The following is a 115,343-nucleotide window of genomic DNA, read 5'->3' as shown; positions in this document are numbered from 1 at the left end:
GACCCGGGAAATCGAACGGCCGGAGGAATCGAGCATCTCGTGTTCGTATGCGAGGAGAGAGACCGGATCGATACGCTGCGCCGGCTCGTCCGGCTGTACGATCCGAAGTCGGCGCTGGCGTTCGTGAACGACCTTGACGTGATCGCCGAGGTGGCCGCGAAGCTGCAGCATGCCGGACTGTCCGCGGATGCGCTGTACGGCGATGCTCCCAAGCAGGAGCGTACGACGCTGTTGAACCGGTTCCGCACGGGCAAGCTGCGCACGCTCGTAGCGACCGACGTTGCGGCGCGCGGCTTGGACATCGAAGGCTTGACGCACGTATTCCATCTGCAGCCCGCGCTGGACGCCGAGCATTACGTGCACCGGTCGGGCCGGACGGGCCGGATGGGGCGGAGCGGCTTATCCGTCTCCATCGTGACGGAGCAGGAGCTGTTCATTATCCGTAAATTCGAGAAACAGCTGGGCATCGTTATAAGCCGGAAGGCGATGTACAAAGGGAACATCGTGGAGCCCGATGAAGTGCGAGGACATGCCGCGAGGAACGCGAACACGGCCGCTGCCAAACACCCGGCACAACGCGGACCCGCTCCGAAATCAAAACCGTCCGCGGAAAAAACAGCCGCCGTCAGCAGCGCTCAAGAGAGCGGACCGACCGCACAGCGCGCGTTCTCGATCCGATCCGCCGTCGGTGGATTTCGGACGCCGGGAGCGGCGAGCATCCGGAACGAAAGGGAAGCGGCCAAGCCCAAGGCGGAGCAAGCCCCGGCGAAGCCGGCGGCCGGCAAACCGAAGCCGAGCGAGAGAGAACGCGAACGCGACCGCAAAAATAAAGGCGCTCCGCGATGGCTGAAAGAGAAGAAGGACCGGGATTCGAAGCTTTAGCGCGGGTCGCAATCAATCGCTCGTTTCTTGACCTATAGAGTTTATAATTTCGGGGTCCCCGCAAGAATTGGAATAAGCTTCGAAGAAAGGCTTCACTTTGTGGGGCTCTCTTGGGAGAGGAGCAGCTTGATTCGTAGAGCGATATACACATTGGCCGGCTTGCTGCTGCTTGCCGCAATCGGAATAGGTGCGGCGATCTGGTACGTCAAGCCGACGGAAACGTTGAATCTGGATTACGGACAGGTGTCCGTGGCGCAGAAAGTATTGGACATGGTGAAGGCCCGCAAGCCGGAAGTGCAGATCAGCGAGCGCGAGCTTAACGATATCGTGAAGAAGCAGCTTGCCGAACGGGCGCAGCTAAGAGCGGACGTCGTCATCGAAGGCGCCCGATTCGAGCAGCAGTCCGACCGGTTGACCGCCCATGTCAATTTGAAAACCGTCGGCGGCATCCGAGCTGGCGCCGTGCTGGTTTTCAAGCTTGAATGGAACGCGCCTAAGCTGACGATAAGCCATACCGGGACCCGAATTCGCAGCTGGAACGTTCCGTCCTCTTGGCTTCAGCTCGACCCGATTGTCGTCCGGTTGGACGAAGCGCTTCCGCCCTTGATCGCGATCAAGGACATCCGCTTCAGGGAGGACGGCATTACCGTCTCGCTGAAGCTGAATTGACCGTTTCTCGATAACAAAAAAGCCCCGCCAACTTCGGATGAACATGCACCGGAGAGGGCGAGGGCTTTTTTGATGGGGGTTTGTTCGTCTTGCATCGCTTCTTGCATCAAGGTTTATTTTGTGATGCCTGCCGCTTTGATTTGCTCCGCATACGCGTCGAACAGCTTGCTGCCGTTATATTTCGTCATCAGCTCTTCGCGGTAGCTCGGCCAGTTTTTGCCCGACTTATCCTCGAACACCGCTTTCGCCTGCAGCTCGCGCTGCCGTTTGCGGAAGGCGGCCAGGTCGAAGCCGGCCGGAGGGGCCAGGCTCGTTCCGATGTACGGCGCCGTCGGAATGGCGGCCAACGTTTTGATAATGTTCCGGTCTCGGTCCGTCTGTCTCGGATCGACTACGGTCAGTCCGAACGTATTCGGCGTGTTCGGCGTGAAGAAGTCCCAAATGCTCAGCCAATCGCCTTTTTTCACAATATCCTCTTGGATGGCGTCGGGCTTCAGCGTTATCGTTTTGCCACTGCGTGCGTAATGCTTGCCGTCCTGCCCGTAGTGGGTCAGGATGAAGCCTTCCTCGCTTGCGAGCCAGTCCAATATTTCCGTAATCTTCTTCACTTTGTCCGGATGCTTCTCCACGATCGTTTTGTGGAACAGGAACGGAGAGCCCGGAGCGATGCCGGATTGGAGCGGCTGGTCCCCGAACGGCGTGAACGGAACCCAGTTGGCGTTCGGGAATATCGCCTTCGCTTTGCTTTGCAAGCTTTGCGGGTTCGAATCGAAGGCGAAATCTTTCGTCGACCCTAGCACGACTCCGACTTTTCCTTGAGCGGCCTTATCGACGTGCTGCGTCGCTTTGTTCAGGAACCAGTCGGGGTCAATAACGCCTTCGCCGATCACCTTGGCGATATCGTTCAACACGCCTTCGACACGCGGGTCGGTCTGCGTATCTTTGAATACTCCGTTCTCGATGAACGATGCGAATACTAATCCGTTTTTGCGGTATTCCGGCCAATCGAGCCCGATTCCGTCGCCTCCGGCCGACATGGAGAAGCCGTACGTATCTTTTTTGCCGTTGCCGTCCGGATCGTCGTTCGTGAATGCCCGCAGCACTTTCATATAGTCGTCGTACGTTTTCGGCACCTGCAAGCCGAGCTTGTCGAGCCAGTCTTTGCGGATATACCAGGCGCGGTAAATTTCTTTGCTGTACGGCACCGGGGCGCGCACGAACTGGTTGTGCACCTGGTATCGTTTCAACGTCGTTTCGTCCACCCAATATTTGAAATAATTGGGCATCGCCTGCGGAGTGACGTACTTGCTCATGTCGCCCAGCAGCCCGTCGAGCGCGTACTTGGAGCCTCCGTCGCCGTTCGAGTCTCTCCACATGTCGGGCGGATCGTTGGACGTCAGGTAGGCGTTGATTTTCTTGTTGTAGTCTTCGCCCGGCGCCATATACTCGACCTTCAGCTTTACGTTGAATTTCTCTTCAATCGTTTTCTTGACGAAATCGTCCTGCTCGGGAGGCAGCATCGCGTTGTTCTGGGCGTCGATGAAAATGCGCAGCGGCATTTTCTCGTTCGCGGCTTGTTTGCTTCCGTCTTCCTTGCCGGCGCAAGCCGCGAGCATGCCGCCGGCCAGCACAAGAGCCGTCCCGGCGATCCATGTTCGTTTCATCCGTCGTTCAACCCCCTTCGTTTGTTCATTCCGGCTGTGCGCCGGTTTGTCATGCGCAATTCCATCGTAACGGCGGGACCGGGTTTTGGATACGGATCGTTTATGCACGATGAAGCTTTTTTGGAATCTGGGCTTCAGCCGCGGAATAAAGCGTTTTTGCGGAATGAATCATTTTTGAGCCAATCGATTCCGGCTTGACGGTAGGACCCGTATGCGAAATAATAACGGTAAACAGAAGGTTTGTAAATGGGAAGCGGTTTCAGTTGACGGCAGCCCGACGCTTGGATAAGGGGGAGAGAGCGGATGAGAAAAAATTGGTTTTACCGGATGCTGCTATCTTACATGCCGGTCTTTCTCGCCGTTTGTCTCACACTGCTGCTGATTACTTTCGTCACCGTCCGCCAATTGACCGAACGATCGGCCGTAAAGTCGAACGAAGCGGTGACGAAAAACGCAATGCGGCTGATCGAGCAATCCTTGCGCAATATCGAGGATACGATGTACGCGTCGGTCCTATCCGATTCGAGAATCGCCGACTTCTATGCCGAAGCGAACGGTTCCTACACCACCTCCTATTCGGCCGCACGCGTTCTCGGAGAGCTGCAATACAGACATCCGCTGATCGATTCGGCTTATTTGTACCGTCCGGAAGACGGAACGGTCATTGGCCCGACCAGCATCGCCCATATAGACGGCTTCGCCGATCAAGCGTACATTGCGACCAAAAGGGAGTCCGCTCTCCGCTTCGCCTGGGGCGATTTCCGCACGATACCCGGGGGAGCCGCCGCATCCAATACGCAATCTGTCGTTTCGCTTGTGAAAATTGCCGATTTGCGGACTAAGGGCTTGCTTGTCGTTAATGTGAACGCGGATTCGCTCCGAGACTTATTGAGCGATTCGACGGATACGTCGACCGGTTATATGGAGCTGACGGATGCCGGCGGTACGGCAATCGTTTCCACGATCGGAGCGGATAGAGCGGCACGGATCGAACGGAAGAAGCTCGTTAGCGCGGCAATGCCATATACCGGTTGGCAAATCGAAGGAGGCATGCTGCAGCCGGGCTTGTTCGCCTGGGTGACCCCTGTCCTGTACGGCTCCGTCTCGCTCGGAGCCCTGTGCATCGCGCTCGGACTCGTCTGGATTCTGTATGTTACCCGTAGACATTACCGTCCGGTCGAAACGCTGCTGCGCCAGATCGGCTCGTTTTCGCTCAAAAAATCGGCGGCTTTCCCGGCGGGAGCGAACATGCGCGACGAATTTCAAACGATCGGTCTTGCGCTCGACAGCTTGTGGGATCAATCGAACCGGTTAAGCCGGGAAAACGAGGAGAACAAATCGTTCAAGCGGGCGCATCATTTCCGCCGCCTGGCCGAAGGGCGGGTCGATGCCGGTTCGAAAGAAACCCGCAAGGAAGCCGAAATGCTCGGGCTGAAGCTGGACGCGGGAGCGGCCTCGGCGGCCATCGTGGAGATCGACCGTTTCTTCGTCGACGTATGCCGCAGTTACTCCGACCGCGACCGGCAGCTGTTGAAGTATGCGCTTCAATCCGCAATGCGGGAAACGCTGGATGCGGCGAATATCGGGTTCCAGTCCGACTGGCTCGCCGAGCACCAGCTCGGGGTTATCGGTTCTTACGGAGACGATCCGGCCGCCGAGCGGGAGTTGGAAGCGGCGCTGGACCGTTTGCGCGGCTGGGTCGGCCGTCATTTGCCGTTTACGGTGACGATCGGAATCGGGATGTCGGTAGAGCGCAGCGACGATATTGCCCGCTCGTTCCAGACCGCGAAGGAAGCGCTCGCCTTCAAAATTTCTCTCGGCTTGGACCGGATGATCCGGTTCCGCGATTTGCCGGGCGGAGGGCATCCGGAAATCGCTCAAGGGCTGCAGCGAATCAAGGAGATCAGCCGCATGTTCCGGATGGGGGAGCCCTCATGGATGGAGGAATGGTGCTCGCTGCTTGCTTCCATGAAGAACGGCTGTTTCAGCGGCGAACAAATCCGGCATTTGCTATTCGTATTGCTGTACCACGTTCAGCGCGAAATGATCGAACTGCCGGCCGAGCTGCAGGCGGCTTGGGTTGCGGAAAGCGTCCGCCTGGAAGACTCGCTGAAGGAAGGCGAGACGCTCGGCGATATCGGGGAAGCGTTCACGCTCGTGTTCTCGGCGGTGGGGGAACGGCTGCGGCAATGGCGCGAATCGAAGCAGAACCGGAACGTGATGCAGGACATCAAGCGGTACATCGACGAACAGTACGCCGATCCGAACTTGTCGCAAGCGATGCTGGCCGACGAATTCCATCTGCATCCGACCTCGATCAGCAGACTGTTTAAAGAGGAGTATGGCGTCAAATTCGTCGACTACGTCAACGCGGTCCGGGTGGAACAGGCAACGGGGCTGATGGAGCGAACCGATATGCCCGTTCATGAAATCGCTTTGGCGGTGGGCTTCGTCCACAGTCAAACGTTCATCAAAATGTTCAAGAAAATAACAGGCTTCACGCCGGGAACATACCGCAAGGAAAGAACCGGAACCGGTTGACGACTCGGTTCTTTTTTTGTGCGGAGACATTTTTCTAAGAAATGAAACGAAGAAGCTTAGAAAATAACAGAAGTTGCCTACGTCTAATAGCTGGTTGGGGAAATATGAAAGGAGTTGAATGAGGAAGATGACAGCATCATTTTCACATAAGCCCGAAGGATACGAATGTCCATTTTGTCGTGTTTGGGGTATCGAGCGACCTAATCAGGGAACAAAACAAAGGGATATCATCTATCAGAATGAAATGGTAACGGCATTTATAGCGAGCAAATGGTGGCCAAACAATAAAGGACATGTTCTTGTTGTTCCTAATCAACATTTCGAGAACATCTTTGATCTCCCTGCGGATTACGCTGTTGAAATTCACCGCGCGGCTCAGCTTACAGCGTTTGCAATGAAAAGTACATATGGATGTGATGGGATTTCTACGCGGCAACATAATGAGCCTGCTGGCAATCAAGACGTGTGGCATTATCATCTCCATGTTTACCCTAGATATGTGAATGATCAACTTTATCTGACAAAGGGTTCTCAGTCCGATCCAGATGAACGCTCTTTCTATGCTGATAAGTTGCGTTCTTGGATAAAGGAAAACATTTAAGGTCTAGGAGGAGCGAATGATAACCCTAGTAGGAGAGAGGAACCTGAGATTACGTGGGCCTTACTAGAGGATTGGGAAAAAATAAGGTTCTCTCATTAAGCTAACGATTGTTACACCGCATCAGATACTTATTGTCTCGCCATGCTTGAAAGTTCACCGCACCTACTCCATTCATTCTACGTTCAACGAAACCACGGACGGGCCGATCGAACTCGCCTATCCAAGCTCTACCTAAGGAGGATATTATGCAGTTAGATGGACACCATTTTTTTGTCATCACAGGTGGCCCTGGCTCAGGGAAGAGTACGCTCCTCGATTATCTCGAACAAAAAGGCTTCATGCGGTCGGTCGAAGCGGGACGAAGCATCATCCAGGAGCAAACGATGATTGGCGGTACCGCTCTGCCTTGGAAAGACAGAATACTCTTCGCAGAGCTCATGCTATCTTGGGAAATGCGTTCATACCGACAAGAACTGAAGCAAGGGAATACCGCCCCCGTGCTGTTTGATCGAGGTGTGCCTGACGTCATCGGGTATCTTCGACTGGAGGGTTTGGATGTTCCGGCTCATATCCAGCGCGCTGGCGAATTATTTCGCTACAATAAACGCGTCTTTATCGCACCGCCTTGGCCGGACATTTATCGTCAGGATGCCGAACGAAAACAGGATCTGAAGACAGCCTGCCGAACCTTTGACACGATGGCGGCCGTTTACACCGAGCTTGGATACGAATTAGTCGAGCTTCCGCGTTGCAGCATCGAAGACCGCGCCGAATACATCCGGTCAAGCATACGCTGACGAAGAGTGACGGCGTGCTAGGCCGGCAATGACATATTCGATGAACTGTGACAAGATGTTAAACGTTTGGAAGGAATTAGTAATTCTTGATAGAATAAATTATGAAGATGATCAGGTAATAAATTTGTACACATAAGGAGATAAAACTATGTCAAAAAACAAATTACTAAGAATGGACAATGTTGGCATCGTTGTAGAATCCCTTGATGACGCAATCTCTTTCTTCGAGGAGATTGGCTTGAAGCTCGAAGGGCGAGCTACTGTCGAAGGTGAATGGGCTGGTCGCGTAACCGGGCTGGGTTCACAGTGTGTAGAGATTGCTATGATGGTTACCCCAGATGGCCACAGCCGACTTGAACTTTCGCGATTTCTCACCCCACCTACTATATCAGATCACCGAACTGCTCCTGTAAATGCCCTCGGTTATCTACGCGTCATGTTCGCCGTTGAAGACATTGACGAAATGGTATCCAGACTCACTAAGTATGGTGCTCAGCTCGTTGGCGAAGTGGTTCAGTACGGGGACTCGTATCGGCTCTGCTACATTCGTGGACATGAAGGACTTCTAATCGGTTTGGCGGAACAACTCGGTAATAAATAAGTGATGTTTAAAAGAAGACTTAACTGAAATATGCATCTGGGCGACCCTCGGTCCCGGAAACAAGGAACGAGGAAGTAATTGCCGGGACACATCCGCGCCGACTAACCGCATCGCGGCCGGCAGCAAGCTGCCTTAACTCGGTGGGACTTCGTGATGCATGAACTTTAACGGAAATCAATGCAAAGCCGAATTAAAGGGACTCCACTAACGGAGAACGATAAGTCAATAAAAAACAAAGAAGCAGCCGATCTCTGTGGTCGGCTGCTTCATTACGTTAACGGGCGGGATAGTTGAAAATGTAAATCCGTGTCAGAGCAAACGCTATTGACAGACCAACTACTACGTGTTACTCTATAGCAGTAGTAAGTAACACTTGATACCAGTCGTACAGAATAGCAAGGAGTGATTGTACTGGAAAACCTAACGGAAATGCTCAAAGGCGTGCTTGAGGGCTGTGTCCTTGAAATTATAAGCCGCGAAGAAACCTACGGCTACGAAATCACGCGGCGGCTGAACGCCCTCGGCTTCACAGATGTTGTGGAGGGAACGGTGTACACCATCCTGATCCGGCTTGAAAAAAACAAGTTGGTGGAGATCACCAAGAAGCCCTCCGAAATGGGACCGCCGCGAAAGTTTTTCGCGATCAACGACGCGGGGCGCGAGGAACTGCGGAAGTTCTGGGGAAAATGGGAGTTCGTATCATCAAAAATTAACGAGTTAAAGGAGAAAAAATAATGAATTTTTGGGAAAAAATCACCGGCAGCGACATGACTAAACAATTCAAAACTTTTGAATCGCGAGTCAAAAAGCTGCCTGCTGATTATCAAGCGGCATGGGAAAAAATTAATGCCAATCTTTGGTCGTACTCCGATTTCACAGGTCGCAACCTCATGCCAATTCTCGACGGTGTGCTTGGCCTGCTCGAAGAATCGGCGGAGGACGGTCAGAGTGTCCAAGAGGTACTGGGTGACGATATCAAAGGCTTTTGTTCGGCGCTGGCCGGCGAAGAAGGGGCAAAGTCTTTGCGCGACAAGTGGCGCGAGCAACTCAACCATAATATCGCTAAAAAATTAGGTAAATAGGAGGATAAAATGAAAATACGGGATATCATCGAAGGCAAAAAAGAGTGGCGAGCCCACGTAGCGCGTGTCAAAGCGCTCCCGCAAGATTATCAGATTGTTTATAAAGAGATTCAAAAATATCTCTTTAAGGTCGGCCCTGTTGAGCTAACCGACGGGACGGGTTTGCTCTCGGGGATTATCGATCTTTTTGAAGAGGGCGCGGCTTTGGGGAAAGGTGTGCTCGAAGTGACGGGCAGTGACGTAGCGGCTTTCTGCGACGAACTAATCAAAGATTCCAAAACTTACGCTGACATGTATCAAGAATCTGTTGACCAAGAAGTTTACAAGGCCATGAAGAAGGTTACGGATAAAACAAAGAAAGGGGGATATCGGGATGGAAAAAGCAATTGAAGTGAAAGGTCTGCGAAAGTCTTTCAAGGACACAGAAGTCCTAAAGGGCGTCGATTTTGAAGTGAAGCGAGGTGAGATTTTCGCCCTGCTTGGCTCCAACGGCGCGGGCAAGACGACGATTGTCAGAATCCTCACCACGCTGCTCAAACCAGACAGCGGAACCGTCACCGTTAGCGGATTCGATGTTGCGTCAAAGCCAGACCGTGTACGGCAGTCGATTAGCCTCACTGGGCAATTTGCGGCGGTAGATGAGGTTTTGACCGGGCGGGAAAATCTGATCATGATCGCCAAGCTGCGTCATCTGGATTATCCGCGTCAAGTTGCGGACGATTTGCTGAAACGCTTCGGCCTGACAGATGCCGCCGACCGCAGGGCGTCTACTTATTCGGGCGGTATGCGCCGCAGGCTCGACATCGCCTTGAGCCTTGTGGGAAAACCGCAAATCATTTTCCTCGACGAACCAACCACTGCGCTTGACCCCGAGGCGCGTATCGAGACATGGAAGATTGTCAAGGAGCTTGCCGACGGCGGCACGACGGTATTCCTGACCACGCAATATTTAGAAGAAGCTGAGCAGCTTGCAGACCGAATTGCCATTTTACACGAGGGCAGAATTATCGCCAACGGCACGCTTGCGGAGCTGAAAAAGCTGTTCCCGCAAGCGAAGGTGGAGTATGTTGAAAAACAGCCGACATTGGAGGAAATATTCCTCGCAATCATCGGCAAAAAGGAGGCCATGTAAATGGAGGCGGCAAAAAACCACTTTTTCAGCGATATGGGCGTTATGCTTGGACGTTCCATGCGCCATATTTTGCGAAGCATGGACACCATCTTCACGGTCTGCATCACTCCGATTGCGATGATGCTGCTGTTCGTCTATGTGTTTGGCGGCGCAATCCAAACCGGTACGGATAACTATGTGAACTACCTATTGCCCGGTATCCTGCTGATTGCGATTGCAAGCGGTATATCCTATACGGCTTACCGTCTGTTTTTGGATAAGCAGCGGGGCATCATTGAGCGGTTTCACTCCATGCCGATTGCGCGTTCGACTGTGCTGTGGGGGCACGTGCTGACCTCGGTGGTATCCAACGTTATTTCTGTTGTCGTCATCATTCTCGTAGCGCTCCTTATGGGCTTTCGCTCGTCGGCAGGGATACTGTCTTGGCTTGCCGTAGCCGGTATACTCGTGCTGTTTACACTGGCATTAACTTGGGTCGCAACAATTGCCGGACTGTCCGCAAAATCGGTGGAAGGTGCAAGCGCCTTTTCCTATTCGCTTATTTTTCTGCCGTTTATCAGTTCGGCGTTTGTGCCCACCGAATCGATGCCGTCGGTCGTTCGCGCCTTTGCCGAAAACCAGCCGGTGACCTCGATCGTGGAAGCCATTCGTGCGCTGCTGTCCGGTCAGCCGGTGGGCAATGAGATTTGGGTCGCTCTTGCGTGGTGCTTAGGGATACTGATCGTCGCGTATCTATTTGCGGTGCGTGCATACAAACGGAAAGCAGCATAATTTATGTCAAAGTCATGGGGAATAAAGATAACCAGGGAGCAGACTGCCACGGGTGCCTGTTCCCTTTTTTTTATTGAAGTAAGCGTCAAAAGTGGTGTAGCCATCGGCGAAATTATTCCCGATGATAGCGGGCAGGACTTAGGCTCTGTTACCATACGCCGACTAACGTCGTTCATCGGAAAGCGTTAATTCGTACAGGCTGCGCACATCGCACTGCAGCGTGTCGGCGATCGAGATCGCGAGCTTAAGAGACATCACTCTTTTATTGTCGATACAGTCAACCAGCCGCTCCCGTCTCACCCTCAATTCAAGCGCCAGCCCTTCCAGCGGCATTCCTGCTTCCTGAAGCCTTTCTGCCAGCAGGCAACGGCCAAGTTCGTACTTCATATGCATATGCCCCTCTCGGCAAAAAATCCAACAAATCCTATGATTGATCTCGGGAATCGTAAGTGTAAACTTTCTCTCGTTTTTATTGGAATTTGATTTTCAATTTCCATAGATTAAATCGATTCCGCAGGTTGCTGGTACCAATAAAGTGAATAATCGTTCATCGCGGATGCGTGGCCCAGCTGGCGCAGCATGGTCGAAATATTGCCTCGGTGATAGGTACCGTGGTTGACCGCTTGCAGTACAATTTCCGATAATCGAATGTTGCGCGTTTCGGCGTACGGATTCTCAAGCACAATGGTTTGCTCCAAATCGTTTTGGCTTCGGAACCATGCTCTGTATTGTTCCGCTAACTCACTAAAGGCATTCGCGAAATCATCGACAGAGTACCGAACTATTTCTTGTTGAAGCGGAAGGCACTCATCCAGCGCTTTGGGCATACTCGTACCACTCAGAACCTGAAGCCAACACTTGTCGATCGCATAAATATGCGCGAACGCTTCGCTGATAGTGGAAAACGAGGTGTTTACTTCTTGTTGCAGCACCGAGGACGGGAGCTCCTTGATTCGTCCCAAGAGGGTTTGAGTAGCCCACGCATGGTAGTTATACATGACTGCAGGATGATTCATCATTCGTTTCGTCTCCTTTTGACTTGTCATGGATTTGATTTTGTCTGTAGTTATAATAGAAAAAGATGTATGACAACAGTCTGTCATACATCTTCATAAAGTTTGAGCGCATTTTGAAGCTGTTCTTTTAAGATCCCTCGCAGTGCAGGGGGCTCGAGGACTTCGGCGCCACTTCCAAAACCGAGCAAAATCGTCCAAAGCCATCGTGCCTCTAAAGGTTGATAAACGGGAATTCGCATCGTCATGCTCCCATCGTCATGAAATTGCTTATCGACCTGGTGAAACTGATCCAACGCTTCCGCCATAGCCTCCGTTCCCACCCGGATCACTACTTCTTCCAACTGATCCTGCCATCCCTTGTTTGACAAAGCAGCCTCTTGTGGCACCTCGTGATGCGGCTGAAAAGTTTCCTGAGTCAGGTACAAATTCATCAACCGGGACAGTCGGAACTCCCGATAATCTCGCCGTGTTCGGCAAAACCCGTAAATGTACCAATTACGATATTTAAAATGAAGCCGCAGCGGTTCCATATAACGGGTCGTGCGTTCATTCTTTGCATTAATATAATCAAATCGGACGATATTTCGCCGGGTAATGGCCGTGCGTAAATGACGAAGCGCCTCGGGCTCCGTGCGGCGGGTTTCCAAGTCCACCGACAAACTCGTGGCCTGATGCTCCGGTCCAATCGTCTGCAGTCTTTCAATGGTTCCCTGTACACGCTCGTCTTCAAAAACGGTCGAGAGGCTTCTAAGCACAGTAATCAGGGAATTGACATCGTAAGAACCGAGCAGACTTTTATCCATTTTGTATCCGTCCATGATGCCATATCCGCCATTCGTTCCCTGATACGATACGACCGGGAAGCCCGCAGCACAGATCACATCGATATCCCGATAGATCGTTCTTTGGGAAACTTGAAACTCTTCAGCCAGCACGGAGGCAGGCAAAACCTCGTGATTCAGCAGCTTGTAGATGATGGAGATCAATCGCTCCAATTTTATGTGTATCCCCTCCCGTTAGTCCAAACGACGCAAGAGGCTTCGCCGTTTGAAACCGGGCGAAGCCTCTTGCGTTACCGTAAGTGCTCAAGGCACCGCTTCGATTGCGGAAAGCGAGCCGTTGAACTTGTAACCTCCCCCGCGCACCGTCAAGATGTAATTCGGGCGGGCGGGATCGTTTTCGATTTTTTTGCGGATGTTGCTTATATGAACCATGACGGTTCTGGGGTCACCTATCGACGGGGATTCCCATACTTGTGTGAATAGTTGGTCCAGACTATAGACGCGGTCCGGATTTTTGGCGAGCAGCAGAAGCAGCTGGTATTCTTTGGCCGACAGCGGCACCGGTTCGCCTCGAAGGGATACCGTGAAGCTTTTCGGTTCGATCGTTAATTCACCGTAGTGCAAATCATGCTCCCCGGCGACCGGCTCGAATAACATCCGGCTTCTCCGCAAATGGGCTTTTACACGGGCGACCAGCTCGCCCGGACTGAACGGCTTCGTAATGTAATCGTCGCCGCCGACGCCAAGACCGAGTATTTTGTCCAAGTCGTCGCTTTTGCAGCTCAAAAACAAGATCGGGGCTTTCGTCATTTTGCGGAGCTCCAAACATACTTCGAATCCGTCCAAATCGGGAAGCTGAATATCAAGAATGATCAGATCGGGCTTCTGCTTATCCACGATTTCGATCGCGCCGTAACCGTCGTAAGCCGTTAACGTCCGGTAGCCTTCCTTGGCAAGGTAAAGACAAATCAGCTCGCCGATGTCCAGCTCGTCATCCACGATCAGTATTTTTTCTCGTCGCATGGATTCCCTCCCGATACCGTGCGTCAAGTGGAAAAAAGAGTCACCTTTCATTATACCTTTTTTTTGAAAGATTACTATATAAAAAGCTTCCGGTCGTAGCGGGAGGGAAACTTTACAAAGTCCAGCGAAGGAACAGTCCTGCTTGGGTCAGTCCACCCCCGAATCCGTACAACAGCAGCGTATCCCCGGTCTTGATTTGTCCGGAGGAGGAGGCGTCGGATATGGCAAGCGGAATAGAAGCGGCGGATGTATTGCCGTAGCGGACCATGCTCGTTAACGTTTGAGTGATCGGAAAACCGCTCTTCTCGCAGATCGATTCGACCATGCGCAGGTTGGCGCTGTGCGGAATGAACCAGTCGACCGAATCCATCGAGCGTCCGGCTTTATCCAGCAGCGCCGTCATTCCTTGGGGAACCGTCTGCACGGCCCATTTGTATACTTCCCTGCCGTTCTGGACGAGCAGCCCCGAATCGTTCAGCGGCTTGCCGTTCATCTCGCTGCGTATACCGGTCCGATAAATGTGGTTGCCGCCGGTTCCGTCGGAAACTTGATGCGCGGCCAGAAAGGATGGCTCCGAGCTCCGTTCGACGAGCGCGGCACCGGCACCGTCTCCGAACAAAATGCAGGTGGTCCGATCCGTATAATCGGTAATTCGCGACATGTTGTCCGCCCCGATAACGAGCACTTTCCGATGAAGCCCCGACACAATCAGTCCGTTAGCGATATGCAAGGCATACACGAATCCCGCGCACGTGGCGTTCAGATCGATCGCTCCGGCATTCGCGATATCGAAATGCGCCTGAACTTGGCAAGCTACCGACGGGAAAGGATAGTCCGGTGTATGAGTTGCGACAAGAATAAGATCCGCATCTTGCACCGTTACCGGATAACGGGCGACCATATTTTCCACGGCCGCGATGCATAAATCGCTTGTAAATTGATTCGGTGCACAAATACGCCGCTCGCGAATACCGGTTCTTTGTACGATCCATTCGTCGTTCGTGTCGACCATTTGAGCCAAATCATCGTTGGTCAGCACGCGATCGGGGACATAGCTTCCGATCGCCGTAATGCCGGCAAACGCGGGGGAATTTTGGTCTTGATTCATTTTCAAAATCCTCCTTCCGGAACTTTGAAATCAAGTAATGATACTTACTATTAGTACTAGGTACTAATTTTGTTCTATTTCTTACTTTATCCAACCTTTTACCGGTTGTCAATCGGGAGTTATAGCGAATAGAGCTTTCTTCGCATTGGCATATTAGGTGTAAAGCGTCTCATGAAGGAGTGAAGCTGCGAATGGCGGTATTCCGTCGCTATAGACAATCTTTTCTTATCATCGTAACGTTGCTCGTCTGCTTGTTCGCCGCATCGGTTCACGCCGAAGCATTCGGGAAGGGCGCCAAAAGTCCGGATGTGTTCGCCGTGCAGGGGATGCTGAAGTCGCTCGGCTATTTCAATGGTACGATTACCGGTTATTACGGTCCGGAGACCGAAGCGAGCGTGAAACGTTTCCAGCAAAAATACGGCCTACCTGCAACTGGCGCTGTTGACGATAAGACGCTGGAATCGATTTTGTGGGCATATGCGAACGCGAAAATAACGAAGCGGCCCCCGGCCCCCGCTCCGACTCCCAAACCGCCCGTGCCTCAACCGAACCCGACACCCGCACCGGAACCGACTCCGGTTCCTGCGGAAGGACTTAGCGCGGAAGAGCGGCAGATGATCGATCTCGTGAATGCGGCGCGGCAACAAGCAGGTCTGCAGCCGCTTATTGCCGACGCGAAGCTGGCGCAGGTGGCCCGGCTGAAAAGCCAAGACATGGTCGACAACAACTATTTCTCCCACCAGTCGCCGACGTATGGCTCGCCGTTCGACATGATGAAGCAATTCGGCATCACGTATTCGAGCGCCGGGGAGAACATCGCCTGCAATCAGACGGTGCAAGCCGCTCACGAAGCACTAATGAATTCACCGGGGCATCGCGAAAATATTATGAAATCTACGTTTACGCATATCGGGATCGGAATCGTCGACGGAGGACAATGCGGCAAAATGTTTACGCAGCAGTTTATTTCCAAGTGACAATGGAGGGAGCCCCGCCCGGGCTCTCTTTTGGTTTTGCCATCGTTTCGCAAGGATGCCGCAAACGGCACGAGAGCATCCTAAAGTTGTTCCGCCATTTCAATAAACTATAGACGGGAGCTGAAATGATTGGCAAAAAACACAGTTCGGTTTGCGCTGCTCGCTTCGCTTATCGCTGTAGCGGCTTCGGGCTGCACCAATGCCCGGCATGAAGGCTCGGGAACGAACGACGGAATGAAGACGAGCAATTACCGTCCGTTCAACTACGGTACGGGCAACACGAAAGATATGAGACTTGGTCTCGACCGATACAGAGGCACCGATCCGGATCTGATCAAGGATAACGACAGCATGCGGCATGGGTTGAACCGCGACAACGGGATCACAGGGTTTGATCAGGATGGAGTCAACCGCTGGAGCGATTACAAGCATCGGGACGGAACGACCGGATATGGTGCGGGAATACCGGGCACCATGACCGGTACACCGGGAACGACCGGACCGACTGGGCCAACCGGGACGAATATGCATACCAACACCCGGATGGAAGCGGCCCAAGACATCGCCAACCATTTGACCGCCGTCGATCCGGCCGTTAAATCGTGCAACGTGCTACTGACGGACAACAATGCTTATGTTGCGGTTTCGACCAAGAGCGGTCAAGATTTGGACAATGCGGGCGATGTGAAGACAAAGATCGCCGAGCAAGTAAAAGCGCAGCGACCGAATATCCAGAACGTTTATGTTTCCGCCAATCCGGATTTTGTAGGCCGCGTAACAAACTATACGCATGACTTGAATGCAGGCAAACCGGTATCGGGGTTTATAGCCGAATTCAATACGATGGTACAGCGGTTGTTCCCGGCCAATGCGGCCAATCCGAAATAGCACTTCTTCCAAGATTATGACCACAAGAACCTCCGGTATGATACGGAGGTTCTTTTCTTTAGGCTGCCGCAGCGATTCGTTAAAGCGGAAGTATAATTGGCCGATATCGATCGAACCGACGCGATTCCGCATGGATGCCCATTTTTCAGGCGTATCGCACCAAAGCACCAGCCCGCTCATATCATAATTTGACTGTATCCCTACACCTTGTAACATATACAAAACCCAAGCAAGGAGGGGTGGCGATATTGAAGGGCAACGACCACAAAAACAAGTTTCTTTTGACCAACCGTGAGCGCGAAGTCTTTGAACTGCTCGTGCAAGACAAGACAACGAAAGACATCGCTGGGCAGCTGTTTATCAGTGAAAAGACCGTGCGAAACCATATTTCCAACGTTATGCAGAAGCTGAACGTGAAAGGTCGATCGCAGGCGGTTGTCGAGTTGATCAAGCTTGGGGAATTGAAAATTTGATTGAAAGCCAATTCTGGCGAGCCTGAAACTTCCTTCCATGTCCGCATTTGATGCGGGTGGGAGGAAGTTTTTTTTGCGTCTTTATAATGTCATCCACCAGAAGCTGTTCCTCGCAACCTCTCGATTTAAGCACATATTATGGTAAAATAAAGACATGAATGGCACAGGAGGGATATAACGATGAAATGGCAGCAAGTCAGAGAATTGTTTCCCGACCAATTTGTACTACTTTCCATACTCGATTTCACCGAGGAAGAAGATAAAAAAATCGTAACGGAAGTAGCGCCAATCCGGACGATACCCGTGCAGGATGCCAACAGGGAGTTTTTTAGCGCAGAACCGGGCAGCATTGTCTACCACACTTCCAATGAGAAGTGTGTCATCCATCTGCGCAAAGACCCGATGCTGAGAGTGAGACGCGGCTCATGAAGATAACTTATGAAGGACAACTGCTGACAACCGTAATCACCCTTTGTTTTCGTGGAAAGACGTTGCATATTCCCGATATTATCGTTGATACAGGTTCGTCTCATACCGTTTTCAGTCCTGATGTGCTGGAGGAGATCGGTGTAACGTATGAAAACGGAGACCCTGTCTATGAGGCTTATGGCATCGGTGGGACAGTTCCTTTTTACACGAAAGTAATGGACTATATCCAGCTTGACTCGCTTAGGGTTGAACGGGTAGAAGTGGATGTCGGAATCCTTCCCAAGTCGCATAAAGGTTTGCTTGGTCTGGATATTCTGAAACCACATGGATTTATAGTGGATATGAATAAGCTGGAACTTTACTCGCCCCACTCCACAAATTAGCTACTACAAAAGCGAACTTTCATATCTGTTTTCTTCAACTTCTTTATTTTATTGTGCTGTAAGCCGATACCGGCGAAGCTGAAACTTCCTTCCATGTCCGCATTCGATCCGAGTGGGAGGAAGTTTTTGTGTAAAAACCCCGAAACATTCCTTCCCTCCGCATCGTCCATAAGGTTAACGTACGGAAAGGGTGATCCTATCATGAGATCGTGGATCAAATTTGCTGCAGCCGTCCTGCTGATCTTGACGGCGTCGGGGTGCACGAAGGAGCGGGAGGCGGGTCAGAAAGCCGTCGAGGTTGTCGGCCAGGGGCAGCAGGAAGGCGGCGCCGGTTCGCCAAGCGAAGGCGGTTCCAAGGAGGGAGGCGCTGCGGTTTCCGGTCCTATTGTGGAGCCAGGTGCGGCCGCCATAACATTTGAAGGGGACCTTCGAATGAAGGCGCCTGCTACGACGCTCGTTCCGCCGACAAAGCAAGCTTTTTGGATTCGGTTCAAATATCCGATGGACCGGGAATCGGTCGTCGAGGCGATCCTCGCCTCCAATGCGGCGATGCGCGGACAAGATCATACCGGTGCGGCGGGGAAATTTGCGTTCGACTGGCAAAGCGATACGGAGCTGCGGATCGAACTGCGCCTAACCGCCGAAGATGATGTCGAGGGGGTTCATCGCATTTACGCGGTTCAAGTGAACGGGGCGAAAACGAGACAAGGGGCGGAAATCCAAGACCAAGCGGGTTTCCGGGCAGTCGTGAGCAAGCCGGATCAATTATGGCGTATCTCGTCCGACGGAAAGAAGGCGGAGCGGCTAACCTCCTTCGAAGTCCCTTACGGAATGCGTATGTTGGATGAGGAGGGCCGGTTTCTCCTTCTGACCCGGCCGACCCTTTATTGCGAGTGCGACGCCCCATCGACTCCGCTGTTTTCGATATATGACGTGAAGGCCAGGTCGATAACCGATTATCCGATCCCGCTCTACACGCAGTATGTAGGGGACGGCGCGTTTATTGCCGACAAGCGCGGTTTCATGTATGCCGAAACGGCGGTTCCCGGCATTCCGGACAGCAAGGATAAGATTCGGGTCCGGCTGAACGGATACGTGCAAGGCGCCCAGTTCACGAAGGACGGCAAAGCCGTCGTCGCGGCGGTTGGCAAAGATGCGCGGCAAGTGAGCGATCTCGATCTCGTTGTGGTCGATCTGGCAACAGGAAAGGAACGCAGATTTGCCAAGGCGCTCCTCGGCAAGCTGGAAGACAATATGGTCAATGATGGAACGCTGCCCGTGTCGTTTTACGACGACGGCCAACATATTTATACCCGGATGTACGACATGCAGAACAGGGAAGAGATTCGCTACCGGTACGACCCGTCTGCCGACCGGGTAGGGACATGGAACGCGCCGAAGGCCGCCTCGGGCTGGTCCGGCTTTGTTGCATCCGCCGACGGGGCATACCGGATGTATGCCAATGCAGGCTTATACAAGGGCGAGGAGAAAAAAGCCGACATCCCGCGCGGCATGGCGGGCTATCCGGTCTATTGGCTCGGAGCGAGCCATACGTTCGTTTACAAAGGGTATGAGGAGCCTGCCGGAAACAGCAAGCTTCATCTATATGCTTACGATGCGGACGCAGGACAACGGAAAGTGATCGTTCCGAACATGCCGCTGAACAGCGAGCTGATCGGGGCAGCGCCAGACGGAAAATGGATTTATGTGCAAAGCACCCGTGATATCAAGCCGGACTGACGGTGCCGGCGCTGAAAGCTTCCGAACCGGTTTCCGGTTTCGGGGGCTTTGTGCTTTATAGGCCGATGCCCGCCATGCTACACTGTAGAAGTCGTAACTTCTCAGTAACGACGATAGCTCGAAATTCAGGCTTACGATGCCAGCCTTGCTGCGCAAAGCTTAGTTTAAGCTTACGATGCCAGCCTTGCTACGCAAAGCTAAGCTTATGCTTACGATGCAAGCTTTGCTACGCAAAGCTAAGCTTATGCTTACGATGCAAGCTTTGCTACGCAAAGCTAAGCTTATGCTTACGATGCAAGCTTTGCTGCGCAAAGCTAAGCTTATGCTTACGATGCAAGCTTTGCTGCGCAAAGCTTTTAAGGAGGTGAAGTGGTGCGTCCGCCATTTCATATACGGCCTTTGGAGGCCCATTACAGCGATGGGGGCACGAGCATGAAGTTCCACTCTCATCCGTATTTCGAAATGTACTACTTCCACGGAGGCAAGGCCAACTACTTGATCGGGGACAAAATATTCGTCCTCTCGCCCGGCGATCTCATTCTGATGAACGGCATGACGCTGCATTGTCCGAACGTCGATCCGAGCGTTCCATATCGGCGGACGATCTTGCATTTCGAGCCGGCCTTTGTGAAGCCTTTCGCGGAAATGCCGTTCGCCGTCAATTTGCTGCAGCCGTTCTATGAACTGAAAAACCATCGCATTCATTTGCAAGGAACGAACCGTGCGGAAGTTGAAGCGATGCTCGAACGGATGTGCAAACTGTCGGTCGAAGAAGGCGGACTATCGCGGGACCGGTTGATCGTAGCCTTTCTCGATTTACTGCTGTTGGTGTACGAGCTGTGCCAGTCCGCCGATTCGGGCTCGGCCTTCCCGTCCGACAAAGAACGGCACGCGCAGAACATTATCGATTATGTCGAAGACCACTACCAGGAAGACCTGCATCTGGAGCAGCTGGAGGATTGTCTTCATCTGAATAAATATTATTTGTCCAAGCTCTTTAAGGAAGTGACCGGAGCTACGATATTCGACTACGTCTATCACCGGCGCATCAACCAGGCGAAAATTCATTTTCTGCTCGACAAAAATTTGACGGTGACGGACGTATGCTACAAGGTCGGCTTCAAGCATCCTTCCCATTTCACCCGGATGTTCAAAAGCCGGGTCGGCTGCACGCCGGAGCAATTCCGGAAACAAACCGTCACGTCGTGATGCGGCAGCAGGCCAACCACAATCAAATGAGCGGATGCGATTCGGCAACGAGGATAAAGTGTCCCGGGCTCCCTTTATGGTAGGATGAAAGAAATGATGCCATACTGAAGAGGAGTGTCCAAGTTGAAATTTGCCGTCTTTACAGTCATGATGCCTGAGTATACTCCGGAAGATACAATTACCGCGCTGAAGAAGCATGGATATGACGGAATCGAATGGCGCGTCACCGGAATCGACGTTGGCCGCCTTCAGGAGAAGCCTTCGTTCTGGGGAAATAATTTGAGCACGGTGGATGCCGGCTCGCCGGAAGAACGGCTGCTTGCGCTGAAGCGGCTCGCGGATGAGGCCGGCTTGGCCGTTCCGAACTTGGGCTGCTATTTGAAGGTCGGGGATTTGGCTGCGGTCGAACGGGACATGCGTACCGCCAAGCTGCTCGGAGCCCCGTCTATCCGCATCGGGGTGCCGGGTTATAATAGATCCAGAACTTACGGGGATCTGTTCATGGAAACTCGCGCCTATATGGAAGGCGTGCAGGAGCTCGGCGGTCGTTACGGCATCCAAGCGTTAATCGAGATGCATATGAATATGATCGCTCCAAGCGCCGGTTTGGCGCGAAGGCTGGTCGAGGGGTTCGATCCTGCGAGGATCGGCGTTATTTTCGACCCCGGCAATATGGTGTACGAAGGGTACGAGCAGTACCGGATGGGGCTCGAGGTGTTAGGCGAGTATTTGGCCCACGTCCATGTGAAAAATGCCGTATGGGAGCCGAATCCGAACCGGAAAAGCGCGACGGACCCGGCATGGCGGACGGTCTCCGCTCCGATGCAAGAAGGATTCGCGAATTGGCCGCAAGTGATCGCCGACTTGAAGAGCGTCGGATACGACGGATGGCTGAGCTTCGAGGATTTCAGCCAGTCGGCGCCGACCGACGACCTGCTGGCGGACAATATTGCCTACATCAAATCGTTGCTGTAAAGGAGCAAAATTCAGATGAATCGTGTGAGAATCGGGATAGTCGGAATCGGGAACATGGGGTCGTCCCATGCCAAATATATTTCCGCCGGCGAAGTGGCGGGGGCGGAGCTGGCCGCCGTGTGCGACATCAGCACGGACCGGCTGCGCTGGGCGAAGGAGCAGTTCGGGGAGACGCTTCAAACATTCGAGACGGTGGACGCGATGCTCGACTCGGGCGCGGTGGATGCGATTCTGATCTGCAATCTGCATTTCGACCATCCGGGCACGTCGATGAAGGCGTTTGCGCGAGGCATTCACGTGCTATGCGAGAAGCCGGCCGGCGTCTATACGAAGCAAGTGCGCGAAATGAACGAAGCAGCCGATGCGAGCGATGTCCGGTTCGCGATGATGTTCAATCAGCGGACAAATCCGCTCTATATCAAGCTGAAAGACTTGATCGATAGCGGCGAGCTTGGCGAAATCCGGCGTACGAACTGGATCATTACGACATGGTACCGGACGCAAAGCTACTACGATTCGGGCAATTGGCGGGCGACATGGGCCGGCGAGGGCGGAGGCGTCCTGCTAAACCAATGTCCGCACCAGCTCGATCTGTGGCAGTGGACCATCGGCATGCTCCCTACGCGGGTCCGCGCGTTTTGCTCTTTCGGCAAATACCGCGACATCGAGGTCGAGGACGAAGTAACCGCTTATGTGGAATACCCGAACGGTGCGACCGGCGTCTTCATTACGACGACCGGGGAAACGCCGGGAACGAACCGGTTCGAAATAACCGGTGACCGCGGCAAAATTGTCATCGAGGACAACAAGCTGACGTTCTGGCGGCTGCGCGTGCCGGAGCCGGAGTTTAATCGTACGGCCAAAACCGGTTTCGGACAGCCGGAATGCTGGAAGTTCGACGTCCCGGTCGGGGCGGCTCCTAACGGGCACAAGGCGGTTACGCAAAACTGGGTCGATTCGATCCGCAAAGGAACGCCGCTCGTAGCGCCGGGCCAAGAAGGCATCCGCGGACTGTCGCTGTCCAACGCGATGTACTTGTCCGCCTGGACGGACGACTGGGCCGAGCTTCCGCTCGACGAGGACCGCTTCCACGAGCTGCTGCAGCAGCGGATCGCCGCTTCGCGGTTTAAGAAATAACAATGGAATCGGTTGAGACAAGGAACATTCCCGCCTCTTGATGCGGGAGTGTTCTTTTTTGCTTTTCCCCGAAAGCGTACAATGGTACAATCGATATCAATCGTGCTACATAAAGGAAAGATCGGTTTATGGACAGGAGTGTGCAGTTTACCGATGGGATGGTATGAAGAAAGCTTCGGCAGCGATTATTTGATCGTCTACAAGCATCGCGACACGGCCGGAGCTTACGATGAAGTGAAAACGATGATCGGGTGGCTCGGACTGCCCGCAGGGGCCGAGGTACTCGATCTGTGCTGCGGAATGGGGCGTCACTCGATGGCGCTCGCCGATTTCGGCTACAGCGTGACCGGAGTGGACTTATCCGAGGTGCTGCTGGCGGAAGCGCGCAAACGCGATGAGGATGGACGCGTCGAATGGCTGCAAGGAGATATGCGGAGCATACCGGCGGACGGACCGTTCGACGCGGTAGTCAATTTGTTCACGTCGTTCGGTTATTTCGCGAGCGATGCCGAGAACGAGAAAGTAATTCGCGAAATCGCGCGGGTATTGAAGCCGGAAGGACGATTTATCGTCGACTTCCTGAACGCACCGTATGTTGAGGCTCATCTGGTGCCGCAAACGGTCCGGCGGGAAGGCGGCTGGCTCATCGAAGAGCGACGTACGGTGGAAGAAGGCTTCATAAGCAAAAGCATCGCCATCCGCGAACCGGGCAAGCCGGAGAGACAGTACACCGAGCAAGTCAAATGCTATGGCTTAGACCACTTCAAGGCGATGATGACTGGGGCGAAGCTGCGCATCGACGGCGTATTCGGCGGCTACGACGGAAGAAGCTACGAGCGGAAAAGCTCGCCGAGACTTATACTGACCGGAACGAAGGAAGGATGACTCCGTGATTAAACCGATTATTCATTTGAGCGATACGATCATTCAAGTCAAAGTCCCGCTTCCGTTCCCTCTTAGGTGGGTGAACAGCTACGTCGTCATCTCCCGCTCCGGCTGGACTTTGATTGATCCGGGCCTGCGCACGCCAGAGGCGGAGCAGCTGTGGAACGGCGCGCTGGAGGAGCTCGGCTTGCCCATTGGCGCATTGGAGAAAATCGTCTTGACGCACCATCACCCCGACCACTACGGGCTAAGCGGCTGGTTCCAGGAACGGTCCGGCGCGGAGGTGCACATTTCCGGTACGGGCATGGAGCAAGTCCGGGCGTTGTGGGGAGAGGGCGAGACGATGAGCGCCGAGCTGCTGGAGCTGTTCCGCCGCCATGGGATGGACGAGGAAACGCTCGCTCCGATGGCCGAGCATATGACAAGCTTTATTCCCCAGCTGTCTCCGCAGCCGCAGTTGACCGTCATCGATACGGAGCGGCCGTACAAGATAGGCGACCGGACGTACCAACCTTTCGTCACGCCGGGGCATGCCGCCGGCCACGTATGCTTTCTGGACGAGGAGCGGTCGGAGCTGTTTTGCGGCGATCACGTGCTGCCGCAAATAACGCCGAATGTCAGCTATATACCGGGGTTCGACGACAACCCGCTCCGTTCCTATTTGCACAGTCTGGATGAGGTGGGCAAGCTCAAGGTGGAGCTGGCATTCCCCGGTCACCGGGACCCGTTCCGTACGTTTGCGGAGCGGACCGGGCAAATCATCCGGCATCATGAGGAGCGGCTTGCCGCCATGGAAGCGAAGCTGGACGAGCCCCGCACTTCGTATGCGCTATGCCGCGACTTCTTCGGCGACCGGTTGTCGATCCACCAGCTGAGGTTCGCGCTGTCGGAGACGATCGCGCACCTGTTCTATTTGCGGGACGAAGGCCGTGTCCGGGAACTCGAGGGCGACGGGGTCGTTTTGTACGCGTTGAATTAAACAAGCTGGAGCAAATGGTGCGTCCGCCGTTACGGCGGGCGCTGATACTGTTGGAAAATTCTGCAAAGAGAGGGAGCGCTGAAGGCAAGAGGTGGGGGAATGCGCTCCACTTCCGTTAAAATCATGTTGTTTTTTTGGAGTTTAAGTGGGTACAACACGATTTTAAAGTCAGCCGCTTCGCTTTACGCACATCTCCCCCACCTCTTTTGGTATTACAAGTCTCTCTTTTTGACTTTTTCGACAAGCTGAGCGTTCGCCGTTACGGCGGACGCTTTGTTGAATTTCCGGGGGCGACAAGGCACCCTTGCATAAACGGACAGCGGCGGTGGAATGCTTGCGATATCCGCTTGACATCCTGCAGTAATTATTATACACTTACTTACATAAAGTAAGTTACTTTCAAACGAATGGAGGCGCACTTATGGTTCCATCCCTCTTTTTGGCGCACGGATCGCCGATGCTTGCTATCGAACAAACCGACTATACGCGCTTTCTGTCCGAGCTTGCCGGCAAGATGAAGCCGAAGGCGATCGTAGTGTTCACCGCGCATTGGGAGCAGCCGGTCACGACCGTATCCTCCTCCGATGATGTCTATGAGACGATATACGATTTCGGGGGCTTTCCCGATGAGTTGTACCGGGTAAAATATCCGGCGAGAGGCTCGAGCGTAGTTGCCGGCATCGTGAAGGATCGTCTGAGCAAGCATGGAATCGAGTTCGCCGAGGATAAGTCGAGAGGATTGGATCACGGCTCCTGGACGCTGCTGCACCGGATGTATCCGGAAGCGGATATTCCAGTCGTGCAAGTTTCGGTGAATCCTTATTTGCCGCCCGAAGAGCAGTTCAAGATCGGGGAAGCGCTGCGCGGGCTGGGCGACGACGATATATTGGTTATCGGCAGCGGAGTGACCGTGCACAATTTGCGAATTATTAAATGGGGGCAAAAGACGGCCGAGCCGTGGGCGGTCGAATTCGACGACTGGCTGATCGAGCAGATCGGGAAGGGCGATACGGCAGCGCTCTTCGAGTATGCGGGGAAAGCGCCGCATGCCCGCATGGCGGTACCCCGGGCGGAGCATTTCGTTCCGCTGTTCATCGCGATGGGAAGCGGCGACCCGGGGCGCAAGCCGGAAGTGATTCACCGCAGCTATGACATGGGAACGTTAAGCTACCTTTGCATGCAGTTTTAAGTTACGGGAAATGAAGAACCCCCGAAGTCCCGGAAGCGGGATACGGGGGTTGTTTTTTCGCGCTCATGCTTCATCTACATACTCGTCCGTCTCCTTCTCCGCTTGCTTCCGGTGGGCGATCCGGCTGCTTGCCGCCGCCGCGACGGCGCCGACGATGTCGTCGAGGAACGTGTGGACGTCTTTGCCGTTTTTCTCGTTCAACCGTTTCAGAATGCCCGGCTTCATCTTGTCGATATATCCGAAGTTGGTGTATCCGATGCTTCCGTATACGTTGACGATGGACAGCGACAGTACTTCGTCGCATCCGTACAGCCCTTCGTCGTTCAGGACGATATCCTGCAAAGGCGCAAACAGCTTGCCTTCCTCCGCCAATACGTCCAGCTGGATTCCCGTCAAAACCGCGTTCTGGACTTCCCGCTTGGAAAGCACCCGCTCGACGGAATCCATGCACTCCTCCATCGTCAGGCCGGGATAGTACTCTTTCTGCAGGAACATGACCAGCTCCCCGATTTCCCTCTTGTCGACTCCCCGCCGGCGAAGCCAATGCTCCGTAGCTTCCGCAACGCTGCGGCTGTTCAGGCTGTAATCCATGATGCATCCTCCGTTTCGTCACATCGTATCTCATTCATTGTTGCCAAAACCGTCCTTTTTCAACATGAATTCATGGAGAAAGTTTGCGAGGCTCATGGACAAATTCGGTCGGAAGAAAACCGATTCCGTTGTTATAAAACGGCGAAGGGCTCGTATACATAATAGTACAAGATAAGAAGAGGAGGATTCCCAATGAGACTGACGAAGTGGACCAAATGGGCTGCGATCGCGGGGGTTACCGTCCTGCTGACGTCCGGATGCTCGGTGCTGAAATCGAAGGAAAGCCAGGAAATCGATCCGCCGCAAAACGTAGCGGGCACGAACGGGAAGACGGGCGAGGCTGTTCCGACCAGCGCTCAAGTTCAGCAAGGCATACAGGTCACCATGTATATGAAAGATATAAACAACTATGTCGCTCCGGTAACGGTGCATATTCCGAAAACGGACGCCGTCGCCCGCACTACGCTGGAATATATGGTGGAGGACGGCGCGGCGAAAACATTGCTGCCGGCAGGCTTCAAAGGACTGCTTCCGAAAGGGACGACCGTCAAAGGACTTGACATCAACAAAGACAAAAAGGTTGCGACCGTCGATTTTTCCAAAGAATTCAATAACTACTCCGCCGCCGATGAGCGCAAAATATTGGAAGCCGTCACGTGGACTTTGACCGGATTTCCGAACGTGAACGAAGTGCGGATCTGGGTTGAGGGCAAAGAGCTGAAGGAGATGCCGAAAGGCCGCCTGCCGATCGTCGGGGCGCTTAGCCGGGCGATGGGAATCAATCTGGAGCGGGCGGAAGGCGCCGATTACGGGCAGACTACGCCGGTTACGCTATACTTCCTCGGTCAATCGGACGGCAGCAACTCGTATTACGTGCCTATCACCCGAATGGTGAAGCGTACGGAAGATAAAGCCAAAGCGACGATCGAGCAGCTGATCGCCGGCCCGATGCGGAACAATTTGTTCTCGGTTATGCAATCTACGGTTGACGTACCGAAGATCGATTCGGCGAACGGCATAATTACGGTCAACTTTACGGATACTTTGCTCGGTCCGGACCGCAAAGCTCCCGGAGAGGCGCTGCAGTCGATCGTCCTGTCTTTGACTGAGATCGCCGGCGACTCGAAGGTGCAGATTATGGTCAACAACGATGTCAAAGTGACTTCCACCGATAATCAGAGCTACAGCAAGCCGGTATCCCGTCCGACCAATGTCAACGCGATAAAAATGTAAATCCGTTGTGCCGTCGAAGTCATTCGGGCATATTTGGAAGAAGAAATGTATGACCGGAAGCGATGCTGTCAGAGCGGACCCGTTCCGCCGGATAAGCATCGCTTTCCGGTTGTAAACTTTAACAGCCGGGTTTGCGGTTTCTTTTCGATCCGGTGTTTGGTAAAATGAGGTAGGCTATATTCGGCAAACAACAGACGGGGGTGCCAGCATGAGAACCGACGGCAGACGATACGACGAAACGAGGGCGGTTACGATTACGCCCCATTATATCAAGCATGCGGAAGGCTCCGTACTCATCGAGGTAGGCGACACGAAGGTGATCTGCACCGCCTCGATCGAGGAGAGGGTGCCTCCTTTCATGAAAGGGCAAGGACGGGGCTGGATAACGGCCGAATATTCGATGCTGCCGCGGGCCACCCAGGTGCGCAACCAGCGGGAAGCGGCCAAAGGAAAAGTAGGCGGCCGGACGATGGAAATCCAGCGGCTGATCGGACGCGCGCTGCGCTCGGTCGTCAACCTGGAAGCGCTTGGAGAACGGACGATTACGCTCGATTGTGATGTGATCCAGGCCGACGGAGGCACGCGCACTACGTCGATTACGGGGTCCTTTATCGCGTTATGCTTCGCGGTCAACAAGCTGATGCGCGACCAGAAGCTGAGCAAATCGCCGATTACCGATTATTTGGCTTCCGTCAGCGTCGGTGTCGTCAAAAATCAAGTATGCCTCGACCTCAATTACGAGGAAGATTCGCAGGCCAAGGTCGATATGAACGTCGTCATGACCGGGCAAGGGAAGTTCGTCGAGGTGCAGGGGACGGGGGAAGAGTCGCCGTTTACCCGCGAGGAGCTTAACGAGCTGCTGGCGGCGGCCGAGACTGGTATTCAATCGATGATCGGAAAGCAGAAGGAAACGCTCGGTCCGTTGACAGCTGTAGTGGGGGTCGGTACCGATGCCGCTAACGCCAGAAAATAAGGAGCTTGTCATCGCCACCCGTAACGCGGGCAAAGCCCGCGAGTTTGCGTCGCTGTTCGAGCCGCTCGGTATCACGGTGCGCAGCCTGAACGATTATCCGGATATTCCGGATATCGTGGAGGATGGCGAGACGTTCGCCGCCAATGCGCTCATTAAGGCGAAGACGGTAGCGGAGCGGCTCGGGGTACCCGCGCTTGCCGACGATTCCGGTTTGTGCGTCGATGCACTGGACGGGCGTCCCGGCGTCTACTCCGCGAGATTCGCCGGAGCCGGGGCCAAGGATGCCGACAACAATGCGAAGCTGCTGAGCGAGCTGGATCTTCTTGTAAAGGCTGGACGCATTGCTGCCGAACCGGCGTTTGCCGACGGCCGGGAAGTCCGACTGCTGAGCAAAGCCCGGTTCGTGTGCGCGTTGGCTCTGTATGATCCGAAGTCGCATCCCGTGCAGGTGGAAGGGTATTGCGAGGGAGTCGTCATCGATACGCCTATCGGCGCAAACGGCTTCGGCTATGATCCGCTGTTCTATATTCCCGAATTCGGCCAGACGATGGCCGAGCTGCCGATGGAGCGCAAAAATGCGCTCAGCCACCGAGCGCGTGCACTGCACAAGCTGGAGGAGCTGCTCCGCGATTCCGGCGTCCGATTGGAAAGGTGAATGAGCGATGATGTGGCAAACTCTGTTGTCCGGCGATCGGATCGAGGTAAGATACGACAAGAGCGACAAGACGGCGATGCTTGAAGTGAACGACGGAGGTCTCGTTCCGTCATATATGACGCTCCGGCTGGATGCGGCCGAGTTGGACGAGCTGCTTGCGGCGCTTCGGGAAGCGCGGCGTCTTATGGAGACGTGAATATGCAGCGCATAAATGGATCAAAAACCCGAGGCAGAAGCCTCGGGTTTTTGCCATGCCTATACACAACCTATCTATTAACGGAGCTATATTCCGCTAAATCGGATATATCACAGCAGTTCACGTAAATAACGGAACTGAAATGCGCTATATGACTGATTTTTGCTTCACAAAAGGAAAAGTAGCCGAATACCGGAATACAGTTCCGCTATTTTAGCATCATGCTCGTTGAAGCGCCCGATAACGGAATTCAGTTCCGTTAGCAAACGATGCTAACGGATCGAAACCTTGTACTCTCTAAGCCACGCATCCATTTGACCGATATAGGCGAACAGCTGCGGACCGGACATGAGCTGTCCGAACCAAGGCAAATCCATCGTGGTCGACTCCGGAGAGACGAGCCGGCGGAGATAATTCGCATCGAGGAATTGCAGCACGGGCGATGAGCTGTCGTCCAGAATGCGCTGCACCCACGCGCGGGTCGCGGCCAAATAGTTCGGATTGTGCGTTTTCGGATACGGGCTTTTTTTGCGGGTCAGCACGTCTTCGGGCAGCAGGTCTTTCAGCGCCTTGCGCAAAATGCCTTTCTCCCGGTCGCCGGCCGTCTTGATTTCCCAAGGAACGTTCCATACGTATTCGACCAGCCTATGATCGCAGTATGGGACGCGGACTTCCAAGCCTACGGCCATGCTCATTCTGTCTTTCCGGTCGAGCAGCGTCGGCATGAAGCGGGTAATGTTCAAATACGACATCTCGCGCATGCGGCGAACCGTTCCGGTTTCGCCCGGCAAGTACGGCACCTCTTCCAACGCTTGGCGGTACCGTTCGTCCAAATAGTCGCGGGGCCGCAGCCAGTCCGCGGTATCCTTGTTCAGCAAATCGGTGCGGATCCCCGCGGATAACGACCAAGGGAACGTATCGGCGTTCAACGATTCTTCGCGGTGAAACCAAGGATAGCCGCCGAATATTTCGTCGGCCGCTTCGCCGGATAAGGCTACGGTGGCCCCTTTCTTGATTTCGCGGCAAAACAAGTACAGGGAGCCGTCCACATCGGCCATGCCGGGCATATCGCGCGCCCGCATCGCGTCGAGCAGCGAATCGACGAGCTCCGGCGTGTCGAAGGAAATGTTATGGTGCCGGGTGCCGAGAACGTCGACCATCCTTTGGATCCAAGGGGCGTCCGAGTTCGGCTGAAATACGTTCGCCTTGAAATGCTTGTCGTTGTCGACATAGTCGACGGAGTACGTATCGATGATGCCCTGGCCGGTCCGGTTGTAATACTGTACCGCGATTGCCGTCAAGGCGCTGGAATCGAGACCTCCCGACAATAGCGTGCAGACCGGAACGTCGGAGATCAATTGCCGCTCCACCGTATCGAGCAGCAGCTCGCGTATTCGGGCGGCCGTAGCTTCAACGTCTTCCTCGTGCGGCCTGCTTTCCAGCTTCCAGTACGTGCGGATCGACACACCGGAGGTGTCGACGATCATGAAATGCCCGGGCTTCAATTCGGCAAAATGCTTATATACACCATGCCCCGGTGTCCGGGCCGGCCCGATGACGAACAGTTCGGCCATCCCTTCGCGGTCGATTTCCGCCGGAAAGCCGGGATGGGCGAGAATCGCTTTCGGCTCGGAGCCGAATGCGAAAAGGCCGCCCCGTTCCGCATAGAAGAGCGGTTTGACGCCGAGCCGGTCTCTGGCCAGAAACAGCGACTGCTCTTCGCTATTCCACACCGCGAAGGCGAATATGCCGTTCAGCCGGTCCAGACAGGCGCGGCCCCATTCGATGTAGGAGACGAGCAGCACCTCCGTATCGCAGTTTGTCGAGAACGAATAGCCTCTTTGCTCGAGCTCCCTTCTCAATTCGGGCGCATTATACAGCTCCCCGTTATAAACGATCGTGTAGTCGGCGTCGTTCTTCGTCCGCGTCATCGGCTGCGCCCCGTTCGCCGGATCCATGACGCTCAATCTGCGATGTCCGAGCGCGCAATGCCGGGAAAGCCAAGTACCGGACGCATCCGGGCCGCGGAGCGCCATCGTTTCGGTCATATCGACGAGCACGGATGCTTGCCCCGTCAAGTCGTTCCGCCAGTCGATCCATCCCGTTATTCCGCACATCCCACCTCATCCTCCCGCAAGTCAAAATCTCGTTGCCGGACAAGTTCCGGCCGATTCGGCCATTCTTATCCGGAACCCAAAAAAAACGTCTTTCGACGTCAGATCAGATGCTCGAAACGGATACTTAAGGGTATGCGGCGTCGACGGGTTTCATGTCTGTCCGCGGCAGATGTCGCACGAACACGAAAATACGCTGCGGCTTGCAGTCCGTCCCGAGACGGGAGGATTTTAATGGAATACGGAAAAAAGGCGCAAACTGGTAGTATAATCTTGCGCTCGAGGAGTGGTATTTTGGGCAGCGTCATCCGCTTTTCCCTCAACAACAAGTTTGCCATCCTGATTTTGACTCTGATCGTGACCGCCGCCGGCATGTTGGCGGGACTGCGCATGAAGAAGGAGACGATTCCGAATATCGACGTCCCGTTTCTAACCGTAACGGCCGTACTGCCGGGGGCCGCGCCTCAGGAGGTGTCGGATAAGCTCAGCGGACCTTTGGAGCAAAGGATCCGGAACTTGAACGGAGTCAGTACGGTTACCTCCACTTCGATGGAGAACGCCTCCTCGATATTCGTGGAATACCGCTACGGGACGAAGATGGACGATGCCGAGAACGAATTGCGTCAAGCGCTCGCTTCGTTCGTCAAGCCGAAAGGCGTGCAGGAGGTGAACGTTTCCAAAATCAGCTTGAACGATTTCCCCGTCATCTCGCTAAGCATATCCGGACAAAATTGGAAGCTGGACGAGCTCACGAAGCTTGTGGAGCAGCAGTTCAAAGCTTCGCTCGAAAGCGTCGACGGAGCGGGTAAAGTCGCGATATCCGGCCAATTCGTCCAGGAAGTGCAACTCGCCTTCGACCGCGGCAAGATGAATTCGCTGTCCATCAGCGAAGATACGGTCAAGGGGATCATCCAAGCATCGGCGGTCAAAGTGCCGCTCGGTTTGTTCGAGATGGAAAACGCTGAGAAAACGATCGTCGTAGACGGCAATGTTACGACGTTGGACGATCTGAAAAACCTGGTTATCCCTGCAGTCCCCGCCATCTCGGGCAATCCGGCCGTCACGGGCGGCGCTGCCGCCGGACCGGTTGCTCCGCCCGCGGGGTCAGCTGGGATTCCCACCGTAAGACTGGCCGATATCGCGGATGTAAAGCTCGTGGGCAAGGCCGAGTCGATTTCCCGCACGAACGGCAACGTGTCGATCGGCATCAACGTGACCAAAACGCAAGAGGCGAATACGGTCGACGTGGTGAACGGGGTCAAGCGGAAGGCCGAGCAATTCGAGCGCGACCATCCGGGCGTCCAGGCGCTCGTCATGCTCGATCAAGGACTGCCGATCGAGGAATCGATCCGCACGATGCTCGATAAAGCGCTGTTCGGCGCTCTTTTCGCCGTCATCGTCATCATGCTGTTCCTGCGCAACGTCCGGACGACGCTCATATCGGTCGTCTCGATTCCGCTGTCTCTGCTCATCGCGTTTGCAGTGCTGCAGCAGACCGGGATTACGCTCAATGTGATGACGCTCGGAGCGATGACGGTTGCAATCGGAAGGGTCGTAGACGATTCCATCGTCGTCATCGAGAACAACTACAGGAGAATGGGGCTCGGCACGGAACAGCTGTCCGGCAAGGCGCTCGTACTGGATGCAACGAAAGAGATGTTCATCCCGATCTTATCGTCTACGCTCGTGACGATCGCCGTATTCGTTCCGCTCGGCACCGTCAGCGGTCCGATCGGCCAATTGTTCATGCCGTTCGCGCTGACGATGGTTTATGCGCTGCTCGCTTCTTTGCTGGTCGCTGTGACGGTTGTCCCGGCGCTAGCCCATTATATGTTCCGGAGGCGGTCGAGAAGAGGCAGACGCAGACGCGAGGACGAGCCGGGTGCGATCGCCCGGTTTTACCGCCGTGCGCTGCTCGGAGCGCTGAACCATAGGGCGTTGACGTCAGCCGCCGCGGTAATTCTGCTAGTCGCAAGCTTCGGACTTGCCGGACTTGTCGGCGTGAGCTTCCTGCCGGAGGAAGAGCAGAAATATGCGATGATCACCTACACCCCGGGTCCCGGTAAACGGATCGCCGACGTCGAAGCCGCCGCTCTGGAGGCGGAGAAGGTTATCCTGAACCGCCAAGGGGTTACGAACCTGCAATACTCGGTTGGCGGACAAAATCCGATGAGCTTCGGTTCGAACAAGTCGGCCCTGTTTTACGTCCAATACGAGAATAAAACGAAGTCGTTCAAGCAGGAGAAAGAAGCGTTGGTCGCGGAGCTTGCGAAGCTGGATGCTTCCGGGAAATGGGGCGAGATGGAGTTCGCCGGGGGAGGCGGCTTTGGAGGAAACAAGCTTAGCCTTACCGTATACGGAGATTCGCTGGAACAGATCAAGCCTGCCGTAGAACGGATCCGGGACGAATTGCGGAAGGAAGGCTCCTTCGAAAAGGTCGAGTCCAGCCTATCCCAAACGTACGAGCAGTATTCGATCATAGCCGATCAGCGGAAGCTGGCCAAGCTTGGCCTCACCGCCGGACAAATCGCCATGCGGCTTAGTCCCGTTCGCGAACGGCCGGTGCTGACCGAAGTGATGGTAGACAACAAGGCTTACAACGTATACGAGAATATCGGGCAGAAGCAGTTCGCCACGATTGCCGATATCGAGAATGCGTCCGTCTCTTCTCCGCTCGGCTTCGAGGTACCGGTGAAAGAGGTCGCGACGATAAAGAAAGGGACGTCCCCCAATACGATCACGCATAAAGACGGGCGTCTGTATGTGGAAGTGACGGCGAACATTACCGCCAAAGACGTCGGCAAAGCATCGGACAGCGCGCAAAGCCTGGTCGGATCGCTCGGACTGCCGGAAGGCATCGAGGTCGATTACGGGGGCGTTACGAAACAAATCGACGAAACGTTTACCCAGCTCGGGCTAGCTATGGCCGCTGCCGTCGCGATCGTCTACTTGCTTCTGGTCATTACGTTCGGAGGCGCTTTGACACCATTCGCGATTTTGTTCTCGCTGCCCTTTACGGTAATCGGGGGTTTGGTCGCCTTGTATTTGGCCGGCGAAACGATCAGCGCGTCGGCAATGATGGGGGCTCTCATGCTCATCGGAATCGTCGTCACGAATGCGATCGTGCTGCTCGACCGGGTGCTGCATATGGAGAGGGACGGCATGAGTACGCGGGAAGCGCTGCTTGAAGCAGGCACGACCCGGCTGAGGCCGATCCTGATGACCGCACTCGCCACGGTAGGCGCTCTGCTCCCTTTGGCGCTCGGCTTCGAGAGTACGAGCGGCAGTTTGATTTCCAAGGGGCTCGGCGTAACCGTAATCGGCGGGTTGATCAGCTCGACCGTGTTGACGCTGTTCATCGTTCCGGTCGTATACGAGTTTTTGGCCAAATTCCGCGGCCGGCCTTTGCGTGAGACCGGGTCGGATCCAGTCGGTTGAACGTGCCCGAATCAGCGGCAAAATGCAACGAAAACTCCCCCGTATGCGTACTACTTGTGAGGGAGGGATCGACCGATGTTTTCTATGGAAGAGAAGGAATATATGCTGAAGCTGCTGGCCAAGGAGAAGCGAAGAGGCTGGTTCGGTATCCGGAAGACGCCGGCCGTGCACGGCAAGCTTCAGCAGAAGCTGGAGCAAATGATCCGCAATGAGCTGGTGAACCGCAAGCATCTATAATTCCAGATACACGACAACCTCCAAGATCACGTTTCGTGGAATTGGAGGTTGCGGTCCGGCGACTGCACCTAGAGTCGTTCGGAATCTCTTTTTTGCTGTGGAGTCAGCAAGCCGTTCAACTCGTAAACATAAGTTCCGTTATCGGCAACGCGCAGCGAGGCGTACCCTTTCTTGCGCAGCTTCTCGAGAATGTCACCCGCTTCTTCCAGACTCAGATTCGATTCGAGCACCACTTCCATCGGCGTTACGAAGCCTTGGTTTCGGGCGGCTACCCGCAGGACGATTTTCTCTGCGCTCTCGCGGGTTTGCGGTTCGGACTGTTTTTGTTCCCGTCTCGCCGACCGGTCTTTGCCGCGGTACCAGATTACGCCGGCGATTATGCCGATAATCAGCAGGATCCAGAAATATTTCGCCAACATTCCCAAGATAGCCAAGACGACGAAAAAGGCGAAAAACACCGTTATGCAGCCTACGCATGAATTCCCCGGAAGTTTCATATTACATTCGACTCCTCTATGTTCCCAAATGCGACAGAGCGATACAACATTATATACGGCAAAAAAAGCATGCCGTTTCGTCGAAACGAATGTTGACATGCGAAAAGGAGCGGGGGGTCCCCGCTCCTTTATCGCCAAATTAATCGCGCAGAAAGATGTTACTTCGCCCCGGCTGCGGTCAACGCCTGCACCATTTCCCGGTAGCCGCGGCTTTGGGCATGCTGCAGGGGAGTGACCCCTTTGCTGTCCGCAAGGTTGACGTTGGCACCGTGTTCGATAAGCAGCTTCACGATGGCCTGATGCTTGCTGCCGCCGTCGCCGAGCAGAACCGCTTCGAGCAGAGCGGTCCAGCCGAGATTGTTGACGTGGTCGATGTTGACGTCGGAGGTCTTCAGAAGCTCCTCCACGATGTCCACATGTCCGCGGTCCGCTGCGGGGATTAATGCGGTTCCCCCGAACCGGTTCGTAATCTTCGTATCGGCTCCGGCCGCGATCGAGGCTTTGACGAAATCGAGCAAGCCTTCGGCTCCGGCATACAGCAGCGGATTGTCCGAACGGTCGTCGCGAATGTTGATGTTGGCGCCTTTCTCGACCAATAGGTTGAAGACGGCCAATTGCTTCGTGTGTACGGCGATCATCGCGGACGTTCGGCCTCTCTCGTCCGTGGCGTCGATGTCCGCGCCTTCGGCAAGCAGCTTCGTAATTGCATCCTTGTCGCCTTTATTCACGGCTGTGAGCAGCGCTTCGTTCAATTTGTTCATTTGTTGTTTTACCGATCGGGTTGCTTGCTGCTCTTCGTTATTCAGCAAAGTGCCGAAATTCGGTTGGCAGCCGGACATAACCAAGGCCAGCGTTAACGCGAGAAGACGCAGCATAGCGAACCAGCACCTTTCCGGTATGATTGTTAGGTTTCGGTGTTATTTCACGGTCAAAGTAACTTGGGAAGGAATAGCCCACGCTCCAACCGGCGCTACTTTGTAGGTCGTACCTGCGGCCAGCTTGCCGTTTTGTTGAATGTCGAACACGCCTACCGCGCTTTTGCGGCTGGAGTATTTATAGGTCGCAATCAGCTTTTCGCCGTTAGGTCCCGTCAGCTCCACGCTGCGGCCGGAGAACAGCTCGTCGCCCGGATCTTGAGTTAGCGAGACGTTGATTGAAGCATCTCCTGCGACTTCCGCGCCTGCCAGCTGAAGCGGAGCGATTTCTTTGGCCGTAAACTTCGGGTTCGCGATATTAGCCCAGTCGGACGTTACCGTATAGGTGACTCCCGGAGTCAGCGTTTGCCCTTCCGGCAGGCGGAACTTCGGCTCCTGTTTGCCGTCGGTGGATTGCGTAAACGGCACGTATTTCGCCACGATCGGCTGGCCGCTTTCCGGCGTAATCGTTACTTGTCTAGCTTGCATGGAAGAAATGACCTGGTACGTTTTACCGTCTGCGCTGTTGTTATCGTCGGTCACGAATGCATTGGCGCCGCGGCCCCCGCTGTAAGCCGAAATAATGTAGCCGTAGTCCACGACCCCGTTCGCTTTCAAAGCTTCAAGCTCGAACGTATCGTTCGTGACTTGGCTGGAGGCGGTCATATCGAGCTTCGTCGCGTTGCCTGCGAAAGTAACCGCCTGTTCGCCTCTATAGGTCAAGCTGTAAGTCGTACCCGCTTTCTGAACCGAAGTCGGTACGATGTAGGTAGCGGTCGAGCCCGTTTTCAGGCGCGGCATATTGGTTAAAGTCAAGCCTTCGTTGAAGGCGAAGTCCGCTTTCGCTTTGTCGAACAGCTCGTTCGCCGAAGTGAGAGGAGCGTCGAACGTTACGATGAGCGTGATGGCGTTCAAAGATTTGATGCTCGTGATTTTGGCGTTTTCCGAAGGAATCGCTTTATGGGCTGCGCCGAGCAAGTATGCCGCTTCGCCGCGTGTCGCGGATTGAGTAGCGGTGTAATATTTGTCCATCCAGTAATTTACCGATTTGACGTCGCGCTTGAGCGCTTTGGCTACGACTTGGACGAGCTCGGCATCGGTTACGGGAGCTTGAGGATTGAACTTGCCGTTGTCGGCTTCCATGATGCCCATTCCGACGATTTCGGAAGCGTATGCGGAATACCAAGCGTTCGGATCTACGTCGGCGAGCGTGGCCGGTTTTTCGGCTTTGCCGTGCAAACCGAAGGTCAGCGCGACCATTTTCGCAAGCTCCGCCCGGTTAATCGGATTGTTCTCACGGATCGATTGGTCTTCATAGCCGTGCAGTACACCGAGTCGGAGCAGTTCATTGACAGCCGCCCGGATGTCCTGATCGATTACTTGATTAACGGCTGCCGCCGCCGTCGGATTCGTTTCGGCCGCCTGTACGTTCAATACCGCGAATGGCAAGGATGTTGCACCTACTGCCGCCGCTACGATCATTGCCGCTACTTTATTGGAAACCTTCTTCATAAGAGATGTCCTCCTCATTAGGTAGTAGATGTTGTTGCCTACACCCGTAATGATAGAGGACATAGCTAAACGGCCGAGAAACGGACTATAAACGGCATATTAAATAGTTCTTAACAAATTATTAAATCGGTGCTTCACACCGTAAACCGGTACCCGGCGCCCCATACCGTCTCGATATATTGCGGATTTGACGGGTCGGCTTCGATTTTTTCCCGCAGTCTGCGAATATGGACCGTCACCGTCGCGATATCGCCGTTCGAATCCATCCCCCATATACGCTCGAACAGATCGTCCTTGCTGAACACCCGGTTCGGGTTGCTGGCCAGAAACTCAAGCAGCCCAAACTCCCGCGACGTAAACACAACCTCCTTATTGCGCACGAACACTCTGCGCGACGCTTTGTCGATAGCAAGCCCCCTAATCTGGATCACGTCCTTCGGCGGCGCCTCCTGCTTCCCGAGCAGGCGCTCGTACCGGGTCAGATGCGCCTTCGCCCTTGCGACGATTTCGCTCGGACTGAACGGCTTCGTAATATAGTCGTCCGCACCGAGATTGAAGGCGCGGATTTTATCGATCTCTTCTTTCTTGGCGGAGATGATCAGGATCGGAACTTCCTTGGCCTCCCGGATTTGGCGGCATATTTCGAAGCCGTCGATGCCGGGCAACTGCAGGTCGAGGATGATAAGATTGTAATCGTCGCGCAGGGCGAGCTGCAGCCCTTCTTTGCCGGTATGGCACAAGTCTACGGAGAAGCCGTTAAGCTCGAAATAGTCCCGCTCCAGCTGAGCGATCGTCGTCTCGTCTTCGATGATCAGTATTCGGGTCATGCGGATCGGTCCCTCCCCGGATTCGTCGTTCGTTTTAACGTAAAAAATACGCTGGTGCCGACTCCAAGCTCGCTCTTCACCCAGATCGACCCGCCGTGCCCTTCGATAATTTGCCTGGCGATGGCGAGCCCGAGCCCGCTGCCGCCGGTCGATGAATTGCGCGAAGGCTCGGCTCGATAAAATCGTTCGAAGATATGGGGAACGGCTTCCTCCGGAATGCCCGTCCCGTTGTCCCTGAATTCGACCGTGACCCATTCGGGGTCGGCTTGAAGCGAGACGGTCAGCTGCTTATCGTCTTTATCCATATATTTCAGCGAGTTGCCGATAATGTTCAGTACGGTGCGCTTCAGCTTCTCCAAGTCGGCGATAACTTCGAATTTGCCTCCCGCTTGGTCGTCCCAATCGATGCTGATCCCTTTGTCCTCGAACGTATAACGCAGTTCATCGATGCAGTCGTCGAGAAAGCTCGCGATATCGACGTGCTCCATCGAGAATTTCACCTGCTTCAAATCCAGCTTGGAGTACAAAAACAGTTCGTCCACCAATTTATCCAAGTCGACGGCTTTCGTGTAAATGATGTCGACGTACTTGTCCATCTTCTCCGGCGTGTCCGCCACGCCGTCACGGATTCCTTCGATGTAGCCTTTGATGCTCGTGATCGGAGTCCGCAAATCGTGGGAAATGTTAGAAATCAATTCTTTGCGGCTCTCCTCGTCTTGGAGGCGGAGGTCGACCGATTGCTGAAGCCGCTGTCTCATATTCTCGAACGCTTCGTTCAGCTGCCCGATCTCGTCCTTCGAATGTAGGTCCAGCTTGAATTGAAGGTTGCCTTCCTTGATGCGCTCGGCCGAATCCCTCAGCAGATGGAGCGGTTTGACGACGCTTCGAGTAATCCAGCGATACAGCAGCAAATTCGCTATGACCAGTACTCCGATCAGAATAAAGGAAAGGGTGGGCAGCAGCTTGCGCGACAGCTCCGCGAACGGACTGCGTTCCCGGATGACGAAGACGCCCCCTTTGGCGCCGTCCGTAAATTTGAAATCGAATTTGGCGTAAGCGTAAAACCGTTCCCCTATGTTGAATGTGTTGCGAATCTGGCTGTTGTCCATATCGTAAGGGGGCAGCGCGTTCTCCAGCTCGGGCTGCTTGAATGTTAACGACTCGAATACTTGATTGCTCTCCCTTCGGACATACAGCCCCGCTCTAACGGTGCGGAGCTTGAAGTCGTAATCGCTCAGCAGCTTTTTGTCCAGCAGCGAATCCGGCTCGTTTTTGGCCAAATATTTCAATTCCAGAAAGATCGACTCTTCCTGCTCGGTCAGCGGATTCAATCGGTAATGAACTTTATAAAACTCCCTGAAGCTGCGTATATCCCCGGTCGATGCGATCGTGAACAGTCCGGCGCCCAACGCGAACATGAGCAGGCTGATGACAAGCATGCCCGTATAAGACAGCAGCAATTTGATTCGTATAGACATGTTCCTCACCCCCATGCATGTTAATTATATACTAGCAGATGGAGCGGCAAACATAGAAGAGTCAAGATGATGGCCGTAGCTATGCCCAACAAAAAAACCGCGTGCAATATGCTCGCGGGGGATAACTTTCTTAATGAACGTTTTTATTTCCTAAGCGGGGATTACGCTTCGAATCCGCCTATCGCTCTAGGAGCCATCGCTCCCCAAAATTTGCTCACCCGCTCTTCAAGCTCCTCCTCGCTAAGCCCGAGGTCGACATTTTTAATCGCCTCTAGCTCTTCGTCTGATAACTGGAAACCGGCGGCTAGGGCGGCTTCTTCCGGATTTTCGATCAGTTGTTGTCGGAATTGCTCATCTTTCATGGCATGGGCGACTAGCTTTGCCAAGTCTAGAACTGCCATAAGAAACCCTCCTTAATAGTTGGTCGAAACGCAATAAGCTTATAAAACCGGGCTTACAGGAAACTTACAAATAAATATTGTCGGGGGTTCTCATCCCCCGGAACGCAAAAAAAGTCACAGCCCAGAGGCTGTAACTTTTTTTCCTACCGTCCCGGAAGGGATACGCTTCGCCGAATCGGCACGGAACTGTGCCGTTCGGAAAGCTCGCGACTGCGAAGCGGATGCTAACGAAGCGTCGCTCTGACGCCCCCCTTGTCGGGGGTTCTCATCCCCCGGAACGCAAAAAAAAGTCACAGCCCAGAGGCTGTAACTTTTTTTCCTACCGTCCCGGAAGGGATTCGAACCCCCGACCGTGCGCTTAGAAGGCGCATGCTCTATCCAACTGAGCTACCGGGACATTTTTGCGATACGCTGACCATTATAACATCGTGCCGAGAGCAAATGCAATTCTTTTTAATTTATTGTTTTTTTCAAACTATTAACGCATTTTCAGAGGCGAATGCCACTGTCGGGCAACCGGGTTTGTCGAATAATGTAAAGTAAACCAGAAAGGGCAGGTGACAGAAATGGCCAAAGGATTTGACTGTTCGACCCCGTTGACGGCTGCGACAGCGGCTGCATTCAAATCCGACGGGTATGAATTCGTTTGCCGGTATTTGGTGCCGTCAGGCTGGAAAAGTCTGACATTGGAAGAAGCGGAGTTAATCAGTGCAAGCGAATTGCAAATTGTCTCGGTGTTCGAGACGACGGCGGACCGGGCGTTAGGCGGGCGTGCGGCCGGATTGCAGGATGGAGCCACTGCCGTTCAGGTGGCGGCTCAACTGGGTCAGCCCGAAGGCTCGGCGATTTATTATGCCGTCGATTTCGAAGCGACAGCGGAGCAGATGCAAACTGTTATTGAATATATTCAGGCCGCCGGCGAGGCATCTCCCGGCTTTCTGACCGGCGTATACGGATCGTATGCAGTCATAGAAGCCGTGAAGGCGGCGGGCGCATGCACGCACTTTTGGCAAACTTACGCTTGGAGCTACGGCGCCATAGCCGACTCGATTCATTTATTCCAATATGAGAATGACATCATGGTTAACGGAATTGCCATCGACCGCAATGAATCGTATGGCAACGAAGGCTGGTGGATCAAGGGGCAATCTACTCCGGGGGAGGATGACGTCATGCAATTGGAACAGTGGCAGTGGAAAATGCTGGGTGACTCGTTGGACGGCTTGTACCATAAAGGTCTGATCGGCGATTATACGTGGGCGGAGAAAGCTTATAAAGGCGAACTGAAGCAATCGGAGCTCGCATGGCTGAATACGATCATATGCGCCAGACAAAACGGCGTTGAGGTATAGCCTAAGGCTTCACGTAAGAGGATAACTCAGATTAAACAATCCCCGTCGGCTTCATTAGCTGGCGGGGATTGTTGTATCGTTATTGTGGAACTTTCGGCTCATTCCTTCGTAAAGAACTGGAAGAAACTTATTACTAAAATAAGGTGATTCTTGTATTCCAAGGAAGTTGGATCGAGAGGGAGACAAGAGGTGTGTGCAATTGCCGGGATCTTGAAATTTATCAGGTACTGGGTGGAGGACTAGAAGAACCAAAACAAAAAGAAGAAGCCTTGGTGGACAAGGCTTCTTCTTTTTACTGCATAAGCGGGTGATGGGAATCGAACCCACGCCACCAGCTTGGGAAGCTGGAGTTCTGCCATTGAACTACACCCGCAAATTGGAAAAGGCAAAATTTAATATATCACACGATGGTACTGAATTCAACTATTTTACGTGCATACCAGGGCAATCGCCGTAACGAAAATAACGTACATTTGACTACTATTGGATCTGAAGCTCATCATTTTCCAGAAGATAGTGTACATATGTGCCTTAATTTTGTAAAACGGCTTTCTTTCAAGGTGAATTTCCCTCTCAGGGAACGAAGTAGCGTTCATTTGAACATAAAACTGTTCGAAATGACGGCAGCTTGGCCGGCATAGCGTACATTTGAACCTTATTTCATTGTCCAAGCGCCATAACATTAGGTTTCCGCCAAGGTTAAAGGGGGATAATAAGCGGGAAAAAAAGTCGACTCTCCGGTAAAATCTGCTACAATGGTATCCGTTGGAACGAATGCGAGACGTATCGAAAGGCGGTGGTTCCGATTTTTTCGTCCAATCCGGACAATGTCATCTTGTTTCCCAAGACGATCGAGTATTACCAGAACGAGTTGACCAAAATGCTGGAGGGGGAGCGGTTTGCCGAGGCGGCGCGGTTGCTCCGGTTTTTGCTGCAATGCCAGAGCGACGATCCGCAATATAAAGAAGAATGGCGGTCGCTGCTCGAATGGCTGACGGCGACGTTTCCGCATTTGGACGCAGACGGGGCGGGGGCCGGAACGGAACATTCGGAACGATCCGAAGAGGATGACGAAGAAGAAACCGAAGGAGAGCTGTTCAAGCGCCATGTGCGCGCCAAAGCGGCCAATGATTCCAAATATACCGAAAAACTGCTCGCCATGCTCGATCCCCGCGCCTCGGCGGAGAAGCAGCTGATGGCGCTGGATCAGCTCGTCCATTTGGACCGCCGCACCGTCGGAGAACCGCTCAAGCTGTGGCTTGAGGAAAGCAGGCTTCATCCGCTCGTGCAGTTCCGCGGTTTGCAGGCGCTCCGGACGCTCGGGGAAACGGGGATGATCGGCATTCGCAAGCTGGGGCAATCCATGACGTTGCCGATCGGCGAGACGCCTTTGCGTTATGAGCAATTTCCCGCAGCCGCCAGAAACGTTCTGGAAAGAACGAGGAAAGCGATGGAATCGAATCAGCCTGGCTTGGCGGAATTAGCCGAGTCGATATGGCGGGATTTCCTGGCATTCCTTTACGGTTCGTCCGTATACGACGAGCTGTCGGCGCTGGACGACACCGGTACCGACGTTTGGGCGGCCGCCCTTCACCATACGGTACAGGAGACGCTGCTCGGCCCCTCCGACGAAAGCGATCTTTCCGCCTCGTACGGCGGGCTCGCGGAAGCGGATCCGAAAGCTTTTCACAAGGCGCTGCAGGTGATCAAGCTATTCGCGACCGTCGCCAATCCCGGAGATATGTGATGTTTCAAGCACAAACTTGAAATGGAGTCGCCTTATGTTATAATATAGTGGTTAAATGGCCATCTGAGAACGTGTGCTGTGGCGACGGAGCCGGGCGTACGTAGGACCGGCAAATTTTTTGGAGGGGAAAGCATAAAATGAAAGCAACCTGGGAAAAAATAGAGAAGAACAAAGTCGTTCTGAACGTGGAGGTCGACGCGGAGCAAGTCGCGACCGCCTTGGACAAAGCTTTCAAGAAAGTAGTCGCGAAAGCGAACATTCCGGGCTTCCGCAAAGGCAAAGTGCCTCGCCAAATTTTCGAAGCGAAATTCGGTGTAGAGAGCTTGTACCAAGACGCTCTGGATATTCTTCTGCCTGAAGTATACGTGAAAGCGGTTGAAGAATCTTCCATCGAGCCTGTGGATCGTCCGGACGTCGAGATCGAACAGTTCGGCAAAGGACAAGCCCTTATTTTTAAAGCGACCGTAATCGTCAAACCGGAAGTTCAGCTCGGCGAGTACAAAGGGCTGGAAGTGGAGCAGAAGGACAACGCCGTAACCGAAGACGAAATCGCGGAAGAGCTGAAGCGTCTGCAGCAGCGTCATGCCGAGCTCGTCGTTCTGGAAGAAGGAACGGCGGAGAACGGCGACATCGCCGTAATCGACTTCGAAGGATTCGTTGACGGCGTTGCGTTCGAAGGCGGCAAAGGCGAGAACCATTCCTTGGAGCTCGGATCCGGCAGCTTCATTCCCGGCTTCGAAGAGCAAGTCGTAGGAATGGCGAAAGGCGAAGAGAAAGACGTTAACGTTACATTCCCGGAAGAATACCACTCCGAAGAGCTGAAAGGCAAAGCGGCCGTATTCAAAGTAACCGTGCGCGACATCAAGCGCAAAAACTTGCCGGAGCTCGACGACGAGTTCGCGAAAGACGTCAGCGAATTCGATACGCTTGACGAGTTCAAGCAAGATATTTCCAAGCGCCTGCAAGAGCGCAAAGAAAAATCGAACGAGCAAGAGCGCGAGTCCGCTTTGGTCGAGAAAGCTGCCGCGAATGCGGAAGTTGAAATCCCTGATGCGATGATTACGACGGAAGTCGATCAAATGTTCAACGATTTCGGCAACCGCCTGAAAATGCAAGGCATGGAGCTGGATATGTATTTGCAATTCACCGGTCAGGACGAAGCTACCGTGAAGCAGCAAATGCGTACCGACGCCGCAAGACGGGTTCGCAATAATCTCGTCATCGAGGCGATCGCGAAAGCGGAGAACATCAGTGCCACCGAAGAGGAAATCAACGAAGAGCTCGAGCGTTTGTCCAATCAATATCAAAGATCGGCGGATGAGCTTCGCGCCATCTTGAGCGCGAACGGCAGCTTGGATTCGCTGCAAACCGATCTGACTACGAGAAAGACGATCGCATTCCTCGTCGAGAACAGCAAAGCGGTGGAAGTAGCCTAAGCATAAATCGATCCGTTCTTACGAAAAGGCACGTTTGCTCCTAAGCGTGCCTTTCGTTTACCCTGCGATCGTGTCCTTGTTTCCGCAGGCGGCAAGGAGCAGCATCGTTTGTGCGTCGCATACATACACTCAAGCAACGGCAAAAATGACATGCGGCCGCAAACGTGGTAGAATGAACCTAAGCTTACTAAAGAAATGAGGGAACGATATGGGCCTGATTCCTATGGTTGTCGAGCAGGAAAGTCGCGGCGAACGTTCGTATGACATCTACTCGCGCCTTCTGAAAGACCGCATCATTTTTTTGGGCAGTGCCATCGATGACGACGTGGCGAATCTGGTAATCGCCCAGCTGTTGTTTCTCGCCGCACAGGATTCCGAGAAAGACATAAGCATTTATATCAATTCGCCCGGGGGCTCGGTTACCGCAGGCTTGGGCATTTACGATACGATGCAGTACATCAAGCCGGACGTTTCCACGATTTGCGTCGGCATGGCGGCCAGTATGGGTTCTCTGCTCCTGACTGCGGGGGCTAAAGGCAAGCGTTTTGCGCTGCCCAACAGCGAAGTGATGATTCACCAGCCGCTTGGCGGCGTAAGAGGACAGGCGGCTGATATTAAAATTCACGCCGACTGGATTTTGAAGACGAAGCACAAGCTGAACGAAATTTACGTGCATCACACCGGTCAAGCGTACGACAAGATCGAGCGGGACACCGACCGGGATAATTTCATGAGTGCCGAGCAGGCTATGGAATATGGGCTGATTGACAAAGTGATCACTCATATTAACCAACAATAGGAGGTGATCCTATGTTTAAATTCAACGACGAAAAAGGACAGCTGAAATGCTCGTTCTGCGGGAAGTCCCAAGACCAGGTTCGCAAGCTGGTAGCCGGTCCGGGCGTTTATATTTGCGACGAATGCATCGAACTTTGCACCGAGATCGTTGAAGAGGAACTGGGCAGCGAAGAAGAGCTGGAGCTGAAAGACGTTCCGAAGCCGAAAGACATTCGCGCCATTCTCGATCAATACGTCATCGGTCAGGAGCAAGCAAAAAAATCGCTCTCCGTGGCGGTTTATAACCATTACAAACGGATCAACTCCCAGAACAAGCTGGAAGACGTCGAGCTGCAGAAGAGCAATATCGCGCTGATCGGTCCGACCGGAAGCGGGAAAACGCTGCTTGCCCAAACGCTTGCCAAAATATTGAACGTACCGTTCGCTATTGCGGACGCGACCTCGCTTACGGAAGCAGGCTATGTCGGCGAAGACGTAGAAAATATTTTGCTTAAGCTGATCCAGGCTGCCGACTACGATGTAGAAAAAGCCGAGAAAGGCATCATTTACATCGACGAAATCGACAAAGTGGCGCGCAAGTCGGAGAACCCTTCCATTACCCGTGACGTATCGGGCGAAGGCGTACAGCAGGCGCTCCTCAAAATATTGGAAGGCACGGTTGCCTCCGTTCCGCCTCAAGGCGGACGCAAGCACCCGCATCAGGAGTTTATCCAGATCGATACGACGAACATTTTGTTTATTTGCGGCGGCGCCTTCGACGGCATCGAGCAAATCATCAAACGCCGTATCGGCAAGAAAGTGATCGGCTTTAGCAGCGAAGGACACAAAACCGACCTGAAGCCGGGCGAATATTTGTCGCTCGTACTGCCGGAGGATTTGTTGAAATTCGGACTCATTCCGGAGTTCGTAGGCCGTCTGCCGGTCGTCTCCACGCTGGAGCCTTTGGATGAGCCTGCATTGGTACGCATTTTGACCGAACCTAAGAACGCGCTCGTCAAACAGTACCAAAAAATGCTCGAGATGGATAACGTGTCTTTGGAGTTTACTCCGGAAGCGCTCGATGCCATCGCCAAAGAAGCGATCAAGCGGAATACGGGAGCCCGGGGATTGCGCGCCATTATCGAAGGCCTCATGCTGGATGTCATGTTCGAAGTGCCATCCCGCGACGACGTTACCAACTGCGTCGTAACGAAGGAAGTCGTCATGGACAAAATTACGCCGGAATTGAAATTGAAGGACGGCAAGTCCGCCCCTGCCAAAAACAAAAAAGAAGAGAGCGCGTAATGCGCCATCACTAAGCTTACCGACTTCCTCCAATCCGTCCGACGCCCCTGCGGGTCCAAGACCGGAGCGGGGGATGTTTGGTATCATGGGAGAGCCGAATATGTACCATCGTACCGAAACGAAACCTGTCCGGGTCGGCAACGTGACTATCGGGGGAAGCAACGAAGTCATCATGCAAAGTATGTGTACGACGAAAACGGCTGACGTCAAAGCGACGGTGGCCGAAATTCTCCGGCTTGAGGAAGCGGGCTGTCAAATCGTACGCGTTACCGTCAACAATAAAGAAGCGGCGGATGCGATCAAAGACATAAAAAAGCAGATTCATATCCCGCTTGTGGCGGACATCCATTTCGACCATCGGCTGGCGCTGGCCGCGATTGAGAACGGCATCGACAAGGTGCGGATCAATCCGGGCAACATCGGCCGCAGGGAAAAAGTGGAGGCGGTCGTTAAAGCTTGCAAGGAGCGTGGGATTCCGATCCGGATCGGCGTCAATGCCGGCTCGCTCGAGAAGCATTTATTGGACAAGTACGGATATCCGACGCCGGAAGCGATGGTAGAGAGCGCTTTGTTCCACATCGGCATTCTCGAGGAGTTGGATTTTCACGATATCATCGTTTCGCTGAAAGCGTCCGATGTGCCTATGGCGATCGCAGCTTATACGAAAGCCGCGGCGGCATTCAAATATCCGCTTCATCTGGGGATAACGGAAGCCGGCACCTTGTTCTCGGGAACCGTCAAAAGCGCGGCGGGACTCGGCACGCTGCTTCATATGGGCATCGGCTCCACGATCCGGATCTCGCTCAGCGCTGACCCGGTGGAAGAAATCAAAGTGGCGCGCGAGCTGCTGAAAACGTTCGGGCTTATTACGAATGCGGCGACGCTCGTTTCGTGCCCGACGTGCGGCAGGCTCGATATCGACCTGTTCTCTGTAGCGAATGAGGTAGAGCAATATATCGAGAAGCTGAAAGTGCCGATTAAAGTATCGGTACTCGGCTGCGCCGTCAACGGCCCCGGGGAAGCGAAAGAGGCGGATATCGGAATCGCTGGGGCAAGAGGCGAAGGAATGCTGTTCCGGTACGGGGAAATGATCCGCAAAGTACCGGAAGCGGAGCTTGTATCCGAATTGAAGAAAGAAATCGACAATATCGTCACCGAATTCGAGCGTACCGGAACGATCCCGGGGCGCCGCCACTAGTTATTCGACATGAAAAAAGAATAAATAATCCAGAACGGCGGAGGCGAGAGCCTCCGTTATTTTGTTTTGGCCGGCGGCTTCCGATAACATCTTCCGGTCGGACGGGTTGCTGATGTAGCCCATCTCCACAATGATCGCCGGAGTCCGCGAACGATTCAGCAAGTAGAACGTATCTCCGACATAAGGGACCGAAGACGTCCTGTACAGGGCGTTCAGCCGGTTCGTAAACAGATGTGCCGCGATAAAGCTCGGCTGATTGAATTGGTACAGCACGCCCGGCCCTCTCGCCGACGATTTTTTGGCCCAGTTCGTATGAAGACTGACGGTCAGCTTCGGCTTCAGCACGTCGACCAGCAGCTTGCGCTGGGCCAAATCCCGCAGATGCCGGGAACGGGAACGAAGCCAGTCGTTATCGTCGCTCGGTGCGTAATCGTGGGATCGGTTCAATGCGACGCAAACGCCCAATTGGCGAAGCCTGTCATAAAGCATTTTGCCTACTATGAGATTCAGATGCTTCTCCAGCAAATCCCCGTGCGATGTCCCTCCATCTATTCCGCCATGTCCGACGTCGATGAGCACGTCGACCGTTGAAACGGGCGAAGGCGAATGGTCCGCATAAGCCTCGCCAGTTGACAGCAGCATGAAAGACAGCGTCAGGAGTGCAAGGCAAACGGTTTTGCAGCGATTCATTCGAGATCCTCCCGGAATTGTGACTTTATTTGCAAAAGTGCCCGAAGGCACGGATTTTTTTCGAACACATGGGGGTTCCCCAAAAGTACTTGGAATTCGCATCGAAGACTGGCTCCACTTTTGGGGGGATGTTTTCCGGGGTCCCCGAAAAGTACCCGGAATATGCTCCAACGCTTCGCTTCACTTTTTGGGTTACATGGGGGCTCCCCCAAAAGTACTTGGAATTCGCATCGAAAGGCCGGCTCCACTTTTGGGGGATGCATTTAGGTTTCTCAAACATTTTCTTCTCATTCGCCGATTAACGTCTCCGACGCAGGGTAATACTACCATGTATGTGATAGTAAAGCAGTCAGGAGGGATTTCCAATGAGTTTAAGCATCATCCTCATGATCATCCAGGTGTTCTTCGCCATCGTGATCGGGTTATATTTCTGGAACTTGCTGCGCAACCAGCAGACGAACCGGACGGCAGTGGACCGCGAATCGCGCAAAGAGATGGATAAGCTGCGGAAGCTTCGCTCGATCTCGCTGACGAAGCCGCTCGCCGAGAAGACGCGCCCGACCACAATGGGCGACATTATCGGCCAGAAGGAAGGGCTGAGGGCGCTCAAGGCGGCTCTCTGCGGTCCGAATCCGCAGCACGTGATCATTTACGGCCCTCCCGGAGTCGGGAAAACGGCGGCAGCGAGAGTCGTCCTCGAAGAAGCGAAAAAAAATTCGGCATCCCCTTTTCGGTTTGACGCCAAATTCGTCGAGATGGATGCGACGACTGCACGCTTCGACGAGCGCGGCATCGCGGATCCGTTGATCGGATCGGTGCACGATCCGATCTATCAAGGCGCCGGAGCCATGGGTGTAGCGGGCATACCGCAGCCGAAAGCGGGCGCCGTGACGAAAGCCCACGGAGGCATGCTGTTTATTGACGAGATCGGGGAATTGCACCCGATTCAAATGAATAAGTTATTAAAAGTGCTCGAAGACCGCAAAGTATTTCTGGAAAGCGCCTATTACAATTCGGAGGACACGAATATTCCGAATTACATTCACGATATTTTCCAGAACGGTTTGCCTGCGGACTTCAGGCTCGTCGGGGCTACGACGCGTTCGGCGCAAGAAATCCCGCCGGCTATCCGGTCGCGCTGCATGGAAATTTTTTTCCGTCCGCTGCTGCCCGACGAAATCGCCCAGATCGCCCGCAACGCGGTCATGAAGATCGGATTGAAGGAAACGCCCTCCGCCATCGAGGTCGTGCAGAAATATGCGACGAACGGACGGGAAGCCGTCAACATCATCCAGCTGGCCGCCGGGATGGCGATGACCGAGCAGCGGAGCGAGCTGACCGCATCGGACGTCGAGTGGGTCGTTAACAGCAGCCAGCTGACGCCTCGACCGGAGAAAAAAGTGCCGGCCAAGCCGCAGATCGGTTTCGTCAACGGGCTTGCCGTGTACGGACCGAATATGGGGACGCTGCTGGAAATTGAAGTGACGTGCATCCCGGCATCGGTTCCGCATACGGGTACGTTCACGATTACCGGTGTCGTCGACGAGGAGGAAATGGGCGGCGGCACCAAGACGCTTCGGCGCAAAAGCATGGCGCGCGGTTCCATCGAGAACGTGCTGACCGTACTGCGCAGGCTCGGCTTGAATCCATACGATTACGATCTGCATATCAATTTCCCCGGAGGCATTCCGATCGACGGGCCTTCCGCCGGGGTATCGATGGCAACGGCGATCGCTTCCGCCATCCGGCAAATTCCGGTCGACAATACGGTCGCGATGACCGGGGAAGTGAGCATTCACGGCAAGGTGAAACCGGTAGGCGGCGTCGTGGCCAAAGTGGAGGCCGCTTTTCAGGCCGGAGCTACGCGAGTCATTATTCCGAAGGAAAACTGGCAGGAAATTTTTGCGGGCTTGAACGGTCTGCAGGTTATTCCCGTCGAAACGGTGGAAGAAGTGCTTCATCATGCGCTCGGCGTCGGAAGCGGGGAGCTCACTTTCAACGTGGCGGGCAGCGCCGATGTGCTGGTCGCATCCCCGCTTCCTTACTTGCAGGCTCGGGAGCCGAGCTAAGCTGCGCCTGAACAGAAATAACAGTCTTTAGAGACTTTTATCTGTCCATACATGAGCGGTTCGCGTGGAATAAGAGATGTTTGGAACTCTTATTTTGAGCATACAGCCAGAAACGGTGACCATTCCAGGCAAATAACAGTCTCAAACGTCTTCTAATTTGTAGGAATTCTTGCTTTTCCAATAAATAAGAGCGAAAAACAGCTCTTATTAAAACTTAGGGCTCGTCTTTGCAAGCAACAGGCAGCTTAACGGCCGCTTCAAACCTTTTGCCGCACCCCGGTTCGCCTAAAACGCCTAACGGGATGCGGCAAATTGGTGTTTTAACCGCACTTTTGATAAAATGTTGGGGAATCCCTCCAAAGCGGCTATTATCTGTAGCAGCGAATGGAAAATGACAAGACAGTCCACTATAGGTTGGGGACCTTTCTTAGAGAGAGCGACATATGATGCTAACGACGAAGTTAAGTTTTCAGGAGGTGCAGGAGCATGGGTCCGAATAAGCCGAAAATACGCCGCTTGCCGCTTCTTCCATTGCGGGGACTGCTTGTTTACCCTAGCATGGTGCTGCATCTGGACGTTGGCCGGGAGAAGTCGGTCAAGGCACTGGAACAGGCGATGGTAGACGATGAAATGATTCTCCTCTGCTCGCAGTCGGAGATTAATATTGAGGAACCGCAAAAGGACGATATTTACCAAGTCGGCACCATCACCAAAGTGAAGCAAATGCTCAAGCTGCCGAACGGAACGATCCGAGTGCTCGTGGAAGGCGTAATGCGCGGCGAAATCGTGGAGTATATCGCGAATGCGGAGTACTACGAAGTAACGGTCAAGGAGCTCTCCGAACAGGTGACGACCGATTCCGAGATCGATGCGCTCATGCGTACGGTTCTAAGCCAATTCGAGCATTACATCAACTTGTCGAAGAAAGTGACACCGGAGACGCTATCGGCCGTATCCGACATCGAGGAACCGGGGCGGCTGGCCGACGTCATTACGAGCCATCTGTCGCTCAAGATTAAAGACAAGCAGGAAATACTTGAAACAGTCGAAGTTCGCGCGCGGCTGGAGAAGCTGCTGAACTTCTTGAACAACGAGCGGGAAGTGCTCGAGCTGGAGCGGAAAATTAACCAGCGCGTCAAAAAGCAGATGGAGAAGACGCAGAAGGAATATTTCCTGCGCGAGCAAATGAAGGCGATCCAGAAGGAGCTCGGCGACAAGGAAGGGCGCGCTGGCGAAGCGGAAGAGCTGCGTACCCAGCTCGAGGAAGCCGGTGTGCCGGATAAGGTAAGGGAAAAGATCGAGAAGGAAATCGACCGTCTCGAGAAAATGCCGGCCACGTCCGCCGAAGGCGCCGTCATCCGCAACTACGTCGATTGGCTGCTCGCCCTGCCTTGGTCGAAACGGACCGAGGACGACCTGGATATCAAGAAAGCGGAAGATGTGCTCAACGACGATCATTACGGTCTGGAGAAGCCCAAAGAACGGGTGCTGGAATATTTGGCCGTCCAAAGGCTTGTCCAGAAAATGAAAGGACCGATTTTGTGTCTCGTCGGCCCTCCGGGAGTCGGCAAAACGTCGATCGCGCGCTCCATCGCCCGTTCCTTGAACCGCAAATTTATCCGGATTTCGCTCGGCGGCGTCCGGGATGAAGCGGAGATTCGCGGTCACCGGCGCACTTATGTCGGAGCGATGCCCGGAAGGATTATCCAAGGGCTCAAAAACGCAGGGAGCAACAACCCGGTCATGCTGCTCGACGAGATCGACAAAATGGCGATGGATTTCCGCGGAGACCCGGCTTCGGCGCTGCTGGAAGTGCTCGATCCCGAACAAAACGGCACTTTTAGCGATCATTATATCGAACTGCCCTTTGACTTGTCGAACGTCATGTTCGTCACGACCGCGAACGCCGTTCACAATATCCCGAGACCGCTGCTCGACCGGATGGAGATGCTGTACATTCCAGGCTACACCGAAATCGAGAAGCTGCAGATCGCTCTCCGGTACTTGCTGCCGAAGCAGATCAAGGATCACGGGCTGACGGAGGAGCAGATGCGTACGGATGAAGCGACGCTGATGAAAGTGATCCGGGAATATACCCGGGAGGCGGGAGTGCGCAATCTCGAACAGCAAATCGCGACGATTTGCCGCAAATCGGCCAAAGTCATCGTGTCGGGAGATCAACAAACGGTTACGATAACGGCCGACAATTTGAAAGAATATCTCGGGCCGGCCAAATTCCGCGTCAGCTTGGCGGATCAGGAGGATCAGGTCGGAGCGGTCAACGGGCTCGCTTGGACGGAAGTCGGCGGAGATACGCTTGTCATCGAAGTCACGGTCATGCCCGGCAACGGGAAATTGACGCTGACCGGCAAATTGGGCGACGTTATGAAGGAATCGGCACAGGCCGCGTTCAGCTACACGCGTTCCAAGGCGGAGCAGCTCGGCATCGCATCCGATTTTCATGAGAAGAATGACATCCACATCCATATACCGGAAGGCGCTATACCGAAGGACGGACCTTCCGCGGGGATCACGATGGCTACGGCGCTTATATCCGCGCTGACGAATATTCCCGTCTCCAAATCGGTAGCGATGACCGGCGAGATTACGCTGCGCGGTCGCGTGCTGCCGATCGGGGGACTGAAGGAAAAGTCGCTTGCCGCACATCGCGCCGGCGTCAAAAAAATATTGCTGCCGAAAGACAACGAAAAAGATTTGCAGGAAATTCCGGAAACGGTCCGCCAGGAGCTGACATTTGTTCCGGTCCATCATATGGATCAAGTGCTGGAGCATGCGCTAGTGCGTCCGGTGTCGATCGGTTGATGGGAGGGGAGGAAGCCAGATGAAGGTAACACAGGCGGAATTTATTATCAGTGCGGTAGGGCCGGATCAATATCCGGACGACGGACTGCCGGAAATCGCTTTGGCCGGCCGCTCCAACGTAGGGAAATCGTCGCTTATCAACAAGATGATCCAGCGCAAAAACTTGGCGCGCACGAGCTCGCAGCCGGGAAAGACGCAGACGCTCAACTTCTACAAAATAAACGAGGAGCTGTATTTCGTCGATTTACCCGGTTACGGCTATGCGAAGGTGTCGATGGCGCAAAGGCAGGAATGGGGAAAGTTCATCGAATCGTACTTGCTGAAGCGGGACCGGCTCCGCATGGTCATCCTGCTCGTCGATGTACGGCACCCTCCTACGCGGGACGACGTGTCGATGTACGATTGGCTGGGCCATTACGGTATACCGATATGCGTAGTGGCCACGAAGGCGGACAAAGTACCGCGCAGCCGGTGGCAGAAGCATCTGAAGCAGGTGAAGGAAACGCTGCTCGTCCGCGGCACCGATTCGGTGATCTTGTTCTCTTCGGAGACGGGACTCGGCAAAGACGAGCTGTGGAGCCTGATTACGGCGCAGACCGGTAAGCAGCTGCAGGAAGGCATAGAAGCGGACTGATCCGGTCCGTTTCTTTGTCGTCCCGTCCCGGCCTTTCGGGTAAATCAGAAAGCCGCTGCTTTTACCCGCTGTACAAAAAAAGTGGATATGCACGTGCGAATAAGGGAAGTTGGGGAGCGAAACGGAGAGATCGCGACAACATTTCGGCCGTATTGCGTATGGCAGCCGATTTTTCTGAATTTTGCTTGTTTTCAACGAAAAAAATGGAGGAATAATGAACGAGGATATAGTATAATAAATTAAAGTAAGACAGTTGGATCCATCGGTGAAAATTTAGGAACAAGATGGGTTCGGGGTTTAAAAAAGAGAATCGAGGGATTTTTATGGCTCAGCGGTTAGCGACGGAATATGTCAAAACCTGCTTGACTTTAACGGAAGCCGAAATGATCCAGTTTATCCAGTTGTTTGACGGTGAAGATGTATTTCTTGAAGCGAAAGTGACGGACAACGGCAGCCGGGAAATCGTACTGCGTGACGATTCCGGGGAAGAAGTCATTTTGACGTTTGAACGCAGCAAAGGAAGTTACGCGTGCGAAGGCTCTTGCCGCGTCAACGATCCGAAGCTAGCGAATTTGATCCGCAAGGCGGTTTCGAAGTTCAAAGGCGACGCTATCGTGAACCGGATTTACCCCGCCTTTACAATGAAGTACGTGTACAAACGCGGCTCGGTCGTACAAATATCCGAGATCGTATCCGGCAAGCATAAGCTCGTTTACGAATACAAAGACACGGTCGGACAGTTTGAACGGCTGTACCGGAAGCAAGTTGTGGAGCAGCAAATTTCGAAAGTGTATACCCGAATAGACGAACTGCTCGACGAACGGAACCGTTCGGACAGCGTGGTCGGTCAACGGAATGTGGATGAACAGCTGGCGCGGCTTGCGCACAAACTGTTCGAATTGGAAGCTTAAGACGAGACAACTTCGAAAACAAGGAGCCGAGAGGCTCTTTTTTTTGATCGATTCAGAAAGTTTAACTTCGCTAAAGCGTTAAAGCGAAGTGCGAGTTTCTGAACCAAGAAAAACTTCCTCTAGAACGCGGTCGCTCATCCTTGAAGTACGTCGATAGACGTTTTTCTTATCGATTCAGAAAACTTCACCAAACCGTGCGGGGGTCTGAACCAAGAAAACTCCCGGTGTTCGGGGTCCCCGCAAAGTAATTGGAATAAGCTTCGAAGAAAAGGCTTCACTTTGTGGGGTAAAGGTGGGGAGGAGACTTACGATGAAATGGCTGGACCTGCTTAGGGAAGGGGCAACCCGTGCGGCCGACAAGGCGCAGCGCACGGTGGAGGTAACCCGCATTACCGCGTTAATCGCCGGCAAACGCAAGCAAATCCGGAACGTGATGCGGCAAATCGGGGCTTCCGTCTATAACGCTTACAAGAACGGCGACTTTACGGCGTCCGCTCTGGAAGTCGTCAGGCTGTCGGCGCAAATCGAAGCGATGGAGCGGGAAATCGGCAATTTCGAGCTGGAGCTGCAGCGGCTCAACCGGGAAAAAACTTGCGCCTGCGGCAAAGTAGTGCCTTACAATGCGCGATTTTGCCCGGACTGCGGCAAGCAGTTTGAAACTTCACCGGAGACGATAAGCGGAGCCATGGAAGTCGAAGGGAGATTGCGCTGCGTGAAGTGCGACGCGGATCTGGAGGCGGACTACCGGTTCTGCCTGCGCTGCGGCTCCGATCAGAGCGTCCCCTCGGGGCAATGACGGGAATACCGCAGGACAAGGCGCATACAAAAAAGCGCACGGAAACCGCTTACAACCGACTGCCTTCAAGCACAATTCCGCGCGTGTGCACATACTTTGACTACGGGACTGAAACGGAAAAAAACGCTTTTTGTTCCTTAACAAAAAAAACTATTGCATTTCTGGGCAATAGATGTTATTTTTATTTTCGTTGAAAACAATATAGGAACCAGGATTCACTCAGGACATGTAATGTTGCGAGAGATTATTCCCTCGAGAAGTGAATGACGTAGGTCCTAGCGGATGAAATCCAACAATTTTATTCCTAGGAAGGGGGAACCGGAAGATGGAATATTCAACTTTCGGAAGACACGTTGCTGTTGATACTTGGGGTGCAGACTTTGAACTGCTGAACAATGCGGAATGGTTGCAGGCGCAAATGGTAGAAGCGGCAGAAGTTTGCGGTGCTACGGTATTGTCCGTACAAGCGAAGCAATTCGAGCCTCAAGGAGCGACCGTGTTGGTTTTGCTTTCAGAGAGCCACATCTCTATCCACACGTATCCTGAGAAAGGATTCGCGGCCCTGGATTGTTACACGTGCGGGGAAACGGTTGACCCTCAGGCGGCTATCGATTACCTGGTTTCGGTACTGAAACCCGAGCGCACTTATGCGAAGAAGCTGATTCGCGGACTTGGCGAGCTTACGGTTGAGACGCCTGTCATGAATCAGGCGGTATTGGCGAAATAATGAAACGAAAAAAGATTGGCTGAACGGCTTTTCTAAATACAATGAACAATGACCATGGGAAACCATGGTCATTTGTTTTACGTTCGTCCCATACAATGGAACGGGAAGGATGGTGCGGCGTATGGGACGAAAAGCCGGTTGGAGGAAATTCGGGATATGGATCGTATTGTTCGTGCTGATCGGTTGGCCGATTTACCGGATATACGGTTATATGAGCCAACATAAAGAGTCCTATGAAGCATCGCTGATGCTGTATCAGGTAGCGCAATTTCAAATCGAGCTGATGAACAGCTCCTTGTCGGAAGCGGCCAAAGCGAAGGACACGAAAGAACTGGACTCGCTGCGCCTTTCCGCCTACTCGGCCAACTATACCCATGAACGGCTCGTGCTGGCTGTCGGCGGGGACGAGTTGACGCCGCTGCACTCGATCGAGCAGCTTGTTCAGTTCGTTTTACGGCTGCAGATCGGCGGAGAGAGGACGCTCAAGTCGGAGGAGAAGGAGACGCTTGCCAAAGCGGCGGTGACGTTCAAGGAGATTTATGAGGGCTACGGGAAGCTGCTGACAAGCTCGGGCAAGCCGGTCTCGTCCCAGAACGACAAGGTGGCGAAGCTGGACGGAGAATTGGCCGAGCTGCTCAAGAAACGGCTGCTGCGTTAACATCCGACTTGAATACGGAACTATTTCCGGGTAACACTAAAAATAACGTTTCGTAGCCAAATCGGCCTCCGGGCTGTGTCATCATTTATTCAAACTTTTGTCCTTTTCCGATTGTCGAACTATGGTATAATGGGAAAAGATTTTAACGAGCCGGAAGGCAGGTGAACGAGATGCACATCATTGCGGTAGGACTCAACTACAGAACGGCTCCCGTCGAAATCCGGGAAAAGTTCGCTTTTGACGATCATTTACTCCCTCTTGCGCTGCAGCAGTTGAAAGATACGAAGAGCATACTGGAATGCGTCATCGTGAGCACCTGCAATCGTACGGAGATTTATGCCGTCGTCGACCGGCTATATATGTGCGGCCATTATGTGCGCAATTTTCTGGAGACTTGGTTCGGGATTCCGCGCGAGCGGATGAAGGATTACTTGTATATTTACGAAGACCGTCAGGCGATCGAGCATTTGCTGCGCGTCACGAGCGGGCTGGACTCGATGGTGATCGGGGAGACGCAAATTCTTGGGCAAGTCCGGGACGCCTTCCTGAGAGCACAGAAGGAAAAGGCGACCGGCACGATGTTCAACATGCTGTTCAAGCAGGCGGTCACGATGGCGAAGCGGGCTCATTCGGAAACGTCGATCGGCGAGAATCCGGTCTCCGTCAGCTACGCGGCCGTAGAGCTCGGCAAGCGGATCTTCGGAGATTTCCGCGGCAAGACGGTGCTCATCGTCGGCGCCGGCAAAATGAGCGAGCTGACGCTCAAGCATCTGACCGCGGGCGGAGCGGAGAAAGTGGTCGTCGTCAACCGCACGTTCGAGAAGGCGGTCGAGCTCGCTTCCAAGATGGATGGAACGGCCCGTCCGATCGAGCATTTGCACGAAGAGCTGGCACGTGCCGACATTGTCATCAGCTCCACGGGAGCGCCCGGCTATGTGCTGAACCGGGATGCCGTGAAGCAAGCTATGCGCGGGCGCAGGTCGAGGCCGCTGTTCATGATCGACATCGCCGTTCCTCGCGACATCGACCCGGAAATCGCGAGTTTATCGAACGTTTACTTGTATGACATCGACGATCTCGAATTGATCGTGGAGACGAACTTGAACGAACGCCATAAGGAAGCGGCCAAAATCGGCACGATGATCGAAAAGGAAATCGAAGCGTTCGATCAGTGGTACAAGCTGCTTGGCGTCAGTCCGGCGATTCGGGCGCTGCAGGAAAAAGCGGTATCGATTCATGACGAAACGATGGTTAGCATGCTGAACAAGCTGCCGAATCTCGGCGAGCGGGAAATCAAAATTATTCGCAAGCTGTCGAAAAGCATGCTCAATCAGATGATGCGCGATCCGATTATGCGCATCAAGGAACTGGCGGGCGAACGGAAGGGCGAAGAGGCGATACAAATGTTCACCCATCTGTTCGCGCTGGAGAAGCTGCTGGACGAAGCGAAGGCGGAAGAAGAGGCGGAGCAGGCGGCCAAGGCGGCGGTTGTCGCCGAACGGAAGAAGGAAGCTCCGGACGGATCGGATGGGCGGGAACGGAAGCCGTTCATGGCGCTGGCAGCCGGAGAGCTGCTGGCCGGCTCCTAGAGGAACGTTCCGATGCCGGTCAAAACATGGATTTACGATGCGATTTTATATATATATGCCCTGAGCCTGCTGTTTTCTTTCTCCGACTTGGCGACCAAAAACCGGAGTGCAAAGCGGATGGGAACGGGGCTGCTTGCATTTGTATGGCTTCTCCAGTCCGTATTTATCGTGTACCGCGTATACGAACATCAATATATGCCCGTCCTGACGATGTTCGAGGCCTTATTCTTTTACTGCTGGATGCTCGTAACGGTATCGATCATGATGAATTGGTTTTTGCGGCTCGATTTGCTCGTGTTTTTGCTGAATTTGGCCGGTTTCGCCATCATGGCGCTTAATTTTTTCAGCGACCCCGCCGTCACTCCGATCAGCGAGCAGTGGGAAGCGAAGGACGAGCTCGTCTTCATCCATATTACGCTTGCTATCGGCAGTTATGCCGCTTTCTTGATTGCGGCGCTGCTGTCCGGGATGTACTTGTTCATGCACAGGAAGCTGAAAGGAAAGCAATGGTCGTCCGTCATGTCGCGCTTTCCGAGTCTGGACAAAATCGAAGGCTATACATACCGAGCCGTGCTGATCGGCATCCCGCTGCTGATCTTGTCCGTCGTGCTTGGGATGGCCAAGGTAGTGCTCGAAGGGGACATGCGCCTGCTGGCCGATCCGAAGGTGCTCAGCTCCTTGTTCAGCTTGGCGGTGTATGCGTTTTATTTGCTTCAGCGGGTTTCGGGCAAGCAGCCCGGGTATATGCTGGCGTTTTGGAACTTGGCCGCCTTTACGGTGGTCGTCATCAATTTCTCGCTGTTCAACCTGTATTCGGGGTTTCATCATTGGATTTGGATGTGAACCGGCATGCGATCGTTTTATCCGATCATGACCGATTTGACCGGCCGGCGGTGTCTCGTTGTCGGCGGTGGGCGGGTCGCCGAGCGAAAAATCGGCGGATTGCTGGATGCGGGCGCCGATGTGACCGTGATCAGTCCCGAAGTGACCGGACGTATCGCCCGGTGGGAGGCGGAAGGACGGATTGAGGTTATTCGACGGGAGTACGCGGGCGGAGACGGGGACGGGGCGGCGCTTGTATTCGCCTCGACCGACAGCTCCGAAGTGAACGGACGGGTTTGGGAGGATGCCGTTTCCCGGGGGCAGCCTGTTAACGTTGCGGACCGGCCCGAGCTGTGCACGTTCGTCGTTCCCGCCGTTTGGCGCCATGGGCATTTGCTGGTCGCGGTATCGACGTCCGGAACAAGCCCTATGGCGTCTTCGCGTATCCGCGACAGAATCGAGGCGGCGATCGGCGACGGCATCGACGCTTTTCTCGAATTTGCGGCGGAGTACCGGGTTCAAGTATTAAGCCGAGTCAGCGATCCCGGCGAGCGCAGACGTCTGCTCGCGGAGCTGTTCAGCGATGCGGCGCTCGATGCGGTCAGAGCGGGCGAATGGGACGGGCTGCGGAGCCGGATGGAAGCCGAACTAAACAGGGCGGCGCCTGATCGGCTTCACGATAAGGAGAGAGGGGAACGATGACGGGATGCGAATCATAACGGTGGGTACGCGCCAAAGCGCTCTCGCTTTGACGCAAACGAATCAGGTGATTGAGCAGCTGAGGCAAATCGCCGACAGCGCCGGTATCGAATGCCGGTTTGAGATCAAAAAAATCGTTACCCGCGGCGATCGGATATTGGACGTTACGCTGTCTAAGGTCGGAGGCAAAGGACTGTTCGTCAAAGAAATCGAGCAGGCGCTGCTGGACGGCGATATCGACATGGCGGTTCACAGCATGAAGGACATGCCGTGGGAACGCCAGCATGGGCTAGCGATCGGGGCGACACCGGAAAGGGAAGACTCGCGCGACTGCCTCATTACGCGAGGCGGAGTTGCGTTTGCGGATTTGCCTGCGGGCGCGCTCGTCGGTACGAGCAGCTTGCGCCGCTCCGCCCAGCTTCTGGCCCATCGCCCGGATCTTAAGGTCGAATCCATCCGCGGCAATATCGATTCCAGGCTGCGTAAGCTCGAAACGGAAGGCTTCGAGGCGATTGTTTTGGCGGCTGCCGGTTTGCACCGGATGGGCTGGAAAGACCGCATCACCGAATATTTGCCGCCGGACATTTGCATCCCGAGCGTCGCCCAAGGCGCGCTGGGCATCGAATGCCGGGCTGACGATACGTTTATGCTGGAACTGCTCGGAAAGTTCGAGCATGCGGATACTGCGCTCGCCGTCAGAGCGGAGCGGCAGTTTCTGGGCCGCCTGAACGGCGGCTGCCAAATTCCGATCGGCGCCTATGCGACCGTTCGGGGCGATCGGTCCGAAGGGCCGGCTCTGGAAATGACGGCTATCGTCGGTTCGCCCGACGGCAAGCACCTGATCAAGGAATGGGGTCGCGGAAGCGATCCTGAGAAGCTTGGCGATCTGCTGGCGGACAAGATGCTCGCTCAAGGAGCGGACCGGATACTTGCAGAGCTCGGGGGATGAGTAGACGATGAACAAGGGGAAAGTTTTTCTCGTCGGGGCCGGTCCGGGTGATCCCGAGCTGATTACGGTCCGAGGGCTGGAAGCGATCCGGAGGGCTGACGTCGTCGTCTACGATCGTCTCGCCAATCCGCGTCTCTTGAAGCAGATGAAGCCCGGAGCGGAGAAAATATTCGTAGGCAAGCTGCCCGACAAGCATATGATCAAGCAGGAGGAAATCAATCGCCTGCTGGTCGATTTGGCGCTCCAGGGCAAGACGGTGACGAGGCTGAAGGGCGGCGATCCGAGCGTGTTCGGGCGCGTAGGGGAAGAAGCGGAGCTGCTTGCCGAGAACGGCATCGGGTTCGAGATCGTGCCCGGCATTACGTCGGCGATCGCCGTTCCCGCTTACGCGGGCATTCCGGTGACGCATCGGGATTTTACATCTTCGTTCTCGGTCGTAACCGGGCATGAATACCCGAACAAAACGTACTCGAACATTAATTGGGACAATCTCGCGCACGCTTCGGGCACGATTGTTTTTCTGATGGGCGTCGCGAATATAGAGACGATTTGCAGCCAGCTGATCGGACATGGACGCGATCCCGGAACCCCGGCTGCGGTAATCCGGATGGGGACCTGGATGGAGCAGCGGACGGTCGTAGGCACACTGGATACGCTGACCGGGCTCGTCCAAGCGGCGCAAATGCAGTCTCCGGCCATTATTATCGTCGGGGACGTCGTGAAGCTCCGCGAGAAGCTGGCTTGGTTCGAGAAACGCCCACTGTTCGGCAGACGAATCCTCGTTACCCGGGCCCGGGAGCAGGCGAGCGAGCTCGTCCGGCTTATCGAGGAGCAGGGCGGCGAGGCGGTCGAGTTTCCCGTCATCCGCATCGCCCGTCCGGAGCGGGAAGAAGCGATCCGGGCGCTGGACGAGGCGCTCGGCAATATGGAGCAGTACAACTGGATTTTGTTCACAAGCGTGAACGGAGTCGAATATACGTTCCAGCGAATGGCTGAATTGCGTATCGACGTACGGGCCATGTATCGTGCGAAGATCGCCGCCGTCGGTCCGAAAACCCAGGAGGCGCTCCTTGCGCGAGGGCTGGTCGCCGATTTGGTTCCGAACAGCTCGTTTCAAGCGGAGACGCTGCTCGAGCTGATGAAGCAGTTCGTCCGCCCCGGCGAGCACGTCTTTTTTCCGAAAGGCGATCGGGCCCGTCCGGTGTTGTCCGAAGGATTGCGCCAATTCGGCGCTTACGTGACCGACGCCGACGTATACGAGAATACCCTATCGCTAGAAGGCGGCGAAGAAACGATGCAGATGCTCCAAGCGGGGGAAATCCATGCCGTCACTTTTACGAGTTCTTCCACGGTAACGAATCTGCTGGAAGCTCTCCGCAAGCTGGGAGAGCCGGATCCGGCCGGCCTGCTGAATCGGCTCGAGCTGTTCTCGATCGGTCCCGTCACGACGGATACCGCCGCCGCCAACGGGCTGAACGTGCGGACAACGGCGGAAGAAGCGACCGTAGCTTCTCTCGTCGAGGCTATTGCCCGTTCGAACGGAGCGGAACGGAAATAATTTCGAAAGGATGATGTACCGATGAGCTTTCCTATCACTCGCAACCGGAGACTGCGTACATCGGCCGCACTGCGCAGTATCGTGCGGGAAACGCAGCTGACGGCGAACGATTTCATATATCCGATATTCGTAACGGAAGGAACCGGCGTCAAATCGGAGATCGGCTCGATGCCCGGGGTGTACCATTGGTCGCTCGACTTGCTGGAGCAGGAAATCAACGAAATTGCCGCGCTCGGCATTCAGGCGGTGCTGCTGTTCGGCGTACCGGATCATAAGGATGAAGTAGGGTCGGAAGCTTATGGCAACAACTCGATCGTACAGCGCGCCACCCGCAAAATCAAAGAATGGCAGCCTGACCTGTTGGTTGTAGCGGATACGTGCTTATGCCAATTTACAAGCCACGGCCATTGCGGCGTCATCCGTCAAGACGAACGGACAGGGCGCGCCGACGTCGACAACGATGCTTCGCTTGCGCTGCTCGTGAAAACGGCCGTCTCGCAAGCGGAAGCGGGCGCGGATATTATCGCTCCGTCCAACATGATGGACGGCTTCGTACAGGCGATCCGAAGCGGGCTGGATGAGGCGGGCTTCGAGCATGTGCCGATTATGTCCTATTCGGTGAAATACGCCTCCGCCTTTTACGGTCCGTTCCGTGACGCGGCGCACTCCACGCCGCAATTCGGCGACCGCAAGACGTATCAGATGGACCCGGCCAACGTGCGCGAAGCGCTGCGGGAAGCGGAGAGCGACGTCGTCGAAGGCGCCGACATGCTGATGGTGAAGCCGGCTCTGGCTTATTTGGACGTACTCCGGCTGCTGAAGGAGCAGTTCGATCTGCCGGTCGTCGCTTACAACGTGAGTGCCGAATATTCGATGGTGAAGGCCGCGGCGATGCAGGGTTGGCTCGATGAGAGGGCGATCGTGCTGGAGACGCTGCTTGGTATGAAGCGTGCGGGGGCGGATATTATCATTACGTATTTTGCGAAAGACGCGGCCCGCTGGCTTCAGCCGCGATAAAGCGCGTCAGCAAGTCGAGCATGTCCTGTCCGGGCATGTCTCGGCTTTTTTCATTGCAAAAGGGCCCGCCGGCGAGTTCCGGTCGAGCCCTTTTATGACGATTCCGTTTTCAAAATGCGGTCCCCCCGAAGTTTCTATGCATTACCGGCCTGATGTTGCGAACCAGCCTAGAACGCCGACCAGAAAGACGATGCCGAAAAAGAAATAGCTGAATGTGCGCAAAGGCTTCGGCAATGTGCTCTGCCTGTTTTCCGCCGCCTCCCCGCCGGCGTCCCGTTCGTTTTGAGATCTGCTCAATTCGATTCCTCCTTTCTCGTAAGCGTTTTCATGACCCCTATTAGTATTAACGCAGCAGAAGGGGAAAAGTTTCAAAAATGAGGGGGCATTTTCGACAATTCTTTCTTTTTGTCATAGTTTTGTCGGATTATAAGCGCGTCTTCAGTTGTTACTACCGGTAAAATCGGGCATAATGAAGATTGGAAACGGGAGAGTAACCGCATCACCTCCCTAAAGCGCGGATGAGAAAGAGGAGAATCGGATATGGCTTATAACGACACATTCATCCGGGCATGCCGAAAGCAGCCGATAGATCGGCTACCCGTCTGGTATATGCGCCAGGCCGGAAGGTATGATCCCGATTACCGCAAGATTAAAGAGAAGTATTCTTTGCTTGAAATATGCAGGCAGCCCGAATTGGCCGCCGAGGTGACGTTGATGCCGGTGCGCAAGCTGGGGGTGGACGCCGCCATTTTGTATTCCGACATTATGAATCCGGTCGCATCGATAGGGATCGATTTCGATATTGTCAAAAATGTCGGCCCGGTTATCGACAACCCGCTCCGTACGGCGGAAGATGTCCGCAAGCTGCGCCCGATCGACATCGATGGCGATTTGTCGCACATTATCGACACGATCCGCATTCTCGACCGCGAGCTGGAAGTGCCGCTCATTACGTTTGCCGGCGCTCCTTTTACGATTGCGAGCTACTTGATCGAAGGCAGGCCGTCCAAAAGCTATATCCGGACCAAGGAAATGATGTATTCCGAGCCCGAAGTATGGTTCTCGCTTATGGACAAGCTGGGCGACATGGTAATCGCTTATTTGCGCGCCCATATCGCGGCGGGAGCGAAGGCGGTCCAGTTGTTCGACAGCTGGGTAGGCTCGTTGTCCCCGGTCGACTTCCAAACGTATGTGCTGCCTACGATAACCCGCATATTCGCCGGGTTGTCGGACTTGCCGCAGCCGAAAATTTATTTCCCGGGCGTCAGCTCCGGGGAGCTTCTTCCTTATTTGCACCACCTCGAAGCCGACGTTATCGGGCTCGACTGGAGAGTTCCGATCCGCGAAGGGCGGAAACGGCTGGATTACCGGTTTGCCGTGCAAGGCAACCTCGATCCTTACATCTTGACGGCACCCGCGGACGTGATCGAGCGGCAGGCGCAAGCGTTGATCGACGAAGGGCTGCAAAGTCCCGGCTATATATTCAATTTGGGGCACGGTTTGTTCCCGGAAGCGTCGCTCGACAAGCTGAAGGCGCTGACGGGTTTCATTCACGAATATTCGGAGAGCGCCATTAAACGGCTCAAGGTCGCGGAAGGGGCGAATTGATTTGTCGAAACGAAGAATAGGCGTTCTCGTCATGTCGTACGGCACGCCGGAAAGCATGGACCAGATCGAGGCGTATTACACCCATATCCGGCGCGGTTCTCCGCCGTCGCCCGAGCAGTTGAAGGCGCTGACCGACCGGTACGAGCGAATCGTGGGCGGGTTTTTCCCGCTGCGCGAAAATACGAACCGCCAAGTGGAAGAGCTGGAGAAAACGTTGAACCGGGAACATCCGGAGCTTGAATTCAAGTGCTATCAGGGCTTGAAGCACGCTTCGCCGTTCATCGAGGACGGCGTAAAGCAAATGGCGGCGGACGGAATCAAGGAAGCGGTCGGCGTCGTGCTGGCGCCGCACTATTCCGTGATGAGCGTAGGCGGCTATATCAAGCGCGCGCAAGAAACGGCGAAGCCGCTAGGGTTGAACATTCGTTTCGTCAAAAGCTATCACCTGCATCCGCTGCTGATCCGGGCATTGTCGGAACGCGTTGCGGTGGCGCTTGAACGGTTCGAGGGCATCCCGAAAGAACACGTAAGAGTCATTTTCTCCGCCCACAGCTTGCCCGAGAAAATATTGGAGATGCGCGATCCGTATCCGGATCAGCTGCTTGCATCCTCCAAGGCGGTCGCCGAGCAAGCGGGCGTGACGAACTGGCAGTTCGCCTGGCAGAGCGCGGGGCAAACCGCGACGCCGTGGCTTGGGCCGGACATTCTCGATGTGCTGGAGACGATTCACGGCGAAGAAGGCGTGCAGAACGTGCTCCTTTGCCCGATCGGATTCGTGTCCGACCATCTGGAAGTGCTGTACGATGTAGATATCGAATGTAAAGCTTTGGCGAAGCGGCTGGGGATGCACCTCGAGCGCACGGCTTCGCTCAATACGGATCCGTTATATATGAAAACATTAAGCGATGCGGTGGCGGATCAACTCGGGCAGGCTTGAGCGGCGTAGGCGGGCTCATCGAAAGCAAGCGGGGAGGACAATGCCATCATGGAACATACAGAGAACGGCCGCAAGCACGTCGTCGTCGTGGGCGGGGGGATCAGCGGGTTGAGCGCCGCCTTCTATGTCAAACGGGCGCTTGATAATCGGCACATCGATGCGGATATATCGATCGTAGAGAAGAGCGATATGTTCGGAGGCAAAATTCGTACGCTCCACAGGGACGGTTTCGTTATCGAGCAAGGGCCGGATTCGTTTCTGGCGCGCAAGCTGCCGATGATCGAGCTGACGCGAGACCTCGGGCTGGAACGCGAATTGACCGGACTGAACCCGAAGGCGAATAAAACGTATATCGTGCATAAAGGCAAGCTTCACCGGATGCCGCGCGGTCTTTCGCTCGGCGTTCCGACGGAAATCAAGCCGTTTATAGGGACGAATCTCATCTCGCCGGTCGGCAAAGCCAGAGCGGCTATGGACTATGTGCTTCCGAAGAGGAAGGAAACCGGGGACGAGTCGGTAGGCGATTTTTTCGAAAGAAGGCTCGGGAAGGAAGTGCTCCGGAATATCGCGGAGCCGATTCTGGCCGGCATATATGCGGGAGATACGTACAAGCTCAGCCTGGAGGCGACCTTTCCGCAATTTCATCAGATCGAGCAAAAATACGGCAGCCTGATCAAAGGAATGGCGGCAGGCAAGCTGAATCCGCCGCCTCCTTCGAAGCTGTCCGAAATTATTCCGCCGAAGGATCGTTCCAGCGTATTCCTGACTTATCGGAAAGGCCTTGTGACGGTGCTGGAAGGGTTAAGGAACGAGCTGCAGGATACGTTCGACATCAAAGCCGAAGTAAAGGGGCTCGAGCGGGATAACGACGGGTACAAGCTATGGCTTGATGAAGGAGAAGCAATAGAAGCCGATGCGGTTATTATGGCGCTGCCGGCATACGCTATGGCACCGCTGCTGAAAGACGTCCCGGACGCCGGATGGCTCGGAGAGATGGACTATGTCTCTGTGGCGAATGTAGTGCTTGCTTATGACAAAGAGAAGCTGTCCCACCCTCTGGATGGATCCGGCTTCGTTATACCGCGTACGGAGGGCCGGTTTATTACCGCCTGCACGTGGACCTCATCCAAATGGCTCCACACCGCTCCGGACGGAAAGGCGCTTATCCGATGCTACGTTGGGCGTTCCGGCGATCAGGAGTGGAAGGAACTGTCCGACGAGGAGATCGTCTTCCGGGTGAAGCGCGATCTGTTCGAATTGATGGGCATCGGGGAAGAGCCGTTGTTCGTGGAAGTGACGCGCTTGAACCGGTCGATGCCGCAATACGAGGTCGGCCATATGGATCGGATTCGGCGGCTGAAGGAAAGGCTTCGCACCGACTTGCCGGGGACGTTCGTGACCGGGGCGGCGTTCGAAGGGGTCGGTATTCCGGACTGCGTCAGGCAAGCAAAAGACGCAGCCGAGGCGGCCGCGTCCTATTTGTCGGGTGTGTAATCAACGCATCGGCGTCAGCTGCCGGCTCTCAGCCGGTCGAGATGCAGCGTAAACTCGTTCATGGAAACGCTGATGACTCCGCGTTCCTCGAGATCGCGCATCACCTGCATGAGCACCGTCTTCTGTACGCCGGCCATGCGGGAAATTTCGTCGAAGTTCAGCGCCAGCTTCACGTGGATGGTCGTCCCTTTGCGCGTACCGTTTTTGTTCGCCAGCAGAATCAAATTTTTGACGACCCGGGATCGCGCATCGAGGAACGTAAGGTCGTGGACGTGCTGGTTCGTGTCGCGCAGCCGTTGGGCCAGCTCCTGCATAATGCAGAGTGTAATCTCGAAGTTCCACTTCAGCAGCTCCAGAAAGTTGTTAGCGCTCAAGACGATCATCGTGGAATCTTCGAGCGTTTGCGCGCTGGCGGAACGGGGTTTGCCGTCAATGAGCGACAGCTCGCCGAAGCTGTCACCCGACTTGAATACGGATAATATTTTTTCTTCGCCCGATTGGCTGGACATGAACAGCTTGACCGAGCCGGAATACACGATGTAGAACACGGAGCCGGGTTCTTTCTCGCGAAACAGTATCGTTCCCGCCTTGAACTGCTTCTTCGTGCAAATTTCGGCGATATAGCTTAATTGCTTGTCGTTCAGCTTGTAAAATAACGGGACTTGCTGCAGGAAGTCGATCATATTGCAAAACCTCGTTTCACCTAATGCCATCACCCACACATTTTACCATACAGAAGGAACGGATGAAATGGCATTCGCATAGCGGAAATACGAAAAATGAGGAGAGTGTACAGATGTCGGGACAACAACAATCGCGGGACGACCGGAAATCTGCGGCGGCTTTCGAGGAAGCGAAACGGTACATACCCGGGGGCGTCAACAGCCCGGTGCGCGCCTTCAAATCGGTCGGATTGACGCCCGCCTTCATCGATCGGGGCGAAGGCTCGCGGATTTACGACATCGACGGCAACTCGTTTATCGATTATGTCGGCTCGTGGGGACCCCTCATTATGGGACATGCCCATCCCGAAGTCGTCGAAGCGATCAAGCGGACCGCCGAGAAAGGAACGAGCTTCGGGGCGCCGACCGAGCTCGAGACGGCGATGGCCAAGCTCGTTTGCGAGCGGGTGCCTTCGATCGAAATCGTCAGAATGGTCAATTCCGGGACGGAAGCGACGATGAGCGCGCTTCGTCTGGCGCGCGGGTTTACGGGGCGGAACAAAATTTTGAAATTCGAAGGCTGCTATCACGGCCATGCCGATTCGCTGCTTATTAAAGCCGGCTCCGGTGTCGCGACGCTCGGGCTGCCTGACAGCCCGGGAGTGCCGGAGGGCGTGGCGGTCAATACGATTACGGTTCCTTACAACGATCTGGAATCGGTTAAAGTGGCGTTCGAGAAATTCGGTGAAGAGATCGCCGCCGTCATCGTGGAGCCGGTAGCGGGTAATATGGGCGTCGTTCCGCCTGTGCCCGGCTTTTTGCAAGGGCTGCGCGATGTAACGCGGCAATTCGGCAGCTTGCTCATTTTCGACGAGGTGATGACCGGCTTCCGCGTCGGCTTCCATTGCGCGCAAGGCGTATTCGGCATCACTCCCGATTTGACGTGTCTCGGCAAAGTCATCGGGGGAGGCCTCCCAGTAGGCGCGTACGGCGGTAGACGCGACATTATGGAGCGGATGGCTCCGAGCGGCCCGATCTATCAAGCAGGGACGTTGTCCGGCAATCCGCTTGCGATGGCGGCCGGCTATACGACGTTGAAGCTGCTTGAAGCGCCCGGCGTATACGAGGAGCTGGAGCGCAAATCGGCGCGTCTTGAGGAAGGCTTCCTGGGCAATGCGCGGGAATTGGGCGTTCCTTCTTCGATCAATCGGATCGGGTCGATGGTATGTCCTTTCTTTACGGAAACGAAGGTTATCAATTACGACACCGCGAAAACGTCGGACTTGGCAAAGTTCGGACGGTATTTCGGGAACATGCTGGACCTGGGTGTAAGCGTAGCCCCGTCCCAGTTCGAAGGAATGTTCGTATCGGCCGTACACACGGATGAAGATATCGAAGCGACCATCGGTGCGCATTATGAAGCGTTGAAGCGGCTCTAAGCGTGGCAGAGGGAATAAGAAAACGAAGGGCGGCCTTGTGGCCGCCCTTCGTTTCTTCCGCTTGCATTGATTAGCGGAAATCTAGTCCGTTAAATAGGATATTTCCCGGCATTCCTCGCTCTTAGCGGAACTCTAGTGCGTTATTCGACTCATTTATTGAGTCACTGACGGCCAAAAAGCGGAATAACGGATTATAGTTCCGCAATTTTGGCAGAAGTCTCGTTTTTGCGGTTGATAACGGAAATACAGTTCCGCTCAGCAGAAATTGCTGCGAAAAGGCTTACAAAACCGATTATGTAGGTTATTGAGCGGGTGCTGTCGTACCGGTAGTGCCTGTAGGGGCAGTTGCTGTGCCGGAAGTAACGGTTGTACCGGCCGAAGCTGCCGAACCTGATGAAACTGTCGTATTGGTTGAAGCCGATGTACCCGTGGCGTTGGATGTAGGACTGTTTGCGGCCCCAGTACCGGTTACGTTTGATGTACCGGTTGTGCTTGTCGTGCTGCCGCTGCCCGCTGTGCTGCCCGTCGTACCGCCGGCCGCCGGAGCGGAAGGCGTTGCCGGTTGCCCGCTTCCGCCTCCGCTTGCTGCCGGTGCCCCGCCCGGAGTCGTTGTGGAGCTACCGGCAGGGCTTGTGCTGCCGGTACCCGGTACAGGTGCTCCTGTACCGCTGCCGGCCGCCGGCGCGGTGCCGTTTGTCGTGCCTCCCGTACTCCCGTTGCCGCCGGGAGCGGGGGTTCCGGTACCTGTTGAGGGCGCTGTCGTGCCCCCCGTAGTACTGCCGGAAGGCGTATCCGGTTTGGAGCTTCCGGCTGGCGCGCCAGCGCCGCCGCTGTCGGCAGTGTTCGATCCGCTGGCAGGTGTTCCGCCGCCTGTCGTTCCGCCTGCCGGTTTCTCGCCGGACGTATTCGTATTGCCCGTCTTGGGCGGCGTAGTCGTAGTCTTGGTAGAAGTATCGCTGCCGGTTTGTGTCTTGGCGGACTCCTGCGTTTTGGGAGGTTCCGTCGTCTTTTCCGGCTCTACTTTTTTCGGTTGATTTTGCTGCTGCCTCTTCAGCTCCGCCTGCTCCTTCAAGAAGTCCGGATGGTCGTAAGCTCCGCCCGGATCGATTTTGCCCAAGTTATCCCAAATCCGGTCTACCTTATACGAATCCGGCTCGTCAAATACGAGTAAGCCCGACGGCAATCTGCGCTCGCCATACCGGCTTGACGGCTTCGTTAGCACTTCGCCTTTCACTACCAGTTCGGAGGAAGCTCCTCCGTCCATCATTCCGGCGTTGACCGCGCCTTCCTTCAGGAGCAGATCTTGAACTTCCTTCAAAGTGGCGCCGACGCTGCTCGTCTGACGGCCGTCAATAATGACGAAAATAAGCGTCCCGTCTTCCTTCTGCCCGATCGCGGTACGGGGAGCGCGTCCCCAGCCGCCGTCGCCGGTCGTAATTTGCGGATTGCCGTTGGCGATCAGCCGAGGGGCCAGAAACGACACCGCATCTTTGACGCCCATCGCCTGCAGCTCGAAAAGGCTGTACTTGCCGACAACGAGCGTTCCTTCCTTGGTGAAGCCGATAATATGCTGGGCGGTAGACGGCTCGACGTCCGCATAAACCGCCTCATTACCGGACAAAATGAGTCCGATAGGGGCAAAACCGTTGCCAAGCCCATCCGGATCGACGAAACCGCCGCCGTTAATGCCCGCTACGGCTCCGGTTCTTTTCACCATGGAGCTGATCCGTTCGCCTTCGCCGACTTTGTTCGGCACGACGACTCGAACGGAGGTCGGGTCGTATACGTAGATCATTTTGCCTTTCCAAAACTGTCCGGATATGTCCTTCGGTTCGCTGATCAGCTCTTCGACCGAGCGCGCCCGACGGACGGGATCGTGCTTGATCATCGTAAAATCCTGTTTCTCCAGCGCCGATGTTTCCGTGAATTGATGAGACATCTTCACCATGTAGTCGCGCTTCTCCGCACCGACCACGATCCAAGCCCAGTCCCGGTGCTGTGTCGAAATGACCGTTTGTGCCAAAAATTCGCGTATCGACAATCCGGGAGGGGTCAAATATAAAAAGCTGGACGTACCGAAAATGATCAGCGCGAACGCCAGCAATGTTTTTTTGAACCAGCTCCATCCTCCTAGCTGTCTTTTGGTCTGAACCAATAGCTGGATGGCATTACTCACCGCAGTCCTCTCCTTCTCCTATGCTTATACCCATCATCCACCATCATATCATAATCCCGTTTGGTTTTGGATCGGCTCTTTGATAAAATAATAGGAAAAAACGGTGAAATCAGGTGAATGGAATGAAGCGCTATTACGTGTTTGATTTCCCGCTCGAGCTGTACGGCATCGGCCTGTTGTTCGCAATTCTGCTGCTGCTTATCGTATACGGAGCGTACCGGAGAACGAAATCGGCCGGGGAACGTCTCGGCGGCGAAAGAGATAACCTCCATTGACAGCAGCCTTCATGTCGACGACAAATGGTCTCACCGGGAAGGGAATGTCCCTGCCTCAAGCTTTTTTATAAAAAACGTGTCATGCTCCGTTTCCTTCGTCCATATCATTTATAGAACGCTCTTGACAAATGACTATGGCAGGACGTTATGGAAGGAGGAGTTACCGTGAGCGAACAGCAGCCCGGTCTGCGCTTCGATATTTACGAACGCGTTCATTTGCCGGAAGAGGTGTCCGCCATCTATGAGTTGGACGAGGTCGAGCTAACCCCGCAAATCCGGGTCGCCGTCGAAGGGGATCAAGCAGTTGTGAAAGGGTATCTGTTATTGGTCGGCACCTACTCGGGACAAGCGGAGGGCGACTCGCGCGAAACGAAGACGCTCGAGCATACGATTCCGGTGGAAATTACGCTGCCGATCAACCGGATTCGCAGCGTGGACGACATCTCCGTCGAAATCGAAAACTTCGACATCGATTTGCTGTCTCCGCGCAGTCTTAACGTAACCGGCGTGCTCTCCTTGAGCGGTATCGAAATGATGTCGGGCAATGCAGGGGGGTGGCAGGACGAGGAAGAGGTTTTATTCGTGCACGAGCCTGCCAAAGCGGACGATTCGTCAGCCGGCGGATGGATGGCGGAAACGCAGGGAAGAGTCGAGGAGCAGGAACTGGTAGAGGAAGAGCCGGAACGAGCAGAAGAAGAGCAGGAAGCCGAAGAGCCGGTAGAATCTCTGGAACCGCAGACGCTGCAGCAGCCGGAAGAACCGCAGGCGGGTATCGCGCCTCAGCCCGCGGCAGTCGCTACGACAAGCCAGCGGACGGACAAAATCCGCGACGAGCTGCCGGAAGGCAATTTCGAAGATTACGAAGCTTTGGCTCAATACGATGAAGAGGTTGCGGAAGGGAACAAGCCTTCCGAAACGACGGAAGTGGCCGAAACGGCGACAAGCGCGGACGAAGACGAGAAGAGCGGGATGAAGATCGCCTTCGGCAGCAAAAAGCCGGAAACCCCTCAACCGTTCGATCTGAAATCTTATTTGAGCAAAAGCGGCGACGATTACCGCAACCGATCGGCCGCCTCTCAAGCCGCGTCTAGCGCCGTACGCCAAAGCAAGTCGTTCCGCAGCGAGCCCGTTCCTATCCCGGAGCCGGTCGCCGAGACGGGCGCCTCCGATGTGCTGGAGTGGAAAAACTTGTTCTTGTCCGCAAACGAAGAGCAGCAATTCCGGAAAGTGCGCCTATGTATCGTACATAAGGACGATACGGTCGAATCGATCGCGAAGAAATACGACCGCAAGCCTCAGGAAATTCGCCTGTACAACAGCTTGAGCGATCAAGAGGTGACGGAAGGCCAAGTGATCTACATCCCCTGACCGGCGGTTAACATGCGAAAGACGCGTCCCGTTGAGCCATAAGGCTGAGCGGCGGCGCGTCTTTTAACCTATATAGAGTTTATAAATTTCGGGGTCCCCGCAAAGTAATTGAAATAAGCTTCGAAGGAAGGCTCCACTTTGTGGGGTTATTTAACGGGTCCGGGCGGACAAGCATCGGTACGTGCTTAATATACATTCAGCAAAAAACCGAGATAGATCAGAAACAATCCGAACAAAATAAAGACATCAAGCCCCGTCGGCAGCAGCAGCGTACGCACGAACTGAATGCAAATGAGCGGGAAGACGACGCCTTTAACGGTATACCGGATTTTCCACCACCATTTGTCCATGAACGACTCACCCCGTTTCGAAATTCGATTGTGCGTTTCTACGAGTATAGGATCCAGAACATAGTATGAAGATTTATCGGTATTGGTCCTTATTCCAAGTGTATGAACCCCCGTCCTTTGGATATGCTGATGCTATACAGAAAAACGCAGGAACGGAGGCGATCGGGTTGTCGTCCGCAGTCCATACGGTGTACCAAGCGCTATGGATCACAGCTTTGATCGCGCTCAGCATATACGTAGTCAAACAAATAATGAAGCGGGATTAAACGGAAGGCTCATTGACTGTACCGTCCAAAATGTTTAATATAGTGTATAAACCCCCATAAAGTGAAGCGAAGTTTCGGGGAAACAATTCATACACAAAGACTTTGAAAGGGAGTAGTAGGCAGCCAACCCTTCAGAGAGCGGACCGCAAGCGCTGTGAGGTTCCGCAGGATGTAACTGTCGAAGTCGCCCCCGAGTCGCCGGAACGATCGGCCGCCCTCATGCCGCCAAGCAGCGGACGAGAGGGACGCCCGTCACGTGAACCGGCCGGCCGCAGCCGTTATCTGCTTGAAGTGTCGCGCCTCGTTTACGATGGGCGCGGAATAAAGGTGGTACCACGGAAGCAATGCCTTTCGTCCTTTGCGGCGAAAGGCTTTTTTGTTTTCTTTTTGGAGCCGCGCTTGGCTGAAGGCGGCGGAATCAAACGGGAGGTTGTTGTCATGACGGAAATGCAGGAAACCGCAAAATCGCAGCCGTCGGTTGCTATGCCGACGACGTACGATCCGAAATCGGCGGAAGCCAAATGGTATGCTTACTGGTTGGAGAATCACGTGTTCGAGGCGGGCAAACGGCCCGATGCCAAGCCCTATACGATCGTCATACCGCCCCCGAACGTGACGGGGATGCTCCATATCGGCCATGCGCTGGATTGCACGCTGCAGGACATTATGATCCGCATGAAGCGGATGCAGGGCTTCGACGCTTTGTGGCTGCCGGGTACGGACCACGCCGGGATTTCCACGCAGACGAAGGTGGAGCAGAAGCTGCGAGCCGAAGGCGTATCGCGCCACGATCTCGGCCGCGAAGCGTTCCTCGAGAAAGTATGGGAATGGAAAGAGCTGTACGCGAATACGATCCGCGAGCAGTGGGCCAAAGTCGGCTTCTCGCTCGACTATTCCCGCGAGCGGTTCACGCTTGACGAAGGGCTGTCGCGCGCGGTGCGCGAAGTCTTCGTCAAACTGTACGAGAAAGGGTACATTTACCGCGGCAACCGGATCATCAACTGGGATCCGGAGGCGCGCACGGCGCTGTCGGACATCGAGGTCGAGCACAAAGAGGTGCAGGGCGGCCTTTACCATCTGCAATACCCGCTCAAAGACGGAAGCGGGCACATTACAGTCGCTACGACGCGTCCGGAAACGATGCTCGGAGATACGGCGGTGGCGGTTCATCCCGAGGACGAGCGCTATAAGCATATGATCGGCAAAATGCTGCTCCTGCCGGTCATCGGCCGTGAAATTCCGGTCGTCGCGGACGAATATGTCGACAAGGAGTTCGGAAGCGGCGCCGTGAAAATTACGCCCGCACACGATCCGAACGACTTCGAAGTCGGCGAGAGGCACCAATTGCCGCAAATTCTCGTCATGGACGAGACGGGCACGATGAATGCGAACGCCGGTCCGTATCAAGGCATGGACCGCTTCGACTGCCGCAAGAAGCTCGTGCAGGACTTGAAGGACCAAGGCATCCTGCTCAAAATCGAGGAGCACGTCCATCAGGTCGGCCACAGCGAGCGTACCGGTGCGGTCGTCGAGCCTTTCTTGTCCACGCAATGGTTCGTCAATATGGCGCCGCTGGCCGAGGCTGCGATCGAAGCGCAGAAATCGGGCAAAGGTACCAACTTCGTGCCCGACCGGTTCGAGAGAACGTACTTGCAGTGGATGGAAAACGTCCGCGACTGGTGCATCTCGCGTCAGCTGTGGTGGGGACATCGTATACCGGCCTGGTATTGCGGCGATTGCGGCGGCATTACGGTAGCTCGGGAAGATGCGAAGCAATGCTCGCATTGCGGCAGCGAGCACTTGAAGCAGGACGAGGACGTGCTCGATACGTGGTTCAGCTCGGCGCTATGGCCGTTCTCCACGCTCGGCTGGCCGGATAAGACGGCCGATATGGACAAATATTTTCCGACAAGCCTGCTCGTCACGGGCTACGATATTATCCCGTTCTGGGTGTCGCGGATGATCTTCAGCTCGCTCGAGTTCACCGGGCAAATGCCGTTCAAGGACGTGCTTATTCACGGACTTGTCCGCGACTCCGAAGGCCGCAAAATGTCCAAGTCGCTCGGCAACGGCGTAGACCCGCTCGAAGTGATCGAGAAATACGGCGCGGACGCGATGCGGTATATGCTGTCCACGAGCAGCACGCCGGGGCAGGACTTGCGCTTCCGCTGGGAGCGAGTGGAGCAGGCTCGCAATTTTGCCAACAAAATATGGAACGCCTCGCGCTTCGCGCTCATGAACCTGGAAGGCTTCACGGCCGCCGACATCGATTTGAGCGGCGAGCTGCGTACGGCCGACCGCTGGATTTTGCACCGTCTGAACGAAACCGCGGCCGAAGTGACCCGACTGATGGACAGCTACGAGTTCGGCGAAACCGGGCGTCTCTTGTACAATTTCATCTGGGACGATCTGTGCGACTGGTATATCGAGTTCGCGAAGTTGTCGCTCTACGGCGAAGATGCCTCCGCCAAGAAAACGACGCAGTCCGTCCTCGCCTACGTGCTCGATCGGACGCAGCGGCTCATCCATCCGTTCATGCCGTTCATCAGCGAAGAAATATGGCAGCATTTGCCTCATGAGGGCGATACGATTCTGCTCGCGGAATGGCCGGTCTACGACGCCAAATGGGAAGCTCCGGATGCCGTAGCGGAAATGAATTTGCTGATGGATACCATTCGCGCGGTCCGCAACATCCGGGCCGAAGTGAACGTTCCGATGAGCAAAAAAGTCGAGCTGCTCGTCCGCGCTTCCTCAGACGATACGCTCTCGATATTGAAACGCAACGAGGAGTACATTCGCCGGTTCTGCAATACGTCGGGCCTTGAGATCGGCACCGCTCTTGCGCATCCGGAGAAAGCGATGACGGCCGTCGTCACCGGCGCGGAGCTGTTCCTGCCGCTTGCGGGGCTGATCGATATTTCGCAGGAATTGGCGCGGCTCGAGAAGGAAGTGCAGACGCTGACCGCGGAAGTGGAGCGCGTCGAGAAGAAGCTGGCCAACGAGGGCTTCGTGGCGAAGGCGCCGGCCAAAGTCATCGAGGAAGAAAAAGCGAAAATGCGCGATTACGCCGAGAAACGGGAGAAAGTGCTGGCCCGTCTCGCCGAATTGAAAGGATAAATTAGCAGTTCTTCACTTCTGGGGGAACTGTATCGGAACGGTCTGCGGAGTATCGGCTCTGCAGGCCGTTTTCCGGAAATGGACCGATGACCATCAATTTTACGTACCAAATTCATATAGTAAAGGGATGAGACGTATGAATGAAGCGACCGAATCCGCACAATCGGCATTCCGGACGGCGGACGAAGCGGTGAATTGGATCACGGGCCGGATGAAGTTCGGCATACGCCCGGGCATGAAGCGGATGGAGCTGTTCATGGAGAAGCTCGGGCACCCGCATAGACGGCTGAAATTCATTCACGTTGCCGGAACGAACGGCAAAGGATCGACCTGCGCCTTTCTGACGAAAACGTTGACGGCTTGCGGCTATGACGTGGGAACGTTTACTTCTCCGTTTATCGAAAGATATCAGAACCGGATTCAATACAACGGCAAAGATATCGACGACGACTCGCTCGTCCGGCTCGTAAACGAGCTGAAGCCGATTTTCGACGAAATCGCCGAAACCGAGTGGGGCGCGCCGACGATGTTCGAAGTATCGACGGTGCTGGCGCTGCTGTATTTCGCCAAAGTGACGTACCCCGACTTCGTCGTCTGGGAAACGGGACTTGGCGGGCGGCTCGATTCGACCAACGTCGTTACGCCGATCGTTTCGGTCATCACGAACGTCGGACACGATCATATGGAAATACTCGGCGACAGCTTGCCGGCGGTGGCCGAAGAGAAGGCGGGAATTATTAAGCCGGGCGTCCCTGTCGTCAGCGCCGTGGAGCAGCCTGAGACGATCGAAGTGATCCGCAAAGTCGCGGCCGGGCGCAAAAGCACACTCTATTTGATGAACGATCAGTTCCGCTACGAGCCGGTCCGCTCCGAGTTGGATCAGCAATCGTTTCATTTCACGGGTCCGTTCCGCAGCCTGGATCAAATCGACATTACGCTGAACGGGGCGCATCAGTTGAAAAACGCCGCCCTAGCGCTGATGACGCTGGAAGTGCTGCGTCAATATTACGCTGTCGTCATGGACGAGGAGCCTTTTCGGGAAGGGATGCGGTCAGCCGGGTGGCCGGGCCGTCTCGAGATGGTCGGCCGAGCTCCGCGTGTGCTGGTCGACGGAGCGCACAATCCCGAAGGAGCGGAAACGCTGGCCGAAGCGCTCCGTACGATTTACCGGTACGATAAGCTGCATCTGATGATCGCGATGATGCCGACGAAACAGCACGAGGGCGTACTGCGGCACCTGCTTCCGCTGGCCGATTCGCTTATCGTGACCGAGCCCGACTTCTTCAAGAAGGCGGAGGCCGGATCGTTGGCCGAATTGGCACGGAGTACGCTTGGGGAGCTGGACAAAACGATCGACGTTACCGTGGAGCCGGACTGGAAGGCGGCGCTTGCGCAGCTGACCGAGCGGACCGGGGAGGACGATTTGGCGGTTGTGACCGGAACGCTCTACTTGATTTCCGACGTACGATCCTGGATGCTGTACCGCAAAGATTCTGATAAAGGCTGGTGAGCTTAAGGCGTGAATACGACGGAACAGGTGCATTTTATCGGTATCGGCGGATACGGAATGAGCGCAATCGCCAAAGTGATGCTGGAGATGGGCTACAGGGTGACGGGATCGGATTTGGCCAGTCAGGAGTTGACCGACAAGCTGGCGGCCAAAGGCGCCAAAGTGTTCATAGGGCATGAAGCGAGCCACGTAAGGGGAGCGGATATCGTCGTCTACTCGACGGCTCTGCCCAAAGATAACGTGGAAATCGCGGAGGCCGAGCGGCTTCATATCCCGATCCTTCACCGTTCGCAAATGCTGGCCAAACTGATGGAGTCGCACAAAGGGATCGCGGTTGCCGGCGCGCACGGGAAAACGACGACGACTTCGATGATATCGCTCGTCATGGAGGAGTGCGGACTCGATCCGACCTACATTATCGGCGGGGAAATCATGAACGTCGGGAGCAACGCCAAAGCCGGCAGCGGCGACTATGTCGTAGCGGAGGCGGACGAGAGCGACGGATCTTTTCTCCGGTATAGGCCGCATTATGCGATCGTGACGAACATCGAAGCCGATCACCTGGAAAATTACGACGGCGACTTCGGCAAGCTGAAGCTCGCATACTCGCAATTTTTGAGCCAGGTCGCAAGCGGCGGACAGGCGATCGTTTGCATCGACGACGCGGACGTCAGGGAAGTGCTCGCCTCCGTGGCCGTCGATACGATCTCCTACGGTCTGGACCAAGCTGCCGATTATACGGCATCGAACGTTCGTCTCGGCGACAGGCGGGTCTCGTTCGACGTGGAGCATGCGGGGCGGCGCCTCGGTACATTGGAGCTGTCCGTGCCGGGCCGGCACAACGTGTACAACGCGCTTGCCGCCTTCATCGTCTGCCGCGAGGCGGGAGTTCCGTTCGCCGGCTTCGCGGCGGCGATCAAGCTGTTCCGCGGGGCGAAGCGCCGTTTCCAAGTGCTGGGCGAATCCGGCGGCATTCTCGTCATCGACGATTACGCGCACCATCCGACGGAAATTCAAGCTACGATCGGCGCCGCGAAGGCGACCGGGAAAAGGATCATCGCCGTTTTCCAGCCTCAGCGGTATACACGCACTTATTTTTTGTTCGAGCAGTTCAGCAGAGCGTTCGGAGAGGCGGACGAGGTCGTGATCGCCGATATATACTCCCCTGCGGGCGAGCGGCAAATCGAAGGAATCAGCTCGGAGAAGCTCGTGGAGCTGATCAGGCTGAACAGCAACGAGCGCGTCCGCCACATTTCGACCGTCGGCGAGGTGACCGATTTTCTGCTCGGCTTCGTGAAGGACGGCGATCTCGTCCTGACGATGGGAGCGGGCGATATTTGGAAAGCGTCCCACGCTTTGGCGAAAGCTTTGGTCGAACGGGAGAGCGGAAGCTGAGAGCTGATAGCGAATGCGGATACTTGAACGAAGAAGCCGGAGGGCATGAAGCCCTTCGGCTTTTTTCTATTTCGCCGGCGATGCTCCTTGCGGTGAAGACTATCGTCGGCTTCAAACGATTTTATTTGCCCGAATCTGATTAATTGTGTATCATAAAATATATGGATTTGTAACATTGTGATTCATTAAAATAAAATTGACAACGATTACAACGTAAAATATGATGAGGGTAACGCTGTAATACCATAATCTACCCAGTTTTGATTCTTAAATTATAAATTTTATGAATCACAACCTCAGAATTGTGGAAGCGATCCGACCCGAGAGGGGGACACGATCGGAGCAAAGCGACCTGCGTTACCGGGAAATGTGTCGTTGATCGAAATTGGAGAGTCGTACGATGAGAAGAAGACCGACCAAGCAGCAATTTACGAGTCAATTGGACGAGATGGTTCGCGTGTTGAGAAGCGACATCATTGCGGGCGTCTATTCGCCCGGAGACTATTTGCCGCCGGAGAGATCGCTCGCGGCCCGGTTCGGCATGAGCAACAATTCGCTGCGCGCCGGGCTCGACCAATTGGTTCGGGAGGGGTGGATCGAGAAAGTGCCGCGCGTCGGCAACCGGGTAGCCGGCAAGAGCACGCGGGTCAAGCTGAAGCTCGTTTGCGGCTGGACGTCGTTCCGCAATATGGTGCTTAGCGAGCAGCTGGAACAATTCCACCGGCTGTATCCGTGGATTTCGGTGGAAACGCTGGAGTCGAATTTTTATGGGGAGCTGTTTTCCGGCGATTTGCTCATGCTCGAGAACAATTTCTTTTATCGCTTGATCGAAGAAGGCTCCTTGTCCATGCTCGAGCCGCTTGCCGAGAAGCCGGAGCTGTTCCCCCGGATGTCGAAGCTGTTTGCCGCGGAAGGCCGGCAGTGGATGCAGCCGATCATTTTCTCGCCGATCGTATTGTGCTACAACAAGGCCCACTTTCGCGAATACGGGATGCTCGAGCCCGACGGCGGCTGGACATGGGACGATCTGCTGCGGAGTGCGGAGCGATTGTTCGACGGCAAGGGACGGTACGGCTTCTCCTTCCATGTTCCGGCTTTGAACCGCTGGCCGTTATTTTTGCTCCAGAGCGGCGAGCGTTTCGAATGGGAGAACGGCCGGCTTAAACATTTGTACGGCACGAAAATGCTGGAGAATATCAAGCTGAGCAAACGCATCATCCAGAATCGAAAAGCGTTCCCGCTGTACATGTCCGAAAATAACGACGACGTCGACCGGATGTTTCTGGAAGGGAAAGTTTCCATGACACTTACAAGCTACATGGCGCTGAACTCTTGGAGGGAAACGGACCTGGAGTACGATATTTCGCCGGCGCCGTATATCGATGAGCCCCGCACACTTCTCATCGCCATGGGGCTCGGGATCAGCAGCCGCTCTCCGCATAAAGAGGAAGCCGCGCTGCTGGTCGACTACCTTACGTCTCGGAACGCTCAGACCCTCATCGGGAAACGCACGTTAAGCATCCCGAGCCTGGGAACGGTTCCGGGCGATCTGACCAAAGATCCGATGAACCGTCCGTCCCGATTTATGCAATACCGGGAAACGATGTCTTCGTTCCGCACGCTTCGCGATTTGAATATTCCGATGAAAGCCATGAAGGAATTGGAGAAGCATTTGAAGGCGTATTGGGCCGATTTGATGGACGAAGACGAACTATGCAGCCGGTTATGCGGCATCATGTCCGGGCAATCCTAGCATTCATTGACGCTTTTCGCATCTCTTCATGCCTCATCGCACGAAGGGGGATAACCATGCGCAAGTGGTTGATATGGACCATTGTGCTGATGCTGTGCGTTCCGGTCGGACTTGGCGATCCGGAGCCGGCATTGGCCGATACGCAATCAGAAACGGGGGCGCCCATAACGATGTATTCGAACAAATGGACGGTGCTGCCGCAGTCGCAGGCCGCACCCGTCATCGACGGAGCGCTGTCAGACAACGTCTGGAGCGGCGCCGCCGCGCTCGACGATTTCCGCACGGCGTACTACAACGAGCCCGTGCCGGACGGTCCGTCCTATAAAATGTTTTACGATTCGTCCAACCTGTACTTCGGGGGATCGTTCGCTACGGAGGACAAGGCGATTTTGGAAAAGGTCGAGCTGGTCGTCAGCAGGCAAACGTACGGCGAAGCCCATTACGTGGTCACGATCCCGATAACGCCGCTCGCCAAAGCTACGGTTACGGATTGGAACATCGGGAGGGACATCGCAAAGGAAAATCCGCAGCGGACCAAAGTGAATGCGTTTACATCGGCAATGACGGACTCCGGCGGGCGAACTTCCGTGGAAGTGTCCGTGCCCTTGAGCGCTTTGGGCGCAAGCGCGCCTGCGCCAGGAACGGAATGGCGGGTGAACGTCGTACACGTGTATCATCTGAACACGAAGCCGCTCCTATCCTGGATTCCTCTGCGAACGTCCAATTTCTGGGACACGGGGAGTACGGTGACGATCAAGGGCAACCTTGTGGACGAAGGACGGATGGGCAGCGTTTTCTTCGGGCAGACTCCCGTCGGACAACGGTGGACGCCGGAAGAAGCCGAGCTCCGCTATACCGGCTTTACACAGAAGCAGCTTTCTTTCAAACGGGGCAGCACGGTAAATCCGGTGCAAACGAAGTTTTCGCTGAAATGGAAAAATCCCGTAGGTGATTGGGAGCCGTTGACGCAAGTGACGAGCGTCAAAAACGGAGACCGCTGCACCTTGACGTTCGAGCATCCTCCCGCACTCGATTTCGGCCTGACGGAGCTTCAAATATACGCTTACCGGGACGATCAGCCGAACGACGGGCGGTTCGCGATCGTGACGTTCGACCGGGACAGCCTGATCGAGGCGGGTCTCGAATGGACGGGGAAAGCTCCGCCTCCGGCCGGCACGGTCCAAGTGCAGCCGGCCCCCGCTTCGCAGCAAGTGGTAGATACGCTCGAGCTCATCCCAGACAAAGTCGGTTTTATCTTCACGGGACTGCCGGAAATGCCGGAGCTGCATCCGCTCGGTCTGTATAAGCTGTCGGCCGACAATAAAAGCATCGTATCGCTCAAAACGGGTACCGTTTATCCGAACGCGCAATATCCGGAATCGAACGTCGTTACGGCGGTCAACCGGAAAGGCGAGACGCTGGAATATCCGTATTACGAGGATGCCGAGGGCAAACGGTATTTCCTGTCCGCCCACCTGTGGTATTTGCAGAAAGACTACGCGACCGCACAAACGGAAAAAATCGCCAAGACGGACGCGCTCGGCGCGGCAAGGCTGTTGTACCGGTTCGCCCAAGTGTATGAAGGCTATGCGCCTTCAACCGATTACATTTGGCGCAATTATCCGATCAACATTACGTCCGGACCTCCGTTCAACTACTGGGGCGGCATGTGGTACCGGTGGTCGGTGGCCGATCTGAACAGCTTGAGACCGCTCCTGCGCGCCTACAATCTGGTGAAGAAGACGAATGCTCTCGAGCTGTTGAGCCAAGAAGTCGGCGAGAATATCGACAAGAAGCTTGTCGAGCAAATGTTCATCCCGTCGATGCAATATGCGCTTAGCTACCCGTACGTGCTCGGCAATATGAATTACACGCAATGGCTCGGCATGATCGACGCAGGCAAAATGTTGAACGAGCCCGACTATATTCATAACGCGTTCGAATGGATGCAGGACTACGTGGAGACGCAATTTTTGTCGGACGGATATTGGAAAGAAGTGGCGCCTTCTTATCACGTGCAGTCAACGAACGGCCTCGATCAGGCTATCGCCGCGCTCGATGGATATAGCGATCCGGCCGGGTACGTATCGCCGCGCACCGGCAGACGCTTCGACGACTTGGATATGGCCAAAGACTACCCGATCATCGAGCGGTCGCTCCGGGACAACAACCTGCTCGTCTACCCCGACGGGAAGCTGCTGCCGATTCAGGATTCGTGGGCTTCCGACAAGGCGAAGTCGCCGATACTGAATGCCGGGTCGTTCCTCATGCCGGCCGCCGGCATCGGACGTCTCGCGGCGGGAGCGGGCGCCGGACAATCGCAGCTGTGGCTCCAGTTCCAGCCGAAATACGGCCATAATCATTACGATCCGCTTCAATTGAACCTGTACGCGGAAGGGCAGGAGCTGCTCCCCGATCTGGGCTACACGTATACGAAAGACCGGTCATTCTCGTTATCGACGATGGGACACAACACGGTAGTCGTCGACAGCAAAGATATGAAGATCGACAACGTCTCGAAGCACGGCGGCAAAATCGACCTGTTCGCGCCCGCCGGGCAAGTGCAAGTGATGCGGGCGGATCAGAAGGAAGCATACGCCGGGCTGGATCAGTACAGCCGCGAGCCATGGTTCGTCTCGTTCCCTGGCGCGCAAGGCGGGGAAGGTTATGTTGTCGACCTGTTCCGCGTTTCGGGCGGAAGCCGCCACGAGTATACGCTGCAGGGGGACGCGAACCGCGACTCCGTCTTCGTAACGGATATGGCTTTGGACCCGTACGGCCCTTACTTGCTGCCGCCGGGCACTCCGGTCGTCGAGCCGGAGCAGTTTAACGACAAGGGCAGCGCCGGAGGGCATTACTACGGATACATATCGGTCAAGGACGTGAAGAAGGCGCAGCTTCCGGGCGACCGCTATGATCTCACTCTGGTTACAAGCGAGAAAGGGGCCGAGAAAGCAAAATGAAAATTACCGGGTTGCTCGAGCCCGGCAGCAACGAATTGTATTTGGGGCGTTCTCCTTCCATCCGCTCGACCCGGTTGTCGGGGTCCAAAATGGATACGAACGACGAGGCGGTTAAATATAATATGCCGAAGCTTGTGTTAAGACGCGACGGCAGCGGCTTGAAAAGCACGTTCATCACCGCGATGGAGCCGTACAAGGGAACGGCCGGGCCGCGCATCGAGACGATCGACCGTCTGCAGCTGTCGTCGGGCCCCGAAGGCGCCGTAGCGGTCAAGGTAACTTACGGGAATACGACCGACATTCTGATTAGCTCGCCTGGGGCTCCGAACGTACCGGTCGTCGTGGACGATATCACGATGCGGGGGAAAACGGGCTTTATCCGTATGGTGGACGGAGTCGTCCAATCGATGCATTTGACCGGCGGCACCCAGCTGTCGAAAGGGAATCAGACGCTGACCGGAGGCGGTACGGTCGGGGGCGCGATTACAGCGACGAAGCGCAAGGTGAACGGCGACGCCTACGACGGCATCGTCGTCAATACGCCGATCGATCCGGCGCAAGCGGCTGCGCTTCGCGGCAAATATGCCGTCGTGACGCATCCCGATGAGACGACCGCCGGCTACCTTGTAAGCGACATCGTTTCGGAAGCGGGTCAAACGGTCATCGTGTTCGCGGAACACGACCCCGGCTTCGAGATTCGTCCCGACGGAACGTCGAAAATGAACTATTACCCGGCCAAATCGTGGACCGGCACCCATACGTTTAGAATTGATCATGTCAACGTGTATGACACGAACCCGCTTCAAGCGGTAAGCTTGAATGCAGCGGGCAAAGATTTGCTCTCGGGCGAGCGCACGAGCTTGTCCGTCCAAGCGCTGAGAAGAGACGGGTCCGTGCTTCCGTCCGACAAAGCGAAGACGGCTTACGCAAGCAGCGACGAATCCGTCGTCAAGGTGGACCCGGAGGGAAACGCGGAAGCAGTCGGGGAAGGGACCGCAGTCATTACCGCTGCCGTCGATTGGAATGGTGCTACGAAGACGTCGAGCCTTCTGCTCACTTCGCAGAAACGGGCGTACCGTATGTCCGATTTCGTCAATTTGCCGATTGTGCAGCAGTCGGCTTCCACCCAGTACGTGTCCGGCTCTAATACGCTGCAGTTCGAAGCGAATCAGGCCGGGGAGTCGATCGCCTTCGAATTCGAGGTCGGAGAGGCGGCCTCGTATGACATCGGGATCAAGCCTTTCTCGGCTGCAAGCTACGGAACTTATCAAATTTATTTGGACGGAGCCATATTTTCGACCTACGATTTCTATTCGGCCAGCTCCGGCGCGAGCGCCGTATTCCGGCCGCTCGGCACAGCGACGCTCGCCCCGGGCACACATACGCTTTCGTTCGTCAATGTCGGGAAAAACGCGAGCTCGTCGAACTATAAGTTCGGAGTCAGCCAGCTGGAAATCAAGGAAAGCCTGATGGCGCCGCCGATGTTGTCGCAGCAGTCGGGGAACGTATACGAGCAGGAGCCGGTAACGATCGGCTTCGCGGATAACCCGGCTTGGAGAGGACAGATCGCGTCGATCGCCGTAAACGGCGTACCGCTCTCCTCCGGACAATTCACGCTCGCATTAGGCGGCGTAACGGTAGCTCCGGGAGCGCTGGGTGGGGCGGGACCGAAACGGATCGTCATCCGCGCAGCGGGTTACCGGCATGCGATCGCGGAAGTCGAGGTACTGCCGTACTCGGCGCTTTCCGCTCTTGGCACAGTCCCCGGTCCGCTCGTACCGTCGTTCAAATCGGGTGTGTACGATTACGCCGTATCCGTAAGCAATTCCGTATATACGATGAACGTTACGGCATCGACTTACCGGCCGGATTCGGTCCTGTCGGTTTCCGGCCAAGTGTACACGGCTGCCGGACAGTTTGTTCTCCCGCTGCAGGTCGGGCATAACGCATACCCGCTCGTCGTTAACGGGGGAGGCGGTCCGTCTTCGGTTTATACGTTGAACGTTTACCGCTCGGATACGGACTTTACGCCGTCGGGAACCGTGACCGGTGCGGTGTATGTTCAGGGCAATACGCCGCTTGCCGGAGCGGAGCTCAAGCTGGCCGGACATTCGCGGACTGCCGCTGCCGGTACGGGGGGCAACTTCGTGATGACGGACGTTCCGGCCGGGCAGCATCGTCTGATCGTTACCCATCCCGTTCACGGGCGTACGATATCGGAGCCGTTCCGCGTAACCGGCGGACAGAGCGTAGCCTTATCGGTCTACTATCCGTTTATCGATACGATGCCTCCCGTTCTTGCAGCTGCACAGACGCTCTTATCGGCCGGCATGCCGGTAGTCGTAACCTCCGACGAAGCGGCTAAGCTGTATTTGGTGCCGGAGAGTACGCCGGCCGATGCGGCGTCGATCATTGCGGCGTCCGCCGGGGCGAACGGCTCCTTCGCGATTGCGGCGAAGCAATCGGCAACGTCCGTGAAAACGATCGGTTTGGCGAAGGGCAAATACAAGCTGTACGGCATCGACTCGAACGGCAATATGACGCCGGTACCGATCGGCGTCACGATCGTCCTGCCGTCGACCGGCACGATTGACGAAACCGATCCGACTTTGACCTATGCGGGCCAATGGACCAGCTACACGGGCAACTACTTCGGCGGGAAAATGCTGCTGTCGAGAGATACCGCAGGGTCCGTGGAAATTCCGTTCTTCGGAGCGAGAGCGAAGTGGATCGGGGCACGCAATGCCGTATACGGCATCGGCAACGTTTATTTGGACGGACAGCTCGTGGCGACGGTCGATCTGTACAATCCGACACTGCAGGCGAAGCAGGAGCTGTACGATACCGGGACGCTGCAGCCTGGCATCCATATTTTGAAAATCGTGCCGACCGGGCAGAAGAGTGCCGCCGCAGGCAATACGTATGTCTCGTTCGACGCGGTGCAAGTAACCGAGCTGGGCTATGTCGTACCCGTAGTTTCGGGCGTGACGCAAGGGACCGTATATGCCGGAACGCCGATTGCGGCGACAAGCTCCGAGAACGGTACGCTTTACCTTGTTCCGTCCGGAACCGCAGCGAATTGGGGAGCGATCGAGCAAGCCGTATCGGCGACCGGACAGTCGGTAAACGGACTGAAGCTGGCGGCAGCTGCCGGCGTACCTGTTTCGTTCGATACTACGGGCATGGCTCACAATGTATACAAGGTTTATGCGGTAAACGCCGCAGGCATCATATCGGAAGGCTCGGCGCCGATTACGGTAATCGCCACGACCTCATCCGTGATCGATAGCGCGAATCCGCTTGTCGTCTACTCCGGCAGCTGGATTACCTCGTCCAACGCGGGCTACTATGGAGGAACGGAGAGAATCGGCACGGGAGCCGGTTCAACGGTCGAGGTCGAATTTTACGGAAGCCGGGGAGTCGTGTATGGAACGCTCGCTTCGAACGGCGGGCTGGCCGAAATTTATCTTGACGGCCAACTGGTGACGACCTACGACTTTTACCGGGGCGGAACCGGGGTGCTCAAATCGAAAATTTGGGACACGGGCCCATTGCCGACGGGCTTGCATACGATCAAAATCGTAAACACGGGCAACAAAAACCCGCTGTCGCAAAATACGTGGACCCGATTCGATTACTTGCAGACGACGGCACCATAGGTCCCCCAAAAGTGAAGCGAAGCTTTGGAGCGTATACCGAGTACTTTTGGGGGAGCCCCCCGGAAAAGATCGGACCCCCAAAAGTGAAGAGAAGCTTTGTAGCGTATTCCGATTACTTTTGGGGGAGCCCCCAGTAGACCGCCAAAAGAAATTACAGGCATATCGCCCGCTTGTCCCGCATAAAGATGAGAACAAGCAGTTTCAGGGACAAGGAGTGGAGCGGGCATGAACAAGGCGAGAATTACGTACCGATTCGACGATCCGGGACGGGAAACGGTTCGCAAGGAGCCGAACCCGGTTATCCCTTTATTGAAAGAGGAATTTACCGTCATCGAGGATCACCCGTCCGTTATCCCCGCCGAGGAGCACGTCTGGCCGAAGGAGAGGCCGGGGCACGGCAGGATCGATTTTGTCGATACGCAGCCGCTCAACCAGTTTACGACCGACTTCGGCGCATGGAAAAGCCCGTTCGACGCCGAGACCGAAAAGGTGGAGCGGATCATTCGCGAGTCCTCGGGCACTCGCCGGCCGAAACCGGCTCCGGTTCAGGAGCCGGTTCCGGTAGAACGGGAGGCGCGGCACGACGGCGATACGGGGTATTATGAAACGGAATGGCCGGAGCCCCCCCAGGCCGGACGTTACGCCCAGGAGCGAATTCCGCCGACCGTCATTCACGGGAGATACGAGCGGTATAACCGGACCCCTTGGCTGAAAATCGTCGCTTCCGTGTCCGGGGCGGTCGCGACGGGTGTCATGATCGGTTTCTTCGTCTTGTCGATGTTCAGCGGGGACGATACGCCCGGCGTTATCCCGGGACCGGCGGGCGGCTCCGGCAAATCGGCCTCCGCCACCGTTCCGGTACAGACGAAAACGCCGGCAGTCGACCCGTCCGGCGCCAAGGACAACGCGGCTCCCGCTTCCTCGGCGTCCGCCGCCACGGTATCCGTCAACATCGCGGCGCAATCGTATACGCTGCTGCAAAACGGCGTGTTCTCGAATGAGCAAGGCGCGCAAGCGGCTGCTGCCGAGCTTAAGAAGAAAGGGCTGGCGGCATACGTGCAGCCGGGGGATAAATATTACGTTTACGTCGGGATGTCTCCGAATCATGACGACGCGCTGGCGCTCGGCAATGTGCTGAAGGAGCAGAAGATGGAGCTCTTTCTGAAGGCGATGGCGCAGCCCGCGGTGTCCAAAATCAGATGGTCGGGCGAGCAATCGGGTGCCGCCGAACCTTTCTTCACGCAAAGCGGCAAGCTAGTCCAGACGATAGGCGGCTTCTCGGCCGCCCGGTTGAAGGAGAAGACGCCGTCGGCCATCGATGACAAGACGCTGCAGACGATCCATACGGCGCATCAGGCTTGGACCGGAGCGATCGGTCCGTTCGGCGCGGGGCTCGCCCAAGATCAGAAGGCGACGCTGCAAAAATGGACTACAGCGATGAATACCGCGGTAACGTCCATGGACGAGTACAAGAAAAATCCGTCGTCCGCGCTGCTGTGGGAGGCGCAGTCTTCCTTGATGCAAGTCGTATTCGCGGAGAACGAGCTGCTTGCGGCGATCAAGGCGCAATAAGCGGCAAAACCGCCCCGGAACCCGGGGCGGTTTTGCTTTCCTTACGATCGGCCTGCCTATTTCGGCTTCGCAGCCGCGACATAGCGGTCGATCATGACGGCCATTTCGGCGCGTGTCATGCTTCTTGCCGGCGCGAACGTTTTGTCGGTCACTCCGTTAAACAAGCCTTTCTGCTTCAATCGGTATATCGGTCCGGATGCCCAATGCGTCAAAGGCACGTCCGTAAAATCGGCGGCCTTCGTCCACGGCGCCTGATTCGTCCCATCCGTCATCCGCTCCAGCAGGGCCGCGACTTCGGCTCTGGTGACGGCTTGATCAGGGCGGACCGTGCTGTCCTCGTATCCGGTAATATAGCCGAGGCGGATCGCTTCCTGGAACGTCTCGTACGCCCAATGCGTCTTCGGCATATCTTTATACACTTGGGCCGTTACGCTCGTCTGTGCGGAGGAGCCGGTTTGGAGACGCAGCGCCTTGTCGAACTGGAACAAACGGTCGGCGATGGTCAGCCATTCCGCCCGCGTCATCGGGTTATCGGGCAAATAGCGGCCCCACCCGCCTTCCACGAGCCCTTTCTCCTTCAGACGAACAATCGCGTCGGACGCCCAATGCCCGGAAATATCGGTGAAGCCTCCCGGAGGCGACGGGGGTAAATAGGCGGCGATTCCTTTGGCGATTCCTTCCGCCAGCTTTTGGCGAACCGTCTCGTCCGCAAGTCGGGCCGCGTCGTTCTTGTTGCTCAAAAACGCCGTTTCGACCAATATGCTCGGGACTTGTCCCATCCGGATGACGTATGCGGCGCTCGGAACGAGGCCTTTGTCGGAGAACCCCGCCTCCGACACCATATTTTGCAGCACGAGGCTTGCGAGCCGCTTGCTCTCCGGCGTAAGCGCCGTCATGGCGTCGCTTGCGGGGTAGCTGTCCTGGGGGTAATCTTTGTCGTAATAAAGAACCAGGGAGCCGTCCACGTTTGCATTGGGGTGCGAATTGGCATGCACGGATACGAATAACGCGGGTTTTGCTTTGGCGGTCAAGTCGACGCGGTCAGCAAGGCTTATGTACTCGTCAGAATCCCGGGTAAGTACGACGTCGTAGCCGAGCTTGACCAACAGCTGCCGCAGTTTTGCCGCAATGTCGTAATTTACGTTTTTTTCATAAAGTCCGTTTACTCCGATCGCTCCCGGATCGGAACCGCCGTGTCCGGCGTCTACGACGACCGTTTGGGCGGCAAACGCCTGCATGGGTGCGGCGATGAGGACGACAGCTGTCACTAGCAGTTTGCATAGTCCGGTTCTCATTCGTCTCATTCGTAACAGTCCCTCCCAAACTACATTTTACATGGTTCGTATACAGGAAGTATGCAGGAAAAATCAACCAGTCGGCTTTTTCAGCGTTGCGTATCCGACGGGGTTCGACGCCGTTGTCAAAGATTGACGTTCCATCGTATAATTAGGTCCGTGTAAAAATACGCGCTCGGACGCATGGGAGAGGACGGATTCGATGAAAAAATCCGGGTTCATGCTCGTTCTGTTTTTGCTGCTTGGGCTGCTCGCCGCCGCTATCGTCACCCAGCTTCTGGCGCCCGTCTCGTGGCTTGGCTTCCTGACCAAATCGGCGCAAATTTCGTGGGAGCCCAAGGCGGATTTGAATGTGATCAAGTACGATTTGTTCATTCAGGTTAAACTGAATGTGATTAGCATTTTAGGAATTGTCGCAGCCATATGGATTTATCGGCGGATGTAGATCCGGGGAGGAAAAAGAGAGCATAATGACACAACCTACGCTTATATTGGCTTCGGGGTCGCCCAGACGGCAGGAGCTGATCCGTACGCTCGGGCTGCCGTTTACGATCGATCCGGCCGACGTCGATGAGACGATGCCGGAAGGCACGGCGCCGGACGTTCTGGTCGAGGAGCTGTCGCTTAGGAAGGCGCGCGCGGTGGCCGGCCGGGGCGGACATGAACGGGGAGGCATCGTCATCGGCTCCGATACGGTCGTCGTGCTGGATGGCCGCATATTGGGCAAGCCGCGGGACGAAGCGGACGCCTTCGATATGCTGAAGGCGATCGCGGGAAGGACTCATCAAGTGTATACGGGGATTACGTGCATCGACATAAGTGGCGAAACGGTGCTGACCCGTCATGAAGTATCGGATGTGACGATCAAGCCGCTCGACGACGATCGGATTCGTCGATACATAGCTACCGGCGAGCCCGCGGACAAGGCGGGGGCTTACGCGGTTCAAGGGATCGGCGCCTTGATCGTGAAGAGGATCGAAGGAGACTATTTCAATGTAGTAGGCATGTCGGTCCGTTTGCTTGGCGAGATGCTGGAAGAGATGGGCGTGCGGGTGCTTTAATCCGTGCGTTCTTTTTTTTGCGTGCACCCATGATATATTTGTTCACATGAAGGGCGAAAGCCTATTGACATTCGAAACGCAAGAGACCATAATGTTAAATAATTATTAAAGTTCTTGAAAGCGGTTAACGCCGCTTACAATCTAATAGGATGACCGGGTGGAGACGTTGAGATATCCCGATAGCCTATGAGTTGCATGTTTGGCATGCGCTTTAAGACAGGCATCCGGATGGTTCAACATTTTTTTATCGGAATTGAATTTTCTTATTCATTAAGCGAAATCAGTATCCGCAACCGGAACGTGCCGCTGACGCGCATGAACTAAGAGCTAAGGAAGTGCTGATGATGATTGATGAAAGCGTGTGGCATATTTCCCATCTCGATTTGACGTTGCGCATGGTATTGGCGGTCGTGCTCGGAGGGCTGATCGGGCTGGAGCGGGAATGGAGCAATCACGCCGCCGGATTTCGGACGCATATTCTGGTGTGCATCGGCTCGGCCTCGATCATGCTGTTGTCCATCTACGGTTTCTCCCAATTCGTAGCGGAGCCGAATGTAAGGACCGACCCGGCCCGTCTGGCGGCGCAGGTGATCAGCGGCATCGGATTTCTCGGTGCGGGCGCGATCATCCGCAACGGCTCGAGCATATCGGGACTGACGACGGCCGCTTCGGTATGGGTCGTGGCGGCCATCGGGCTGTCCGTAGGCGCAGGCTTCTATTACCCGGCGGTGCTTGCAACGTTTCTCGTGCTGGTCAGTTTGTTCCTGCTGAACAAGTGGGAGAAATATCTTCTGCGCAACCGCCGCAACCAGGATGTAGTCATGAAAATATACGACCGGCCGGGCACGCTCGGACGAATCGCGACGAAGTTCGGCGAGCAGGGCATCCAGATCAAAAATTTGGTCATGCAGTCCGCAAGCTCCGCTTTGACGGACCAGGAAGGAAGCGGTACGATGGAGCTCCGCTTTACGCTCAGAACGACGAGCACCGACAAGCTGCTGAGGGCGATCGAGGAAATATTGACGATTCCCGACGTAATCGGCTTGGAGTCGAACTCGATGCCGTCCGCCAAGCTGACCGCCGTATCCGGCGGGAGGTCGGCTTCCGGCCAAGGCTGAGCCGCTTCGAGAATACCCAGACTCGCCCAGGGCTGTTGAGAAAGTCAAAAAGAGAATGAAACAGTCCAAAAGAGGCCTTTCTCAACAACTTCAGCCCCCGGCGGCATGCCGGGGCTGTTTTTTTGCCCGGCGGACTTTATCGCCGATTTTTTTTCGAACCATTTCATATACAATAGAAGTAGGTGGTATAATGGATGGACAAGGATCGATCCCAATTTTGTCGAAAGAGGGAAAATGATGGAATGTTCCGCAACTTCCGCTTATACCATGCGCGATGTGCCGATGGAGGAACGGCCGCGCGAACGAATGCTTCGAGCCGGAGCGGGCGCGCTCAGCAATGCCGAGCTGCTCGCGATCCTGCTGAGGACCGGCACGATCAATGAATCCGCGGTCGCGCTGGCCCAACGGCTGCTGATTGAAGCGGGAGGTCTCAGGCGGCTCGTTGAAATGAACACCGAGCAATTGACGGCGCTGAAAGGAATCGGACATGCCAAGGCGCTGCAAGTACAAGCCGGCATCGAGCTGGGGAAAAGACTCGTCCGCACCGCCCAGCCGGAAACCGTAACGATACGGTCCCCTCACGACGTTTCCCTACTAATGATGGAAGATCTCCGCTATTTGCAGAAGGAACACTTCGTTTGCTTGTTCTTGAACACGAAAAATCACGTCATCGGACAGGAGACGCTGTCGATCGGCAGCTTGAACGCGTCGATCGTGCATCCGCGCGAGGTATTTCTCGCGGCTATCAAGCGGAGCAGCGCCTCCATTATTTGCGTGCACAATCATCCGAGCGGCGACCCGACGCCCAGCCCGGAAGATATCGATATTACGCGCAGGCTGGTCGAAGCCGGTTCCGTTATCGGCATCGATGTGCTCGATCATGTGATCATCGGCGACCTGACGAGCGTCAGTTTGAAGGAACTAGGGTTGATGTAATATAATGAAATGACGGACATCCGAACGTACGGTTTCTGAAAGTCGTGTACGCGGATATACGTTTTGGTTACGAAAGGAGATAAAGCAACTTATGTTCGGAAGCTTCTCGAAAGATTTGGGCATTGACCTGGGAACGGCCAATACGCTCGTATATGTGAAAGGTAAAGGAATAGTGGTCAGAGAGCCGTCCGTGGTTGCTCTGCGTACCGATACAAAGACGATCGAGGCGGTCGGAGACGCCGCCAAAAAAATGATCGGCCGCACGCCCGGCAACATTCGGGCCGTACGTCCAATGAAGGACGGAGTCATTGCGGATTTCGAAACGACGGCGACGATGATCAATTATTTTTTGCGTCAGGCGCAAAAGCAGCGGGTGCTGTTTCCGCGCAGGCCGAGCGTGATGGTATGCGTCCCTTGCGGCATTACCGCGGTGGAGAAGCGCGCCGTGGAGGATGCGACCAAACAAGCGGGCGCCCGCGAAGCGTATACGATTGAAGAGCCGTTTGCGGCCGCCATCGGCGCCGACTTGCCGGTATGGGAGCCGACGGGCAGCATGGTCGTCGATATCGGCGGAGGGACGACGGAAATAGCCGTCATCTCGCTCGGCGGTATCGTGACGAGCAATTCGATCCGTGTCGCCGGCGACGAGATGGACGAAGCCATCATGCAGTACATCAAAAAAACGTACAATTTGATGATCGGGGAGCGCACCTCCGAGCAGCTGAAGCTGGAGATCGGTTCCGCACAGCCGATGGAAGTGCCGAAGTCGATCGAAATCCGCGGCCGCGACCTCGTATCGGGCTTGCCGAAGACGATGTCCGTCACGTCCGACGAAATTACGGAAGCATTGGCCGATACGGTCAACAAAATCGTCGACGCCGTTAAGATTACGCTGGAAAGATGTCCGCCGGAGCTTGCCGCGGACATTATGGACCGGGGCATCGTGCTGACCGGCGGCGGCGCCTTGCTGCATAATCTGGACAAGCTTCTGGCCCGCGAGACCGGGATGCCGGTGCTTGTGGCGGAGAATCCGCTAGACTGTGTGGCGATCGGAACCGGACGTGCACTCGATAACATCCATCTGTTTAAATCGACGAGACCGGGTCAGGCCGCCAAGTCCATTCGCTAGACTCGCTACGACAGTGCCGGTAAGCCGCGACGCACGGAGAGGGTGCGCGGCAAGCGAACCGGACAGACCGTTGGAAGGTGTTCGCTTTGTTCAAATGGCTGGGGAATAAAAGGCTCATCGTCTTGATGGCGGGCGTCATCGTGTTCGTCGCCCTGATGGGCTTTACGTTTGGGGGCCGGGGCGCGATGTCCTGGCCGGAAGGGTTTTTGAAGGATACCGTCACTTACGTTCAAGGATGGTTGAACAAGCCCGCTCGCGCCGTAGCGGGCTTCTTTGAAGATGTGCGCCGGATTTCCGTATTGTACGAGGAGAATCGCCAGCTGAAGCTGTCTTTGACCCAATATGCGAAAGATACGGCCCGGCTGAACGATCTGGAGGCGCAAAACAAACGGCTGAAGGACCAGCTAGGTTTTACCGAGCGGCAGCAGCAGTCGAACAAGTACAAGTACCGCATTGCCGAGGTGTATGCTTCGAGCCCGGATCCGTTCAACAATACGATCGTGATCAATCTCGGGGAAAAGGACGGGATCAAGCCGAACATGGCGGTCATGTCCGTGGAAGGGCTGATCGGGAGAATCGTCGACGTATCCCCGTTCTACTCGAACGTTCAGCTTATAACCGATCTCGATTCCAGCAGCACCAAAGCTATCGCCGTTACGGTAAAAGGAAGAGAGAACGAATCGTTCGGCATAATGGAAGGATACGACCGGGAAAAAGGGATGCTCGTCATGAATAAAATTCCGAAGACGGACAATCTGACGGCGGGCGATGTCATCGTAACTTCCGGCGTCGGCCAATTGTTCCCGCGGGGCATCGAGATCGGCGAAGTCGTCTCGCGCGACGAAGGCGAATTCGGCATCACCCATACGGCACAGATCAAGCCGTTCGCTTCGTTCAATCATTTGCGCGAAGTGTTCGTCATTGAAGTGCCCGAGCTGTGAGGTGGAGCATGCGCCGTTACCGGATCTTTCTCGGATTGTTCATTCTGTTTCTGCTGGAAGGCACGATCTTCAGCTGGATTATTCCGCCCGTCTGGCAATCGACCGTACTCGTAGCGCCGCATCTTGTACTGGCGGGCGTCATCTTCATTGCCATTTACCGGAGCCGGTATCAAGGGCTCGTTTACGGACTTGCTTTCGGCCTATTGCAAGATTTTATTTACTATGGTCACGCTCTTGGCGTATATTCGTTCAGTATGGGGCTCGTCGGTTACTTGGTCGGTCTTGCGTTCCGTCCGTCGAGCCGCGGCATCTTTATCAGCCTGCTGGCCGCGATGCTCGGGTTTTTCGCCTACGATTCGCTCGTATACGGCATATACCGAGTCTTCTTGGGCGTGGTCCATATCGGATACGAATGGACGTTCCTGAACCAAATATTGCCCAGCATGCTGTTCAACGCGCTGATCGCGCTCCTGATCTACATGCCCGCGCGCAAATGGCTTGAAGACGCCGATGCGGACCGGGAGCCGGAAGAAAAATGACGTTCGGAAACGATCGGCAGGAGGCAGACCGGCTTTCGGAGAATTGTTAGGTAGGAGGATTTTGGGTCGATGGCGGAAACGAAGCACCTCGTTACGATAAAAGGAGTCAAAGAAGGACTCGTATTCGTGATCGACGATTCGTGTCCGTTTGCCGAAGCGTTGCAGGAGCTGGAACACAAGCTCGACAATACGCACCGGAACATATTGGCGGGACCGGTCGTTCATGTGCAGATCAAGCTGGGGAAACGAACGTCGAGCGATGAGGAAAAAGAAGCGATTAAAGAACTGATAGGCAAGAGCGGCAACTTGCTCGTGCAAAGCATCGAGTCGGACGAATCCGCGCAGGAAGCCCGTGCGCCGGTCCCGGAGAGGGTCACGGTATACAAAGGCATCATCCGTTCGGGGCAAACGGTTAAGCACGAAGGGCACCTGCTGTTTCTGGGGGATGTCAATCCGGGCGGGACGCTGCTGTGCACCGGGGATATTTTCGTGCTGGGAGCGCTGCGGGGGATGGCCCATGCCGGCTTGGGAGGGAACGAGCGCGCTCTTATCGCGGCGTCCTACATGCGCCCGACGCAGCTGCGCATCGCGGATGTCATCAGCCGTCCTCCCGACGAATGGGGAATCGAGGACGCTTCGATGGAGTTCGCCTACATCCGCGAAGGAAGCATGGAAATCGATAAAATCAACCAACTTCACCGGTTGCGGCCGGACCATCCGTTCGGCGGCATGTAAAGGAGATGAATCGCATGGGAGAGGCAATCGTCATTACTTCCGGCAAAGGGGGCGTCGGCAAAACGACGACTTCCGCCAATTTGGGCACTGCGCTGGCGCTGCTGGGCAAAAAAGTATGCATGGTTGATACCGACATCGGTTTGCGCAACTTGGACGTCGTGATGGGTCTCGAGAACAGGATCATCTACGACCTGGTCGACGTAGCCGAAGGCCGCTGCCGGCTGCAACAGGCGCTGATCAAAGACAAGCGGTTCGACGAGCTGTATATGCTCCCGGCCGCACAGACGAAGGACAAGCATTCCGTTTCCCCGGAAGCGGTGCGGGATATGGTGCTGGAGCTGAAGAAGGAGTACGAGTACGTCATCATCGACTGCCCGGCCGGCATCGAGCAGGGGTTCAAAAACGCGGTAGCCGGCGCCGACAAAGCGATCGTAGTAACGACGCCGGAACTGGCTGCGGTACGCGATGCGGACCGGATCATCGGTCTGCTCGAGCAGGAACGCGTTCACGGCCCGAAGCTGATCATCAATCGCGTGAAAGCTACGATGATGAAGAAGGGCGAAATGCTCGACATCGACGAGATCTGTTCGGTTCTGGCGATCGATCTGCTCGGCATCGTACCCGACGACGAAGCCGTCATCAAGTCGGCGAACAGCGGGGAGCCGACGGTCATGAACCCGAAATCCCGCGCGGCCATCGCCTACCGCAACATCGCGAGACGGATCTTGGGCGACACGGTACCGCTTATGCCGCTTGAAGAGAAGGTCGGCGTGATGGGGAAAATGAAGAAGCTATTCGGAATAGGATGAGACGAAGTTGCTGGACAAACTGAAAAAAACGGATTGGTCCATTGTCATCTTGATGGCGCTGTTCATGGGGATCAGCACGATCGTCGTACATAGCGCCACCGCTAACGACCCGTTGTTTCACGGAACGGACGTCAAAAACGTCATCAATTACTCCATAGGCTTCGTCGTATTGTTCGGCGCGATGCTGTTCGATTACCGGCTCCTAGTCAAGGGCGCCTGGTATTTGTATGCCATCGGAATATTGCTTCTCGTTGCGGTCTATTTATTCGGAGTGGAGAAAAACTCGGCCAAAAGCTGGTTCATCTTGCCGTTCGGCTTCAACTTTCAGCCTGCCGAATTGGTCAAGCTGCTGACGATCGTCGCGATTTCCGCCTTCTTGGGCAGGCGGGAAGGAGAGCCGCTGCGGTTTTGGCAGGAGGTCGTTCCGATCGGACTGATGGTGGCGCTCCCGGTCGGTCTTATCGTTATCCAGCCGGACCTCGGCAATGCGATCATTTTTCTCGTTATTCTCCTTGTCCTATACTGGATCGGCAATATCAAGTATACGCATGTGCTGATCGGCAGCGCGTTGATCGCGGGCTTCATCGCCTTATTCTTTTATTTGTTTCAGCTGTATTACGACCCGGCTGTGCAGTATTTGAAGGACAACGATAAGGGAGAATGGGTGCATCGGATCAACCGGATTCATACGTTCATCGATCCGGAATCCGCTTCGGCCGACGCCAAGTATCAAGTGCATAACTCGATGCGGGCGATCGGCTCCGGCGGTTTGACTGGAGAAACCTATATGAACGGGGACTCCATTCAGAAAGGCTTTATCCCGCTGCCGTATTCGGACTCGATCTTCGTCGTAATCGGCGAGGAATTCGGCTTTATCGGTTCGTCGGTGCTGCTGCTGCTCTACTTCCTGCTCATTTACAGGATGATTTACATCTCGATTCAAAGTCAGAACCGGACGGGCGCGTATATTATCATCGGGATCGTCTCGATGTACGTCTTCCAGGTGTTCGAGAACATCGGCATGATGATCGGCATTATGCCGCTTACGGGCATTACGCTGCCGTTCGTCAGCTATGGCGGGTCCTCCGTTCTGATCAACATGATGGCCATCGGCATCGTCCTGAGCATCCATGTGCATCAGGAGCAGAAGTCGCTTTATTAATGAACTTTAACGGGATAACGGGCGGTGCTTCCGTTAAAGTTCTTAAACGGGCATACGGAACGTTCCTTGACGGGAACGTTTTTTTGTTTACCCCCAAATGTGAAGCGAATCTTCGAAGCCTATTCCTACTACTTTAGGGGGAGCCTCCTATTTTTTTCGCCGAAGCAACCTACTGACGCATAAACCGCGTTGCCGGCGCGGCCGGACCGGTGTTCTACCTCTTGGCGGGCTTTCATAAGATGTAGGGAAAAGCCTGTCTGCATCCTCCGAGTGGGCGAGGCGATTGAGGGGGAACCACAAATGGAAGTGAAATCGAACGTGCGCCAGCGACGTATGGATCGCATGAAACAAATAATCGCATCCGAGCAAGGGGAACACCGAAGCGACGTTAGACCTGTTCGGAGCGGCGGGAGCCGTGCCCAAGGTCCAGCAAAGACAAGCTACGGATGGACGCAGGATAACGAATACGGGAAAACGGAACGCGAGCGAGGTGTCCGGGAAGAAGAACCGCAGCGCATCGATTACAGCCGGGAGGACCCCGAATATGTATGGAAGCGTCAAGAAAGGGAACGGTGGTCGTCGTTCGAACGGGCGCCCGGCCCGGCTTCCGACGGTTGGATGGAGAGCGGGGGACTGAAGCCCCCGACCGTACGTCAAATATGGATCAAGCTGGGGATTAGCGCCGTGCTGTTCGCCGGTATATGGGGCATGTTCCGAATCGACCATCCGATGGCCGACCAGGGACGGCAGTGGGTGAAGGCCGCACTTACCGAGGATTACGATTTCTCGGCGGTGGCGGCTTGGTACGAGCGCGAGTTCGGCGGCTTGCCCGCTTTTCTTCCGTCGCTTAGAGCCAAGGCGGACCCGGAAGCGCAGAAGGCGAGCTCGCCGTCGCTGCAGCGGCTGTATTCCCCCGTTCGCGGCAAAGTGGTCGGTGCGGCTGCGAACGGAGATCCGGGCGTTACGATCCGGACGGAGCCCGAGGCTGCGGTTGCTGCACTCGATACGGGAAGAGTCGTTTCGGTCAGTACGGCAACGGACAAGGCTACGGTCGTCGTCATCCAGCACGCGGGCGGCCTGCAATCGACATATGGCTGGTTAAAGGGAACATCGCTCAAACCGAACGACTGGGTCAAGGGAGGGGAGACGATCGGGAGCGTGACGACAGACGCCGCGGGCGGAGCGGGCAAGCTGTACGTAGCGGTCAAGAAAGATAACCAATACGTCAATCCTGCAGAAGTGGTATCCTTTGATTAAATGGCGAGGTATCATTTTCCGGCTTCATCCGCTGTTCTCGCTTATGATGCTGGTTTCGGTGGCGACCGGATTTTTCGCCGAGCTGCTGACGCTGTTCGTGATCGTGCTGATCCATGAGTTCGGACATGTCGTCGCGGCCCGAAGCTTCGGCTGGAACGTCATCCGCGTGGAGCTGCTCCCGTTCGGCGGAGTGGCCGAGACGGAAGACGGAGGGCGCTCCAGTTCGTTTCAGGAAGCGGCCGTCGCGCTTGCAGGACCGCTGCAAAACGGCTGGATGGCGTTGTTTGCCGTCGGGATGGGACGTCTCGGCATCTGGGACTCGGGCTGGTGCGACTACTTTATAACCGCGAACACGATGATCGGACTTTTCAATCTGCTGCCCGTGCTTCCGCTGGACGGCGGCAAAGTGATGCAGGCGCTCATGAGCCGCTGGCTCCCGTATTACCGGACGCTCATGCTGTGCAGTCTGATCAGTCTGCTGCTTGCGGCCGCCCTCGCGCTAGCCGCCTTGCTCGGAATCCGTTCCGGCGGCATTCATCTCAATCTGCTGGTCATTGCGCTGTTTCTCCTCTATTCGAACTGGTACTCGTACCGGAACGCCTCATTCCAATTCATGCGCTTTCTAATGAACCGGGAGCCCTTGATGGAGCGTCTAATTCATAAAGGGACGCTGGCGCAGCCGATCGTCATATACCGCCACCGCAAAATCGCCGAAATCGTCCGTCTGTTCATGAGGGACAAATACCATCTCGTCTATATTTTGAACGAGGGGGGGCGCATTCAGGCCGTTTTGCCGGAGCAAAGATTATTGTACGCATATTTTCAGTTAAACCGGCCGGGAAGTGCCGTTTCCGACGTTTTCGTGTTAGAATAGAAGGGTTACATGGTGAGGTGGTGAGAGTTATTTGAAACAGATTATCGTTCATTGCCGGGACTCGCTGACGCAAGTGGCGCTTTTGGAGGACCGGGTACTGACCGAGTTTTATGCGGAACGGCCGGCGGAGAAGCAGCTGGTCGGAAGCGTATATAACGGGAAGGTGGTCAACGTGCTGCCGGGCATGCAGGCCGCTTTTGTCGATATCGGGCTGGATAAAAACGCGTTTCTGTACGTCGACGATCTGCTTCCGGCGCATTTGGATAAAATACCGGCCGTCAAGCCTTCCATCTCCGACCTTGTAAAGCCGGGGCAGGAGCTGCTCGTGCAGGTGACCAAAGAGCCGTTCGGCACGAAGGGGGCGAGAATTACGACCCATTTCTCGCTTCCGGGACGGTGGATCGTATTCATGCCGAATGCCGATTACGTCGGGGTATCCCGCAAAATCGGCTCGGAGCAGGAGCGCTCGAGGCTGAAGGACATCGCCGAGAAGGTGCGCAAGCCCGGCGAAGGACTTATCATACGTACTGTTGCGGAGAAGGAAACGCTGGAGGCGCTGGAGCGCGATTTCAACGTCATGCGCAGCGACTGGAACAGTGTCCTGCGGCGGGCGGAAACTTCCGGAGCCCCCGCGCTGCTGTACCGCGAGCCCGGCGTCCTGGATCGGGTCGTCCGCGATGCTTTCACCGATCGCGTGGACGAGCTCGTCATCGACGATCCGGTCCGCGGAGAGGTGCTTGTGAACCGCGTTCGGGAAATGTCCGAGGAGCTTGCCGGGCGCATCCACATCTATAGGGGACGCGAGAACGTCCTGCTCGCCTATCGGGTGCGCGAGCAGCTGGACAGGGCGATGAAACGGAAAGTATGGCTGAAGAGCGGCGGCTATCTCGTGCTCGATCGGACGGAAGCGTTAACGGTCATCGACGTGAATACCGGCAAATTTACCGGAACGGACGATCCGGAAGCGACCGTCTTCATGACGAACGCCGAGGCTGCGGACGAGATTGCGAGGCTGCTCCGGCTGCGCGATATAGGCGGCATCGTGCTCGTCGATTTCATCGATATGACGTCGGACAAGCATCGCGCCGAAGTGGCCGACCGGCTCGAGGAAGCGTTCCGGAATGACCGGACGAAAACGTACGCGGTCGGCTGGACGAAGCTCGGACTCATGGAAATTACCCGCAAAAAGGCGCGGGAAAGCTTGGACGACTCGATCCTTGCCGTCTGCAACGTCTGCGGCGGCTCGGGCAAAGTTCCGGTCGAGCGTCCGGCTCCTCATCGGCGGAAATGACCGGCGGATCAATCTCTTGTTGCTTCGCGAAGCGGGCTGTGGTAGAATACTTAGGTATGTGCGCATGAGCACATGCTGTAACCGCACGAGTCGGGTATTTCGGAAAGCGCGATTCGGTCGTCGCAATCGTCGGCCGCGCCACCTGGACAAGGCGAGTCTTAAGACATGAGGAGGTGCGCAAACTATGTACGCTATTATTGAAACAGGCGGCAAGCAATACAAAGTACAAGCCGGAGACGCGATCTACGTTGAGAAACTGGAAGCGGGCGAAGGCGACGTCGTAACGTTTGACAAAGTATTGGTTGTATCGAAGGAAGACGGCTTGGTAGCCGGTACACCGCTCGTAGCGGGAGCATCCGTTTCCGGTAAAGTGGAGAAGCACGGCAAAGGCGAGAAAATCATCGTGTTCAAGTACAAAGCGAAGAAAAACTATCGCCGCAAGCAAGGTCACCGTCAACCGTACACAAAAGTGATCATCGACAGCATCCAAGCGTAAAGGATGTCTTGAGGCAATGATCCGGGTGAACATCGAACGAAACCGCGACCGCGGAACGATCGAAGCTTTTACGGTAACCGGTCACGCTTTTTACGGCAAGCCGGGGCACGATATCGTATGCGCCGGGGTATCCGCCGTAACGGTCGGCACGGTGAATGCCGTCGAGAAATTGACGGGTGTAGAGCTTCCGAACGAAATGCGGGAAGGGTTGTTGAAAGTCCGGATCCCCGAGGAGACGGACGAAGGCAAATCCGTTCAAATTCAGCTGCTTCTCGAATCGATGGTCGTTATGATCGAGTCGATCGAGGACGCGTACGGCAAATATATCGTTTTACGACAAACTTGACAAGAAGGAGGTTGACTCCCATGTTGAAACTGAATCTTCAGTTGTTCGCCTCGAAAAAAGGGGTAGGTTCCACAAAGAACGGCCGCGACAGCATCGCGAAGCGTCTTGGCGCGAAACGTGCCGACGGCCAAACGGTATCGGCGGGCAGCATTCTCGTTCGCCAACGCGGAACGAAAATCCATCCGGGCACGAACGTAGGCCGCGGAACGGACGACACGCTCTTCGCCAAAATCGAAGGCGTCGTGAAGTTCGAGCGCTTGGGACGCGACCGCAAGAAAGTGAGCGTTTATCCTGTGGAAAGCGCTCCGGTTGCAGCAGCATCGGAAATCGTATGATCGCAAGCCTCCGGTCGAACGGGACCGGGGGTTTTTATTTTGGAGACGCCATGCTATACTGTGGGTATGTTGACGTGAACGGGGAATTGGAATGAAACCAAACGCCAGACGATACGATTCGGATCAAGCGGACGGGCTACTTGGCGGACAAGAAGAGCTGTTCGTGCAGACGATCAATCATCTCCGACATGACTGGATGAATGACATTCAAGTGCTGTACGGCTACTTGAAGTTGAAAAAATATGATAAAATGCACGACTATATGGAAACACTGAAAGATAAGATGTTCCGTGAAAGCGGGATTTCCAAGCTGGGAATTCCCGCTCTGATCGTCTACTTGCAATCGTTCAAAGTCCGCTGCCGGTCGATCCGGCTCGACGTCGAGCTTAGTCCCGAACTTCAATTGCCGGGGCTTCCGGTCGATGCCCAGGCGGTAACGAATACGGTCATTGCGGTCATCGAATCGTTCGTGGAACATGCGGAAGTGCCGGCGGACGGGGAGCCTAACGAATTGCTGTTGAGACTGAGCGCACAGGACCGGGTTCTGGCAATCGGTTTCCAATATGACGGCAGCTACGACAGCTCCGGCTTGAAGCGGAAGCTGGGCGGCTTGCCGGGCTCGTCCGGCAACGGTCTGCAGTTCGCAAGCGAAGCTACATACGACGAGGACGGAGCGGTTATCGACATATACATGCCGCTCGGCGGATAGAGGTGCACCATGTTTTTGGATAAAGCGAAAATATATGTAAAGGGCGGCGACGGCGGCGACGGAATCGTCTCGTTCAAGCGCGAGCTGTACGTGCCTGAGGGCGGACCGGCCGGCGGCGACGGCGGCAAAGGCGGTGACCTTATATTCCGCGTGGACGAAGGTCTCCGTACGCTGGTCGATTTCCGGTATCAGAAGCACTTCAAGGCGCCCCGGGGCGAGAGGGGCAAGACGAAGGGCATGCACGGAGCCAAAGCGGAAGATATGATCGTGCGTGTTCCGCCCGGAACCGTCGTCATTGACGACGATACACAGGAAATCGTCGCCGACTTAACCCGGCAAGGCCAGGAAGTCGTAGTGGCGCGCGGAGGCCGGGGAGGCCGGGGCAACATGCGCTTCGCCACCGCGCGGAATCCGGCGCCTCACCTGTCGGAGAACGGGGAGGAAGGCCAGGAGCGCTGGATCGTGCTGGAGCTGAAGGTGATGGCGGACGTCGGACTGGTCGGATTTCCGAGCGTAGGCAAATCTACGCTTCTGTCGGTCGTATCCGCCGCACAGCCGAAGATCGGAGCGTATCATTTTACGACGATTACTCCGAATCTTGGCGTCGTGGATGTCGGGGAAGGCCGCAGCTTCGTTATGGCCGATTTGCCGGGATTGATCGAGGGCGCACACGAAGGCGTAGGGCTTGGTCATGAGTTTTTGCGTCATGTGGAACGGACCCGGATTATTGTCCATGTGATCGACATGGCGGCGACGGAGGAGCGCGATCCGTACGACGATTTTGTGAAAATCAACGAAGAATTGCGTCTGTACAACGCCAAGCTGGCCGACCGCCCGCAGATCGTGGCCGCGAACAAGATGGACATGCCCGGCGCGGAAGAGAATCTTCAGCAATTCCGCGAACGGTTAAAGCAGGACGGGCGCGACGATATCGAAATATTCCCGATCTCGGCCATGGCGCGCAAGGGCGTGCAGGAGCTGCTGTACCGGGCGGCCGATTTGCTCGAGCAAATTCCGGAAATGCCGCTTGTCGAGGAAGTCGTCGACTTGTCGGAAAGAAAAATATACAAGTTCGAGAAAGAGGAAGACGACAACGAGTTCACGATCCGTCGGGAAAACGATACGTTTATCGTCGAATGCATCGGGATCGAAAGAATGCTGAAGCGCATGAATTTGAACTCTTACGACGGCTTGCTGCGATTCGGTCAGGCGATCCGCAAGTCGGGCATCGAGAACGCCCTGCGCCAAAGAGGGGCGAAGGACGGTCATATGGTGCAAATCGGCGATTTCGAGTTCGAATTCGTCGAGCAGGAATAACGGCAGCCAACCTATGCACAGCGGCTCGAAGCCTATCCGCAGGCTTTCGGGCTTTTTTGCGTACAATGCCAACCGAAGGACTAACTGATAATTGGCTGATATTCCCGTAAAGTCGGTAGTTTGCCTGCCGTTTCTCGAATAAGATAGTAGCAGGAAGGATCATTTCCGTTACGAGAGAACGAAGGGGTGGACTATGAAACTGCGGGAATTGGCCGAATTGCTTACAATCGCCCGAACGGCCGGGGATTTGGACGTCGAGATCGCCGGATTGTCGATGCATACGGGCACTCTGAAGCCCGGCGAGCTTTTTGTGTGCGTATCGGGAATAGCCGGCTTTCAGGAAGACCGGCACCGGTTTGCCGAAGAGGCGGTACGGGCGGGAGCCGCGGCTCTTGTCGTGGAGCGCGACATCGGTCTTGACGTGCCGACGGTTCTGGTGCCGGACGCGCGATACGCGATGGCGGTCATGGCCTGCCATTACTACGGGTACCCGAGCGCGGACTTGAAGCTGATCGGACTTACCGGAACGAACGGCAAGACGACGACGGCCCATATGATCGAAGCGGTATTCGCTCACGCCGGTTGCCGCACCGGATTAATGGGCAACATCGGGACGAGAATCGGCGGAGTAACGGTGGAGACGGATCTGATCAATACGAAGGAGCCTCACAAGCTTCAAGCAAGCCTGAGCAATATGAGAGCGCACCGGACAGAATACGGCATCATGGAAGTGACGTCCCAGGGGCTGGACATGGGACGCGTGCTCGGCTGCGAATTCCGGACGGCCGTCTTTACAAATTTGACGCAGGATCATCTGAATTATCATGGTACGATGGACAAATACAGGGAAGCGAAGGGGTTGTTCTTCTCCAGACTGGGCAACGGCTTCTCTCCCGATCCGGGAAAACGCAAATTCGCGGTTCTGAATGCGGACGATCCGGCTTCGGACTATTTCCGGAAAATAACGCCGGCCCAAGTGATTACATACGGGGTAAACGAGGATGCCGACGTTATGGCGAAAAGTATCGCGCTGACGGCTCAAGGCACCCGATTCGAGCTTGTTACGTTTGCTGGGGCGCGGCCGTTGAACTTGCGGATGGTCGGAGCGTTCAACGTCTACAATGCCCTGGCCGCCATTGCGTGCGCGCTGGTTGAACGCATCCCGCTCGAAACGATTTGCGAAGCGCTAGAGCAGTTGAACGGCGTCCCCGGAAGGATGGAAATCGTCGACGAAGGGCAAAATTTCCTCGTCCTGGTCGATTACGCCCATACGCCGGACGGGTTGGACAACGCTCTCGCCGCGGTGAAGCAGTTCGCGGGAGCCAATCTCATCACCGTATTCGGCTGCGGAGGGGACAGAGACCGGGCGAAACGGCCGGTCATGGGAAGATTGGCCGCCCAGTACAGCGATTATGTCGTAGCGACTTCGGATAATCCGCGTTGGGAGAATCCGGAAGCCATCCTTGAAGACATTCGGCAGGGGCTGGAGGAAGAGGCGGATGAATCGCGGTATGAGCTCATCCCGGACCGGAGGGAAGCTATTGCCAAAGCGATAGAACGCGCATTGCCCGGAGACATCGTTTTAATCGCCGGCAAGGGGCATGAGACGTATCAGATCGTTCAGGATGGGACCGTTCATTTCGACGACCGCGAGGAAGCGAGGCAGGCAATTCGCCGAAAAGCGACCAGCGGTTCGTAGCGAGACGCGTCTTGCGCGATAAGCTTCGACGAATTGCCGCTTCATAGCGAAGCCCCACTTTGTGGGGTTATTTTTGTATGTTCGCCCAAAGGTTCCTATGATAAACTGATTCTGATTCCATGCAGCCATCCATAAAGCTTTTCATGCACGTATTCCGGGGTCAATTGGAGGAGCTTCAACAATTAGTGAGAAGGATGATGAACATGCCGCAATTGGATATGCCGCTTGCGAAGCTGCAGCAATATGAAGGACGTACGCCCCGTCCGCACGATTTCGACGAATATTGGGAGAAGGCGCTGGAAGAAATGCGGGCAACCGATCCGGCCGTCGAGCTGGTGCCGGCTCCGATCTCGGTTCCTTATGCCGAGCTGTACGATCTGTACTTTACCGGCGTAAAGGGTGCGCGGGTGCATGCCAAATATTTGAAGCCGAAAGGTTTACAAAAGCCAGGGCCCGCACTGCTGCAATTTCACGGCTACTCCGGCAGCTCGGGAGACTGGTTCGACAAGCTGCCGTATGCGGCGCTCGGCTACACGGTCGTTTCGATGGATTGCCGCGGACAAGGGGGCAAGTCGGAAGATGTCGGCGGCGTGTTCGGCAATACGCTGCGCGGCCATATTATCCGGGGCTTGGACGATTCTCCGGAGCAGCTGCTGTTCCGTCACATTTTTCTCGATACGGCACAGCTCGCTTCGATCGTGATGAGCTTCCCCGACGTCGATCCCGGCCGGGTAGGCGCGTACGGAGGATCGCAGGGCGGAGCGTTGACCGTCGCCTGCGCCGCGCTCGAGCCCCGGATTAAGAAGGCCGCGTCGCTTTATCCGTTTCTAAGCGACTATAAGCGGGTATGGGAGATGGATTTGGCCAAGGACGCTTACGAGGAGCTGCGAATTTACTTCCGCCTGTTCGATCCTCAGCATAAGCGCGAGGACGAAGTGTTCACCCGGCTCGGCTACATCGACATTCAAAACTTGGCTCCGCGCATCAAGGCGGAAATGTTGTTCGGAATCGGTCTGATGGATTCCGTTTGCCCGCCTTCGACGCAGTTTGCCGCGATCAATAAAATAACCGCCCCGAAAACGCTGGAAATATATCCGGACTTCGGGCACGAAGGACTTCCTGGCATGCAGGATAAAATCATGCAGTTCTTTATGGATCTGTAATCGGCCGGTCCCGCTTCACTGCAACCCGAGTGGACGGGATCTTTCTATTGGATCGGAAAGCGAAATCGAGCATCCCGTTATCCGGGAAGAAGAAGGTGAGTCTAATGTACGAACAACTTGCAACGCCGGCCGTTATCGTGGATTTGAACATCGCGGAGTCGAACATCGGTCGGATGGCGGCAGCTTTGCGCGCTCGCGGTATTCGTCACCGTCCGCATATCAAGTCGCACAAATCGGTCGATTTGGCCCGCAAACAGATGGAGGCCGGCGCTATCGGCATCACGGTGGCCAAGCTGTCCGAGGCGGAAGTTTTTGTCCGGGGCGGCATTGACGACATATTGGTCGCGTATCCAATTGTAGGGCGGGACAAGCTGGACCGCTTCGCCCGGCTGCACGAGCAGGCACGTATGGTCGCTACGGTGGACAGTTTGGCCGTAGCCGAGGGGTTATCCGAAGTGGGCATGAGGATGCAGAAGCCCGTTGACGTTCTGATCGAGATCGACGGAGGACTTCATCGTGGCGGCGTACAGCCGGGACAAGATGCCCTCGACTTCGCGCGCTCCATTCGCGGCTTGCCGGGATTGCGCATTCGCGGGATTATGGGATACTTCGGCACGATCTATCGTCATCCGAACGGGCCGGAACTTGTCGAAGCGGCAAAACGCGAGGCGAGTGTCGTGCGCGCTACGGCGGAGCTTCTGCGAAGCGACGGCTTCGACATCGAAATCGTCAGCTCGGGCAGTTCGCCCGCCGCCCTAATGGCGGAGCATTTGGACAGGGTAACGGAAGTTCGCGCCGGCAACTATATTTTCTTCGATGCGTCCGGTATCGGGCTCGGACTTGCTGAGGAACGGGACTGCGCCTTGCGGGTGATCGCCACCGTCGTAAGCGCGCCGCTCCCGGGCAAGGCGACGATCGATGCGGGGACGAAAACGCTGACGAGCGACAAGGCGCATAGGCGGGAAGGATTCGGCTGCGTAGTCGGCAGGCCGGATATCCGGATCGTCGGCCTGAACGAAGAGCACGGATTCCTGGAATACGATCCCGCAACGGTACGGCTGCAGGTCGGAGACCGTATCGAAATCATCCCGAATCATTCGTGCGTCGTTCCGAATTTGGCTCCCGTAGTTACCGGCATACGCAATGGGCAAATCGTCGGGGCGATCCCGATCGATGCGCGCGGCTGCAATTATTGATCGCATTTCGGAGGCGAGATTATGGGCATGAACGTAAATAAAGATCGGATTGCCGAGGTGCTGGGGCAGCTGGTGTCCATCCCCAGCGTGAATCCGGGCTTCCCCGGCGGCATGGGGGAGGAAGGCGTCGCCGACTACGTGTCCCGCTTCTTCCAAAGGCTCGGACTGGAGCGGATCGAGCAGCAGGTGGAACCCGGCAGGAGGAACGTGATCGGGATATTGCCCGGATCGGGCCCGGGGGCTTTACTGCTGGAAGCTCATATGGATACGGTTCAAACGGAAGGAATGACGATCGATCCGTTCGGAGCGGATATTCGCGACGGACGTCTTTACGGGAGAGGGGCTTGCGACACGAAAGCGTCGCTTGCGTCGATGCTTGTCGCGATCGAAACTTTGGCGACACGCGGCATCGTCCCCCCGGTCAGCGTTCATTTGGCGGCTGTCGTCGACGAAGAGATTACTTACAAAGGGGTGACGGCGGTTGCGGACGAAATTGCGGCCGGGCGGCTCCGGTACGATGCCGCCATCGTAGGCGAGCCGACTCGGCTCGATATCATCGTCGCGCACAAAGGGTGCGTCCGCTTCCATATCGATGCGGTAGGAATCGCCTGCCACAGCTCCACCCCCCATCTGGGCGCCAATGCGATCGAAGGGATGCTTGAGGCGATCGATTATCTGAAGCGGGAAGCGGAGCTGCATTACCCGAAAGCGGCTCATCCGCTTGTCGGAAGTCCTACCCATTGCGTCAGCATGATCCAGGGAGGCATCGCTCCGAACACGGTGCCGGAATCGTGCCGGATCATGATCGACAGGCGAACCGTTCCAGGCGAGGAGCCGATGGAAGTGTGGCGGAACATGAAGGAGCGGGTGGAGCCGCTGCAGTCGTCCGTTCCCGGCGTACGGTATGTCGTAAGGGAGCCTTTCCTGATCGACTATGCGATGGAGGTCAAGGTAGACGAGCCGATCGTAGGTTGTTTGCAGCGTTCGAGAGATGAGCGCGCCGACGGGAGACGGATAATCGGGGCCACGTACGGCAGCGACGCAAGCAAGCTGGTTCGTGTAGGGGTTCCGGCGGTCGTTTTCGGCCCGGGAAATTTGGAGCAGGCGCATACGAAGGACGAGTGGGTCGATCTCGACGAGGTGGCGACCGCTTCGAACATCATCGTCCAAACGATCTTAACTTACAAATGAGCCAATAAGGGATGCTTGCACCTCTTCTTGCAGCCGCTTAGGGCTTTCTTGGCAAAATAAGAGTGGTTTGCAGCTCTTATTTGGAGCATACCGGGTACAAAAAGCCGGCAGCTATCCAAATAGCGGCTGCAAACCACTCACCCTGTAAATTCACTGAATTTACAGTTATTCCGTATGTCTTCACGGACATAAGCATCTATTTCGTACGAAAATGGTAATATCCTCATAATAAGAGCTGCAAGCAGCTCTTATTCCTGGAAAGCAGCGTTAATAATTAGGATCGGTAAGCGGCAGCCAGTCGACGCGCGGCCGATCGGTCGAAGGGTCGAGGCTGGCAATGCCGGCCCAGGCATGCTCGCGCGGTCCTTCGCGGAAATAATGCTCCAGCGTCATCCGGAAAATATAAGGGATTTCGCGGTCCAGCACTTCGGCGACGGGGATCCAATACAGCTTGCCTTCGTCGGAATCGACGAAGTCCTTTCGAGTCGCGATGCCGCTGTAAATAAACTGCTGGCGCAGCTCCCCATCCTTGTTGCGGAGCAAAATATAGCGCAGCGTCAGCTCTTTGATATCGTCCGAGGCAAAGCCGGTCTCCTCGTATATTTCGCGCAAACACGCATCGCGGGGACGGCTCAGCTCGTCGGGCTCCAAATGCCCGCCTACAGCGGCCCACATCCCGGGGTTCAACGTACGCTTCATCGAGCGCTTCATCATCAGCAGCTCGTCGCCGTGAAACAGCATGGCGGCGGCCATCATGCGGCATTTCATGGTCGTTTCCTCCACTGGCGAAGAGGGCGGCGGCGCCTCTTCGATCATGCTAAACATCTTAGCACGACCGGGTTCGAGCCGCAACCGGCGGCCGGCGTGAAAGTTTTTCATCTTGCCTATTGCCGCATCGCTGCGATTTCGGTATAATGTCCACTATGTAGAAACAACAGTCTTTACGGAGAGGACGAATCGCCTGTGGAACACGACACGAGCGTGAACGATTCCAAGGAAAACGGCACGGAACGTTATTTTTTGGTCCGTGAGGATATTTTGCCGGAGGCGGTCGTGAAGACGATGCAGGCGAAGGAGCTGCTAGCCAGAGGGGAAGCTAAGACCGTTCACGAGGCGGTCGAGGCGGTCGGCATCAGCCGGAGCGCTTTCTATAAGTACAAAGACGGCATTCATCCGCTGAACAAGCTGGAGCGGGAGCGGCTCGTCACCTTATCGATGGATTTGGAGCATCGTTCCGGCATATTGTCGCGGGTGCTGGCCGTCATTGCCGGTTTGGAAGGCAACGTGCTGACGATTCACCAGACGATCCCTCTGCAAGGAATGGCCAACGTCGTGCTTTCGGTCGACACCACGCATATGGGTGCGAGCAATGCAGCTCGGCTTATGGATGTCATTCGTCACCAGGACGGCGTCCGGAAAGCGTCCATAATAGGACAAGGCTCATAAGGCGTATTCGCATAGCATACTAAACAGAGCTACAGATCAGGAGGAGAGAAACGATGGAACCAATCAAAGTGGGGCTGCTCGGGATGGGCACGGTCGGAACCGGCGTGCTGCGCATCGTGGAAGGACATCAGGACGATTTGCAGAAGCAGGTGGGATCGCCGATCCGCATCGAGAAAGTGCTTGTGCAGAATAAGGATAAATCGCGCCGCTATGCGGTAGACGCGGACCGTCTCACCGAGAACGCCTGGGACATTGTAAACGATCCGGCGATTAACGTCGTGGTCGAGGTCATGGGCGGCATCGAGCCGGCCAAAACGTACATGCTGGCCGCTCTCGAGAACGGCAAGCATATCGTGACGGCGAACAAAGATTTGATGGCGCTGCACGGCGCGGAAATATTGGCCAAGGCGGCCGAGAAGCATTGCGACGTGTTCTACGAGGCGAGCGTTGCCGGAGGCATTCCGATTATCCGTACGCTGATCGAAGGATTTTCGTCCGACAGAATTACGAAAATTATGGGGATCGTCAACGGAACGACGAACTACATTTTGACGAAAATGAGCCAAGAGGGAGCTTCCTACGAAGATGTGCTGAAGGAAGCGCAGGATCTCGGCTACGCCGAATCCGATCCGACCTCCGACGTGGAAGGACTGGACGCCGCCCGCAAAATGGCGATTCTCGGCACGCTCGGCTTCCATACGAGCCTAGGGCTCGGCGACGTTCAGGTGAAAGGCATTTCCCAAGTATCGAAGGAAGATATTTTGTACGGCAAGCGGCTCGGCTACGAGGTGAAGCTGCTCGGCATTGCGGAACGCCAGGACGACATGATCAGCGTCGGTGTGCAGCCAACGATGGTGAAGACGACGCATCCGCTCGCTGCGGTCAACGGCGTTTTCAACGCGGTATACGTATATGGCGAAGCGGTAGGCGAGACGATGTTCTACGGTCCGGGAGCGGGCGAGATGCCGACGGCAACTTCGGTCGTGGCGGACTTGGTG

General features: G+C 55.3%; 106 protein-coding genes, 2 tRNA genes and 1 other annotated feature (2 of these 109 only partly in view). Of the genes, 85 read left to right on the top strand and 23 right to left on the bottom strand.

Annotation, left to right across the window (positions count from 1 at the left end):
• Both FE783_RS02060 and FE783_RS02055 read left to right on the top strand, forming a co-directional pair.
• A protein-coding gene (locus FE783_RS02060) for a DEAD/DEAH box helicase (protein WP_138877634.1) crosses the window boundary here: on the top strand, positions 1-882 show its 3' portion. 618 nt of this gene lie to the left of the window's left edge; the window shows 882 of its 1,500 coding nt (coding positions 619-1,500); the start codon falls outside the window, past its left edge; its stop codon occupies positions 880-882.
• Positions 883-1,008: 126 nt separating this feature from the next.
• Positions 1,009-1,551 carry a hypothetical protein gene (locus FE783_RS02055; RefSeq protein WP_138877633.1) on the top strand — a complete coding sequence of 181 codons (543 nt, stop codon included), beginning with the start codon at positions 1,009-1,011 and terminating at the stop codon, positions 1,549-1,551.
• Between the two features lie 113 nt (positions 1,552-1,664).
• Here the strand turns inward: FE783_RS02055 and FE783_RS02050 are convergent, their stop codons facing one another.
• Positions 1,665-3,215 (bottom strand): extracellular solute-binding protein, encoded by a 1,551-nt coding sequence (locus tag FE783_RS02050; protein WP_138877632.1) that lies wholly within the window; start codon positions 3,213-3,215, stop codon positions 1,665-1,667.
• 303 nt (positions 3,216-3,518) lie between these two features.
• Between FE783_RS02050 and FE783_RS02045 the strand changes: the two genes are divergently transcribed.
• From FE783_RS02045 to FE783_RS02005, 9 genes are all read left to right on the top strand, one after another.
• A complete protein-coding gene (locus tag FE783_RS02045) occupies positions 3,519-5,756 on the top strand; it encodes a helix-turn-helix domain-containing protein (RefSeq protein WP_138877631.1) in 2,238 nt (745 codons plus the stop codon).
• Positions 5,757-5,883: 127 nt separating this feature from the next.
• Positions 5,884-6,357 carry an HIT family protein gene (locus FE783_RS02040; protein WP_138877630.1) on the top strand — a complete coding sequence of 158 codons (474 nt, stop codon included), beginning with the start codon at positions 5,884-5,886 and terminating at the stop codon, positions 6,355-6,357.
• A gap of 245 nt (positions 6,358-6,602) precedes the next feature.
• Positions 6,603-7,154, top strand: coding sequence for an AAA family ATPase (locus tag FE783_RS02035; RefSeq protein WP_138877629.1), 552 nt, complete (start codon positions 6,603-6,605; stop codon positions 7,152-7,154).
• Positions 7,155-7,302: 148 nt separating this feature from the next.
• Complete coding sequence (locus FE783_RS02030) at positions 7,303-7,755, top strand: VOC family protein (protein WP_138877628.1); 453 nt, start codon at positions 7,303-7,305, stop codon at positions 7,753-7,755.
• A 429-nt stretch (positions 7,756-8,184) separates the two neighbouring features.
• Entirely contained in the window at positions 8,185-8,490 is a 306-nt protein-coding gene (locus FE783_RS02025; RefSeq protein WP_138877780.1) for a PadR family transcriptional regulator, read from the top strand.
• A complete protein-coding gene (locus FE783_RS02020) occupies positions 8,490-8,837 on the top strand; it encodes a DUF1048 domain-containing protein (RefSeq protein ID WP_138877627.1) in 348 nt (115 codons plus the stop codon). The genes FE783_RS02025 and FE783_RS02020 overlap by 1 nt, the downstream gene beginning before the upstream one ends.
• Before the next feature lie 9 nt (positions 8,838-8,846).
• The gene (locus FE783_RS02015) at positions 8,847-9,227 is read left to right on the top strand and encodes a DUF1048 domain-containing protein (protein ID WP_138877626.1); all 381 of its coding nucleotides are present in this window, start codon (positions 8,847-8,849) and stop codon (positions 9,225-9,227) included.
• On the top strand, positions 9,211-9,969 hold the full coding sequence (locus FE783_RS02010) for an ABC transporter ATP-binding protein (protein ID WP_138877625.1): 759 nt from the start codon (positions 9,211-9,213) through the stop codon (positions 9,967-9,969). Before FE783_RS02015 ends, FE783_RS02010 begins: the two co-directional genes overlap by 17 nt.
• Entirely contained in the window at positions 9,970-10,740 is a 771-nt protein-coding gene (locus tag FE783_RS02005; protein WP_138877624.1) for an ABC transporter permease, read from the top strand.
• 162 nt (positions 10,741-10,902) lie between these two features.
• Here FE783_RS02005 and FE783_RS02000 read toward each other — a convergent pair whose 3' ends face one another.
• The 5 genes from FE783_RS02000 to FE783_RS01980 all read right to left on the bottom strand — a co-directional run bounded on the left by FE783_RS02000 (position 10,903) and on the right by FE783_RS01980 (position 14,669).
• Positions 10,903-11,127, bottom strand: coding sequence for an XRE family transcriptional regulator (locus FE783_RS02000; RefSeq protein ID WP_138877623.1), 225 nt, complete (start codon positions 11,125-11,127; stop codon positions 10,903-10,905).
• A gap of 113 nt (positions 11,128-11,240) precedes the next feature.
• On the bottom strand, positions 11,241-11,756 hold the full coding sequence (locus FE783_RS01995) for a DinB family protein (protein WP_138877779.1): 516 nt from the start codon (positions 11,754-11,756) through the stop codon (positions 11,241-11,243).
• An 83-nt stretch (positions 11,757-11,839) separates the two neighbouring features.
• Entirely contained in the window at positions 11,840-12,757 is a 918-nt protein-coding gene (locus FE783_RS01990; protein WP_138877622.1) for a helix-turn-helix transcriptional regulator, read from the bottom strand.
• An 84-nt stretch (positions 12,758-12,841) separates the two neighbouring features.
• Entirely contained in the window at positions 12,842-13,561 is a 720-nt protein-coding gene (locus FE783_RS01985) for a response regulator transcription factor (protein WP_138877621.1), read from the bottom strand.
• Positions 13,562-13,673: 112 nt separating this feature from the next.
• Positions 13,674-14,669, bottom strand: a complete 996-nt coding sequence (locus FE783_RS01980) for a ketoacyl-ACP synthase III (protein ID WP_138877620.1) — start codon at positions 14,667-14,669, stop codon at positions 13,674-13,676.
• 191 nt (positions 14,670-14,860) lie between these two features.
• Between FE783_RS01980 and FE783_RS01975 the strand changes: the two genes are divergently transcribed.
• The 12 genes from FE783_RS01975 (at position 14,861) to FE783_RS01920 (ending at position 25,933) form a co-directional block, all read left to right on the top strand.
• The gene (locus FE783_RS01975) at positions 14,861-15,646 is read left to right on the top strand and encodes a CAP domain-containing protein (protein ID WP_138877619.1); all 786 of its coding nucleotides are present in this window, start codon (positions 14,861-14,863) and stop codon (positions 15,644-15,646) included.
• A 129-nt stretch (positions 15,647-15,775) separates the two neighbouring features.
• Positions 15,776-16,534, top strand: a complete 759-nt coding sequence (locus tag FE783_RS01970) for a YhcN/YlaJ family sporulation lipoprotein (protein ID WP_138877618.1) — start codon at positions 15,776-15,778, stop codon at positions 16,532-16,534.
• 248 nt (positions 16,535-16,782) lie between these two features.
• Complete coding sequence (locus tag FE783_RS01965; RefSeq protein ID WP_138877617.1) at positions 16,783-17,007, top strand: helix-turn-helix domain-containing protein; 225 nt, start codon at positions 16,783-16,785, stop codon at positions 17,005-17,007.
• A gap of 180 nt (positions 17,008-17,187) precedes the next feature.
• Entirely contained in the window at positions 17,188-17,436 is a 249-nt protein-coding gene (locus FE783_RS01960; RefSeq protein WP_138877616.1) for a hypothetical protein, read from the top strand.
• The gene (locus FE783_RS01955) at positions 17,433-17,819 is read left to right on the top strand and encodes a retropepsin-like aspartic protease (RefSeq protein WP_138877615.1); all 387 of its coding nucleotides are present in this window, start codon (positions 17,433-17,435) and stop codon (positions 17,817-17,819) included. Before FE783_RS01960 ends, FE783_RS01955 begins: the two co-directional genes overlap by 4 nt.
• Before the next feature lie 201 nt (positions 17,820-18,020).
• Positions 18,021-19,559, top strand: coding sequence for a hypothetical protein (locus tag FE783_RS01950; protein WP_138877614.1), 1,539 nt, complete (start codon positions 18,021-18,023; stop codon positions 19,557-19,559).
• Between the two features lie 369 nt (positions 19,560-19,928).
• Positions 19,929-20,768 (top strand): helix-turn-helix transcriptional regulator, encoded by an 840-nt coding sequence (locus tag FE783_RS01945; RefSeq protein ID WP_338015759.1) that lies wholly within the window; start codon positions 19,929-19,931, stop codon positions 20,766-20,768.
• 123 nt (positions 20,769-20,891) lie between these two features.
• Complete coding sequence (locus FE783_RS01940; RefSeq protein WP_138877612.1) at positions 20,892-21,743, top strand: sugar phosphate isomerase/epimerase family protein; 852 nt, start codon at positions 20,892-20,894, stop codon at positions 21,741-21,743.
• A 15-nt stretch (positions 21,744-21,758) separates the two neighbouring features.
• The gene (locus FE783_RS01935; protein ID WP_138877611.1) at positions 21,759-22,880 is read left to right on the top strand and encodes a Gfo/Idh/MocA family protein; all 1,122 of its coding nucleotides are present in this window, start codon (positions 21,759-21,761) and stop codon (positions 22,878-22,880) included.
• Positions 22,881-23,033: 153 nt separating this feature from the next.
• A complete protein-coding gene (locus FE783_RS01930) occupies positions 23,034-23,765 on the top strand; it encodes a class I SAM-dependent methyltransferase (protein WP_138877610.1) in 732 nt (243 codons plus the stop codon).
• 4 nt (positions 23,766-23,769) lie between these two features.
• A complete protein-coding gene (locus FE783_RS01925; protein WP_138877609.1) occupies positions 23,770-24,744 on the top strand; it encodes an MBL fold metallo-hydrolase in 975 nt (324 codons plus the stop codon).
• A 421-nt stretch (positions 24,745-25,165) separates the two neighbouring features.
• Positions 25,166-25,933 (top strand): dioxygenase family protein, encoded by a 768-nt coding sequence (locus tag FE783_RS01920; protein WP_138877608.1) that lies wholly within the window; start codon positions 25,166-25,168, stop codon positions 25,931-25,933.
• A gap of 63 nt (positions 25,934-25,996) precedes the next feature.
• On the opposite strand, the gene FE783_RS01915 is transcribed toward FE783_RS01920, so the two are convergent.
• Positions 25,997-26,524, bottom strand: coding sequence for a phosphatidylglycerophosphatase A family protein (locus tag FE783_RS01915; protein WP_138877607.1), 528 nt, complete (start codon positions 26,522-26,524; stop codon positions 25,997-25,999).
• A gap of 192 nt (positions 26,525-26,716) precedes the next feature.
• Between FE783_RS01915 and FE783_RS01910 the strand changes: the two genes are divergently transcribed.
• The 4 genes from FE783_RS01910 to FE783_RS01895 all read left to right on the top strand — a co-directional run bounded on the left by FE783_RS01910 (position 26,717) and on the right by FE783_RS01895 (position 29,581).
• Entirely contained in the window at positions 26,717-27,757 is a 1,041-nt protein-coding gene (locus FE783_RS01910) for a GerMN domain-containing protein (protein ID WP_138877606.1), read from the top strand.
• A 208-nt stretch (positions 27,758-27,965) separates the two neighbouring features.
• Positions 27,966-28,730 carry a ribonuclease PH gene (gene rph, locus FE783_RS01905; protein ID WP_138877605.1) on the top strand — a complete coding sequence of 255 codons (765 nt, stop codon included), beginning with the start codon at positions 27,966-27,968 and terminating at the stop codon, positions 28,728-28,730.
• Complete coding sequence (locus tag FE783_RS01900) at positions 28,708-29,385, top strand: non-canonical purine NTP pyrophosphatase (protein ID WP_138877604.1); 678 nt, start codon at positions 28,708-28,710, stop codon at positions 29,383-29,385. The genes rph and FE783_RS01900 overlap by 23 nt, the downstream gene beginning before the upstream one ends.
• 7 nt (positions 29,386-29,392) lie before the next feature.
• Entirely contained in the window at positions 29,393-29,581 is a 189-nt protein-coding gene (locus FE783_RS01895; RefSeq protein WP_138877603.1) for a COMM domain-containing protein, read from the top strand.
• A 272-nt stretch (positions 29,582-29,853) separates the two neighbouring features.
• On the opposite strand, the gene asnB is transcribed toward FE783_RS01895, so the two are convergent.
• Complete coding sequence (gene asnB, locus FE783_RS01890; RefSeq protein WP_138877602.1) at positions 29,854-31,698, bottom strand: asparagine synthase (glutamine-hydrolyzing); 1,845 nt, start codon at positions 31,696-31,698, stop codon at positions 29,854-29,856.
• A 231-nt stretch (positions 31,699-31,929) separates the two neighbouring features.
• Here asnB and FE783_RS01885 point away from each other — a divergent pair, with 231 nt between their 5' ends.
• Together FE783_RS01885 and FE783_RS37370 are read left to right on the top strand one after the other, a co-directional pair.
• Positions 31,930-35,133 carry an efflux RND transporter permease subunit gene (locus FE783_RS01885; protein ID WP_274381425.1) on the top strand — a complete coding sequence of 1,068 codons (3,204 nt, stop codon included), beginning with the start codon at positions 31,930-31,932 and terminating at the stop codon, positions 35,131-35,133.
• A 75-nt stretch (positions 35,134-35,208) separates the two neighbouring features.
• Positions 35,209-35,370 (top strand): hypothetical protein, encoded by a 162-nt coding sequence (locus tag FE783_RS37370; protein ID WP_158301576.1) that lies wholly within the window; start codon positions 35,209-35,211, stop codon positions 35,368-35,370.
• Positions 35,371-35,438: 68 nt separating this feature from the next.
• On the opposite strand, the gene FE783_RS01880 is transcribed toward FE783_RS37370, so the two are convergent.
• The 7 genes from FE783_RS01880 to FE783_RS01850 all read right to left on the bottom strand — a co-directional run bounded on the left by FE783_RS01880 (position 35,439) and on the right by FE783_RS01850 (position 41,396).
• Complete coding sequence (locus tag FE783_RS01880; RefSeq protein WP_138877601.1) at positions 35,439-35,867, bottom strand: hypothetical protein; 429 nt, start codon at positions 35,865-35,867, stop codon at positions 35,439-35,441.
• Positions 35,868-36,025: 158 nt separating this feature from the next.
• Complete coding sequence (locus FE783_RS01875; RefSeq protein WP_138877600.1) at positions 36,026-36,742, bottom strand: ankyrin repeat domain-containing protein; 717 nt, start codon at positions 36,740-36,742, stop codon at positions 36,026-36,028.
• A gap of 42 nt (positions 36,743-36,784) precedes the next feature.
• A complete protein-coding gene (locus FE783_RS01870; RefSeq protein WP_138877599.1) occupies positions 36,785-38,293 on the bottom strand; it encodes an S-layer homology domain-containing protein in 1,509 nt (502 codons plus the stop codon).
• 134 nt (positions 38,294-38,427) lie between these two features.
• Entirely contained in the window at positions 38,428-39,120 is a 693-nt protein-coding gene (locus tag FE783_RS01865) for a response regulator transcription factor (RefSeq protein WP_138877598.1), read from the bottom strand.
• Positions 39,117-40,598, bottom strand: a complete 1,482-nt coding sequence (locus FE783_RS01860; RefSeq protein ID WP_138877597.1) for a sensor histidine kinase — start codon at positions 40,596-40,598, stop codon at positions 39,117-39,119. The genes FE783_RS01865 and FE783_RS01860 overlap by 4 nt, the downstream gene beginning before the upstream one ends.
• Positions 40,599-40,759: 161 nt before the next feature.
• Positions 40,760-40,999: an Os1348 family NHLP clan protein gene (locus FE783_RS01855; protein WP_138877596.1), complete on the bottom strand. Its 240-nt coding sequence runs from the start codon at positions 40,997-40,999 to the stop codon at positions 40,760-40,762.
• Between the two features lie 323 nt (positions 41,000-41,322).
• Positions 41,323-41,396: transfer RNA gene (locus FE783_RS01850), tRNA-Arg, on the bottom strand.
• A gap of 169 nt (positions 41,397-41,565) precedes the next feature.
• On the opposite strand from FE783_RS01850, the gene FE783_RS01845 reads away from it, so the two are divergent.
• On the top strand, positions 41,566-42,351 hold the full coding sequence (locus FE783_RS01845) for a DUF1906 domain-containing protein (RefSeq protein WP_138877595.1): 786 nt from the start codon (positions 41,566-41,568) through the stop codon (positions 42,349-42,351).
• A gap of 302 nt (positions 42,352-42,653) precedes the next feature.
• Here the strand turns inward: FE783_RS01845 and FE783_RS01840 are convergent.
• A tRNA-Gly gene (locus FE783_RS01840) sits at positions 42,654-42,724 on the bottom strand.
• Between the two features lie 423 nt (positions 42,725-43,147).
• Between FE783_RS01840 and FE783_RS01835 the strand changes: the two genes are divergently transcribed.
• The 5 genes from FE783_RS01835 (at position 43,148) to ispG (ending at position 48,814) form a co-directional block, all read left to right on the top strand.
• On the top strand, positions 43,148-44,098 hold the full coding sequence (locus FE783_RS01835) for a hypothetical protein (protein WP_138877594.1): 951 nt from the start codon (positions 43,148-43,150) through the stop codon (positions 44,096-44,098).
• Positions 44,099-44,235: 137 nt separating this feature from the next.
• Positions 44,236-45,534, top strand: coding sequence for a trigger factor (tig, locus tag FE783_RS01830; RefSeq protein ID WP_138877593.1), 1,299 nt, complete (start codon positions 44,236-44,238; stop codon positions 45,532-45,534).
• A gap of 208 nt (positions 45,535-45,742) precedes the next feature.
• Positions 45,743-46,333 (top strand): ATP-dependent Clp endopeptidase proteolytic subunit ClpP, encoded by a 591-nt coding sequence (gene clpP, locus FE783_RS01825; RefSeq protein WP_138877592.1) that lies wholly within the window; start codon positions 45,743-45,745, stop codon positions 46,331-46,333.
• A gap of 11 nt (positions 46,334-46,344) precedes the next feature.
• The gene (clpX, locus tag FE783_RS01820; RefSeq protein WP_138877591.1) at positions 46,345-47,616 is read left to right on the top strand and encodes an ATP-dependent protease ATP-binding subunit ClpX; all 1,272 of its coding nucleotides are present in this window, start codon (positions 46,345-46,347) and stop codon (positions 47,614-47,616) included.
• 100 nt (positions 47,617-47,716) lie between these two features.
• Positions 47,717-48,814: a flavodoxin-dependent (E)-4-hydroxy-3-methylbut-2-enyl-diphosphate synthase gene (gene ispG / locus FE783_RS01815; protein ID WP_138877777.1), complete on the top strand. Its 1,098-nt coding sequence runs from the start codon at positions 47,717-47,719 to the stop codon at positions 48,812-48,814.
• Here ispG and FE783_RS01810 read toward each other — a convergent pair whose 3' ends face one another.
• A complete protein-coding gene (locus FE783_RS01810; protein ID WP_138877590.1) occupies positions 48,815-49,504 on the bottom strand; it encodes an N-acetylmuramoyl-L-alanine amidase family protein in 690 nt (229 codons plus the stop codon). It lies immediately after the preceding gene.
• Positions 49,505-49,869: 365 nt separating this feature from the next.
• Between FE783_RS01810 and lonB the strand changes: the two genes are divergently transcribed.
• From lonB to hemB, 13 genes are all read left to right on the top strand, one after another.
• Positions 49,870-51,573, top strand: a complete 1,704-nt coding sequence (lonB, locus tag FE783_RS01805) for an ATP-dependent protease LonB (protein WP_138877589.1) — start codon at positions 49,870-49,872, stop codon at positions 51,571-51,573.
• Positions 51,574-52,059: 486 nt separating this feature from the next.
• Positions 52,060-54,396, top strand: a complete 2,337-nt coding sequence (gene lon, locus FE783_RS01800; RefSeq protein ID WP_138877588.1) for an endopeptidase La — start codon at positions 52,060-52,062, stop codon at positions 54,394-54,396.
• A 19-nt stretch (positions 54,397-54,415) separates the two neighbouring features.
• Complete coding sequence (gene yihA, locus FE783_RS01795) at positions 54,416-55,030, top strand: ribosome biogenesis GTP-binding protein YihA/YsxC (RefSeq protein WP_138877587.1); 615 nt, start codon at positions 54,416-54,418, stop codon at positions 55,028-55,030.
• A 323-nt stretch (positions 55,031-55,353) separates the two neighbouring features.
• The gene (locus FE783_RS01790; protein WP_202916109.1) at positions 55,354-55,941 is read left to right on the top strand and encodes a non-ribosomal peptide synthetase module; all 588 of its coding nucleotides are present in this window, start codon (positions 55,354-55,356) and stop codon (positions 55,939-55,941) included.
• Between the two features lie 310 nt (positions 55,942-56,251).
• Positions 56,252-56,737, top strand: coding sequence for a zinc ribbon domain-containing protein (locus FE783_RS01785; RefSeq protein ID WP_138877586.1), 486 nt, complete (start codon positions 56,252-56,254; stop codon positions 56,735-56,737).
• A gap of 325 nt (positions 56,738-57,062) precedes the next feature.
• The gene (gene speD, locus FE783_RS01780) at positions 57,063-57,464 is read left to right on the top strand and encodes an adenosylmethionine decarboxylase (protein ID WP_138877585.1); all 402 of its coding nucleotides are present in this window, start codon (positions 57,063-57,065) and stop codon (positions 57,462-57,464) included.
• A gap of 121 nt (positions 57,465-57,585) precedes the next feature.
• Positions 57,586-58,122, top strand: coding sequence for a hypothetical protein (locus FE783_RS01775; RefSeq protein WP_138877584.1), 537 nt, complete (start codon positions 57,586-57,588; stop codon positions 58,120-58,122).
• A 170-nt stretch (positions 58,123-58,292) separates the two neighbouring features.
• Positions 58,293-59,711 carry a glutamyl-tRNA reductase gene (gene hemA, locus FE783_RS01770; protein ID WP_138877583.1) on the top strand — a complete coding sequence of 473 codons (1,419 nt, stop codon included), beginning with the start codon at positions 58,293-58,295 and terminating at the stop codon, positions 59,709-59,711.
• Between the two features lie 12 nt (positions 59,712-59,723).
• Positions 59,724-60,554, top strand: a complete 831-nt coding sequence (locus FE783_RS01765) for a cytochrome C assembly family protein (protein ID WP_138877582.1) — start codon at positions 59,724-59,726, stop codon at positions 60,552-60,554.
• Between the two features lie 6 nt (positions 60,555-60,560).
• Complete coding sequence (locus tag FE783_RS01760) at positions 60,561-61,235, top strand: precorrin-2 dehydrogenase/sirohydrochlorin ferrochelatase family protein (RefSeq protein ID WP_138877581.1); 675 nt, start codon at positions 60,561-60,563, stop codon at positions 61,233-61,235.
• A 4-nt stretch (positions 61,236-61,239) separates the two neighbouring features.
• Positions 61,240-62,181 carry a hydroxymethylbilane synthase gene (gene hemC, locus FE783_RS01755; RefSeq protein WP_138877580.1) on the top strand — a complete coding sequence of 314 codons (942 nt, stop codon included), beginning with the start codon at positions 61,240-61,242 and terminating at the stop codon, positions 62,179-62,181.
• 7 nt (positions 62,182-62,188) lie between these two features.
• A complete protein-coding gene (gene cobA, locus FE783_RS01750) occupies positions 62,189-63,739 on the top strand; it encodes a uroporphyrinogen-III C-methyltransferase (RefSeq protein WP_138877579.1) in 1,551 nt (516 codons plus the stop codon).
• Positions 63,740-63,760: 21 nt separating this feature from the next.
• A complete protein-coding gene (hemB, locus tag FE783_RS01745; RefSeq protein ID WP_138877578.1) occupies positions 63,761-64,756 on the top strand; it encodes a porphobilinogen synthase in 996 nt (331 codons plus the stop codon).
• A 141-nt stretch (positions 64,757-64,897) separates the two neighbouring features.
• On the opposite strand, the gene FE783_RS37365 is transcribed toward hemB, so the two are convergent.
• On the bottom strand, positions 64,898-65,053 hold the full coding sequence (locus FE783_RS37365) for a hypothetical protein (protein WP_158301575.1): 156 nt from the start codon (positions 65,051-65,053) through the stop codon (positions 64,898-64,900).
• Positions 65,054-65,296: 243 nt separating this feature from the next.
• Between FE783_RS37365 and hemE the strand changes: the two genes are divergently transcribed.
• Genes hemE through hemG form a run of 3 tightly spaced genes read left to right on the top strand, consistent with a single transcriptional unit; the run spans position 65,297 to position 68,795 of the window.
• Positions 65,297-66,364, top strand: a complete 1,068-nt coding sequence (gene hemE, locus FE783_RS01740; RefSeq protein ID WP_138877577.1) for a uroporphyrinogen decarboxylase — start codon at positions 65,297-65,299, stop codon at positions 66,362-66,364.
• Between the two features lies 1 nt (position 66,365).
• Positions 66,366-67,301: a ferrochelatase gene (gene hemH / locus FE783_RS01735; protein ID WP_138877576.1), complete on the top strand. Its 936-nt coding sequence runs from the start codon at positions 66,366-66,368 to the stop codon at positions 67,299-67,301.
• Positions 67,302-67,349: 48 nt separating this feature from the next.
• Positions 67,350-68,795: a protoporphyrinogen oxidase gene (hemG, locus tag FE783_RS01730; RefSeq protein ID WP_138877575.1), complete on the top strand. Its 1,446-nt coding sequence runs from the start codon at positions 67,350-67,352 to the stop codon at positions 68,793-68,795.
• Positions 68,796-68,809: 14 nt separating this feature from the next.
• Here the strand turns inward: hemG and FE783_RS01725 are convergent, their stop codons facing one another.
• On the bottom strand, positions 68,810-69,478 hold the full coding sequence (locus tag FE783_RS01725) for a Crp/Fnr family transcriptional regulator (protein WP_158301574.1): 669 nt from the start codon (positions 69,476-69,478) through the stop codon (positions 68,810-68,812).
• Between the two features lie 113 nt (positions 69,479-69,591).
• On the opposite strand from FE783_RS01725, the gene hemL reads away from it, so the two are divergent.
• Complete coding sequence (gene hemL, locus FE783_RS01720) at positions 69,592-70,896, top strand: glutamate-1-semialdehyde 2,1-aminomutase (protein WP_138877573.1); 1,305 nt, start codon at positions 69,592-69,594, stop codon at positions 70,894-70,896.
• A 301-nt stretch (positions 70,897-71,197) separates the two neighbouring features.
• Here hemL and FE783_RS01715 read toward each other — a convergent pair whose 3' ends face one another.
• Positions 71,198-73,072, bottom strand: a complete 1,875-nt coding sequence (locus FE783_RS01715) for a phosphodiester glycosidase family protein (protein WP_238402824.1) — start codon at positions 73,070-73,072, stop codon at positions 71,198-71,200.
• Positions 73,073-73,194: 122 nt separating this feature from the next.
• On the opposite strand from FE783_RS01715, the gene FE783_RS37360 reads away from it, so the two are divergent.
• The gene (locus tag FE783_RS37360) at positions 73,195-73,347 is read left to right on the top strand and encodes a hypothetical protein (RefSeq protein ID WP_158301573.1); all 153 of its coding nucleotides are present in this window, start codon (positions 73,195-73,197) and stop codon (positions 73,345-73,347) included.
• 165 nt (positions 73,348-73,512) lie between these two features.
• Positions 73,513-74,715 (top strand): LysM peptidoglycan-binding domain-containing protein, encoded by a 1,203-nt coding sequence (locus FE783_RS01710; RefSeq protein ID WP_158301572.1) that lies wholly within the window; start codon positions 73,513-73,515, stop codon positions 74,713-74,715.
• A gap of 185 nt (positions 74,716-74,900) precedes the next feature.
• Here FE783_RS01710 and FE783_RS37880 read toward each other — a convergent pair whose 3' ends face one another.
• Positions 74,901-75,065 (bottom strand): hypothetical protein, encoded by a 165-nt coding sequence (locus tag FE783_RS37880; RefSeq protein ID WP_202916108.1) that lies wholly within the window; start codon positions 75,063-75,065, stop codon positions 74,901-74,903.
• 713 nt (positions 75,066-75,778) lie between these two features.
• Between FE783_RS37880 and FE783_RS01705 the strand changes: the two genes are divergently transcribed.
• From FE783_RS01705 to FE783_RS01675, 7 genes are all read left to right on the top strand, one after another.
• On the top strand, positions 75,779-78,448 hold the full coding sequence (locus FE783_RS01705; RefSeq protein ID WP_138877774.1) for a valine--tRNA ligase: 2,670 nt from the start codon (positions 75,779-75,781) through the stop codon (positions 78,446-78,448).
• A 136-nt stretch (positions 78,449-78,584) separates the two neighbouring features.
• Complete coding sequence (locus FE783_RS01700; protein ID WP_138877571.1) at positions 78,585-79,958, top strand: bifunctional folylpolyglutamate synthase/dihydrofolate synthase; 1,374 nt, start codon at positions 78,585-78,587, stop codon at positions 79,956-79,958.
• Positions 79,959-79,967: 9 nt separating this feature from the next.
• Positions 79,968-81,353 carry a UDP-N-acetylmuramate--L-alanine ligase gene (murC, locus tag FE783_RS01695; RefSeq protein ID WP_138877570.1) on the top strand — a complete coding sequence of 462 codons (1,386 nt, stop codon included), beginning with the start codon at positions 79,968-79,970 and terminating at the stop codon, positions 81,351-81,353.
• Positions 81,354-81,753: 400 nt separating this feature from the next.
• Positions 81,754-83,106, top strand: coding sequence for an extracellular solute-binding protein (locus FE783_RS01690; protein WP_138877569.1), 1,353 nt, complete (start codon positions 81,754-81,756; stop codon positions 83,104-83,106).
• A 56-nt stretch (positions 83,107-83,162) separates the two neighbouring features.
• Positions 83,163-86,069 carry a heparinase II/III domain-containing protein gene (locus FE783_RS01685; RefSeq protein WP_158301571.1) on the top strand — a complete coding sequence of 969 codons (2,907 nt, stop codon included), beginning with the start codon at positions 83,163-83,165 and terminating at the stop codon, positions 86,067-86,069.
• Entirely contained in the window at positions 86,066-89,728 is a 3,663-nt protein-coding gene (locus FE783_RS01680) for a hemoblobin-interacting domain-containing protein (RefSeq protein ID WP_138877567.1), read from the top strand. The genes FE783_RS01685 and FE783_RS01680 overlap by 4 nt, the downstream gene beginning before the upstream one ends.
• Before the next feature lie 225 nt (positions 89,729-89,953).
• The gene (locus FE783_RS01675) at positions 89,954-91,300 is read left to right on the top strand and encodes an SPOR domain-containing protein (RefSeq protein WP_138877566.1); all 1,347 of its coding nucleotides are present in this window, start codon (positions 89,954-89,956) and stop codon (positions 91,298-91,300) included.
• A gap of 56 nt (positions 91,301-91,356) precedes the next feature.
• Here FE783_RS01675 and FE783_RS01670 read toward each other — a convergent pair whose 3' ends face one another.
• Positions 91,357-92,604 (bottom strand): N-acetylmuramoyl-L-alanine amidase, encoded by a 1,248-nt coding sequence (locus FE783_RS01670; protein WP_238402823.1) that lies wholly within the window; start codon positions 92,602-92,604, stop codon positions 91,357-91,359.
• 193 nt (positions 92,605-92,797) lie between these two features.
• On the opposite strand from FE783_RS01670, the gene FE783_RS01665 reads away from it, so the two are divergent.
• The 22 genes from FE783_RS01665 (at position 92,798) to FE783_RS01560 (ending at position 112,899) form a co-directional block, all read left to right on the top strand.
• Positions 92,798-93,040 carry a DUF4321 domain-containing protein gene (locus tag FE783_RS01665; RefSeq protein WP_138877565.1) on the top strand — a complete coding sequence of 81 codons (243 nt, stop codon included), beginning with the start codon at positions 92,798-92,800 and terminating at the stop codon, positions 93,038-93,040.
• A 25-nt stretch (positions 93,041-93,065) separates the two neighbouring features.
• Positions 93,066-93,656 (top strand): Maf family protein, encoded by a 591-nt coding sequence (locus tag FE783_RS01660; RefSeq protein WP_138877564.1) that lies wholly within the window; start codon positions 93,066-93,068, stop codon positions 93,654-93,656.
• Positions 93,657-93,997: 341 nt separating this feature from the next.
• Complete coding sequence (locus FE783_RS01655) at positions 93,998-94,774, top strand: MgtC/SapB family protein (RefSeq protein ID WP_420799699.1); 777 nt, start codon at positions 93,998-94,000, stop codon at positions 94,772-94,774.
• A gap of 237 nt (positions 94,775-95,011) precedes the next feature.
• Complete coding sequence (gene radC / locus FE783_RS01650) at positions 95,012-95,710, top strand: RadC family protein (protein ID WP_138877563.1); 699 nt, start codon at positions 95,012-95,014, stop codon at positions 95,708-95,710.
• 91 nt (positions 95,711-95,801) lie between these two features.
• Positions 95,802-96,839, top strand: a complete 1,038-nt coding sequence (locus FE783_RS01645; protein ID WP_138877562.1) for a rod shape-determining protein — start codon at positions 95,802-95,804, stop codon at positions 96,837-96,839.
• An 86-nt stretch (positions 96,840-96,925) separates the two neighbouring features.
• A complete protein-coding gene (gene mreC / locus FE783_RS01640) occupies positions 96,926-97,780 on the top strand; it encodes a rod shape-determining protein MreC (protein ID WP_138877561.1) in 855 nt (284 codons plus the stop codon).
• Positions 97,781-97,788: 8 nt separating this feature from the next.
• On the top strand, positions 97,789-98,319 hold the full coding sequence (gene mreD / locus FE783_RS01635; protein ID WP_138877560.1) for a rod shape-determining protein MreD: 531 nt from the start codon (positions 97,789-97,791) through the stop codon (positions 98,317-98,319).
• A gap of 69 nt (positions 98,320-98,388) precedes the next feature.
• A complete protein-coding gene (locus FE783_RS01630) occupies positions 98,389-99,054 on the top strand; it encodes a septum site-determining protein MinC (RefSeq protein ID WP_138877559.1) in 666 nt (221 codons plus the stop codon).
• Between the two features lie 14 nt (positions 99,055-99,068).
• A complete protein-coding gene (gene minD / locus FE783_RS01625; RefSeq protein WP_138877558.1) occupies positions 99,069-99,863 on the top strand; it encodes a septum site-determining protein MinD in 795 nt (264 codons plus the stop codon).
• 7 nt (positions 99,864-99,870) lie between these two features.
• Positions 99,871-101,025 carry an FtsW/RodA/SpoVE family cell cycle protein gene (locus FE783_RS01620; RefSeq protein WP_138877557.1) on the top strand — a complete coding sequence of 385 codons (1,155 nt, stop codon included), beginning with the start codon at positions 99,871-99,873 and terminating at the stop codon, positions 101,023-101,025.
• A 300-nt stretch (positions 101,026-101,325) separates the two neighbouring features.
• Positions 101,326-102,282 (top strand): peptidoglycan DD-metalloendopeptidase family protein, encoded by a 957-nt coding sequence (locus FE783_RS01615; RefSeq protein WP_138877556.1) that lies wholly within the window; start codon positions 101,326-101,328, stop codon positions 102,280-102,282.
• Entirely contained in the window at positions 102,275-103,156 is an 882-nt protein-coding gene (locus FE783_RS01610; protein ID WP_238402822.1) for a M50 family metallopeptidase, read from the top strand. The genes FE783_RS01615 and FE783_RS01610 overlap by 8 nt, the downstream gene beginning before the upstream one ends.
• 31 nt (positions 103,157-103,187) lie before the next feature.
• Positions 103,188-104,447: an Rne/Rng family ribonuclease gene (locus tag FE783_RS01605; protein WP_138877555.1), complete on the top strand. Its 1,260-nt coding sequence runs from the start codon at positions 103,188-103,190 to the stop codon at positions 104,445-104,447.
• A gap of 69 nt (positions 104,448-104,516) precedes the next feature.
• Positions 104,517-104,616: a sequence feature (ribosomal protein L21 leader region), on the top strand.
• A gap of 15 nt (positions 104,617-104,631) precedes the next feature.
• The gene (rplU, locus tag FE783_RS01600) at positions 104,632-104,943 is read left to right on the top strand and encodes a 50S ribosomal protein L21 (RefSeq protein WP_138877554.1); all 312 of its coding nucleotides are present in this window, start codon (positions 104,632-104,634) and stop codon (positions 104,941-104,943) included.
• Positions 104,944-104,959: 16 nt separating this feature from the next.
• Complete coding sequence (locus tag FE783_RS01595) at positions 104,960-105,289, top strand: ribosomal-processing cysteine protease Prp (RefSeq protein WP_138877553.1); 330 nt, start codon at positions 104,960-104,962, stop codon at positions 105,287-105,289.
• A gap of 20 nt (positions 105,290-105,309) precedes the next feature.
• Positions 105,310-105,624 (top strand): 50S ribosomal protein L27, encoded by a 315-nt coding sequence (gene rpmA, locus FE783_RS01590; RefSeq protein WP_138877552.1) that lies wholly within the window; start codon positions 105,310-105,312, stop codon positions 105,622-105,624.
• A gap of 91 nt (positions 105,625-105,715) precedes the next feature.
• The gene (locus FE783_RS01585) at positions 105,716-106,333 is read left to right on the top strand and encodes a Spo0B domain-containing protein (protein WP_138877551.1); all 618 of its coding nucleotides are present in this window, start codon (positions 105,716-105,718) and stop codon (positions 106,331-106,333) included.
• A 9-nt stretch (positions 106,334-106,342) separates the two neighbouring features.
• Positions 106,343-107,650 carry a GTPase ObgE gene (gene obgE, locus FE783_RS01580; protein ID WP_138877550.1) on the top strand — a complete coding sequence of 436 codons (1,308 nt, stop codon included), beginning with the start codon at positions 106,343-106,345 and terminating at the stop codon, positions 107,648-107,650.
• A gap of 193 nt (positions 107,651-107,843) precedes the next feature.
• Positions 107,844-109,349, top strand: a complete 1,506-nt coding sequence (locus tag FE783_RS01575) for a UDP-N-acetylmuramoyl-L-alanyl-D-glutamate--2,6-diaminopimelate ligase (protein ID WP_138877549.1) — start codon at positions 107,844-107,846, stop codon at positions 109,347-109,349.
• A 203-nt stretch (positions 109,350-109,552) separates the two neighbouring features.
• Positions 109,553-110,512 (top strand): acetylxylan esterase, encoded by a 960-nt coding sequence (locus FE783_RS01570; protein WP_138877548.1) that lies wholly within the window; start codon positions 109,553-109,555, stop codon positions 110,510-110,512.
• A 104-nt stretch (positions 110,513-110,616) separates the two neighbouring features.
• Positions 110,617-111,708 (top strand): alanine racemase, encoded by a 1,092-nt coding sequence (locus FE783_RS01565; RefSeq protein ID WP_138877547.1) that lies wholly within the window; start codon positions 110,617-110,619, stop codon positions 111,706-111,708.
• Positions 111,709-111,729: 21 nt separating this feature from the next.
• The gene (locus FE783_RS01560; protein WP_238402821.1) at positions 111,730-112,899 is read left to right on the top strand and encodes a M20 family metallopeptidase; all 1,170 of its coding nucleotides are present in this window, start codon (positions 111,730-111,732) and stop codon (positions 112,897-112,899) included.
• A 267-nt stretch (positions 112,900-113,166) separates the two neighbouring features.
• On the opposite strand, the gene FE783_RS01555 is transcribed toward FE783_RS01560, so the two are convergent.
• On the bottom strand, positions 113,167-113,667 hold the full coding sequence (locus tag FE783_RS01555) for an NUDIX domain-containing protein (protein ID WP_238402820.1): 501 nt from the start codon (positions 113,665-113,667) through the stop codon (positions 113,167-113,169).
• Positions 113,668-113,862: 195 nt separating this feature from the next.
• Here FE783_RS01555 and FE783_RS01550 point away from each other — a divergent pair, with 195 nt between their 5' ends.
• Both FE783_RS01550 and FE783_RS01545 read left to right on the top strand, forming a co-directional pair.
• Entirely contained in the window at positions 113,863-114,345 is a 483-nt protein-coding gene (locus FE783_RS01550; RefSeq protein WP_202916107.1) for an ACT domain-containing protein, read from the top strand.
• 53 nt (positions 114,346-114,398) lie between these two features.
• Positions 114,399-115,343, top strand: partial view of a homoserine dehydrogenase gene (locus FE783_RS01545; protein ID WP_138877546.1) — the 5' portion only. It continues 342 nt past the right edge of the window; 945 of the gene's 1,287 nt are visible here — the first part of the coding sequence; the start codon lies at positions 114,399-114,401; its stop codon lies beyond the right edge, outside the window.

This window comes from Paenibacillus mesophilus (assembly GCF_005938385.1).
GTDB lineage: Bacteria > Bacillota > Bacilli > Paenibacillales > NBRC-103111 > Paenibacillus_AB > Paenibacillus_AB mesophilus.
This window is presented reverse-complemented; position numbering and strand designations above follow the sequence as displayed.

Bases quoted from the DNA above. Each gene is read 5' to 3' on its own strand.
- FE783_RS02050 (WP_138877632.1), bottom strand. From the start codon at position 3,215: ATGAAACGAACATGGATCGCCGGGACGGCTCTTGTGCTGGCCGGCGGC.
- FE783_RS02045 (WP_138877631.1), top strand. From the start codon at position 3,519: ATGAGAAAAAATTGGTTTTACCGGATGCTGCTATCTTACATGCCGGTC.
- FE783_RS02040 (WP_138877630.1), top strand. From the start codon at position 5,884: ATGACAGCATCATTTTCACATAAGCCCGAAGGATACGAATGTCCATTT.
- FE783_RS02035 (WP_138877629.1), top strand. From the start codon at position 6,603: ATGCAGTTAGATGGACACCATTTTTTTGTCATCACAGGTGGCCCTGGC.
- FE783_RS02030 (WP_138877628.1), top strand. From the start codon at position 7,303: ATGTCAAAAAACAAATTACTAAGAATGGACAATGTTGGCATCGTTGTA.
- FE783_RS02025 (WP_138877780.1), top strand. From the start codon at position 8,185: ATGCTCAAAGGCGTGCTTGAGGGCTGTGTCCTTGAAATTATAAGCCGC.
- FE783_RS02020 (WP_138877627.1), top strand. From the start codon at position 8,490: ATGAATTTTTGGGAAAAAATCACCGGCAGCGACATGACTAAACAATTC.
- FE783_RS02015 (WP_138877626.1), top strand. From the start codon at position 8,847: ATGAAAATACGGGATATCATCGAAGGCAAAAAAGAGTGGCGAGCCCAC.
- FE783_RS02010 (WP_138877625.1), top strand. From the start codon at position 9,211: ATGGAAAAAGCAATTGAAGTGAAAGGTCTGCGAAAGTCTTTCAAGGAC.
- FE783_RS02005 (WP_138877624.1), top strand. From the start codon at position 9,970: ATGGAGGCGGCAAAAAACCACTTTTTCAGCGATATGGGCGTTATGCTT.
- FE783_RS02000 (WP_138877623.1), bottom strand. From the start codon at position 11,127: ATGAAGTACGAACTTGGCCGTTGCCTGCTGGCAGAAAGGCTTCAGGAA.
- FE783_RS01995 (WP_138877779.1), bottom strand. From the start codon at position 11,756: ATGAATCATCCTGCAGTCATGTATAACTACCATGCGTGGGCTACTCAA.
- FE783_RS01985 (WP_138877621.1), bottom strand. From the start codon at position 13,561: ATGCGACGAGAAAAAATACTGATCGTGGATGACGAGCTGGACATCGGC.
- FE783_RS01980 (WP_138877620.1), bottom strand. From the start codon at position 14,669: ATGAATCAAGACCAAAATTCCCCCGCGTTTGCCGGCATTACGGCGATC.
- FE783_RS01975 (WP_138877619.1), top strand. From the start codon at position 14,861: ATGGCGGTATTCCGTCGCTATAGACAATCTTTTCTTATCATCGTAACG.
- FE783_RS01960 (WP_138877616.1), top strand. From the start codon at position 17,188: ATGAAATGGCAGCAAGTCAGAGAATTGTTTCCCGACCAATTTGTACTA.
- FE783_RS01955 (WP_138877615.1), top strand. From the start codon at position 17,433: ATGAAGATAACTTATGAAGGACAACTGCTGACAACCGTAATCACCCTT.
- FE783_RS01950 (WP_138877614.1), top strand. From the start codon at position 18,021: ATGAGATCGTGGATCAAATTTGCTGCAGCCGTCCTGCTGATCTTGACG.
- FE783_RS01935 (WP_138877611.1), top strand. From the start codon at position 21,759: ATGAATCGTGTGAGAATCGGGATAGTCGGAATCGGGAACATGGGGTCG.
- FE783_RS01930 (WP_138877610.1), top strand. From the start codon at position 23,034: ATGGGATGGTATGAAGAAAGCTTCGGCAGCGATTATTTGATCGTCTAC.
- FE783_RS01920 (WP_138877608.1), top strand. From the start codon at position 25,166: ATGGTTCCATCCCTCTTTTTGGCGCACGGATCGCCGATGCTTGCTATC.
- FE783_RS01915 (WP_138877607.1), bottom strand. From the start codon at position 26,524: ATGGATTACAGCCTGAACAGCCGCAGCGTTGCGGAAGCTACGGAGCAT.
- FE783_RS01910 (WP_138877606.1), top strand. From the start codon at position 26,717: ATGAGACTGACGAAGTGGACCAAATGGGCTGCGATCGCGGGGGTTACC.
- rph (WP_138877605.1), top strand. From the start codon at position 27,966: ATGAGAACCGACGGCAGACGATACGACGAAACGAGGGCGGTTACGATT.
- FE783_RS01900 (WP_138877604.1), top strand. From the start codon at position 28,708: ATGCCGCTAACGCCAGAAAATAAGGAGCTTGTCATCGCCACCCGTAAC.
- FE783_RS01895 (WP_138877603.1), top strand. From the start codon at position 29,393: ATGATGTGGCAAACTCTGTTGTCCGGCGATCGGATCGAGGTAAGATAC.
- asnB (WP_138877602.1), bottom strand. From the start codon at position 31,698: ATGTGCGGAATAACGGGATGGATCGACTGGCGGAACGACTTGACGGGG.
- FE783_RS01885 (WP_274381425.1), top strand. From the start codon at position 31,930: ATGGAATACGGAAAAAAGGCGCAAACTGGTAGTATAATCTTGCGCTCG.
- FE783_RS37370 (WP_158301576.1), top strand. From the start codon at position 35,209: ATGTTTTCTATGGAAGAGAAGGAATATATGCTGAAGCTGCTGGCCAAG.
- FE783_RS01880 (WP_138877601.1), bottom strand. From the start codon at position 35,867: ATGAAACTTCCGGGGAATTCATGCGTAGGCTGCATAACGGTGTTTTTC.
- FE783_RS01875 (WP_138877600.1), bottom strand. From the start codon at position 36,742: ATGCTGCGTCTTCTCGCGTTAACGCTGGCCTTGGTTATGTCCGGCTGC.
- FE783_RS01870 (WP_138877599.1), bottom strand. From the start codon at position 38,293: ATGAAGAAGGTTTCCAATAAAGTAGCGGCAATGATCGTAGCGGCGGCA.
- FE783_RS01865 (WP_138877598.1), bottom strand. From the start codon at position 39,120: ATGACCCGAATACTGATCATCGAAGACGAGACGACGATCGCTCAGCTG.
- FE783_RS01860 (WP_138877597.1), bottom strand. From the start codon at position 40,598: ATGTCTATACGAATCAAATTGCTGCTGTCTTATACGGGCATGCTTGTC.
- FE783_RS01855 (WP_138877596.1), bottom strand. From the start codon at position 40,999: ATGGCAGTTCTAGACTTGGCAAAGCTAGTCGCCCATGCCATGAAAGAT.
- FE783_RS01845 (WP_138877595.1), top strand. From the start codon at position 41,566: ATGGCCAAAGGATTTGACTGTTCGACCCCGTTGACGGCTGCGACAGCG.
- tig (WP_138877593.1), top strand. From the start codon at position 44,236: ATGAAAGCAACCTGGGAAAAAATAGAGAAGAACAAAGTCGTTCTGAAC.
- clpP (WP_138877592.1), top strand. From the start codon at position 45,743: ATGGGCCTGATTCCTATGGTTGTCGAGCAGGAAAGTCGCGGCGAACGT.
- clpX (WP_138877591.1), top strand. From the start codon at position 46,345: ATGTTTAAATTCAACGACGAAAAAGGACAGCTGAAATGCTCGTTCTGC.
- ispG (WP_138877777.1), top strand. From the start codon at position 47,717: ATGTACCATCGTACCGAAACGAAACCTGTCCGGGTCGGCAACGTGACT.
- FE783_RS01810 (WP_138877590.1), bottom strand. From the start codon at position 49,504: ATGAATCGCTGCAAAACCGTTTGCCTTGCACTCCTGACGCTGTCTTTC.
- lonB (WP_138877589.1), top strand. From the start codon at position 49,870: ATGAGTTTAAGCATCATCCTCATGATCATCCAGGTGTTCTTCGCCATC.
- lon (WP_138877588.1), top strand. From the start codon at position 52,060: ATGGGTCCGAATAAGCCGAAAATACGCCGCTTGCCGCTTCTTCCATTG.
- yihA (WP_138877587.1), top strand. From the start codon at position 54,416: ATGAAGGTAACACAGGCGGAATTTATTATCAGTGCGGTAGGGCCGGAT.
- FE783_RS01790 (WP_202916109.1), top strand. From the start codon at position 55,354: ATGGCTCAGCGGTTAGCGACGGAATATGTCAAAACCTGCTTGACTTTA.
- FE783_RS01785 (WP_138877586.1), top strand. From the start codon at position 56,252: ATGAAATGGCTGGACCTGCTTAGGGAAGGGGCAACCCGTGCGGCCGAC.
- speD (WP_138877585.1), top strand. From the start codon at position 57,063: ATGGAATATTCAACTTTCGGAAGACACGTTGCTGTTGATACTTGGGGT.
- FE783_RS01775 (WP_138877584.1), top strand. From the start codon at position 57,586: ATGGGACGAAAAGCCGGTTGGAGGAAATTCGGGATATGGATCGTATTG.
- hemA (WP_138877583.1), top strand. From the start codon at position 58,293: ATGCACATCATTGCGGTAGGACTCAACTACAGAACGGCTCCCGTCGAA.
- FE783_RS01765 (WP_138877582.1), top strand. From the start codon at position 59,724: ATGCCGGTCAAAACATGGATTTACGATGCGATTTTATATATATATGCC.
- FE783_RS01760 (WP_138877581.1), top strand. From the start codon at position 60,561: ATGCGATCGTTTTATCCGATCATGACCGATTTGACCGGCCGGCGGTGT.
- hemC (WP_138877580.1), top strand. From the start codon at position 61,240: ATGCGAATCATAACGGTGGGTACGCGCCAAAGCGCTCTCGCTTTGACG.
- cobA (WP_138877579.1), top strand. From the start codon at position 62,189: ATGAACAAGGGGAAAGTTTTTCTCGTCGGGGCCGGTCCGGGTGATCCC.
- hemB (WP_138877578.1), top strand. From the start codon at position 63,761: ATGAGCTTTCCTATCACTCGCAACCGGAGACTGCGTACATCGGCCGCA.
- hemE (WP_138877577.1), top strand. From the start codon at position 65,297: ATGGCTTATAACGACACATTCATCCGGGCATGCCGAAAGCAGCCGATA.
- hemG (WP_138877575.1), top strand. From the start codon at position 67,350: ATGGAACATACAGAGAACGGCCGCAAGCACGTCGTCGTCGTGGGCGGG.
- FE783_RS01725 (WP_158301574.1), bottom strand. From the start codon at position 69,478: ATGATCGACTTCCTGCAGCAAGTCCCGTTATTTTACAAGCTGAACGAC.
- hemL (WP_138877573.1), top strand. From the start codon at position 69,592: ATGTCGGGACAACAACAATCGCGGGACGACCGGAAATCTGCGGCGGCT.
- FE783_RS37360 (WP_158301573.1), top strand. From the start codon at position 73,195: ATGAAGCGCTATTACGTGTTTGATTTCCCGCTCGAGCTGTACGGCATC.
- FE783_RS37880 (WP_202916108.1), bottom strand. From the start codon at position 75,065: ATGGACAAATGGTGGTGGAAAATCCGGTATACCGTTAAAGGCGTCGTC.
- FE783_RS01705 (WP_138877774.1), top strand. From the start codon at position 75,779: ATGCAGGAAACCGCAAAATCGCAGCCGTCGGTTGCTATGCCGACGACG.
- FE783_RS01700 (WP_138877571.1), top strand. From the start codon at position 78,585: ATGAATGAAGCGACCGAATCCGCACAATCGGCATTCCGGACGGCGGAC.
- FE783_RS01690 (WP_138877569.1), top strand. From the start codon at position 81,754: ATGAGAAGAAGACCGACCAAGCAGCAATTTACGAGTCAATTGGACGAG.
- FE783_RS01685 (WP_158301571.1), top strand. From the start codon at position 83,163: ATGCGCAAGTGGTTGATATGGACCATTGTGCTGATGCTGTGCGTTCCG.
- FE783_RS01680 (WP_138877567.1), top strand. From the start codon at position 86,066: ATGAAAATTACCGGGTTGCTCGAGCCCGGCAGCAACGAATTGTATTTG.
- FE783_RS01675 (WP_138877566.1), top strand. From the start codon at position 89,954: ATGAACAAGGCGAGAATTACGTACCGATTCGACGATCCGGGACGGGAA.
- FE783_RS01670 (WP_238402823.1), bottom strand. From the start codon at position 92,604: ATGAGACGAATGAGAACCGGACTATGCAAACTGCTAGTGACAGCTGTC.
- FE783_RS01665 (WP_138877565.1), top strand. From the start codon at position 92,798: ATGAAAAAATCCGGGTTCATGCTCGTTCTGTTTTTGCTGCTTGGGCTG.
- FE783_RS01660 (WP_138877564.1), top strand. From the start codon at position 93,066: ATGACACAACCTACGCTTATATTGGCTTCGGGGTCGCCCAGACGGCAG.
- FE783_RS01655 (WP_420799699.1), top strand. From the start codon at position 93,998: ATGATGATTGATGAAAGCGTGTGGCATATTTCCCATCTCGATTTGACG.
- radC (WP_138877563.1), top strand. From the start codon at position 95,012: ATGGAATGTTCCGCAACTTCCGCTTATACCATGCGCGATGTGCCGATG.
- FE783_RS01645 (WP_138877562.1), top strand. From the start codon at position 95,802: ATGTTCGGAAGCTTCTCGAAAGATTTGGGCATTGACCTGGGAACGGCC.
- mreD (WP_138877560.1), top strand. From the start codon at position 97,789: ATGCGCCGTTACCGGATCTTTCTCGGATTGTTCATTCTGTTTCTGCTG.
- FE783_RS01630 (WP_138877559.1), top strand. From the start codon at position 98,389: ATGGCGGAAACGAAGCACCTCGTTACGATAAAAGGAGTCAAAGAAGGA.
- minD (WP_138877558.1), top strand. From the start codon at position 99,069: ATGGGAGAGGCAATCGTCATTACTTCCGGCAAAGGGGGCGTCGGCAAA.
- FE783_RS01615 (WP_138877556.1), top strand. From the start codon at position 101,326: ATGGAAGTGAAATCGAACGTGCGCCAGCGACGTATGGATCGCATGAAA.
- rplU (WP_138877554.1), top strand. From the start codon at position 104,632: ATGTACGCTATTATTGAAACAGGCGGCAAGCAATACAAAGTACAAGCC.
- FE783_RS01595 (WP_138877553.1), top strand. From the start codon at position 104,960: ATGATCCGGGTGAACATCGAACGAAACCGCGACCGCGGAACGATCGAA.
- rpmA (WP_138877552.1), top strand. From the start codon at position 105,310: ATGTTGAAACTGAATCTTCAGTTGTTCGCCTCGAAAAAAGGGGTAGGT.
- FE783_RS01585 (WP_138877551.1), top strand. From the start codon at position 105,716: ATGAAACCAAACGCCAGACGATACGATTCGGATCAAGCGGACGGGCTA.
- obgE (WP_138877550.1), top strand. From the start codon at position 106,343: ATGTTTTTGGATAAAGCGAAAATATATGTAAAGGGCGGCGACGGCGGC.
- FE783_RS01575 (WP_138877549.1), top strand. From the start codon at position 107,844: ATGAAACTGCGGGAATTGGCCGAATTGCTTACAATCGCCCGAACGGCC.
- FE783_RS01570 (WP_138877548.1), top strand. From the start codon at position 109,553: ATGCCGCAATTGGATATGCCGCTTGCGAAGCTGCAGCAATATGAAGGA.
- FE783_RS01565 (WP_138877547.1), top strand. From the start codon at position 110,617: ATGTACGAACAACTTGCAACGCCGGCCGTTATCGTGGATTTGAACATC.
- FE783_RS01560 (WP_238402821.1), top strand. From the start codon at position 111,730: ATGGGCATGAACGTAAATAAAGATCGGATTGCCGAGGTGCTGGGGCAG.
- FE783_RS01555 (WP_238402820.1), bottom strand. From the start codon at position 113,667: ATGAAATGCCGCATGATGGCCGCCGCCATGCTGTTTCACGGCGACGAG.